Annotated in this window: 109 protein-coding genes (2 of these 109 running past the window's edge); 72 read left to right on the top strand and 37 right to left on the bottom strand. The window is 72.4% G+C overall.

The genetic code is table 11. The features are described from left to right. The 10 genes from C2865_RS29390 to C2865_RS41580 all read left to right on the top strand — a co-directional run. A protein-coding gene (locus C2865_RS29390) for a site-2 protease family protein (RefSeq protein ID WP_232835856.1) crosses the window boundary here: on the top strand, positions 1–108 show its 3' end. 1,020 nt of this gene lie to the left of the window's left edge; only the last 108 of its 1,128 coding nucleotides appear in the window; its start codon lies off the left edge, out of view; its stop codon occupies positions 106–108. A 29-nt stretch (positions 109–137) separates the two neighbouring features. Beyond that, entirely contained in the window at positions 138–1,103 is a 966-nt protein-coding gene (locus C2865_RS29385) for a tRNA (adenine-N1)-methyltransferase (protein ID WP_110554896.1), read from the top strand. A 203-nt stretch (positions 1,104–1,306) separates the two neighbouring features. After that, a complete protein-coding gene (arc, locus tag C2865_RS29380; protein WP_106401826.1) occupies positions 1,307–3,067 on the top strand; it encodes a proteasome ATPase in 1,761 nt (586 codons plus the stop codon). A gap of 155 nt (positions 3,068–3,222) precedes the next feature. Next, on the top strand, positions 3,223–4,743 hold the full coding sequence (gene dop / locus C2865_RS29375; RefSeq protein WP_106401825.1) for a depupylase/deamidase Dop: 1,521 nt from the start codon (positions 3,223–3,225) through the stop codon (positions 4,741–4,743). Between the two features lie 318 nt (positions 4,744–5,061). Continuing rightward, positions 5,062–5,271: a ubiquitin-like protein Pup gene (locus tag C2865_RS29370; protein WP_106401824.1), complete on the top strand. Its 210-nt coding sequence runs from the start codon at positions 5,062–5,064 to the stop codon at positions 5,269–5,271. 116 nt (positions 5,272–5,387) lie between these two features. Further along, positions 5,388–6,251, top strand: a complete 864-nt coding sequence (locus C2865_RS29365; RefSeq protein ID WP_157963947.1) for an endonuclease VII domain-containing protein — start codon at positions 5,388–5,390, stop codon at positions 6,249–6,251. 41 nt (positions 6,252–6,292) lie between these two features. Further along, positions 6,293–7,135: a proteasome subunit beta gene (gene prcB, locus C2865_RS29360; protein ID WP_106401822.1), complete on the top strand. Its 843-nt coding sequence runs from the start codon at positions 6,293–6,295 to the stop codon at positions 7,133–7,135. Between the two features lie 39 nt (positions 7,136–7,174). After that, complete coding sequence (gene prcA, locus C2865_RS29355; RefSeq protein WP_106401878.1) at positions 7,175–7,882, top strand: proteasome subunit alpha; 708 nt, start codon at positions 7,175–7,177, stop codon at positions 7,880–7,882. Positions 7,883–8,048: 166 nt separating this feature from the next. Continuing rightward, a complete protein-coding gene (pafA, locus tag C2865_RS29350) occupies positions 8,049–9,407 on the top strand; it encodes a Pup--protein ligase (protein ID WP_106401821.1) in 1,359 nt (452 codons plus the stop codon). 105 nt (positions 9,408–9,512) lie between these two features. Next, positions 9,513–10,442 (top strand): FKBP-type peptidyl-prolyl cis-trans isomerase, encoded by a 930-nt coding sequence (locus tag C2865_RS41580; protein WP_157963946.1) that lies wholly within the window; start codon positions 9,513–9,515, stop codon positions 10,440–10,442. 32 nt (positions 10,443–10,474) lie between these two features. Here C2865_RS41580 and C2865_RS29340 read toward each other — a convergent pair whose 3' ends face one another. Beyond that, a complete protein-coding gene (locus C2865_RS29340; RefSeq protein WP_106401819.1) occupies positions 10,475–11,551 on the bottom strand; it encodes a DUF3866 family protein in 1,077 nt (358 codons plus the stop codon). A gap of 42 nt (positions 11,552–11,593) precedes the next feature. On the opposite strand from C2865_RS29340, the gene C2865_RS40260 reads away from it, so the two are divergent. The 6 genes from C2865_RS40260 (at position 11,594) to C2865_RS29315 (ending at position 17,856) form a co-directional block, all read left to right on the top strand. Beyond that, complete coding sequence (locus tag C2865_RS40260) at positions 11,594–12,535, top strand: helix-turn-helix transcriptional regulator (RefSeq protein WP_198653686.1); 942 nt, start codon at positions 11,594–11,596, stop codon at positions 12,533–12,535. Beyond that, a complete protein-coding gene (locus tag C2865_RS40255; protein ID WP_232835855.1) occupies positions 12,532–13,488 on the top strand; it encodes a helix-turn-helix transcriptional regulator in 957 nt (318 codons plus the stop codon). Before C2865_RS40260 ends, C2865_RS40255 begins: the two co-directional genes overlap by 4 nt. Positions 13,489–13,542: 54 nt before the next feature. Then, entirely contained in the window at positions 13,543–13,737 is a 195-nt protein-coding gene (locus C2865_RS29330) for a hypothetical protein (protein WP_106401818.1), read from the top strand. Positions 13,738–13,879: 142 nt separating this feature from the next. Then, positions 13,880–14,158, top strand: coding sequence for a Sec-independent protein translocase subunit TatA (gene tatA / locus C2865_RS29325; RefSeq protein ID WP_106401817.1), 279 nt, complete (start codon positions 13,880–13,882; stop codon positions 14,156–14,158). A gap of 55 nt (positions 14,159–14,213) precedes the next feature. Then, a complete protein-coding gene (gene tatC / locus C2865_RS29320) occupies positions 14,214–15,074 on the top strand; it encodes a twin-arginine translocase subunit TatC (RefSeq protein WP_232835854.1) in 861 nt (286 codons plus the stop codon). Between the two features lie 52 nt (positions 15,075–15,126). Then, on the top strand, positions 15,127–17,856 hold the full coding sequence (locus C2865_RS29315) for a DEAD/DEAH box helicase (RefSeq protein ID WP_106401815.1): 2,730 nt from the start codon (positions 15,127–15,129) through the stop codon (positions 17,854–17,856). Positions 17,857–17,902: 46 nt separating this feature from the next. On the opposite strand, the gene C2865_RS29310 is transcribed toward C2865_RS29315, so the two are convergent. From C2865_RS29310 to C2865_RS29300, 3 genes are all read right to left on the bottom strand, one after another. Beyond that, a complete protein-coding gene (locus tag C2865_RS29310) occupies positions 17,903–18,589 on the bottom strand; it encodes a Crp/Fnr family transcriptional regulator (protein ID WP_106401814.1) in 687 nt (228 codons plus the stop codon). A 10-nt stretch (positions 18,590–18,599) separates the two neighbouring features. Then, positions 18,600–19,037 carry a hypothetical protein gene (locus C2865_RS29305; protein WP_157963945.1) on the bottom strand — a complete coding sequence of 146 codons (438 nt, stop codon included), beginning with the start codon at positions 19,035–19,037 and terminating at the stop codon, positions 18,600–18,602. Positions 19,038–19,118: 81 nt separating this feature from the next. Then, the gene (locus C2865_RS29300; protein ID WP_106401812.1) at positions 19,119–20,033 is read right to left on the bottom strand and encodes a 5'-3' exonuclease; all 915 of its coding nucleotides are present in this window, start codon (positions 20,031–20,033) and stop codon (positions 19,119–19,121) included. Between the two features lie 30 nt (positions 20,034–20,063). On the opposite strand from C2865_RS29300, the gene C2865_RS29295 reads away from it, so the two are divergent. The 4 genes from C2865_RS29295 (at position 20,064) to C2865_RS29280 (ending at position 24,833) form a co-directional block, all read left to right on the top strand. After that, on the top strand, positions 20,064–21,188 hold the full coding sequence (locus C2865_RS29295; RefSeq protein WP_106401811.1) for a M24 family metallopeptidase: 1,125 nt from the start codon (positions 20,064–20,066) through the stop codon (positions 21,186–21,188). 173 nt (positions 21,189–21,361) lie between these two features. Beyond that, a complete protein-coding gene (locus C2865_RS29290) occupies positions 21,362–22,678 on the top strand; it encodes an ABC transporter substrate-binding protein (RefSeq protein ID WP_106401810.1) in 1,317 nt (438 codons plus the stop codon). Continuing rightward, positions 22,678–23,994 (top strand): carbohydrate ABC transporter permease, encoded by a 1,317-nt coding sequence (locus C2865_RS29285; protein ID WP_106401809.1) that lies wholly within the window; start codon positions 22,678–22,680, stop codon positions 23,992–23,994. The genes C2865_RS29290 and C2865_RS29285 overlap by 1 nt, the downstream gene beginning before the upstream one ends. Then, positions 23,991–24,833, top strand: a complete 843-nt coding sequence (locus C2865_RS29280) for a carbohydrate ABC transporter permease (RefSeq protein ID WP_106401808.1) — start codon at positions 23,991–23,993, stop codon at positions 24,831–24,833. Before C2865_RS29285 ends, C2865_RS29280 begins: the two co-directional genes overlap by 4 nt. A gap of 57 nt (positions 24,834–24,890) precedes the next feature. Here C2865_RS29280 and C2865_RS29275 read toward each other — a convergent pair whose 3' ends face one another. After that, complete coding sequence (locus tag C2865_RS29275; RefSeq protein ID WP_106401807.1) at positions 24,891–26,150, bottom strand: ABC transporter ATP-binding protein; 1,260 nt, start codon at positions 26,148–26,150, stop codon at positions 24,891–24,893. Positions 26,151–26,380: 230 nt separating this feature from the next. On the opposite strand from C2865_RS29275, the gene C2865_RS29270 reads away from it, so the two are divergent. Beyond that, positions 26,381–27,421 (top strand): LacI family DNA-binding transcriptional regulator, encoded by a 1,041-nt coding sequence (locus tag C2865_RS29270; RefSeq protein WP_106401806.1) that lies wholly within the window; start codon positions 26,381–26,383, stop codon positions 27,419–27,421. Positions 27,422–27,431: 10 nt separating this feature from the next. Next, a complete protein-coding gene (locus tag C2865_RS29265) occupies positions 27,432–27,872 on the top strand; it encodes an Lrp/AsnC family transcriptional regulator (protein WP_106401805.1) in 441 nt (146 codons plus the stop codon). Between the two features lie 7 nt (positions 27,873–27,879). Here C2865_RS29265 and C2865_RS29260 read toward each other — a convergent pair whose 3' ends face one another. The 3 genes from C2865_RS29260 to C2865_RS29250 form a co-directional block, all read right to left on the bottom strand. Then, complete coding sequence (locus tag C2865_RS29260; RefSeq protein WP_106401804.1) at positions 27,880–28,419, bottom strand: DUF1707 and FHA domain-containing protein; 540 nt, start codon at positions 28,417–28,419, stop codon at positions 27,880–27,882. A gap of 128 nt (positions 28,420–28,547) precedes the next feature. Next, complete coding sequence (locus C2865_RS29255) at positions 28,548–30,083, bottom strand: DHA2 family efflux MFS transporter permease subunit (RefSeq protein WP_198653685.1); 1,536 nt, start codon at positions 30,081–30,083, stop codon at positions 28,548–28,550. A 382-nt stretch (positions 30,084–30,465) separates the two neighbouring features. Further along, the gene (locus tag C2865_RS29250) at positions 30,466–31,671 is read right to left on the bottom strand and encodes an acyl-CoA dehydrogenase family protein (protein ID WP_106401803.1); all 1,206 of its coding nucleotides are present in this window, start codon (positions 31,669–31,671) and stop codon (positions 30,466–30,468) included. Between the two features lie 107 nt (positions 31,672–31,778). On the opposite strand from C2865_RS29250, the gene C2865_RS29245 reads away from it, so the two are divergent. From C2865_RS29245 to C2865_RS29215, 7 genes are all read left to right on the top strand, one after another. After that, positions 31,779–32,099, top strand: a complete 321-nt coding sequence (locus C2865_RS29245) for a MazG-like family protein (protein WP_106401802.1) — start codon at positions 31,779–31,781, stop codon at positions 32,097–32,099. A 72-nt stretch (positions 32,100–32,171) separates the two neighbouring features. Further along, entirely contained in the window at positions 32,172–33,527 is a 1,356-nt protein-coding gene (locus C2865_RS29240) for a DUF2252 domain-containing protein (protein ID WP_106401801.1), read from the top strand. A gap of 307 nt (positions 33,528–33,834) precedes the next feature. Beyond that, entirely contained in the window at positions 33,835–35,025 is a 1,191-nt protein-coding gene (locus C2865_RS29235) for an ROK family transcriptional regulator (protein WP_106401800.1), read from the top strand. An 83-nt stretch (positions 35,026–35,108) separates the two neighbouring features. Continuing rightward, positions 35,109–36,557, top strand: a complete 1,449-nt coding sequence (ngcE, locus tag C2865_RS29230; protein WP_106401799.1) for an N-acetylglucosamine/diacetylchitobiose ABC transporter substrate-binding protein — start codon at positions 35,109–35,111, stop codon at positions 36,555–36,557. A 33-nt stretch (positions 36,558–36,590) separates the two neighbouring features. Next, a complete protein-coding gene (locus C2865_RS29225; RefSeq protein WP_106401798.1) occupies positions 36,591–37,589 on the top strand; it encodes a carbohydrate ABC transporter permease in 999 nt (332 codons plus the stop codon). A gap of 10 nt (positions 37,590–37,599) precedes the next feature. After that, the gene (locus C2865_RS29220; protein ID WP_106401797.1) at positions 37,600–38,502 is read left to right on the top strand and encodes a carbohydrate ABC transporter permease; all 903 of its coding nucleotides are present in this window, start codon (positions 37,600–37,602) and stop codon (positions 38,500–38,502) included. 182 nt (positions 38,503–38,684) lie between these two features. Next, positions 38,685–39,869, top strand: coding sequence for a cytochrome P450 (locus tag C2865_RS29215; protein WP_157963944.1), 1,185 nt, complete (start codon positions 38,685–38,687; stop codon positions 39,867–39,869). A gap of 21 nt (positions 39,870–39,890) precedes the next feature. Here the strand turns inward: C2865_RS29215 and C2865_RS29210 are convergent, their stop codons facing one another. From C2865_RS29210 to lnt, 3 genes are read right to left on the bottom strand one after another with little or no spacing between them, the layout of a single operon-like run. Further along, positions 39,891–40,154 carry a hypothetical protein gene (locus C2865_RS29210; RefSeq protein ID WP_106401795.1) on the bottom strand — a complete coding sequence of 88 codons (264 nt, stop codon included), beginning with the start codon at positions 40,152–40,154 and terminating at the stop codon, positions 39,891–39,893. A 56-nt stretch (positions 40,155–40,210) separates the two neighbouring features. Next, positions 40,211–40,942 (bottom strand): polyprenol monophosphomannose synthase, encoded by a 732-nt coding sequence (locus tag C2865_RS29205; protein ID WP_106401794.1) that lies wholly within the window; start codon positions 40,940–40,942, stop codon positions 40,211–40,213. A gap of 1 nt (position 40,943) precedes the next feature. After that, positions 40,944–42,566, bottom strand: coding sequence for an apolipoprotein N-acyltransferase (gene lnt / locus C2865_RS29200; protein ID WP_106401793.1), 1,623 nt, complete (start codon positions 42,564–42,566; stop codon positions 40,944–40,946). A gap of 301 nt (positions 42,567–42,867) precedes the next feature. Between lnt and C2865_RS29195 the strand changes: the two genes are divergently transcribed. Beyond that, positions 42,868–43,425: an FxsA family protein gene (locus tag C2865_RS29195; protein ID WP_106401792.1), complete on the top strand. Its 558-nt coding sequence runs from the start codon at positions 42,868–42,870 to the stop codon at positions 43,423–43,425. Positions 43,426–43,573: 148 nt separating this feature from the next. Here the strand turns inward: C2865_RS29195 and C2865_RS29190 are convergent, their stop codons facing one another. From C2865_RS29190 to C2865_RS29160, 7 genes are all read right to left on the bottom strand, one after another. Further along, complete coding sequence (locus C2865_RS29190; protein WP_106401791.1) at positions 43,574–43,918, bottom strand: RNA polymerase-binding protein RbpA; 345 nt, start codon at positions 43,916–43,918, stop codon at positions 43,574–43,576. Between the two features lie 121 nt (positions 43,919–44,039). After that, on the bottom strand, positions 44,040–44,816 hold the full coding sequence (locus C2865_RS29185) for a glycerophosphodiester phosphodiesterase family protein (protein ID WP_198653684.1): 777 nt from the start codon (positions 44,814–44,816) through the stop codon (positions 44,040–44,042). 16 nt (positions 44,817–44,832) lie between these two features. After that, positions 44,833–45,393: a TrmH family RNA methyltransferase gene (locus C2865_RS29180; protein WP_106401789.1), complete on the bottom strand. Its 561-nt coding sequence runs from the start codon at positions 45,391–45,393 to the stop codon at positions 44,833–44,835. Further along, positions 45,383–45,985 carry a class I SAM-dependent methyltransferase gene (locus C2865_RS29175; protein WP_106401788.1) on the bottom strand — a complete coding sequence of 201 codons (603 nt, stop codon included), beginning with the start codon at positions 45,983–45,985 and terminating at the stop codon, positions 45,383–45,385. Before C2865_RS29175 ends, C2865_RS29180 begins: the two co-directional genes overlap by 11 nt. Before the next feature lie 49 nt (positions 45,986–46,034). After that, a complete protein-coding gene (locus tag C2865_RS29170; protein ID WP_106401787.1) occupies positions 46,035–46,982 on the bottom strand; it encodes a VWA domain-containing protein in 948 nt (315 codons plus the stop codon). Beyond that, complete coding sequence (locus C2865_RS29165; protein WP_106401786.1) at positions 46,979–47,863, bottom strand: DUF58 domain-containing protein; 885 nt, start codon at positions 47,861–47,863, stop codon at positions 46,979–46,981. Before C2865_RS29165 ends, C2865_RS29170 begins: the two co-directional genes overlap by 4 nt. Then, a complete protein-coding gene (locus C2865_RS29160) occupies positions 47,863–48,843 on the bottom strand; it encodes an AAA family ATPase (RefSeq protein ID WP_106401876.1) in 981 nt (326 codons plus the stop codon). Before C2865_RS29160 ends, C2865_RS29165 begins: the two co-directional genes overlap by 1 nt. A gap of 121 nt (positions 48,844–48,964) precedes the next feature. Here C2865_RS29160 and C2865_RS40250 point away from each other — a divergent pair, with 121 nt between their 5' ends. Together C2865_RS40250 and glpK are read left to right on the top strand one after the other, a co-directional pair. Next, the gene (locus C2865_RS40250) at positions 48,965–49,717 is read left to right on the top strand and encodes a hypothetical protein (RefSeq protein ID WP_198653683.1); all 753 of its coding nucleotides are present in this window, start codon (positions 48,965–48,967) and stop codon (positions 49,715–49,717) included. Between the two features lie 47 nt (positions 49,718–49,764). Continuing rightward, positions 49,765–51,240 carry a glycerol kinase GlpK gene (gene glpK, locus C2865_RS29150; protein WP_106401785.1) on the top strand — a complete coding sequence of 492 codons (1,476 nt, stop codon included), beginning with the start codon at positions 49,765–49,767 and terminating at the stop codon, positions 51,238–51,240. Positions 51,241–51,251: 11 nt separating this feature from the next. Here glpK and C2865_RS29145 read toward each other — a convergent pair whose 3' ends face one another. Next, the gene (locus C2865_RS29145) at positions 51,252–52,037 is read right to left on the bottom strand and encodes a CPBP family intramembrane glutamic endopeptidase (RefSeq protein WP_198653682.1); all 786 of its coding nucleotides are present in this window, start codon (positions 52,035–52,037) and stop codon (positions 51,252–51,254) included. Between the two features lie 119 nt (positions 52,038–52,156). On the opposite strand from C2865_RS29145, the gene C2865_RS29140 reads away from it, so the two are divergent. From C2865_RS29140 to C2865_RS29130, 3 genes are all read left to right on the top strand, one after another. Next, a complete protein-coding gene (locus C2865_RS29140; protein ID WP_106401783.1) occupies positions 52,157–52,996 on the top strand; it encodes a DUF4253 domain-containing protein in 840 nt (279 codons plus the stop codon). 16 nt (positions 52,997–53,012) lie between these two features. After that, a complete protein-coding gene (locus C2865_RS29135) occupies positions 53,013–54,017 on the top strand; it encodes a hypothetical protein (protein ID WP_106401782.1) in 1,005 nt (334 codons plus the stop codon). Positions 54,018–54,245: 228 nt separating this feature from the next. Then, the gene (locus tag C2865_RS29130; protein WP_106401781.1) at positions 54,246–55,865 is read left to right on the top strand and encodes an ABC-F family ATP-binding cassette domain-containing protein; all 1,620 of its coding nucleotides are present in this window, start codon (positions 54,246–54,248) and stop codon (positions 55,863–55,865) included. Positions 55,866–55,920: 55 nt separating this feature from the next. Here the strand turns inward: C2865_RS29130 and C2865_RS29125 are convergent, their stop codons facing one another. Beyond that, on the bottom strand, positions 55,921–56,883 hold the full coding sequence (locus C2865_RS29125; RefSeq protein ID WP_106401780.1) for a pirin family protein: 963 nt from the start codon (positions 56,881–56,883) through the stop codon (positions 55,921–55,923). 132 nt (positions 56,884–57,015) lie between these two features. Between C2865_RS29125 and C2865_RS29120 the strand changes: the two genes are divergently transcribed. From C2865_RS29120 to C2865_RS29105, 4 genes are all read left to right on the top strand, one after another. Then, the gene (locus C2865_RS29120) at positions 57,016–58,125 is read left to right on the top strand and encodes a hypothetical protein (RefSeq protein ID WP_106401779.1); all 1,110 of its coding nucleotides are present in this window, start codon (positions 57,016–57,018) and stop codon (positions 58,123–58,125) included. Positions 58,126–58,248: 123 nt separating this feature from the next. Further along, positions 58,249–58,908, top strand: coding sequence for a class I SAM-dependent methyltransferase (locus C2865_RS41035; RefSeq protein WP_106401778.1), 660 nt, complete (start codon positions 58,249–58,251; stop codon positions 58,906–58,908). Positions 58,909–58,978: 70 nt separating this feature from the next. Then, complete coding sequence (locus C2865_RS29110) at positions 58,979–59,482, top strand: SigE family RNA polymerase sigma factor (protein ID WP_106401777.1); 504 nt, start codon at positions 58,979–58,981, stop codon at positions 59,480–59,482. Then, positions 59,475–60,137, top strand: coding sequence for a hypothetical protein (locus C2865_RS29105; RefSeq protein WP_106401776.1), 663 nt, complete (start codon positions 59,475–59,477; stop codon positions 60,135–60,137). The genes C2865_RS29110 and C2865_RS29105 overlap by 8 nt, the downstream gene beginning before the upstream one ends. A gap of 7 nt (positions 60,138–60,144) precedes the next feature. Here the strand turns inward: C2865_RS29105 and C2865_RS29100 are convergent, their stop codons facing one another. The 3 genes from C2865_RS29100 to C2865_RS29090 are packed head-to-tail and all read right to left on the bottom strand — an operon-like array spanning position 60,145 to position 62,618. Further along, positions 60,145–61,266, bottom strand: coding sequence for an AAA family ATPase (locus C2865_RS29100; protein WP_106401775.1), 1,122 nt, complete (start codon positions 61,264–61,266; stop codon positions 60,145–60,147). After that, entirely contained in the window at positions 61,250–62,038 is a 789-nt protein-coding gene (locus C2865_RS29095) for an RNA ligase family protein (protein WP_106401774.1), read from the bottom strand. The genes C2865_RS29100 and C2865_RS29095 overlap by 17 nt, the downstream gene beginning before the upstream one ends. A gap of 40 nt (positions 62,039–62,078) precedes the next feature. After that, a complete protein-coding gene (locus tag C2865_RS29090; RefSeq protein WP_106401773.1) occupies positions 62,079–62,618 on the bottom strand; it encodes an NADAR family protein in 540 nt (179 codons plus the stop codon). 120 nt (positions 62,619–62,738) lie between these two features. On the opposite strand from C2865_RS29090, the gene C2865_RS29085 reads away from it, so the two are divergent. The 3 genes from C2865_RS29085 (at position 62,739) to C2865_RS29075 (ending at position 65,738) form a co-directional block, all read left to right on the top strand. Then, complete coding sequence (locus C2865_RS29085; RefSeq protein ID WP_157963943.1) at positions 62,739–63,659, top strand: endonuclease/exonuclease/phosphatase family protein; 921 nt, start codon at positions 62,739–62,741, stop codon at positions 63,657–63,659. A gap of 73 nt (positions 63,660–63,732) precedes the next feature. Further along, on the top strand, positions 63,733–64,752 hold the full coding sequence (locus C2865_RS29080) for a Gfo/Idh/MocA family oxidoreductase (protein ID WP_106401771.1): 1,020 nt from the start codon (positions 63,733–63,735) through the stop codon (positions 64,750–64,752). Between the two features lie 86 nt (positions 64,753–64,838). Next, positions 64,839–65,738 (top strand): DMT family transporter, encoded by a 900-nt coding sequence (locus C2865_RS29075; RefSeq protein WP_106401770.1) that lies wholly within the window; start codon positions 64,839–64,841, stop codon positions 65,736–65,738. A 128-nt stretch (positions 65,739–65,866) separates the two neighbouring features. Here the strand turns inward: C2865_RS29075 and C2865_RS29070 are convergent, their stop codons facing one another. Then, positions 65,867–67,627 (bottom strand): hypothetical protein, encoded by a 1,761-nt coding sequence (locus C2865_RS29070; RefSeq protein ID WP_106401769.1) that lies wholly within the window; start codon positions 67,625–67,627, stop codon positions 65,867–65,869. 224 nt (positions 67,628–67,851) lie between these two features. Next, positions 67,852–68,631 (bottom strand): tyrosine-protein phosphatase, encoded by a 780-nt coding sequence (locus C2865_RS29065; protein ID WP_106401768.1) that lies wholly within the window; start codon positions 68,629–68,631, stop codon positions 67,852–67,854. A gap of 109 nt (positions 68,632–68,740) precedes the next feature. Between C2865_RS29065 and C2865_RS29060 the strand changes: the two genes are divergently transcribed. Further along, positions 68,741–69,976, top strand: a complete 1,236-nt coding sequence (locus C2865_RS29060; RefSeq protein ID WP_106401875.1) for an isochorismate synthase — start codon at positions 68,741–68,743, stop codon at positions 69,974–69,976. 16 nt (positions 69,977–69,992) lie between these two features. Here the strand turns inward: C2865_RS29060 and C2865_RS29055 are convergent, their stop codons facing one another. Then, complete coding sequence (locus C2865_RS29055; RefSeq protein ID WP_232835853.1) at positions 69,993–70,655, bottom strand: TetR/AcrR family transcriptional regulator; 663 nt, start codon at positions 70,653–70,655, stop codon at positions 69,993–69,995. 169 nt (positions 70,656–70,824) lie between these two features. Here C2865_RS29055 and C2865_RS29050 point away from each other — a divergent pair, with 169 nt between their 5' ends. The 4 genes from C2865_RS29050 to C2865_RS39605 all read left to right on the top strand — a co-directional run bounded on the left by C2865_RS29050 (position 70,825) and on the right by C2865_RS39605 (position 76,942). Beyond that, positions 70,825–72,405, top strand: coding sequence for a glycoside hydrolase family 10-like protein (locus C2865_RS29050; protein WP_106401767.1), 1,581 nt, complete (start codon positions 70,825–70,827; stop codon positions 72,403–72,405). 74 nt (positions 72,406–72,479) lie between these two features. Beyond that, positions 72,480–72,707 (top strand): DUF3040 domain-containing protein, encoded by a 228-nt coding sequence (locus C2865_RS29045; RefSeq protein ID WP_198653679.1) that lies wholly within the window; start codon positions 72,480–72,482, stop codon positions 72,705–72,707. A gap of 591 nt (positions 72,708–73,298) precedes the next feature. Continuing rightward, the gene (locus tag C2865_RS39610; RefSeq protein WP_157963942.1) at positions 73,299–73,739 is read left to right on the top strand and encodes an ATP-binding protein; all 441 of its coding nucleotides are present in this window, start codon (positions 73,299–73,301) and stop codon (positions 73,737–73,739) included. A gap of 41 nt (positions 73,740–73,780) precedes the next feature. After that, positions 73,781–76,942: a hypothetical protein gene (locus C2865_RS39605; protein ID WP_157963941.1), complete on the top strand. Its 3,162-nt coding sequence runs from the start codon at positions 73,781–73,783 to the stop codon at positions 76,940–76,942. Between the two features lie 81 nt (positions 76,943–77,023). On the opposite strand, the gene C2865_RS29025 is transcribed toward C2865_RS39605, so the two are convergent. Then, the gene (locus C2865_RS29025; protein WP_157963940.1) at positions 77,024–77,566 is read right to left on the bottom strand and encodes a hypothetical protein; all 543 of its coding nucleotides are present in this window, start codon (positions 77,564–77,566) and stop codon (positions 77,024–77,026) included. 222 nt (positions 77,567–77,788) lie between these two features. On the opposite strand from C2865_RS29025, the gene C2865_RS29020 reads away from it, so the two are divergent. Further along, positions 77,789–78,541: a maleylpyruvate isomerase family mycothiol-dependent enzyme gene (locus C2865_RS29020; RefSeq protein ID WP_106401763.1), complete on the top strand. Its 753-nt coding sequence runs from the start codon at positions 77,789–77,791 to the stop codon at positions 78,539–78,541. Between the two features lie 27 nt (positions 78,542–78,568). Here the strand turns inward: C2865_RS29020 and C2865_RS29015 are convergent, their stop codons facing one another. Then, positions 78,569–79,195: a hypothetical protein gene (locus C2865_RS29015; RefSeq protein WP_106401762.1), complete on the bottom strand. Its 627-nt coding sequence runs from the start codon at positions 79,193–79,195 to the stop codon at positions 78,569–78,571. A gap of 191 nt (positions 79,196–79,386) precedes the next feature. Between C2865_RS29015 and C2865_RS41575 the strand changes: the two genes are divergently transcribed. Continuing rightward, positions 79,387–81,504 carry a sensor histidine kinase gene (locus C2865_RS41575; RefSeq protein ID WP_269802750.1) on the top strand — a complete coding sequence of 706 codons (2,118 nt, stop codon included), beginning with the start codon at positions 79,387–79,389 and terminating at the stop codon, positions 81,502–81,504. Next, positions 81,501–82,151: a response regulator gene (locus tag C2865_RS29005; protein ID WP_106401761.1), complete on the top strand. Its 651-nt coding sequence runs from the start codon at positions 81,501–81,503 to the stop codon at positions 82,149–82,151. The genes C2865_RS41575 and C2865_RS29005 overlap by 4 nt, the downstream gene beginning before the upstream one ends. Before the next feature lie 3 nt (positions 82,152–82,154). Here C2865_RS29005 and C2865_RS29000 read toward each other — a convergent pair whose 3' ends face one another. Continuing rightward, positions 82,155–82,925: an SDR family NAD(P)-dependent oxidoreductase gene (locus C2865_RS29000; protein WP_106401760.1), complete on the bottom strand. Its 771-nt coding sequence runs from the start codon at positions 82,923–82,925 to the stop codon at positions 82,155–82,157. A gap of 118 nt (positions 82,926–83,043) precedes the next feature. Between C2865_RS29000 and C2865_RS28995 the strand changes: the two genes are divergently transcribed. Beyond that, positions 83,044–83,880: an aldo/keto reductase gene (locus C2865_RS28995; RefSeq protein ID WP_106401759.1), complete on the top strand. Its 837-nt coding sequence runs from the start codon at positions 83,044–83,046 to the stop codon at positions 83,878–83,880. Between the two features lie 17 nt (positions 83,881–83,897). On the opposite strand, the gene C2865_RS28990 is transcribed toward C2865_RS28995, so the two are convergent. Beyond that, complete coding sequence (locus C2865_RS28990; RefSeq protein WP_106401758.1) at positions 83,898–84,350, bottom strand: Lrp/AsnC family transcriptional regulator; 453 nt, start codon at positions 84,348–84,350, stop codon at positions 83,898–83,900. A 62-nt stretch (positions 84,351–84,412) separates the two neighbouring features. Here C2865_RS28990 and C2865_RS28985 point away from each other — a divergent pair, with 62 nt between their 5' ends. From C2865_RS28985 to secD, 6 genes are all read left to right on the top strand, one after another. After that, complete coding sequence (locus C2865_RS28985; protein ID WP_198653678.1) at positions 84,413–85,207, top strand: AzlC family ABC transporter permease; 795 nt, start codon at positions 84,413–84,415, stop codon at positions 85,205–85,207. A 6-nt stretch (positions 85,208–85,213) separates the two neighbouring features. Further along, positions 85,214–85,543, top strand: coding sequence for a branched-chain amino acid transporter permease (locus C2865_RS28980; protein WP_106401756.1), 330 nt, complete (start codon positions 85,214–85,216; stop codon positions 85,541–85,543). A 54-nt stretch (positions 85,544–85,597) separates the two neighbouring features. Then, entirely contained in the window at positions 85,598–85,831 is a 234-nt protein-coding gene (locus C2865_RS28975; protein ID WP_106401755.1) for a DUF2630 family protein, read from the top strand. A 167-nt stretch (positions 85,832–85,998) separates the two neighbouring features. Continuing rightward, entirely contained in the window at positions 85,999–86,799 is an 801-nt protein-coding gene (locus C2865_RS28970; protein WP_106401754.1) for a putative protein N(5)-glutamine methyltransferase, read from the top strand. Between the two features lie 98 nt (positions 86,800–86,897). Then, entirely contained in the window at positions 86,898–87,251 is a 354-nt protein-coding gene (locus C2865_RS28965; RefSeq protein ID WP_106401753.1) for a hypothetical protein, read from the top strand. Positions 87,252–87,330: 79 nt separating this feature from the next. Beyond that, the gene (secD, locus tag C2865_RS28960) at positions 87,331–89,574 is read left to right on the top strand and encodes a protein translocase subunit SecD (RefSeq protein WP_106401752.1); all 2,244 of its coding nucleotides are present in this window, start codon (positions 87,331–87,333) and stop codon (positions 89,572–89,574) included. 52 nt (positions 89,575–89,626) lie between these two features. On the opposite strand, the gene C2865_RS28955 is transcribed toward secD, so the two are convergent. Continuing rightward, positions 89,627–90,613: a helix-turn-helix transcriptional regulator gene (locus C2865_RS28955; RefSeq protein ID WP_106401751.1), complete on the bottom strand. Its 987-nt coding sequence runs from the start codon at positions 90,611–90,613 to the stop codon at positions 89,627–89,629. Positions 90,614–90,687: 74 nt separating this feature from the next. On the opposite strand from C2865_RS28955, the gene C2865_RS28950 reads away from it, so the two are divergent. Further along, complete coding sequence (locus C2865_RS28950) at positions 90,688–91,680, top strand: ATP-binding cassette domain-containing protein (RefSeq protein WP_106401872.1); 993 nt, start codon at positions 90,688–90,690, stop codon at positions 91,678–91,680. Further along, positions 91,677–92,471, top strand: a complete 795-nt coding sequence (locus C2865_RS28945) for an ABC transporter permease (RefSeq protein ID WP_106401750.1) — start codon at positions 91,677–91,679, stop codon at positions 92,469–92,471. Before C2865_RS28950 ends, C2865_RS28945 begins: the two co-directional genes overlap by 4 nt. Before the next feature lie 55 nt (positions 92,472–92,526). Here the strand turns inward: C2865_RS28945 and C2865_RS28940 are convergent, their stop codons facing one another. Beyond that, positions 92,527–93,390 (bottom strand): acyl-CoA thioesterase, encoded by an 864-nt coding sequence (locus C2865_RS28940; RefSeq protein ID WP_198653677.1) that lies wholly within the window; start codon positions 93,388–93,390, stop codon positions 92,527–92,529. Next, positions 93,387–93,788: a DUF427 domain-containing protein gene (locus C2865_RS28935; RefSeq protein WP_106401749.1), complete on the bottom strand. Its 402-nt coding sequence runs from the start codon at positions 93,786–93,788 to the stop codon at positions 93,387–93,389. The genes C2865_RS28940 and C2865_RS28935 overlap by 4 nt, the downstream gene beginning before the upstream one ends. Positions 93,789–93,953: 165 nt before the next feature. Here C2865_RS28935 and C2865_RS28930 point away from each other — a divergent pair, with 165 nt between their 5' ends. The 4 genes from C2865_RS28930 to C2865_RS28915 all read left to right on the top strand — a co-directional run bounded on the left by C2865_RS28930 (position 93,954) and on the right by C2865_RS28915 (position 97,887). After that, on the top strand, positions 93,954–94,370 hold the full coding sequence (locus C2865_RS28930; RefSeq protein ID WP_106401748.1) for a pyridoxamine 5'-phosphate oxidase family protein: 417 nt from the start codon (positions 93,954–93,956) through the stop codon (positions 94,368–94,370). A 93-nt stretch (positions 94,371–94,463) separates the two neighbouring features. Next, the gene (locus C2865_RS28925) at positions 94,464–94,757 is read left to right on the top strand and encodes an ArsR/SmtB family transcription factor (protein WP_232835851.1); all 294 of its coding nucleotides are present in this window, start codon (positions 94,464–94,466) and stop codon (positions 94,755–94,757) included. A gap of 20 nt (positions 94,758–94,777) precedes the next feature. Beyond that, positions 94,778–95,767 carry an LLM class flavin-dependent oxidoreductase gene (locus tag C2865_RS28920; protein ID WP_106401746.1) on the top strand — a complete coding sequence of 330 codons (990 nt, stop codon included), beginning with the start codon at positions 94,778–94,780 and terminating at the stop codon, positions 95,765–95,767. Between the two features lie 74 nt (positions 95,768–95,841). Next, a complete protein-coding gene (locus C2865_RS28915) occupies positions 95,842–97,887 on the top strand; it encodes a phosphocholine-specific phospholipase C (protein WP_106401745.1) in 2,046 nt (681 codons plus the stop codon). 88 nt (positions 97,888–97,975) lie between these two features. On the opposite strand, the gene C2865_RS28910 is transcribed toward C2865_RS28915, so the two are convergent. After that, positions 97,976–101,140, bottom strand: coding sequence for an AfsR/SARP family transcriptional regulator (locus C2865_RS28910; RefSeq protein ID WP_106401870.1), 3,165 nt, complete (start codon positions 101,138–101,140; stop codon positions 97,976–97,978). Between the two features lie 131 nt (positions 101,141–101,271). Between C2865_RS28910 and C2865_RS28905 the strand changes: the two genes are divergently transcribed. The 3 genes from C2865_RS28905 (at position 101,272) to fusA (ending at position 104,922) form a co-directional block, all read left to right on the top strand. After that, entirely contained in the window at positions 101,272–101,859 is a 588-nt protein-coding gene (locus tag C2865_RS28905) for an NADPH-dependent FMN reductase (RefSeq protein ID WP_106401744.1), read from the top strand. Positions 101,860–101,879: 20 nt separating this feature from the next. Continuing rightward, positions 101,880–102,446, top strand: a complete 567-nt coding sequence (locus C2865_RS28900) for a dihydrofolate reductase family protein (RefSeq protein ID WP_106401743.1) — start codon at positions 101,880–101,882, stop codon at positions 102,444–102,446. 406 nt (positions 102,447–102,852) lie between these two features. Next, a complete protein-coding gene (fusA, locus tag C2865_RS28895; protein WP_106401742.1) occupies positions 102,853–104,922 on the top strand; it encodes an elongation factor G in 2,070 nt (689 codons plus the stop codon). A 169-nt stretch (positions 104,923–105,091) separates the two neighbouring features. Here fusA and C2865_RS28890 read toward each other — a convergent pair whose 3' ends face one another. Continuing rightward, positions 105,092–105,586: an acyl-CoA-like ligand-binding transcription factor gene (locus tag C2865_RS28890; protein WP_157963939.1), complete on the bottom strand. Its 495-nt coding sequence runs from the start codon at positions 105,584–105,586 to the stop codon at positions 105,092–105,094. A 27-nt stretch (positions 105,587–105,613) separates the two neighbouring features. Between C2865_RS28890 and C2865_RS28885 the strand changes: the two genes are divergently transcribed. After that, positions 105,614–107,107: an MDR family MFS transporter gene (locus C2865_RS28885; protein ID WP_232835850.1), complete on the top strand. Its 1,494-nt coding sequence runs from the start codon at positions 105,614–105,616 to the stop codon at positions 107,105–107,107. Positions 107,108–107,158: 51 nt separating this feature from the next. Here the strand turns inward: C2865_RS28885 and C2865_RS28880 are convergent, their stop codons facing one another. Continuing rightward, entirely contained in the window at positions 107,159–108,121 is a 963-nt protein-coding gene (locus tag C2865_RS28880) for a LysR family transcriptional regulator (protein ID WP_106401740.1), read from the bottom strand. Between the two features lie 103 nt (positions 108,122–108,224). Here C2865_RS28880 and C2865_RS28875 point away from each other — a divergent pair, with 103 nt between their 5' ends. Continuing rightward, a complete protein-coding gene (locus tag C2865_RS28875; protein ID WP_106401739.1) occupies positions 108,225–108,575 on the top strand; it encodes a DoxX family protein in 351 nt (116 codons plus the stop codon). 41 nt (positions 108,576–108,616) lie between these two features. Here C2865_RS28875 and pdxR read toward each other — a convergent pair whose 3' ends face one another. Continuing rightward, on the bottom strand, positions 108,617–110,047 hold the full coding sequence (pdxR, locus tag C2865_RS28870; RefSeq protein ID WP_106401738.1) for a MocR-like pyridoxine biosynthesis transcription factor PdxR: 1,431 nt from the start codon (positions 110,045–110,047) through the stop codon (positions 108,617–108,619). 47 nt (positions 110,048–110,094) lie between these two features. Between pdxR and C2865_RS28865 the strand changes: the two genes are divergently transcribed. From C2865_RS28865 to C2865_RS28850, 4 genes are all read left to right on the top strand, one after another. Further along, on the top strand, positions 110,095–111,405 hold the full coding sequence (locus tag C2865_RS28865; protein ID WP_232835849.1) for an FAD-binding oxidoreductase: 1,311 nt from the start codon (positions 110,095–110,097) through the stop codon (positions 111,403–111,405). Positions 111,406–111,465: 60 nt separating this feature from the next. Beyond that, entirely contained in the window at positions 111,466–111,918 is a 453-nt protein-coding gene (locus C2865_RS28860) for a VOC family protein (RefSeq protein ID WP_106401737.1), read from the top strand. 70 nt (positions 111,919–111,988) lie between these two features. Further along, complete coding sequence (locus tag C2865_RS28855; protein ID WP_106401736.1) at positions 111,989–112,711, top strand: spermidine synthase; 723 nt, start codon at positions 111,989–111,991, stop codon at positions 112,709–112,711. A gap of 138 nt (positions 112,712–112,849) precedes the next feature. Further along, a protein-coding gene (locus C2865_RS28850) for a hypothetical protein (protein WP_106401735.1) crosses the window boundary here: on the top strand, positions 112,850–112,930 show its 5' portion. It continues 849 nt past the right edge of the window; the window shows 81 of its 930 coding nt (coding positions 1–81); the start codon lies at positions 112,850–112,852; its stop codon lies off the right edge, out of view.

Below are 112,930 nucleotides of genomic sequence, written 5' to 3'. Positions count from 1 at the left end.
GCCGTCCGCGACTCCGGCGCCGCCGAACACCTCCTGGTCGAACCCGGCGGAGAGATCTACGGCGTGCTGTCCACCCGCGACCTCGAGCGGGTCCTCGCCCAGACCTGACCGGCCCGCCGCGCCGCTAGGCTGGAGCGATGACCGCCAGCACCCCACCTGCCCCGCCCGCCCCCCGGACCCCGCACGGCATCCTCAGGGACGGCGACCAGGTGCAACTGACCGACCCCAAGGGCAGGATCAACACCCTGACCCTGCAGACCGGCAAGCAGTGGCACGGACACAAGGGCTGGATCTCCCACGACGAGATCATCGGCAGGCCCGAGGGCATCGTCGTGCGCTCCACCGGCAACATCGAGTACCTCGTCTTCCGGCCCCTGCTGCAGGACTTCGCCGTCCGCATGCCGCGCGGCGCCGCCGTCGTCTACCCCAAGGACGCCGGCCAGATCGTCGCCATGGCCGACATCTTCCCCGGCGCCCGCGTCGTGGAGGCCGGAGCGGGCTCCGGCGCCCTGTCCTGCTTCCTGCTGCGCGCCGTCGGCGAGCACGGCACCCTGTCCTCCTACGAGCGCCGCGAGGACTTCGCCGAGGTGGCGCGCAAGAACGTCGAGAAGTTCTTCGGCGGCCCCCACCCCTCCTGGAAGCTCACCGTCGGCTCCCTCGAGGACTCCATCACCGAGACCGACGTCGACCGCGTCGTCCTCGACATGCTGGCGCCCTGGGAGTGCCTGGACGCCGTCGCCAAGGCCCTGGTGCCCGGCGGCCTGGTGTGCGCCTACATCGCCACCACCACCCAGATGTCGCGGGTCGTGGAGGGGCTGCGCGAGCACGGCTGCTTCGCCGAGCCCTACGCCTTCGAGACGCTGGTGCGCTCCTGGCACGTGGAGGGGCTCGCGGTGCGCCCCGACCACCGCATGGTCGGCCACACCGGCTTCCTGGTGACCGCCCGCCGCCTCGCCGACGGCGTCACCCCGCCGCTGCGCCGCCGCCGCCCCGCCAAGGGCGCCTACCCGGAAAGCGGTTCAGCGGAACTCACCCGGGGTAATGACAATGGTTCCGCGGACACTTCGGGCGAAGAATCCGGATTTGGTTCGCCTCCGGCGTAACCGGCCGGTCCTCCCCGCGACACGCCGTGATTTTTCTGTTTCGGTGGTGTTTCTTTTGACGCCTGAACCTACTCTGACCTGCGAAGACAACAACCGGTAACGGATCGACAGCGGTACGGAAACGCAATAGTCAGGTTACGGAACCCCGCCAGATAGGTAGGGTCAGAGTAGGTCGTCGGCTCTTCGTGAGGAGGTGACGGGGCGTGGCCGCTCGTGATGACGCCGCGGGGCGAAAGGCGCATGACAAGGAGGTTCGTGACCTCCAGACGCAGCTCTCTTTCCTGGAGGAAGAGATCTCCGTCCTGCGTCGGAAGCTCGCGGAATCCCCCCGCCAGACGCGGGTGCTCGAGGAGCGCCTGCACGAGGCACAGGCGAATCTGGCCGCGGTGACCGGCCAGAACGAGCGACTGGTGTCCACACTCAGGGAGGCGCGAGAGCAGATCATCGCGCTCAAGGAGGAGGTCGACCGGCTGGCGCAACCGCCGTCCGGCTACGGCATCTTCCTCAACGCCCGCGAGGATGGCACCGTCGACATCTTCACCGGGGGCCGCAAGCTCCGGGTGAACGTCAGCCCGGCCGTGGAGATCGACGATCTCCAGGTCGGACAGGAGGTCATGCTCAACGAGGCCCTCAACGTGGTCGAGGCCCTCGAATTCGAGCGACAGGGCGAAGTGGTGGCGCTCAAGGAGGTGTTCGCCGACGGCGAACGCGCCCTGGTCGTCGCCCACGCCGACGAAGAACGCGTGGTCCGGCTGGCCGAACCGCTGCGCGGCATGACACTGCGCGCAGGCGACTCGCTCATGCTCGACACCCGCTCCGGATACGTCTACGAGAAGATCCACAAGGCCGAGGTCGAAGAACTCGTCCTGGAAGAGGTCCCCGACATCTCCTACGAGGAGATCGGCGGCCTGAGCTCGCAGATCGAACTGATCCGCGACGCCGTCGAACTGCCCTACCTGCACGCCGAGCTCTTCCGCGAGCACCGGCTCCGGCCGCCCAAGGGCGTCCTGCTCTACGGCCCGCCCGGCTGCGGCAAGACGCTCATCGCCAAGGCCGTCGCCAACAGCCTCGCCAAGCAGGTCGCCGAGAAGACCGGGCAGGAGGGCAAGTCCTTCTTCCTCAACATCAAGGGACCCGAGCTCCTCAACAAGTACGTCGGCGAGACCGAACGGCACATCCGCCTGGTCTTCCAACGCGCCCGCGAGAAGGCGTCGGCCGGCACCCCGGTCATCGTCTTCTTCGACGAGATGGACTCCATCTTCCGCACCCGCGGCTCCGGAGTCTCCTCCGACGTCGAGAACACCATCGTGCCCCAGCTGCTGTCGGAGATCGACGGCGTCGAAGGCCTCGAGAACGTCATCGTCATCGGAGCCTCCAACCGCGAGGACATGATCGACCCGGCGATCCTGCGGCCCGGCCGCCTCGACGTCAAGATCAAGATCGAGCGGCCCGACGCCGAGGCCGCCAAGGACATCTTCTCCAAGTACCTCGTCACCGACCTGCCGCTGCACCCCGACGACCTCAAGGAGCACGGCGCCGACCCCACGCAGACCGTCGACGCCATGATCCAGCGGACCGTCGAGCGCATGTACACCGAGACCGAGGAGAACCGCTTCCTCGAGGTGACCTACGCCAACGGCGACAAGGAAGTCCTGTACTTCAAGGACTTCAACTCCGGCGCCATGATCCAGAACATCGTCGACCGGGCCAAGAAGATGGCCATCAAGCAGTTCCTCGACACCGGCCAGAAGGGCCTGCGCGTCCAGCACCTCCTCGACGCCTGCGTCGACGAGTTCTCCGAGAACGAGGACCTGCCCAACACCACCAACCCGGACGACTGGGCACGGATCTCCGGCAAGAAGGGCGAGCGGATCGTCTACATCCGCACCCTCGTCTCCGGCACCAAGGGCGCCGAGGCGGGCCGCTCCATCGACACCGTCGCCAACACCGGCCAGTACCTCTAAACCGGCAAGACTCCACCAACAACTCCATGCACACGGTGAACGGCGGGCACCCCACGGTGCCCGCCGTTCACCGCGTTCACACACCCGCAACCTGAACCGGCCAAGATCTTGGCGCCGATCACCGACCCGGCGCCCTCGCCCACTAGGCTCGAAGCATGAGCGTTCGGCGGGTCATGGGAACAGAGACCGAGTACGGCATCTCCGTACCGGGGCAGCCCGGTGCCAACGCGATGGTGACCTCCAGCCAGGTCGTCAACGCGTACCTCGCGGCATCGGCGGCGCGGGCCAGGAAGGCCCGCTGGGACTTCGAGGAGGAGAACCCCCTGCGCGACGCGCGCGGGTTCGACCTCGCCAGAGAAGTGGCCGACCCCACCCAGCTCACCGACGAGGACCTCGGCCTCGCCAACGTCATCCTCACCAACGGTGCGCGCCTGTACGTCGACCACGCCCACCCCGAGTACTCCACACCCGAGGTCACCAACCCCCGGGACTGCGTGCTCTGGGACAAAGCGGGCGAACGCGTCATGGCCGACGCCGCCCGCAGAGCCGCCCACGTCCCCGGCACCCACCCCATCCAGCTCTACAAGAACAACACCGACGGAAAAGGCGCCTCCTACGGCTGCCATGAGAACTACCTCATGCAGCGCAGCACCCCCTTCTCCGACATCGTCAAACACCTCACCCCCTTCTTCGTCACCCGCCAGGTCGTCACCGGCGCCGGCCGCGTCGGCATCGGCGCCGACGGCCGCGGCCACGGCTTCCAGATCAGCCAGCGCGCCGACTTCTTCGAAGTCGAAGTGGGCCTCGAGACCACCCTCAAACGCCCCATCATCAACACCCGCGACGAACCCCACGCCGACCCCGAGAAATACCGGCGCCTCCACGTCATCATCGGAGACGCCAACATGAGCGAGATCTCCACCTACCTCAAAACCGGCACCACCGCCCTCGTCCTCGCCATGATCGAAGACGGATTCCTCACCGCCGACCGCTCCATCGAAGCCCCCGTCGCCACCCTGCGCGCCATCTCCCACGACCCCACCTGCAAACACCAGATCACCCTCCGGGACGGCCGCAAGATGACCGCCGTCCAACTGCAGATGGAATACCTCGAACAAGCCCGCAAATACGTCGAGGACAAATACGGCGCCGACACCGACGACATGACCAAGGACGTCCTCGACCGCTGGGAATCCGTCCTCACCCGCCTCGGCGACGACCCCATGCAGCTCTCCCGCGAACTCGACTGGGTCGCCAAACTCGAACTCCTCGAGGGCTACCGCAGCCGCGACGGCCTCGACTGGTCCCACGCCCGCCTCCACCTCGTCGACCTCCAGTACTCCGACATCCGCCCCGACCGAGGCCTCTACAACCGCCTCGTCGCCCGCGACCGCATGGAGCGCATCCTCACCGAGGACCAGATCACCGACGCCATCGAGAACCCGCCCGCGGACACCCGCGCCTACTTCCGCGGCCGCTGCCTCGCCCAGTACGCCGACAACGTCGCCGCCGCCAGCTGGGACTCCGTCATCTTCGACGTCCCCGGCCGCGACTCCCTCCAGCGCGTCCCCACCCTCGAGCCCCTGCGCGGCACCAGGGCCCACGTGGGAGCCCTCCTGGACCGCTGCCGCACCGCGGCCGAGCTCCTCGCCGTCCTCGCCGGAGAGGACGGCTGAGCCGCCCTCCGCACCCCGCACCGCCCCTCAGGGCCCCGTACCACCCGTACGGGGCCCTGAGCCGTCCCAGAGCCCCGCACGCGGCGTCGAACACCCGTTCCCGCCGTCCGCGCGCCCAGGCCCCCACGGGGACGCTGAGGCCCCGCCGAACTCCTGGTCACTTTGCCCGTTTCGGAATCGCAGCGGAAGGCGATAACCGTAAGGACCCTCCGGGCCACTCCGCTAAGGGCGGAAGCACGTGCCTACTACCGCGTGAAGGCCGCGGGTAGGGTCGGCGTAACGCGACGGCGTAACGCGGCACGTACGGGAGGAGCCCCAATGGCCACCAAGGACACCGGCGGACAGAAGCAGACCACCCGCCAGACCGAAGAGGTCGAAGAGACCACCACCGATGCCTCTTCCGAAGTTCAGGAGCGCCACGAGAAGCTCTCGGACGATGTCGACGCAATTCTCGATGAGATTGATGAGGTCCTCGAGGAGAATGCCGAGGACTTCATTCGGAGTTATGTCCAAAAAGGGGGCCAGTGAGGCAAAAGTCCGAATTGATTCGGATGTTATTGCCGCTCCCTTATCTTCCAAGGCTCGCACGGGGAAATCTTTCGAATCCCTGTGCGGGCCTTGTGCTTTGGTTTACTCTTCCGGGCATGAACGAACAGGAACTGCGCACAAAGCGCTGCCCAGGGTGCGAACTGGACAAACCGCTTTTGGATTTCAGCGTCGATCTGAGTCAGCGGGACAATCTCTCGCGCCGGTGCAGGCCGTGCACCAGTGCGGCGGCGCGTGCTCGTCGTGAGAAGCGACTGGCCGCGTTGGGGAAGGAGATTCGGAAGCCGATCTCGCCAGAAGAAGTCATCGCAAACGGAAAGAAGTGCCCGGACTGTGGAGAGGTTAAGGCGTCCGAGGAATTCGGGCGAAACAAGGGATATCCCGACGGGCATGGCTTCTACTGCAAACCCTGTACGCGGGTCCGGTCGAACCGCACCTACCGGGAGAGGGCCGAACGGGAGGGCCGGAAGATCCGCGAACGTGTCGAGGTGCCCGAGGGCTTCAAGTGGTGCCCCTCGTGCGAGCAGGCGGTGCCGCATGAGAGATGGGACAAGAACCGACAGACGAAGGATGGCCTGGCGTCGGCGTGCAAGGCGTGCCGGAAGGAGCGGGGCGCTCGCGACCACCTGAAGCGCTCCTACGGGCTGACGCCCGAGGACGTGCGGAAGATGTTCGAGTTCCAGGACGGGCTGTGCGCGATCTGCTGCGAGGGGCCCGCCGAGCACGTCGACCACGACCATGAGACGGGCGAGGTGCGGGAGCTGCTCTGCTTCAACTGCAACACGTTGCTCGGGAAGGCGGGCGACTGCTGGAGGCGGCTGGAGCGGGCGCGGTCGTACCTGCTGTGGCACAAGTTGGGTCACATTCCGGTTGCGGAAGGGCTCCTGCGGTTACGGGTGGTTCGCCGTGAGCGGACTGGGGGAAGATCTCGCGGCATGCGCACAGAGGTCAAATGTCAGTAGGGTCGAGGCAGGTTCTACCGGCGTGCTGGGGAAGGAGTCGCATGGCGTCCGTGCCGATGAGCGGTGGTCTTCCGGGGGTCTTCATGAACTCGGGGTCGTCGTCTTTCGCTGACTTTCTGGGGGCCTACCGGCCCGAGATGCTTCCGGGGAACCGGACGGTGCAGGGGGGTGCGGAGCGGTTGGACATCCCGCACGCGACGACGATCGTGGCGGTGACGTTCCCGGGCGGTGTGATCATGGCGGGCGACCGCCGTGCGACGGCGGGGAACGTGATCGCGCAGCGGGACATCGAGAAGGTGTTCCCGGCGGACGAGTACTCGGCGGTGGCGATCGCGGGGACCGCGGGCATCGGCCTGGAGATGACGCGGCTGTTCCAGGTGGAGCTGGAGCACTACGAGAAGATGGAGGGCCGGCTGCTGTCCCTGGAGGGGAAGGCGAACCGGCTGGCGACGCTGATCCGGGGGAACCTGGGGATGGCGATGCAGGGCCTGGTGGTGGTGCCGTTGTTCGCGGGTTACGACCTGGAGCGGGGCGCGGGGCGGATCTTCTCGTACGACGCCGCGGGCGGCCGGTACGAGGAGCACGACTTCCACTCGATCGGGTCGGGTTCGGTGTTCGCGCGGGGCGCGTTGAAGAAGTTGTGGCGGCCGGATCTGTCGCGTGAGGACGCGGCGCTGGTGTGCGTGCAGGCGCTGTACGACGCGGCGGACGACGACTCGGCGACGGGCGGGCCGGATCTGACGCGGGGGATCTTCCCGGTGCTGGCGGAGATCACCGATGAGGGGTACCGGCGGGTGCCGGACGGTGATGTGGGTGAGTTGGCGCGGGCGGTGGTGGAGGCCCGGCATGGTGCGCCGGGCGGTCCGAACGCCCCGCTGCGTTAACGGTTCCGGTATTCCCCCAAGGAGGTCGAGAAGATGACGATGCCGTTCTACGTCGCGCCAGAGCAGCAGATGAAGGACCGCGCGGACTACGCGCGGAAGGGGATCGCGCGGGGCCGTTCGGTGGTGGTCCTGCAGTACGACGACGGGATCCTGTTCGTGGCGGACAACCCGTCGCGGGCGTTGCACAAGATCTCGGAGATCTACGACCGGATCGCGTTCGCGGCGGTGGGCAAGTACAACGAGTTCGAGCAGTTGCGTCTCGCGGGTGTGCGGTACGCGGATGTGAACGGGTACATGTACGACCGTTCGGATGTGACGGCGCGGGGGTTGGCGAACGCGTACGCGCAGAGCCTGGGTGCGATCTTCACGGAGCAGACGAAGCCGTACGAGGTGGAGCTGGTCGTGGCGGAGGTGGGCGAGGACGCGGACGGCGACCAGATCTACCGGTTGACGTTCGACGGTTCGGTGGCGGACGAGCATGGTTTCGTGGCGATGGGCGGTGCCGCGGACGCGGTGGCGACGGCGCTGAAGGAGCGTTACCGGGACGGGGAGTCCCTGTCGGAGGCGATGCAGGTCGCGGTGTACGCGTTGCAGCAGCAGGACGCGGAGCGGGTGCTGGAGGCGGAGAAGCTGGAGGTGGCGGTGCTGGATCGCAACCGGGATCGCCGTCTGTTCCGGCGGTTGCCGGCGTCGCGGATCGATGAGTTGCTGGCTTCTTCGCGGGGGGACGCCGCCGCGGAGGGCTGAGGGTTTCGCGGGTGGGGCCGTCCTGGCGGGGTTTTCCGTCGGGGCGGTCCCGCTGTGTTTTTTCTGGTGGTTTTCGGGGGGATTTTTGGGGGAAGCGGGGGGCGGTCATGAGAATGGTGGGTGCGGGAGGCTGCCATTTAGGGCTGGGGGCGCATAGGGTCGAGGTGTGGACAGGCGCATTTTCGGGCTCGAGAACGAGTACGGGGTCACCTGCACCTTCCGCGGGCAGCGGCGGTTGTCACCTGATGAGGTGGCGCGTTATCTGTTCCGCCGGGTGGTGTCATGGGGCCGGAGTAGCAACGTGTTCCTGCGGAACGGGGCGCGGCTCTATCTGGACGTCGGCAGTCATCCTGAGTATGCGACGCCTGAGTGCGACAGCGTGGTCGATCTGGTCACGCACGACAAGGCGGGTGAGCGGATCCTGGAGGGTCTTCTGGTGGACGCCGAGCGGCGTCTGCGGGAGGAGGGCATCGCCGGGGACATCTATCTGTTCAAGAACAACACGGATTCGGCGGGCAACTCCTATGGCTGCCATGAGAACTATCTCGTGGGCAGGCACGGGGAATTCGGCCGGCTGGCGGATGTGCTGATTCCGTATCTGGTGACGCGGCAGATCATCTGCGGTGCGGGCAAGGTGCTGCAGACGCCGCGGGGTGCGGTGTACTGCGTGTCGCAGCGGGCGGAGCACATCTGGGAGGGCGTGTCGAGTGCGACGACGCGTTCTCGTCCGATCATCAATACGCGGGACGAGCCGCATGCGGATGCGGAGCGGTTCCGCCGGCTGCATGTGATCGTGGGCGACAGCAACATGTCGGAGACGACGATGTTGCTGAAGGTCGGGGCCACCGATCTGGTGTTGCGCATGATCGAGGCCGGGGTGGTGATGCGGGATCTGACGTTGGAGAACCCGATCCGGGCGATCCGCGAGGTGTCGCATGACATGACGGGCCGGCGGAAGGTGCGGCTGGCGAACGGGCGGGAGGCCTCGTCGCTGGAGATCCAGCGGGAGTACTTCTCCAAGGCGAAGGACTTCATGGACCGGCGTGGTCCGGATCCGACGGTCCAGCGGGTGCTGGAGCTGTGGGACCGGACGTTGACGGCGGTGGAGACGGGGGATCTGGATCTGGTCTCGCGGGAGATCGACTGGGTGACGAAGTACCAGCTGATCGAGCGGTACCGGCGGAAGTACGATCTGCCGTTGTCGAGTCCGCGGGTGGCGCAGCTGGATCTGGCGTACCACGATGTGCATCGGGGCCGCGGGCTGTACTACCTGCTGGAGAAGCGGGGCGCGGTGGAGCGGGTCACGAAGGATCTGGCGATCTTCGAGGCGAAGTCGGTGCCGCCGCAGACGACGCGGGCGCGCCTGCGCGGGGAGTTCATCAAGAAGGCCCAGGAGAAGCGCCGTGATTTCACGGTGGACTGGGTGCATCTGAAGTTGAACGACCAGGCGCAGCGGACGGTGTTGTGCAAGGACCCGTTCCGTTCGGTGGATGAGCGCGTCGACAAGTTGATCGCGGGGATGTAGGGGCGGGACGGGCTGTTTTTACCGGGTTGTAACCCTCGTTCAAAGAGTTACGGACCGGTAGGGTTACAGCCCGTCCTTCCTTTGTGATCTCCGAGGTATCCATTGATGCGTCGTTTTGCCGGGTCGCTGGCCGTCTCCGTGTTGTTGGCCGTGTCGTTGACCGCCTGCGGGGGGGACGAGCCGGGTGTGGCGGTGGAGGGGGAGTTCGGGCAGCGGCCCGAGGTGGAGTTCCCCAAGGGCGAGGCGCCGCCGGAGGTGTTCCAGGTGGAGACCCGGATCGAGGGTTCGGGCCGGGAGGTCGGCGACGGTGATCTGGTCGTCGCGGACTACGCGGGTTACGTCTGGAAGAAGGGCGGCACTTCGACGCTGATCGGCAGCAGCTATCAGGGCGGGGTGCCTTCGTCGTTTCCGACGTGGAATCTGGTGAAGGGCCTGAAGAAGGCGCTGGTGGGGGCGAAGGTCGGGTCGCGGGTGGTCGCGGTGATCCCGCCGGAGGACGGCTACGGGGACAAGGGCGCCCCGCGGCTGCAGATCGGCGGTGAGGACTCGCTGGTCTACGTGCTGGACGTGGTCGCCGCGCATGCCAAGAGCGCGACGGTGGAGTCGGATCAGGGCCTGGAGAAGGCGGGTCTGCCGAAGGTGACGGCGGGTGCGGTGCCGGGGGTGGCGGTGCCGGACGGCCCGGCCCCCGAGGAGCTGGTGGTGGAGACCGTCAAGCGCGGTCCGGGCGCGGAGATCCGGCCGGGCCGCCTGGTGGCGATCCAGTACGTGGGCGCGTTGTGGCGGGACGGCAAGGTGTTCTCCTCGTCGTGGTCGGACGGCAGGGTGTACGCCTCGGTGATCGGCCAGGGCCTGGTGATCAAGGGCTGGGACGAGGCGCTGGTGGGCAGGACGGCGGGCAGCCGGCTGATGGTGGTGGCTCCGCCGGACAAGGCGTACGGGGACGCGGACCTGAAGGTGAAGGGCCTGCCGAAGTACGGGATCAAGGCCGACGACACCCTGGTGTACGTGATCGACGTCCTGGGCGTGTACTGAGCGGCCCGGGCGCGGGGCGCCCGGGCCCGGTCTCACAGCAGTGAGGCGGTGTGGCGGCCGGCGGCGGCGCAGGTGAGGAAGTACTCCAGGTCGCCGTCGAGCCGCCTGCCCATGGTGGACATCCGCACGCCCCACGCCTTCTCGTCGGCGCGCAGGGCGTCTTCGAGGCCGTCGACGGGCACGGGGACGAGGGTGTGGCGTTCGCGGAGGGCCTCGGCCTGCCGGGCGACCCGGGCGCCGAACTCGCCGGGGAGTTCGGGGACGGGCACGTCGGCGCGGGTGAGGGCGACCCGCCCGTAGGCGGTGAGACTGTGGTGGGAGACGCCCTGGTGGCGCTGCCGGGCGTCGCCGGAGCTGACGCGCAGTGAGGCGACGGGCCGTCCGGAGAGCGTGGCGGCGGCGTTGACGGCTTCTCCGGCGGTGACGCCGGAGAAGCCCCAGCGGGTGCCGGTGCCGAGGTTGCCGGGGCCTTGGGCGAGGACGGCGACGTCGGCGTCCAGGATGAGGCGGGCGGCGAGCAGCCCGGTGTGGACGGTGACGGTCTCGAGGTCGCCGCCGAAGGCCTGTCCGGTGGTGACGCAGGCGGCGAGGGCGCCGGCCTCCTTGAGTTGGGCGATGGACATGGAGAACCAGGACGGCAGCGCGCCGCCGTCGGGCATGACGTAGACGACGCGGGTGCCGGGCCGTTCCAGCAGGAGGCCGGACAGCAGGGCGGGCAGCGCCGAGTGGAGGTCGGCGACGAGGACGGGCATGCCGTGCAGGGAGTCGGCTTCGGCGAGCAGGTCGTGGTGGGGGGAGTCCTGTTCGTCGGCGCCCAGGACGGTGGCCTGCAGGGGGGTGTAGCGGGCCTTGACGAGGTGGCCGGGGCCTGTGGGGTCGGGCGGGAGCCGGTCGGGGACGGCCACGACCATGGCGTAGCCGCCGGTGCCCAGGCCCATCGCCAGGGCCGTGGTGTTGAGCAGGACGGTGTCGCCGGGCTCGGGGCGGCCGACGAGGGCGGGGTAGGCCAGGGCCCTGGCGTCCTCCCCGTCGATCGTCACCCGCAGTTCGACCGCTCCGGGCCAGGTGCGCCGGATCTCTTCCACTCTGCCTTTGCGCCATCGGATCACGTTGTAGACGGTAGCGTTTCGGTGCGAGGGAGGTGGTGCGGAATGTCACGGCGAAAGACCGACCGTCTGCTGCATCTGGTGGTGTGCCTGCTGGCGACCCGGCGGTATCTGACGGCGGCGCAGATCAGGCAGGCGGTCCCCGGTTATCCGGAGTCCGACGAGGCGTTCAAACGGATGTTCGAACGCGACAAGGAGGAGCTCCGCGAGCTGGGCATTCCGTTGGAGGTCGGGGCCGAGGAGGACGAGACGGGGTACCGGATCCCGCCGCAGGCCTACGAGCTGCCGGAGCTGCACCTGACGTCGGACGAGGCGGCGGTGCTGGGCCTGGCGGCGCGGGTGTGGAAGCAGACGAACCTGGCCGAGGCGGCTTCGGGTGCGCTGTTCAAGCTGCGGGCGGCGGGGATCGAGACGGATCCCGAGGGGTCCTCGGTGCTGGAGCCGCGGGTGGGCACGGACGAGCCGGCGTTCCCCGCCCTGTACGAGGCGGTGCGGGACGGCCGCGTGGTGTCGTTCGACTACCGGGCGATGGGCCGCAGCGAGCCGCAGCGCCGCCTGGTGGAGCCGTGGGGGCTGACCTCGGGCCGCGGCCGCTGGTACCTGGTGGGGTACGACCGGGTGCGCCGGGCGCCGCGGGTGTTCCGGTTGAGCCGTGTGCTGGGCGAGGTCGTGGCGCAGGGGCCGGAGGGCGCGGTGCGGGTGCCCGAGGACGTCGACATCCGGAAGATCGCGTTCGAGCGCGAGGAGCGGCCCGCGGAGCGCCGGTCGGCGCGGGTGCGCCTGCGCCGGGGCAGGGCGCTGGGCGTGCGGCGGTGGGCGGTGTCGGTCGCCGGGGTGGACGAGGCGTGGGACGAGGCCGAGCTGCACGTGTGGGACGTGGAGTTCCTGGCGGCGAGTCTGGCGCGGTTCGCCGATGATGTGCTGGTGGTGGACCCGCCGGATCTGCGGGAGGCAGTGATCCGGCAGTTGAAGGGGGTGTTGTCGTGAGGTCGTCGTCGACGTCGGCGGACAGGTTGACGCGGTTGCTGGCGCTGGTGCCGTACGTGGTGGCGCGGGAGACGGTGAGCATGTCCGAGGCCGCGGAGGCGTTCGGGGTCTCCGAGCGCCAGCTTCAGGACGACCTGAACCTGCTGTGGTGCCTGGAGCTGCGTTCGCCGGATCCGTACTGCCCGATCGACCTGTCGTACGAGGGCGGGGAGATCACGGTCAGCGAGGCGGAGTCGATCAGCAGGCCGCTGCGGCTGGGCGCGGACGAGGCGGCGGCGCTGCTGGTGGCGTTGCGGATGCTGGCGGAGCTGCCGGGGTCGGCCGAGCGCGACGCGTTGACGCGGCTGGTCGCCAAGCTGGAGGCGGCGGCGGGGGAGGCCGCCGCGGCGGCGCGGCAGCTGTCGGTGGACGTGGATCCGCGGACGGGGTCGCTGGGCGTGGTGCAGCGGGCGCTGCGCGAGGAGCGCCGGCTGCGGCTGGTGTACTACGTGGCGGGCCGGGACGAGAACACCGAGCGGGACGTCGATCCGATGCGGGTGCTGGTGGTGGACGGCCGTACGTACCTGGAGGGCTGGTGCCGGCGGGCGGAGGCGGTGCGCCTGTTCCGGATGGACCAGATCCTGGAGGCGGAGGTGCTGGAGCTGCCGGCGGAGGTTCCGGCGGGCGCCGAGCGCAGGGATCTGGACGGCGGCCTGTTCCAGGGGTCGGCCAGTGATGTTCGGGCGACGCTGGAGCTGACTCCGTCGGGCCGCTGGGTGGCGGACTACTACCCGTGCGAGCGGGTGGAGGAGCTGGGTGAGGGCCGGTTGCGGGTGGTGCTGCTGACGTCGGACGCGCGGTGGGTGCGTTCGCTGGCGCTGCGGCTGGGGGAGCAGGGCCGGGTGGTGGCTCCGGTGGAGCTGGCCGAGGGGATCCGCCGGGACGCCGAGCGGGCGCTGGCGCTGTACGCCTGAGGCGGTGTCGCGGGTCTGATCCCGGGGGCCGCAGGGGTGCGCTACCGTTCGGGTGTGGCTTGGGCGATGGTGTCGGTGGTGCTGGGTTTCGTGGGGTTGGGCGCGTTGTCGTACGCGGCCTTCCGGGTGTTCCTGGGTGCCAGGGGGCTCGGTCGGGAGCTGGAGCGCACCCGCCGGAGGCTGGAGCCGCGGCAGCGCGAGTTGCGGCGCCGGGTGGACGGATTGCGGTCCAGGGCGGGGAATCGGTGACGGTTCGCGTCCGGGGCGTGCGTTTCGGCCGCGGTATAGGGCGCTTGGCGAAGAAAACGTAGGATTTACCGGTCGGCCACGCTGTATTACCTTTGGGTGGGCGTAGCATCGGTGCGAGTAGACCTGCTGAAATGAGGATTCCATGGGTTCGTTGGGTTGGCCTGAGCTCCTGCTCATCGCTGTTGTGATCCTGGTGCTGTTCGGTTCCAAGAAGATGCCGGACGCGGCACGGTCCCTGGGCCGTTCGCTGCGGATCTTCAAGTCCGAGACCAAGGGCCTGGTGAACGAGGACAAGGCGGAGAGCCCGGAGCAGCCCGCGCCCGCGGCGGCCCCGCAGCAGCTGCCCGCCGGCCAGCAGGGTGACGGGACCACCCTGAACGGCGTGCCGGTCAGCAAGGACCAGAAGCACAGCGCCTCCTGATCTGCCGGGGCCCGGCCGCGGTCCCTGTCCCAACTGAACCGACGCGAGGATGAGGATGAGCAGGCGTCCGGAAAATCCCGAGGGCCGCATGCCCCTTCTCGACCACCTGCGTGAGCTGCGCAACAGGTTGCTCAAGGCGCTGCTGGGCCTGGTGGCGGGCATGGTGCTGGGCTGGATGGTCAAGGAGGAGGTCTGGGACGTCCTCAAGGAGCCGTTCTGCGAGGTTCCCCAGTCCAAGGACCTCCGGGGCGATGCCTGCTCGATGGTGGTCAACGGGATCTTCTCGTCCTTCTTCCTGAACCTGAAGATCGCGTTCATGGTCGGCGCGATCGCCTCCTCGCCGGTGTGGCTGTACCAGTTGTGGGCGTTCGTGGCGCCCGGCATGCTCCGCAAGGAGAAGCGCTGGACGGTGCTGTTCCTGTCGCTGGCGCTGCCGCTGTTCCTGGCGGGCTCGTTCCTGGCGTACTTCACGATCGAGCGGGGCCTGGCGCTGTTCCTGGGCTTCACGCCCGATGACGTCGCGGCGCTGATCACCGTCGACGAGTACCTCAGGTTCCTGGTCACCATGCTGCTGGTGTTCGGACTGGCGTTCGAGCTGCCGCTGATCGTGACGATCCTGAACCTGGCCGGCGCCCTGTCACACGCCACGATCAAGAAGTGGCGCCGGATGATCATCTTCGGCATCTTCGTGTTCGCGGCGGCCGCCACGCCCAGCGCCGACCCGTTCACGATGGTCTCGCTGGCGCTGCCGGTGGTGGTGCTGTTCACCGTCTCCGACGGCGTGGCCTATCTGGTGGACAGGCGGCGGGCGTCGCGTCCGTCGCTGTACGAGGGCCTGTCGGACGACGAGGCCTCGGCGATCGAGGACGAGCCGTTCGACATCGGGGAGCCCGCGCCCCTCGAGGAACGCCGTTAAGATCAGAAAACTCGGTGGGAATCGGTCCTGCTGAAACCATAGGCTGGTGGGTATGAGCAGTCCCGCCGAGCGCTATGCGGCCCACAGGAGACAGGTTTCGCAGAACGGGCCCGCCTTGCGGGAGTTCCAGGGCCTGTACGACTTCGACCTCGACGAGTTCCAGCTCAGGGGCTGCCGCGCCCTGGAGCAGGGGCACGGGGTCCTGGTCGCGGCGCCCACCGGATCGGGCAAGACCGTGGTGGGGGAGTTCGCCGTCCACCTGGCGCTGCGCGAGGGCCGTAAATGCTTCTACACGACCCCGATCAAGGCGCTGTCGAACCAGAAGTTCAGCGATCTGCAGAAGCGCTACGGCGCCTCGCGGGTCGGCCTGCTGACGGGTGACAACTCCGTCAACGGCGAGGCCCCGATCGTCGTGATGACGACGGAGGTGCTGCGGAACATGCTGTACGCGGGGTCGCAGACCCTGGCGCAGCTGGGTTACGTGGTGATGGACGAGGTCCACTACCTGGCCGACAGGTTCCGCGGCGCGGTCTGGGAAGAGGTGATCATCCACCTGCCGGACTCGGTGCGGGTGGCGGCGCTGTCGGCGACGGTGTCCAACGCCGAGGAGTTCGGCGAGTGGCTGCAGGCGGTGCGCGGCGACACCACGGTGATCGTGGACGAGCACCGGCCGGTGCCGTTGTGGCAGCACATGATGGTGGGCACCCGGCTGCACGACCTGTTCGTGGACGACGGCCGGGAGGGCCGCCCGAAGGTCAATCCGGAGCTGCGCCGGATCTCGCTGGACGACGTGCGCAAATCCAAGATCAACAACAGCCGCCGCTCGGGGCGGCGCCGCGACCACCGCCCGGTGCGGTTCCGGCCGCCGCCGCGCCCTGACGTGATCCAGCGGCTGGACCGGGCAGGGCTGCTGCCGGTGATCACGTTCATCTTCAGCCGGGCCGGGTGCGAGGCCGCGGTGGAGCAGTGCCTGCTGTCGGGGCTGCGGCTGACCTCGCGGGAGGACGCCCAGCTGATCCGCCGCCGGGCCGAGGAGCGCACCGCCGACATCCCCGAGGCCGACAAGCTGGTCCTGGGCTACCACAACTGGCTCGCCGGCCTGGAGCGCGGCATCGCCGCCCACCACGCGGGCATGCTGCCGGTGTTCAAGGAGGTCGTCGAGGACCTGTTCGCCGACAACCTCATCAAGGCGGTGTTCGCCACCGAGACCCTGGCGCTCGGCGTGAACATGCCGGCCCGGACCGTGATGATCGAGAAGCTCGACAAGTGGAACGGCGAGCAGCACGTCGACCTGACGCCGGGGGAGTACACCCAGCTGACGGGCCGCGCGGGCCGGCGCGGCATCGACGTCGAGGGCCACGCGGTGGTGCTGTACCAGCCGGGCATGGACCCCGGTTCGGTCGCCGGGCTGGCCTCGACCCGCACCTACCCGCTGAACTCCAGTTTCCGCCCGTCCTACAACATGGCGGTGAACCTGGTCGGCGCGGTCGGCAGGGAGCGGGCGGCGACGCTGCTGGAGGAGTCGTTCGCGCAGTTCCAGGCGGACCGGGCCGTGGTGGGGCTGGCGCGGCAGCTGCGCAAGGCCGAGGAGGCGATGGCCGGGTACCGCGAGGCCGCCGAGTGCCATCTGGGCGACTTCATGGAGTACGCGGGCCTGCGCCGCGCCCTGTCGGACGCCGAGTCGGCGCTGTCGCGGGAGCGGGCGGGGGCGCGGCGGCTGGAGGTGGCGCGTTCGCTGGAGCGGCTGCGTCCGGGGGACGTGGTGGTGGTGCCGACGGGCCGCAGCGCGGGTGCGGCGCTGATCCTGGACACCGGGGTGGCCAAGCGCTCCGACGGCCCGGCCCCGCTGGTGCTGCTGGACAGCCGGCAGGTCAAGCGCCTGACGATGGCGGACTTCACCGCCCCGGCCGAGCCCGTCGAGCGGATCAAGATCCCCAAGTGGTTCAGCCCGCGCAACCCCCAGCACCGCAAGGACATGGCGGCGACGCTGCGCGAGAAGGTGCCGCACGGCGAGGTGAAGCGGCACCGGACGCGCGGCGGCGGCGCCGACGGCGACGACGCGGAGATCCAGCGGCTGCGCACGCGGCTCAAGCAGCACCCGTGCCACGGTTGCGACCAGCGCGAGGACCACGCCCGCTGGGCGGAGCGCTACTTCCGCACCGAGCGGGAGACCTCGGGGCTGCGGCGCCGGGTGGAGTCGCGCTCGCAGGTCATCGCCCGCACGTTCGCCCGGGTCTGCTCGGTGCTGGAGCAGCTGGAGTACCTCAAGGACGGGCGGGTCACCGACGAGGGCAGGCGGCTGGGCCGCATCTACTCGGAGCTGGACCTGCTGACGGCCGAGTCGCTGCGGGAGGGCCTGTGGGACGGGCTGGGCCCGGCGGAGCTGGCGGCGTGCGTGTCGGCGCTGGTGTACGAGTCGCGGCAGCCGGACGACGCGGCGCCGCCGAAGATCCCGCCGGGCACGCGGGACGTGCTGACCCGCATGGTGCGCCTGTGGGGCGAGCTGGAGGGCGTGGAGAAGGACAACCAGGTCTCCTTCCAGCGGGAGCCGGACCTGGGGTTCGCGTGGGCGGCCTACCGGTGGACCGGCGGCGAGGACCTGGACGAGGTGCTCACCGAGGCGGGCATGACCGCCGGTGACTTCGTGCGGGCGATCAAGCAGCTGATGGACCTGCTCGGGCAGATCGCGGACGCCGCGGGCCCGGGGCCGGTCAGGGACACCGCGCGCAAGGCGGCGGACGCGATGCGCCGCGGTGTGGTGGCGTACTCGAGCGTCGCCTGACCGCCCGCAAGTGACCTTACTGCGTCAAGGCGAGGGCTCCCGGCGGTCAGGAGCCCTCGTAGGTCTCGGCGTGGGCGCGCAGGCCCTCGGGGTCCAGGATCGTGGTGCGGCGCCAGCCGGTCTCCACGAATCCCAGCGTCCGCCACTCGCGCAGCGCGCGGGCGACGGTCTCGCGGGAGGAGTCCACGCAGCTGCCCAGCTCGGCCTGCGACAGCGGAGGGATGCTCACCCCGCCGCCGGGGCGGGCCCGCCCGCTGTCGGCGGCGAGCCGCAGCATGAACAGCGCCAGCCGGGCGGCGCCGAACCGGCCGCCCAGCGCCATGATGCGCGCGTCGGACTGGTTCAGGCGCCGGTTGATCGAGCCGAACACCTTCGGCCAGGCGCCGGGGTGCTCGCCGAGGAAGGCGTTGAACCGCGCCAGGGGGACCGACAGCGCGATCACCCCGTGCAGCGCGGTGGCGGTCGCGGTGCGGGCGGTGCCGGTGAGCGGCCCCGCCTCGCCGAGCAGGTCGCCGGGGCCGCGCACCGCGATCACGCACTCGTGGCCGTCCTCGTCGGTCATCCAGACCTTGACCCAGCCCTCGCGCAGGACGAGTACGTGGTCGGCGGGCTCGCCCTGGTAGCACAGGTGCTCGCCGGAGCGGTACCGGCGCAGCCGCCCGCCGCGCAGCAGGGCCTCGCGGGCGGGCGGCTCCAGGCTGCTCCAGAACGTCGTGGGAGGGGAGTCGGTCATGGTCCTCCGTTCAGTGCGCCACCAGCTGGACGGCCACGGTCCAGAGGGCGAACGCCGCGCCGGTGCCCAGGGTCCACAGGCGGGCGCGGAAGGTCCAGAACCGCCGGGTCTCGATCCCGGCGAGGAGCTGGACGCGGTCGGCGGCCGAGCCGATCGACGTCGAGGCGTGGTCCAGCAGCAGCACGATGCGGGTGCCGGCGGCCAGCAGCGGCACGCCCAGGGCGGCCAGGACGGCCTGGGCGGGGGACGGCGGCGCCTGCGCGAGCAGCACCGCCTGGACGAGCAGGCCCAGGGCCATCGTGGTGACCGCCCACCCGGCCAGCGCCGTGTCGTGGTTGGAGCGCTGGACGCAACGGGCGAGCTCGGCGTCGGAGGCGTCGGTGAAGGGCAGGGGGCGGGGGCTGTGCAGGACGGTCATCGGGTGCCTTCCGGGAGCGTCAGGGGTCATCCCTTGCCAGGGAACACCCGCACGCGAAGAAAGGTTGCGCCTGCCTGCCCAGGAGATCTGTGCCCGGTGACACAGGGACCGTTACAACGCCGCGAGGAGCCGCTTCACCGGTGAGGCGAGGTTCCAGCGCTCGGCCAGCGCGTCCAGGGCCGCGGGGTCCTTGGGCGCCGACGGCAGCGTGTCGTCGACCTGGATCGGCAGGTCCGTGGCGACCCGGCACACCAGCTCGGCCGGGCCCAGGTAGGCGCGTCCGGCCTCCAGGCGCCTGCGGTTGCCGGGGGGAAGGCCCTCGGTGACCCCGGCGTCCAGTGCCTCCAGCAGTCCGGCCAGCGACCCGAAGCGGGAGATGAGCGTGGCGGCGGTCTTCTCCCCGATGCCGGTGACGCCCGGCAGGCCGTCGCTGGGGTCGCCGCGCAGGATCGCGTAGTCGGCGTAGGCGCGGCCGGGGATGCCGTACTTGGCGGCGACCTCCTGCTCGCCGAAGACCTCCAGGTTGCGGATGCCCTTGGCGGTGTAGAGGATGCGGACGTCGCGGTCGGCGTCGACGAGCTGGAAGAGGTCGCGGTCGCCGGTCACCACGTCCACCGGTCCCGGGTCGCGGGCGGCGAGCGTGCCGATGACGTCGTCGGCCTCGTAGCCGGGCACGGACGTGCGCGCCAGCCCCAGCGCGTCCAGCACCGCGTCGATGACCGGCAGCTGCGGGGTGAGCGTGTCGGGCGTCTCCTCCACCGACCCCTCGGGCGTCTCCTCCGCGACGCGGTGCGCCTTGTAGGAGGGGATCGCCGCGACCCGGAACTCCGGGCGCCAGTCGGCGTCGAAGCAGCACACCAGCCGCGTGGGCCGCCGCTCGGAGACCAGTCTGGCGATCATGTCGAGCAGGCCCCGCACGGCGTTCACCGGTGTGCCGTCGGGAGCCTTCACCGACTCGGGCACCCCGAAGAACGCGCGGAAGTACAAAGAGGGCGTGTCCAGCAGCATCAGGCGTCCGGCGGGCATGCGCCCCACCCTAGCGGTTAGCTTGGGGGAATGATCGACGATGACCTGATGAGGCGCCTGTACCCGGCGGAGCGGCTGGCCGAGGTGCGCAAGGCCGTGGCGGAGGCGGGGCTGGGAGCGGTGCTGCTCACCCCCGGAGCCGACCTGAGATATGTCAGCGGGTACCACGCGCACGCCATGGAGCGGCTGACGTGCCTGGCCGTTCCGGCCGAGGGCGAGCCGTTCATGGTGGTGCCGCGGCTGGAGCTGCCCACGGTGCAGGCGTCCCCGGCGGGGGGCCTGGGGCTGGAGTTCGTGCCCTGGGAGGAGACGGAGGACCCGTACGCGCTGGTCGCCGCGCGGCTGCCCGGTACGGGGACGGTCGCCGTCGCCGACCAGATGTGGGCGATGATGGTGCTGCGGCTGCGGGAGGCCATGCCGGGGGTGCGGCAGGTCGCGGCGGGCGAGGTGATGCGGCGGCTGCGGATGCGCAAGAGCGCCGCGGAGGTCGAGGCGCTGCGCGAGGCGGGCGCGGCCATCGACCGGGTGCACGCCCTGGTGCCGCGGCTGCTGCGGGCCGGGCGCACCGAGCGGGAGGTCGGCCGGGACATCGCCGAGGCGATCCTGGCCGAGGGGCACGTGAGCGTCGACTTCGTCATCGTCGGCTCCGGGCCCAACGGGGCCAGCCCGCACCACGAGCTGTCCGACCGGGTCATCGGGTCCGGCGACCCGGTCGTGGTCGACATCGGCGGCACCATGCCCAGCGGCTACTGCTCCGACTCCACCCGCAACTACAGCGTCGGGGCGCCGCCGCGGGACTTCCAGGAGTACTACGGGGTGCTGCTGGAGGCGCAGGAGGCCGCGGTGCGCGCGGTGCGGCCGGGTGCGGCGCCCGAGGCGGTGGACGCCGCCGCCCGCGACCTCATCGCCGCCGCCGGGTACGGGGAGTACTTCGTGCACCGCACCGGCCACGGCATCGGCCTGCAGACCCACGAACACCCCTACATCGTCAGCGGGAACACCGAGCCGCTGGAGCCCGGCATGGCGTTCTCCGTGGAGCCCGGCATCTATCCCGGCGCGCACGGCGCCCGTATCGAGGACATCGTGGTGTGCACCGAGGACGGCGCCGAGCGCATGAACACCACGCCCCGGGAGCTCGTCGTCGTGGACGGATGAGACGGGAGGGGTTTTTGTCACGGCGGGCCCTTGCGCTTCGGGGGCCCGCCGTTCTTCATGATCTCGTCCGTAACGATCTCCTCACGAATAAGGGGGTGGTAAAGAGAGATCGTGTGACTCACCGGTAGGGAGGGTACTGAGCCGGAACCCACCCGAACCAGAGGAGCAAGAGCATGCGCACCCCCCGTTTCGTCGGCGTGTCTCTCGTCGCAGGTCTCGTTCTCTCGGCCACCGCGGCATGCGGAGGCGGCGACGACGGCGGTGAGGAGACCGCCTCCGCCGATCTCAAGGGCGTGACGCTCGAGGTGGCCGGCCCATGGTCGGCCGGCGGCGGTGAGCAGACCAACTTCCAGAAGGTCCTCGACGGCTTCGCCGCCAAGACCGGGGCGAAGGTCAACTTCACCTCCAACGGCGACACCCTCATCACCGTCCTGTCCTCCAAGATCCCCGGCGGCGGCCAGCCGGACGTCGCGATGATGCCCAACCAGGGCGCCATCAACGACTTCGCAAAGAAGGGCTGGCTGAAGCCGCTGGCGCAGGACGCGCAGAAGGCCACGGACGAGAACTTCGCCCCGATCTGGAAGACGCTGGGCACCGTCGACGGCACCCAGTACGCGGTGTACTTCAAGGCCGCCAACAAGTCCACCGTCTGGTACCGGCCCAAGGCGTTCGAGGACGCCGGGGTCCAGCCGCCCGCCACGTGGGCCGACTGGGTGAAGTCCGCGCAGACGATCGCCGACTCCGGCGTGGCGCCGCTGTCGATCGCCGGCGCCGACGGCTGGACGCTGACCGACTGGTTCGAGAACGTCTACCTCTCCCAGGCCGGGCCGGAGAACTACGACAAGCTGGCCAAGCACGAGATCCCGTGGACCGACGGCACCGTCAAGACCGCGCTGAAGACGCTCGCCGAGCTGTGGGGCAAGAAGGAGTTCATCAACGGCGGCCAGCCGGGCGCGCTGTCCACGGACTTCCCGACCTCGGTCGTCAACACCTTCAAGGACCCGGCGAAGGCCGCGATGGTCTACGAGGGCGACTTCGTCTCCGGCGTCATCGGCGAGAACACCGACGCGAAGGTCGGCACCGACGCGCTGTTCTTCCCGTTCCCCGCGGTCGGCTCGACGGCCCCGGTGGTCAGCGGCGGCGACGCCGCCGTCGTCCTCAAGGACAGCGAGGGCGCCCAGGAGCTCGTGGAGTACCTGGCCTCGCCCGAGGCGGCCGAGCTGTGGGCCGAGAACGGCGGCATGGTCTCGCCGAACAAGAACCTCGACCTGGCGGTCTACCCCGACGAGATCCAGCGCTCCATCGCCAAGTCCGTCATCGACGCCGGCGACAACGTCCGCTTCGACATGTCCGACCTGGCCCCTGCCTCCTTCGGCGGCACCAAGGGCGCCGGCGAGTGGAAGATCCTGCAGGACTTCCTGAAGAACCCGGCCGACGTGGACGGCGCCGCCGAGGCCCTGGAGAAGGCCGCGGCCAAGGCCTACGAGTAATGGCGAACCCCGTGACCAAGGGGGCGCCCGCCCGCCCGGCCGCGCACCGCGGCCGGGCGGGCCTCACCCGCGCGGGCTTCCTGCTCCCGGCCCTGGTGCTGCTGGGCCTGCTGGTGGTGTACCCCATCGGGTACACCGCCTGGCGCAGCCTCTTCGACGCCGACGGCACGGCGTTCGTCGGCCTCGACAACTACGCCGAGATGTTCACCGACGGGGCGACCTACACGGCGTTGCGCAACAACGTCGTCTGGGTGGTCGTCGCCCCCTCGGTCATCACCGTCCTCGGCCTCGTCTTCGCCGTCCTCACCGAGCGCGTGCGCTGGGGGACGGCGTTCAAGACCATCATGTTCATGCCGATGGCCATCTCGTTCCTGGCCGCCGGCGTCATCTTCACCCTCGTCTACGACCACGCGCCCGAGAAGGGCGTGCTCAACGCCATCGCCACCGGCGTCCACGACACCTGGGAGGCGCCCTCGCCCTATCCGGGCGCGAGGCCGCGGGAGGGCGGGCCGCTGAAGGCGTCCGGCGGGGGCGCCGAGGCCTCCGCCCGGCCGGGTGAGGCGGCGCTGCTGCCGCTGGTGGCCGTCAGCCCCGAGACGCAGGACGGGCTGCGCGCCGCCGCTCCGGCCGCGCCGGAGCCCGGCGCGCTGACCGGCACCGTGTGGGTGGACTTCGCCCCCGGCGGGGCGGGCGAGCCCGGCCGGATCGACCCCGGCGAGAAGGGCATGAAGGGCGTCGTGGTCCAGGCCGTCGCCGGCGGGAAGGTCGTCGCCTCGGCCACGACCGGTCCCGACGGCACGTTCCGGCTGGCGGGCGTCTCGGGCGACGCGCAGATCCGGTTGCCGGCCGAGAACTTCGCGCCCCGCTACGGCGGCGTCGAATGGCTCGGCCCCGGCCTGGTCACCCCGTCCATCATCGGCGCCTACGTCTGGATGTGGGCGGGCTTCGCGATGGTGCTCATCGGCGCGGGCCTGGCCGCCATCGACCGCGACGTGCTGGAGGCGGCGCGCACCGACGGGGCGAGCGAGTTCCAGGTCTTCCGCAAGATCACGGTGCCGATGCTGGCGCCGGTGCTCGTCGTGGTGGTGGTCACCCTCGTCATCAACGTGATGAAGATCTTCGACCTGGTGTACGTGCTGGCGCCGGGGCCCGTGCAGCAGGACGCCAGCGTGCTGGCCCTGCAGATGTACGTGCGCTCCTTCGGCGGCAGCGACTCCGACCAGGGGCTGGGCAGCGCGATCGCGATCGTGCTGTTCCTGCTGGTGCTGCCCGCGATGATCTTCAACATCCGCCGCTTCCGGAGGGAGAACACATGAGCGCCAGGCTGGTGCGGCTGCTCGGCCGCGGCTTCCTGCACGCCCTCCTCGTGGTGGTCGCGCTGGTGTGGCTGGTGCCGACGTTCGGGTTGTTCCTCACCTCGTTGAGATCGGCGCCCGACAACAACTCCGGCGGCTGGTGGACGGTCTTCACCAGGCCCGCGCAGCTCACCCTGGACAACTACGAGAACCTGGTGAAGAACGAGTCGATCTTCGACGGGTTCGTCAACACGGTGCTCATCGCGGTGCCCTCTACGCTGCTGGTGGTGGGGATCGCCGCGCTGGCCGCCTACGCCTTCGCCTGGCTGGAGTTCCCCGGCCGCGACTGGCTGTTCCTCGGCGTGGTGGCGCTGCTGGTCGTCCCGGTGCAGATCGGGCTGATCCCGTTGTCGGAGCTGTTCGGCACGCTGGGGATCATGGGGACGGTCACCGGGGTGGTGCTGTTCCACGTGGCGTTCGGCCTGCCGTTCGCCATCTTCCTGCTGCGCAACTTCTTCGCCGCCATCCCCGCCTCCCTGCTGGAGGCGGCCCGCATCGACGGCGGGCGCGACTGGACGATCTTCTTCCGGGTGATCCTCCCGCTGGGCCTCCCGGCCATCGCCTCGCTGGGGATCTTCCAGTTCCTATGGGTGTGGAACGACCTGCTCATCGCGTTGATCTTCGCCGACCGGGACTCCCAGCCCCTGACGGTGGCGCTGCAGCAGCAGACGCGTTCGTTCGCCTCGAGCGTCGACGTGATCTCCGCCGGCTCGTTCCTGTCCCTGATCGTCCCGCTGGCCGTCTTCTTCGCCTTCCAGCGCTACTTCGTCCAGGGGGTGCTGGCGGGCTCGGTCAAGTGACGCCGCGTCCCGGCGCCCGTCCGGCCCTCGGGCGGGTCGGGCGCCGGGACGCGCCGGTCAGGCCTTGGCGACGGGCTCGGGCACGCCCAGGCGGCGGGCGGTCTCGGCGGCGTCGGGGTGGCCGACGGCAAGACCGGTGCCGGCGTCGAAGAAGTGCAGGCGGTGGGTGTCGATGCCCAGCTCGAGCTCCTGGCCGGGGCGCACGCGGGAGCGGGCGTTGACCCGGGCGGTCCACAGGGCCTTGTCCTCCAGCAGCGGCAGGGCGGCGTCCTCGCCCTCGCCGTCGGTGGCGTCGCTGGCCAGGTCCGCGGTGTCCTTGTGCACGACGGGCGCCGCGTCGATCGGGAAGATCACGTTGATCTCGGAGCCGAGCTCCTCGGTCACCCCCGCCTTGACCGGGATGCGGGTCCACTCGGGCTTGGCGTGCTCGGCGTCCTCGAAGTCCGAGGGGCGGATGCCGACGATGAGCTCGCGGCCCAGGTAGCCGGCGAGGTCGGGCTTGGCCTCGAACACGTCGGCCGGCACCGGCAGGCGGAGGCCGGCGAACTCCACGAAGGCCTCGGACGTCTCGCCGGTCAGCCGGGCGTTGGCGAAGTTCATCGACGGGGAGCCGATGAACCCGGCGACGAACAGGTTCACCGGGCTGTCGAACAGCCGCTGCGGGGTGTCGACCTGCTGGAGCTTGCCGTCGCGCAGCACCGCGACCCGGTCGCCCAGCGTCATCGCCTCGATCTGGTCGTGGGTGACGTAGATGGTGGTGACGCCCAGGCGGTCGTGCAGCTGGCTGAGCGAGGCGCGCATGGACACGCGCAGCTTGGCGTCGAGGTTGGACAGCGGCTCGTCCATGAGGAACGCCTGCGGCTCGCGCACGATCGCGCGGCCCATCGCCACGCGCTGGCGCTGGCCGCCCGACAGCGCGGCGGGCTTGCGCTTGAGGTAGGGGTCGAGGCCGAGCATCTTGGCGGCCTCGTCGACCCGCTGCTTGATCTCGTTCTTGGGGGTGCCGCGCAGCTTCAGGCCGAAGGCGAGGTTCTGCTCGACGGTCATGTGCGGGTACAGGGCGTAGTTCTGGAAGACCATCGCGATGTCGCGGTCCTTGGGCGCCAGGTCGTTGACGACCCGGTCGCCGATGCGCAGGGTGCCGCCGGAGATGTCCTCCAGACCGGCGATCATGCGCAGCGCGGTGGACTTGCCGCAGCCGGACGGGCCGACCAGCACCATGAACTCGCCGTCGGCGATGTGGAGGCTCAGGCCGTCGACGGCCTTGACCCCGCCCGCGTAGACCTTGTCGATGCCGTCCAGGACGATCTCCGCCATCGTCTTCCTCTCTGCCGGAAAGTGGAAACGTTTCCACTGTGGGGGATGCCGGGACGGGGTGGGCATGAGGGTGCCCCCGCCGTCCGTTCTGCCCCTACTGTGCAGCCTGGTGGGGTGGCTTGTCCAGTCCTGGACGGGGTGGAACCGGCAGCCGGTGGGGGTGGAGAGGGGATGGAAACGTTTCCACTCCGGCGCGGGCATGGCAGGATGGCCGGAACGGGAGGAGGCCGATGGGCGGGGCGACCATCAAGGACGTGGCGGCGGCCGCGGGGGTGGGGATCGCGACGGTCTCCCGGGTGCTGTCGGGCTCCGGCCCGGCCAGCGAGGCCACCCGGCAGCGCGTCCTGGCCGCGGCGAAGGCGCTGGAGTACCGCCCCAGCGCCCTGGGGCGCGGCCTGAAGACCCGGAGCACCGGCGCCATAGGCCTGCTCGTCCCCGACGTCACCGACCCGTTCTGCGCCGAGCTCACGGCCGGGGTCCTGGCGTGCGCCCGCAGCCAGGGCGGCCACGTCGTGCTCGACGCCACCGGAGAGGACCCGGACGTGGAGGCCGAGCTGCTCGAGCGGCTGGCCGAGCAGCGGGTCGAGGGCGTCATCGCGATGCCGGCCGGGCGCGACCCGCGGCCCTGGCAGGCGCTCATGCGGCTCGGCACGGCCGTGGTCTTCGCCGGGCGGACGGTCCCCGGGCTGCCCTCGGCGCCCTGCGTGCTGGCCGACGAGGCCGGGGGAGTGCGCTCGGTGGTGGAGTACCTGGCGGGCCTGGGCCACCGGCGCATCGGTTTTCTGGGCGGCCGGGGCACGGACGGGCCCGCCGTGCGCGAGGAGGCCTTCCGCGCCACCCTGGCCGCCCTCGGGCTGGCCGTGGAGGAGGAGTTCTTCGCCCGCGCCAGACCGACCGCCGACAGCGCCTACGCCGCCGCGGCGAGCCTCTTCCAGCGCCGCCCCGACCTCACCGCCGTCGTCGCGGGCGGCCACCGGCTCGGCGAGGCCGCCGTCCTGGCCGCCCGCGAACTCACCCTGCGCGTCCCCGCCGACGTCTCCATCGCCATCGTCGAGGACGTGCCCTGGTCGGAGCTGTGCGACCCGCCGCTGACCGCGGTGGCGCACCCGGCGCGCGACCTGGGCTACCGCGCCTGCGAGCTTCTGCTGCGCGCCTCGGCCGGGGTCCCGGCGCGCTCACCGGGACGTCCGGTGGTGCTGGCGACCGAGCTGATGGTGCGGGCAAGTTGCGGTCCGGTCACCGGTTCGGTGCGAACAGGGCGCTCACGGTAGGTTTCTCCCCGTGGAGGACACAGACCGCCAGATCCTGCTCCTGCTCGCCCGCGACGGCCGCATGAGCTTCACCGACCTGGCGAAGGAGACCGGCCTTTCGGTGTCCGCCGTGCATCAGCGCGTACGGCGGCTGGAGAAGCGCGGCGCGATCCAGGGGTTCAGCGCGCAGCTGGACGCCGAGCAGATCGGGCTGCCCCTGACCGCGTTCATCTCGATCAAACCCATCGACCCGGCCGCCCCCGACGACGCGCCCGAGCGGCTGGCCCACATCGAGTCCATCGAGGCCTGCCACTCGGTGGCCGGCGACGAGAACTACATCCTGAAGGTCCGGGTGGCCAGCCCCCGCGAACTGGAGGACCTCCTGCAGCAGATCCGCTCCGCGGCCAACGTCAACACCCGCACCACCATCGTGCTCAGCACCCCCTACGAGGGCCGCCCGCCCAAACTGTGAGGGGCGCTCAGGGCGCCGCCGCCACGAACGTGCAGTCGCCGAAGGCGACCTGGTCGCCCGGCCGCAGGACCGCCGGGCCGGTCAGCCGCCAGCCGTTGACCTTGGTGCCGTTCATCGACCCCAGGTCGCTGATCGTCCAGCCGCCGTCCTCCGTGCGGATCTCGGCGTGGAACCGCGAGACCGTCAGGTCGGTGAGCACGAACTGGCAGCCGGGCGCCCTGCCCACCAGGACGCGCTGCTGCTGGCGCGGCGGCAGCAGGAACCGCGGCAGGCGCGGCGTGCGCCAGGCCGACTCGATGCGCGCGGTGGCGGACGACAACGACGCGATCGCCCCGGTCACCCGGCGGATCAGCCGACCGCGCGGGGGCAGGTCCCGCAGCAGGTCCTGCAGTTCGGCCTCGCTGCGGGCGCACAGCGCCTGCTCCACGCGCTGCTCGTAGGTCTGCGGCGACATCCGGCCCTCCACGACCCGGTCGCGGAGCTCCTCGATGATCCGATCGCGCTGCGCGTCGGAGGCCCGTACCGGGAATGCGGGCGGTCCGTCCATAGACGTGAGTATTCAGATCAACTTGAGCCATGTCCAGCGGAGGGCCGGTCGCCGCCGGGCGCGCCGGGCCGCGGCCCGCAGGGACGAAGGGCCCGCCGCGAACGCGACGGGCCCTGCGTCCGCCGGAGCTAGTGCAGCGGCATGACCTCGACCTTGTTCTCCGGGCGGTGCCGCGGCAGCAGCAGCGCCGGGACGAAGGCCAGCGCGAGCAGGGCGATCGCCCACCAGAAGGTGGCGCTGAACGACTCGGCCATCTTCGGGGCCAGCTGCGCCATCACCTCCGGCGGCACCTCCGCCGTCGCGCCGAGACCGCCGCCGCCCCCGCCGGGCATCCTGTCGGCGAGCTCGTTGGTGAGGATCACCGAGATGGCCGCGGTGCCGATCGACCCGGCGACCTGCTGGATGATGTTCAGCGCGGTGCTGGCCCGCGGCACCTCGTCGTGGCCCAGGGACTGCATCGCGGCCGACATGGTCGGCATCATCGTCATGCCCATGCCGAGGCCCATGACGAACAGCGCGACGCCCAGCACCGCCTTGGAGGTGTCGACGTCCATCTGGGTGGTGAAGCCGATCATGCCCGCGACGATGAACACCAGCCCGGCCAGGACCACGCGGCCCGGACCGATCTTGTCGGTGAGCTTGCCGCCGACCGGCATCGTGAGCATCGCGCCCAGGCCCTGCGGGATCAGCAGCAGGCCGGTGTGGAAGGCGCTCTCGCCCCGCACCACCTGGTAGTACATCGGCATCAGGAACATCGCGCCGAAGAACGCCAGGCCGAACAGCACCATCGTCCCGGACGCCGCGGCGACCGAGCGGCGCTTGAACAGCCGCAGGTCGATCAGCGGCACCTCGGCGCGCAGCGCCCGCACCACGAACCCGGCGACCAGGACCGCGCCGACCGCGGTGAACCCGATCACCTCGGCGGAGTCGAACGCGCCCTTCTCCGCGCCGGTCGCCAGGCCGTAGATCAGCGCGGCGAGACCGGGCGAGAGCAGCAGCAGGCCGAGCAGGTCGAGCCGCTCGCCGGGCTGCGGCCTGTCACGGTCCAGGATCCTCCAGGCGAGGAACAGCGAGAACACGCCGACCGGCACGTTGATGTAGAAGATCCAGCGCCACGAGACGTCGTCGACCAGCCAGCCGCCGAGGATCGGTCCGCTGATGGGGCCGAGCAGCATCGGGATGCCGACGACGCTCATCACCTGGCCGACCCGCTGGGGACCGGCCTTCTGGGTCAGGATCGTCATGCCCGCGGGCATGATCATGCCGCCGCCCAGGCCCTGCAGCACCCGGAAGGCGATCAGCGACTCCACCGACCAGGCCATGCCGGCCAGCGCCGAGCCGATCACGAACAGCCCGAGCGAGATCATGTAGAGCCGCTTGGTGCCGAACCGGCTGGCCGCCCACCCGGTCACCGGGATCACGGTGGCCAGCGCCAGGGTGTAGCCGGTCGCGACCCACTGGATCTGCGACAGCGGCGCGCCGAACTCCTGGGACAGCGCGGGGACGGCGATGTGGACCACGGTGACGTCGAGGATCGACATGATCGCGCCGAGGACCACGACCATGGCGACGGCGAGCACACCGCGGTCGAGGCCGCCGCCACCGCCGTCGTCGGGTTTGCCGGCGGGGGCGGCGTTGACCTCCGGGGGGGCTGAAGAACTCACGTGTGGATCCCATCTTGAGCGCCCGGATGTGCGGGCTGGACAAGCGTCAGCGCCGGGGGAGGCCCCGGCGCCCTCCGATCAGCGGTGCGGCGGACCGTTCTTATTCCGTGGGGAAGAGGAATGTTTCCAGGTCGACGGCTCAGGCGCCCTGCGGAGGACTCCCCCGCAGGATCCGCCGGCCACGGCGTGACCGCCGTCCGCGGCCGCTGCACCTATGATCCCGCTTGAGCCGGCGCGGTGCGAACCGGGGCGGGCGGTCCGGCGGGACCACCCGCAGCTCCAGGGCATGGAGTCCACGATGTGGTACATATCACCCGATCTTGATCGCGGGTGGGTACCGGAGGCGGGCGGTCCGGCGAGGCCGGGCCGCCCGCCGGCCGCGTCAGCGGTTGAGGAGGTCGCGGGCGATGTGGGTGATCTGGAGCTCGTCGGTGCCGGCGTAGATCTGGAAGACCTTCGCGTCGCGGGCGAGCTGCTCGACGCGGAACTCCGACATGTAGCCGTTGCCGCCGAACAGCTGGACGGCCTCCATGGAGACCTCGGCGGCGGCCTGGGCGGAGTACAGCTTCATGGCGCTGGCCTCGGCCAGGGTCATGGAGCGGCCGGTCTTCTGCATCTCGACGTAGCGGAACACCAGGTTCTGCACGTTGAGGCGGGCGACCTCCATCTTGGCGAGCTTGAGCTGGATCAGCTGGTAGTCGGCGATCGGCTTGCCCCAGGCCTGGCGGGACTTGGCGTAGTCGATCGACAGGCGCATGCACTCCTCGATGACGCCCAGCGCCATCGCCGCCACGCCCGAGCGCTCGGCGGTGAAGTTCTGCTTGGCCGACTCCTTGCCGCTGCCGCCGCCCGACAGCAGCCGGTCCGGGCCGACCCGCACGTCCTGCAGGAACAGCTCGCCGGTGGGGGAGGAGTGGCAGCCCATCTTGCGCAGCGGCTTGCTCTGCTCCAGGCCGGGCATGCCGCTGTCGAGCACGAAGCACAGGATCTCGCGCTCGCGCACCGGGCGGCCGTCGTCGAGCTTGGCGTAGAAGACGATCGTGTCGGCGGCGGGGCCGTTGGTGATGAACGTCTTGTTGCCGTTGAGGATCCAGCCGTCGCCGTCGGGCCTGGCCGAGGCCTTCATGCCGCCGAAGGCGTCGGAGCCGGAGTCGGGCTCGGTGATGGCCCAGGCGCCGACCTTCTCGAAGGTCAGCAGGTCGCGGCCCCAGCGCTCCTTCTGCTCGACGGTGCCGCGCTTCATGATGGTGCCGGCGGCCAGGCCGAGCGACACGCCCATCGCGGTCACCAGGCCGGGCGCGACCTTGCACAGCTCGATGATCGGCAGCATCGACATCGCCGCGCCGGGGTCGCCCTTGCCCTCCTTCTTGGGCTTGGGGGCCTCGCCGGCCTTCTCCCGTGCGATGTTCTTGTCGAACTGGGCGGCGGCCATGTCGGCCATGCCGAACGTCCTGTACAGGTCGCGGATGATCCCGTACGGCGACAACTCCCCGGAGTCCAGCTCGTCCAGGTGCGGGCGCACCTCCTTGGTGATCCAGTCGCGCACCGCGTCGCGGATCATGAGCTCTTCCTCGGACCACTCGATCATCTGCTCGCCCTCCGGGGCAGGAGTAAGGGGGTAATGCCGGAGTCCCCATAGATAGCAGACCTTGAAAGTGGCTGCTTACGCGCGTCCCGGCGCTAGGGTGCTGCCCCATGACGGACTTCGATCCCTGGCCCAGCGTCCGGCGGTTCTCGGCCCATCTCGACGACGTCAACGGCACCTCCGACCACGAGCGGGCACTGCGCCTGATGAAGCTCTCCGAGGAGGTCGGGGAGGTCGCCGAGGCGTACATCGGGATGCTCGGCCAGAACCCCCGCAAGGGCGTCAGCCACACCCGGGAGGACGTGGCCGAGGAGCTGTGCGACGTGGTGATCACCGCGATGATCGCGTTGTGTTCCTTCAGCGACGATCCCGAGGGCGCGCTGCGCGCCAAGATCGAGGCGGTGGACGCCCGTTATCTGGACGCCTCCTGAACAGCGGTTCTTCTGCCGTAGGCCACCTCGAAGCGGGATGATCAGGGGTAAACCCGAAAGGAATCCCTCTTCATGACCGATCTCGTCGCCTCCCTGCAGGCCAAGGACCCCAAGGAACGCCAGGCGCAGCTGGTGGACGTGCTGGTGGAGGCGTTCGCCCCGCTGATGGAGCGCAGCCCCGCCGAGTTCCGCCGCCGGTTCCGCAAGATGGCCTCCGACCCCTTCGCCTTCTACCGGGGCAGCGCGCCGATCTTCTACGCCGACATCGTCCACGACGCCGACCCCTGGGCCGACGAGCGCACCGGCCGCGTCTGGATCCAGGGCGACCTGCACGCGCAGAACTTCGGCACCTACATGAGCGACGACGGGGTGTTCGTCTTCGACGTCAACGACTTCGACGAGGCCTACGTCGGGCACTTCACCTGGGACGTCAAGCGGCTGGTGGCCAGCGTCGCGCTGATGGCCTGGACCAAGGCGATCTCCGACGCCGACATCACCCGCATGATCGAGTCCTACGTGCGGGCCTACGTCGACCAGGTGCGCGCCTACGCGCGCGCCGAGAACGACTCCTGGGCGCTGACCCTGGACACCGCCTCAGGGCACGTGCGCGACGTGCTGATCGAGGCGCTGTCCTCCACCCGGGTGGACCTGCTGTCGGCGCTGACCGTCGTGGACGCCCACCAGCGGCGGATGCGCCGCCGCCCCGGCATCCGCGACCTGGACGAGGCCGAGCGGGCCGCGGTCGAGGCCGCCTACGAGCGGTACCTGGAGACCATCCCGCAGGACAAGCGGTTCTCCGGCAGCCTCACCTACAAGATCAAGGACGTGGTCGGCGCGTCCGGGTTCGGCATCGGCTCGGCCGGGCTGACCGCCTACAACATCCTGGTGGAGGGCCACAGCCAGGCGCTGGAGAACGACGTCATCCTCTCGCTCAAGCAGGGCAACGTCGCCGCGCCGTCCCGGGTCGTCACCGACCCGCGGATCGCCGCCTACTTCCACCACCACGGGCACCGCACCGCGGTCTCCCGGCGGGCGCTGCAGGCCAACGCCGACCCGTGGCTGGGCCACACCGAGATCGGCGGGGTCGGCTTCGTGGTGCAGGAGCTCTCGCCGTACGAGGCGGACCTGGACTGGTCGGGGCTGACCGAGCCCGACGAGATGATCGAGCTGCTGGCCGACCTGGGCCGGGCCACCGCGAAGATCCACTGCGTCTCCGACGGCGACTCCGACCACGCGCTGGTGCCGTTCCAGGTGGAGGACGCCATCGACGCGGCGATCGGGCCCGACGCGGCGGACTTCGTCGCCGCCATGGTCGCGTTCGGGCACGGCTACGCCGCGGTGGTGCGCGAGGACCACCGGCTCTTCGTCGACGCGTTCCGGGAGGGGCTCATCCCCGGGCTCCAGCCGTCGGCGCCCGCGGCCGAGTAAGGAAACCTCCCCGAAATAATTCCACATGCTGAGACGCCCGGCGCGTCTGCGAGGCCCCGTTCGCTGCGGCGAGCGGGGCCTTCGCCGTTCCGGTTCCGTCGCCGGTGCGCGGCGAAGTCGGATCTTCGCAGGCGGGAGGGGGGTTCGCAAGGCATCTCATGGGTCCGGGGGAGGAGATCGATCACGGAATGGTTGCGAACTCGTCGCCGGGGCCCGTCCGGGGTTGACGTGACCTGACGCACTCTCTACCTTCCCTTTCATTAGGACAGTTTCCTAATAATTGATGGCGCGGACGAGAAGGTGGACGATGGCGGAGCACATCCCGGGCACCCCCCAGTTGTTGCGCGCCATCAACGACCGCGCCGCCCTGCGCGCCCTGCTGGAGCACGGCCCGCTGACCCGGCCCGAGCTCGGCGACCTCATCGGCCTGTCCAAGCCCACCGCCTCCCAGCTGCTCACCCGGCTGCGCGAGGCGGGCCTGGTCATCCTGCACGGCCGCCGCGGCGGCAGCCTCGGCCGGACCGCCGAGGAGTACGCCATCAACCCCCGCGCGGCGTTCGTCTGCGGGCTGGACATCACCACCAATCGCATCCAGACCGTGGTGGCCGACCTGGCGGGCGGGATCGCCGGGGAGTACCGGCTGCCCGCCCCCTCCCGGGCCGGCGTCAAGGCCGCGGAGGAGATCTGCAGCGCGGTCGCCGGGGCCTGCAGCGCCGCCGGGATCGTCTCGGCCGAGCTGTCGCGGATCGTGGTCGGCGTCCAGGGCGCGGTCGACCCGGCCACCGGGCGGCTGAACTACTCGCGGCACCTGCCCGGCTGGCACTTCACCGACCTGGTCGGCGACGTCGAGGCCAGGGTCGGCACCCGGATCGAGATCGAGAACGACGTCAACCTCGCCGCGCTGGCCGAGGCCGCCCACGGCGTCGCCCAGGGCTATGAGAACTTCGTGGTGCTGTGGGGCGGCTCGGGCATCGGCATGGCGCTGGTGCTCGGCGGCCGGCTGCACCGGGGCGCGAGCGGCGGGGCCGGCGAGCTGGGCTACCTGCCCGTGCCCGGCGCGCCCACCGCCCGCGACACCGGCCGCTTCGCCAACCACGGGCTGCAGGCGCTGGCGGGCGGCGCCGCGGTGCGGACGGTCCTGCGCTCCCACGGCTTCCGCGGCGCCAACACCACCGCGGCCGTCCGCTCCGCCGCGGCCAAGGCCGCCGAACCCGCCGGGCAGGAGGCGCTGCGCGACATCGCGATCCGCGTCGCCACCGGACTGGCCGCGGTCACCGCGGTCCTGGACCCCGAACTCGTCGTCCTCACCGGAGACATCCTCCTCGCAGGCGGCGAACCCCTGCGCGAGCTCGTCGAACACGAGCTCCACCGCATGACGATCCCGCGGCCGCCGTTGCGGCTGTCGGTCATCGAGGGCAATCCCGTCCTCACCGGGGCCGTCGAACACGGCCTGGAACTCACCCGCGAGGAGCTCTTCGGCTCCACGGTGCCGCCCTGAGCGGCCGGTACGGTCTGTCCACCGGACCGGCCGAGGCACCAGACCCCCCTCGAAGAAAACACCTCATTCCAAGGAGTGCTCACATGGCCCAGCAGGACCCGCGGGAGACCGCAGGCGTGGACCGGCGCGACGTCCTCAAGCGCCTCGGGCTGACGGCCGCGGCCGTCCCCGGCCTGTCCCTGCTCAGCGCCTGCGCCACCGGCGGTGGCGAAGGCGAGACCAAGGAGAACGACGTCAGCGGCGAGGACGCCAAGAACCCCTTCGGCGTCGACGGGAGCAAGCCGCTCAGCGTCGTGATCTTCAAGGGCGGCCTGGGCGACGACTACGCCACCCAGGTGCACGAGCCGATGTACGCCAAGGCGTTCACGGGCGTGAAGATCAACCACGAGGGCATCGTGGAGATCAACAAGACGCTGCAGCCGCGCTTCTCCAGCGGGAGCAACATCCCCGACGTGGTGGCCAACGCCGGATCCGACCTCATGGACACCGGCGCGCTCGCCGAGGCCGGCCACCTGCAGGACCTCACCGCGCTGTGGGACGCCCCCTCGCTGGACGACCCGAAGAAGAAGGTCCGCGAGGTCGTCCTGGCCTCCGCCCCGAGCACCGGCGAGGTCCTCGGCAAGCCCCTCCTGCTGCCGTACGTGTCCTCCACCTACGGCCTCTGGTACGACTCGGAGCTGTTCGCCGCCAACGGCTGGACCGCGCCGAAGACCTTCGAGGAGTTCAAGACCCTCGCCGAGCAGATCAAGGCCAAGGGCATCACCCCCTTCGCCTACGCCGGCAAGAACGCCTCCTACTACGCCTACTGGATGATCCTCATCTCCGCCGCCAAGGTCGGCGGCAACGAGGTGCTGGTCAACATCGACAACCTCGAGGACGGCGCCTGGCAGCACGACGCGGTCAAGCAGGCGGCCGCGGCCTGGGCGGAGATCAACACCAAGTACTCCGACAAGTCCTTCGAGGGCCTCATCCACACCGAGGTCCAGACCGAGCAGAACAAGGGCAAGATCGCCTTCTACCCGTCCGGGTCCTGGCTGGAGAACGAGCAGGCCAAGTCCACCCCGGCGTCCTTCAAGTACGCGATCGCCCCCACCCCGTCGGTCACCGCCGCCGACAAGATGCCCTACGAGGCGCTGCGCGTCGCGGCGGGCGAGTACTACTTCGTCTCGGCCAAGGGCACCAACCCGCAGGGCGGCCTGGAGTACTTCCGCATCATGCTCTCCAAGGAAGGCGCGAAGGGCTTCACCGAGAAGTCCGGGTCCCTGACCATCGTCAAGGACGCCACCGACGGCCTGTCCATGTCCCCCGGCCTGACCTCCGTGGCCGCCGCGCAGAAGGCCGCCGGCGACAACGTCGTCACCAACAGCCTGTTCGAGAACTGGTACAAGGAGCTCGAGACCGAGCTGCGCCGCCAGACCAACAACCTGATGTTCGGCCGCATCGACGCCCAGAAGTTCTGCGACGAGATGCAGAAGGCCGCGGACAAGGCCAAGAAGGACGCGGGCGACGACATCCAGAAGCGCACCGTCTAGTTCACTCTCCAGCGACACCGGAGGCACCTGGCCATGCGGCAGGGCGACACCATCAAGATCAACAAAGGGCCGGGCCCCGTGCGGAAGTCCCGGACAAGCGAGGGCCGGCCGCCCAGGAGGCGGCGGGGCCGGAACGAGTACCCGTTCGTCATCGGGTTCCTCGCCGCGCCCGTCCTCCTCTACGCGGTCTTCGTGATCGGACCCTATCTGCAGGCGTTCCAGATCGCGCTGACCGACTGGAGGGGGCTCAAGGCGCCGAACTACATCGGCCTCGAGAACTTCACGGAGCTCTTCGAGGACGACGCCTTCAAGTCGGCGCTGTGGCACCACCTGTGGATCCTGATCGCCCTGCCGCTGGCCACCGTCGCGATCGCGCTGTTCTTCGCCTTCCTGCTGAACGTCGGCGGGAAGGCGAAGAGCGGCGGGCCCGGCGGAGTCAGGGGATCGTCCTTCTACAAGGTCGTCTTCTTCCTGCCGCAGGTCCTGGCCGTGGCGATCGTCGGCGTGCTGTTCCAGTCGATATACCGGCCGACCTCCAGCGGCATGATCAACGGCCTGCTGGACCGGGTGGGCATCGCCCCCGTGCAGTGGCTGAACGATCCGGACATCGCCCTGTGGTCGATCATCGCGGTGGTGGTCTGGCAGAGCGTCGGGTTCTACGTGGTGCTCTTCTCCGCGGGCATGGCCTCCATCCCCAAGGAGCTCTTCGAGGCCGCGGCGCTGGACGGCGCGAGCAGGTTCACGGTCTTCTTCCGCGTCACCCTCCCGCTGCTGTGGGACACCCTGCAGGTCGGCTGGGTCTACCTGGGCATCATCGCGTTCGACATGTTCGCGATCGTGCAGGTGCTCTCGGTGGACCGCGGCGGCCCGGACAACTCCACCACCGTCGTGGCGCTGGAGATCTACCGGAACGCCTTCACCTATTCCGAGTACGGCTACGCCTCGGCGATGGGCGTGGTGCTGTTCTTCATGACGATCACTTTCGCGGCGCTCACCCTGCGGGTCACCCGCCGTGAGCGCATCGAGTTCTAGGGCGGCGACGATGACGACCGAGACCGTAGGAAAGACCACGGCGGCGCGCCCGTCCCGCGCCACCGCCCGCTCCCGCCGGAGCGCCGCCTCCGGCGTGTTCACCGGCCTGTCCCACCTGGCGCTGGCCGTCTGGGCGCTGCTGGTGATCGTCCCGCTGGTGTGGACGTTCGTCGCGGCGTTCAAGACCAACGACGAGATCTTCGGCGACGCCTGGTCGCTGCCGGACACCTGGCACCTGGACGCCTGGACGCGCGCCTGGGCCAAGGCCAACGTCGGGCGCTACCTGCTCAACACCGTCATGGTGGTCGGCGTGAGCACGTTCCTGACCATGCTGCTGGGCTCCATGGCGGCCTACGTGCTGGCCCGCTACACCTTCCGCGGCAACCGGCTGATCTACCTCATGTTCGTGTCGGGCATGACCTTCCCGGTCTTCCTGGCGCTGGTCCCGCTGTTCAAGGTGGTCCAGAACCTCGGGATGCTCAACACCTTCCACGGCCTGATCCTGGTGTACGTCGCCTACTCGCTGCCGTTCACCGTCTTCTTCCTGTCGGCGTTCTTCAAGACGCTGCCCACCTCGGTGGCCGAGGCGGCGTTCATCGACGGCTGCGGGCACACCCGCACGTTCTTCCGGATCATGCTGCCGATGGCGAAGCCGGGCCTGGTCTCCATCACGATCTTCAACGTGATCGGCCAGTGGAACCAGTACCTGCTGCCCCTGGTGCTCATGCCCGCGGACGAGGACAAGTGGGTCCTCACCCAGGGCATCACCAACATCAGCACCAGCGCCGGCTACGAGGCCGACTGGCCGGGCCTGATGGCCGCCCTGAGCACGGCGATCATCCCGGTGGCCATCGTCTACGTGATCTTCCAGCGCCAGATCCAGGCGGGGCTGACCGCCGGCGCCGTCAAGTAGGACGGCACGGCACGCGGGTCCCGCGCCGCCCAGGGGTGAGGCGGCGCGGGACCTTGCGGTTGTCACGGTTACGCCATGGTCGTCTGTCCTTTCGGGGAGGCCGACCTTATCCCGAGGGCGCGGACGCCGCCGACATTGCACTATGTAACGAATCAGTCGCTCTTGGAGAAGGCTTTCGCTGCATGTTGCAAGATGTTGAGACCTGTTCCCCCTCCTACCCTTTTGACCAGGGCAAATCAGGTGAGGACCTGCACCCCCTCTACGGCGCGCTCGGGCCCGGCGTCCACCGCGTCCGCATGGTCCAGGCGGGCCTGGACGCCTTCATGGTCACCGACTACGCGCTGCTCAGGCAGGTGTTCGAGGACGAGGCGACGTTCCGGCCGCTGGAGGAGAACATCCCCGGCATCCCTCCCGTCCAGGGCACCCTGCTGGGCATGTGGGGGTCCGACCACCGGCGCGTCCGCCGCCCCGCCGTCGCCTCCTTCACCGCCCACGCCGTCCGCGAGCGCCTGCCCGGCATCGGCGCCCAGGTCGCCGGCCGGCTGGAGGCCCTGGCCGCGCGGGGCCGTCCGGTCGACCTCGTCTCCGAGTTCGCCTTCCCCCTGACGCTGGCGGTCCTGGGCGAGACCCTCGGCGTGCCGGAGGACGACCGGCACCTGTTCGCCGACTGGGGCGACCGGTACGTCGACCTCACCGACCTGGGGGAGGCGGAGCGGGCCGCCCGGGAGATGTGCGCCTACATCGCCGAGGCCCTGGAGCGGCGCAGGGCGGCGGGCCCCGCCTCCGACCTCCTGTCGCGCTACGTGCACACCGAGCACGGCCTGCGCGTCAGCGGCGAGGAGGCGGCGATGGTGGGCATGGCCGTGATCGTCGCCGGCTGGGAGAGCACCGCCGGCCTCATCACCAGCATGGTCCACTACCTGCTCACCCACCTCGACCAGTGGGAGCGCCTCGTCGCCGACCCGGCGCTGGCCGACAATGCCGTCCACGAGCTCCTGCGCACCCGCGCCGCGGGCAGCGACGACGGCCCGGCCCGCCGCACCACCCGGGACGTCGTCCTCGGCGGCGTGGAGATCCCCGCCGGAACGATCGTCCTGGTGGCCAAGGACGCGGCGAACCGGGACGCCGCCAGGTTCCCCGACCCCGACGCCGTCGACCTCGCGAGGCCGGACGCCGACGAGAACCTGTCGTTCGGAGCGGGACCCCATGTGTGCCTGGGCAGGAACCTGGGGGTCGCGGTCCTGCGCTGCGTGCTGTCCGAACTGGCCGCCCGCCACCCGGGCGCCCGCCTGACCGGCGAGCCCGTCACCTGGCAGGAGGGCAGCGGCGTGCGCAGGCCCGAGCGGCTGATGGTGACCCTGGTCTGAGCGGCGGGAGGACGGGCCGGGCTACCCGGCCCACGGGGGGCCGCCGACACCGGCCACCTGCCACTGGTGCGTGGGTGTCATCGCCATGACGTCCAGCACGCCCGCGCACCCGTCCTCGAGCCGGATGTCGTACCGGCCGTGCGGGACGGGGTGCGGGCCCAGCGGGACGATCGTCCCCCGCCACTCGATCTTCGAACGGGAGCCGTCGGGTCTCAGGAAGGCCTCCACGAGGAACTGCTCGCCGTCGCTGCTGTAGAGGGTCGCAGGCCCTTTATAAGTCATCATGGACGAACCATGGCAGAGTGGATGGCCCGGTGTCCCGGGGAAGCCGTGCCGGCGCCTCAGCCGCGCAGGGCGCGGAGCCTGTCGCGCAGGCCCCACCGGGCGACCTTGACCATCGACTCGATGATGACGCCCTGGCTCATCTTGCTGGAGCCGTGCACCCGCTCCACGAAGGTGATGGGCACCTCGGCCACCCGCAGGCCCGCCCGCAGCGAGCGCAGGGCCAGGTCGACCTGGAAGCAGTACCCGCGCGAGTCGACGCTCTCCAGGTCGATCTTCTCCAGCGTCTCGCGGCGGAAGGCCCGGTAGCCGCCGGTGGCGTCGTGCAGCGGGATGCCGAGGAGCAGCCGGGTGTAGATGTTGGCGCCCCTGGAGAGGAACTCGCGGTGCCTGGGCCAGTTGCGCACCCGCCCGCCGGGGATCCAGCGGGCGCCGATCACCAGGTCCGCGCCCGCCAGCGCCGACAGCAGCGAGGGCAGCTGCTCGGGCTGGTGGGAGCCGTCGGCGTCCATCTCGACCACGACGTCGTAGCAGCGGTCCAGCGCCCAGGCGAAACCGGCGAGGTAGGCGGCGCCCAGCCCGTCCTTGGCGGTGCGGTGCAGCACGTGGACGCGCTCGTCGGCCGCGGCCAGCCCGTCGGCGAGCTCCCCGGTGCCGTCGGGGCTGTTGTCGTCGACGACCAGGACGTCGGCCCCGGGGGTCGCCGCGCGGACCCGCGAGACGATGCGGGGCAGGTTCTCCCGCTCGTTGTACGTGGGAATGATCACGATGACGGAGTCCAGGGAGCTCATCTCATCCCTCCAGGGTGTCCGGGGCGGCACGCCTCCGGGCACGCACCGCGGTCCCCGTACCGATGATGCCCGCCAGGGCCAGAAGCCACTCGGGGATCCCGCCGAGCCGGTCGCCGACCGTGGCCGAGGTGCGGACGGGGACGGTGGCGACCTGGATGTCGGGGGTGAACTCGCGGGACCGCCGCACCATCCGCCCGTCGGGGGTGATGATCGCGCTGATCCCGCTGGTGGCCGCGACCAGGACGGTGCGGTCGTGCTCCACCGCGCGCATCCGGGACATGGCGAGCTGCTGCCAGGGCAGGCTGGTGTAGCCGTAGGTGGCGTTGTTGGTCTGGACGACCAGGATCCCGCTGTCCTTCGCGGCGTCCCGGACGATGCCGTCGTAGGCCACCTCGAAGCAGATCACGTCGCCGACCACGGCGGGGCCCATCGCCAGCTGGTTGTCCCTGCTGCCGCGCGCGAAGTCCCTCGGCACCCGCTCGAGCCGGGAGATGAACCGCGTCAGCAGGTCGCGGAAGGGCACGTACTCGCCGAAGGGCACGGGATGCCGCTTGGTGTAGTGGTCGCCGGGGCCCGTCTCGGGGTCCCAGACGATGCCGCGGTTCTCCACCTCGGTGTTGTCGGGGGTGGCGGTCAGCGCGCCCACCAGGACCGGCACGCCCACGTCCCTGACGGCCGCGTCGATGATCGCGTAGGCCTCGGCGTCGCGGTAGGGGTCGATGTCGCTGGAGTTCTCCGGCCAGACCACCAGGTCGGGCCGGGGCACCTGCCCGGCCCTCACCTGGGCGGCCAGCTCCCTGGTCCGCGCCACGTGGTTGTTCAGGACGGCCTGGCGCTGGCCGAGGAAGTCCATGCCCGAGCGGGGCACGTTGCCCTGGATCACCGCGACGGTGATCTCCTTCTCGCCCGCACCGGCCGTCCCGGAGCCGGTGGGGATCAGGACGCCGGCCAGCGGGACCGCCAGCGCCCCGGCCAGGCCGAGGGCGGCGGCCCGCACGCGGTGCACCAGGACGGCGTAGGCCAGCAGGGTGCCGATCAGCGCGGTGGCGAAGCTCGCCAGCGGGGCGCCGCCGAGCGCGGCGTAGGCGGTCAGCGGGGTGTCGGTCTGGGAGAACGCCAGCCGCGCCCACGGGAAACCGCCCAGCGGGAACCTGCCGCGCACGAGCTCCTGGGTCACCCACAGCGCGGCGATCCAGAACGGCCACAGGCGGCTGCGGGAGGCCAGCGCCATCGCGGCGCCCATCGGCGCGAAGTACAGGGCCTCGGTGACGCTCAGCCCCAGCCAGACGTCGGTGCCGATGGGCCGGACGCCGGGCAGTACCGGCAGGAAGAAGGCGAGGCCGCACAGCAGCCCGGCGAGCGCGGCGGTCCACGCGCCCAGGCCCCGCACCGCCACGGTGAACAGCGCCACCCCGACCGGCGCCAGCGGCCACAGGCCCGAGGCGCTGCCCTCCGCGGGCCCCAGCACGCTCGGCGGGAACGCCAGGTACATGATCAGGCCGGCGGTGACGGCCGCGGCCAGGCGCACGAGACGGCGCGGCGGGGCTGGTGCCGGGGGAGGGGAGGAGGCGGACCCGCCGGAGCCGGCGCCCGCCGTTTCCGTGTCCGCCGCGGTGTCCTGCATCAAACGTCTCTCCAGCCGTCCACCCGGATTCATCCGACGGTGAGACGTTACCGGTAGTTCAGAAGGGGCCCGGACACCCGTCGGGCCGGGCGCCCGCCCACAGGACGTGAGCTGAGGTCGTCCGTTGTCTATAGGGTGCCCGGGCCCAGTCCTTCTGGTGCTGGACCAGACGGCCTAACCTACCGGAAGGCCGGTCTTTGTCAACCTTTGTCAATTTTTATCGATAAAGGTGAGAAAAGGGGGTGGAGATCTCAGCCGCGGGAACGGTCGAACAGGCCGCCGGATCGGCCATGATGGAGGCATGCGCCCGCCGGTCACCCTCCTGTCGTTCCTGGTCCTGCCCGTGCTGGAGATCCTGCTGATGCTCTGGCTGGGACGGGCGGTCGGCGGCTGGTGGGTGGCGCTGGCCCTGGTCGTCCAGGGCGTGCTGGGCTCGTGGATCGTCAAGCACGAGGGCCGCCGGGCCTGGCGGCGGCTGAACGAGACACTGGCGGCCGGCCGCACCCCCGAGCGCGGCACCGGCGACGCCGCGCTGATCCTCCTGGGCGGCGTCCTGCTGGCCCTGCCCGGCTTCCTGACCGACCTGCCCGCCCTGGTCCTCCTGCTGCCCTTCACCCGCTCCCTGGCCCGGGGCCGCCTGCTCGCCTGGGCCGAACGCCGCGCGACCACCACGGGCCTGCCCGGCTTCCCAGGCTTCCCCACCGCCCCCTCCGGCGGCCCCTTCGCCGAGCACCCCCAGCGCCCCCGCGGCACGGGCGTGATCAAGGGAGAGGTCATCGAGGACGACGGCGAGGGCCCCGCCGCCCCCGCGGACGACCCGGCCCGCAAGGACGGCCAGGACCGAAGACTGGAGCCCTGAGCCCTCGACACGGTGGCCGGGCGAGGGCCGAGGCCCTCGCCTCCCGCCTGCGGAGGGCGTACGGCGGGCGAGGGCCGCGCACGCGAGAGGGCGGGGACGGCCCGGCACGGGCGGCCCCGCCCTCTCGCGGCGGATCTGGTGGTAGGTGTCAGGCGCTCTTGCGGCGTCCCGCGCGCAGGATCGCCAGGCGTTCGGCGAGCACCTCCTCGAGATCCTCGATGGAACGGCGCTCGAGGAGCATGTCCCAGTGGGTGCGCGGGGGCTTGCCCTTCTTGGCCACCGGGACCTCGCCGTCCATGAGCAGGGCGGGGACGCCGCAGCTCCGGCAGTCCCACGTCATCGGCACCTCCACCTCGGTGGCGAGGGTGACGGTGAAGTGGTGGCCCTTCGGGCAGGTGTAGGACACCTCCTGGCGGGGCGCCAGGTCGGTGTTGCGGTCGTTCTCGTAGCTCGTCGCTCCGAGTCTCGTGCCACGAAGTGCGCGCTCTGCCATCGAAAAACGCCTCCCAGACGGCTTGCGGTCCTGATGTGACCAACGCTGGATCCGGTCACAAGATTCCCGCCCGGAGGCGTTTCCAATCCTGTGAGTTGTCGGCGTGTTGCGGTCCGTCCGGTCAGCCGACCGCGGCGTGCCACAGGCCCCGTCCGGCCAGCACGCCGCGCAGCGCCTCCAGGTCGTCGGTCATGATCCCGTCGACGCCCGCGTCGAGCAGGCGCTCCATGGTGGCGGCGTCGTTGACCGTCCAGGCGTGCACCGCCAGGCCCAGCGCGTGGGCCTGGGCGATGTAGGAGGTGGTGGCGAAGGGCACCGGGCCCAGGCTGTGCGGGATCTGGGCGCAGGCCACACCCGCGGCGGCGGCACGGGCGGGCGCGCCGCCGAACCGGATCGCGGCGACCCCGCGGGGGCCCAGCGCGGTGCAGACCGGCTCCCGGGTGAACAGCGCCGCCCGCACCCGCAGCTGCGCCAGCCGCCGGGTGGAGAACGAGGTGATGCACACCCTGTCCCACGCCCGGGTGCGGTGCAGCACCCGCACCAGCGGGCCGATCGCGGGCTCGTCCTTGATGTCGATGTTGAAGCGGATCCGGGGGAACGAGCCGAGGGCCTCCTCCAGCAGCGGGATCGGCTCGGTGCCGGCCACCCGCGCGCCGCTCACCTCGCGGTAGGGCAGCCGGGCTATCAGCCCCCGCCGGTCGGTGACCCGGCCGAGGTGGGGGTCGTGGAAGGCCAGCAGGACGCCGTCCGCGGTGGCCTGGGCGTCGGTCTCGATATAGCGGTAGCCCAGGTCGGCCGCCCGCTGGAAGGCGGCCATCGTGTTCTCCGGCGCGCCCAGGGCACCGCCGCGGTGGGCGAAGGCGAGGGGGCCGTCGTGATCGAGGAACGCGTAGCGCACCTTACCCAGTATGGGGTCAGTCCCGCCCGGCCCACTCCCTGCGGCGGATCTCGGCCAGCGCCACGGCTGTGGCGACGGCCACGTTGAGGGAGCCGACCCGGCCGGTCTGCGGGATGTAGGCGACGGCGTCGCAGGCCGCCAGCAGGGCCGGGGAGCAGCCGTGGTCCTCGCCGCCGACGGCCAGGCAGACGTCGCCGTCCAGGGGCGCCTCGTGCAGCGGCACGGCGTCGGTGGTCAGCTCCAGCGCGACGATCCGGAAGCCCTCCTTGCGCGCCTGCCGGACCGCCTCGGCGGGCGTGCCCGCGTGGCTCCAGGGCACCAGCCGGTCGGTGCCCAGCGCGGTCTTCTGGGCATGGGGGTGGGTGGGCTCGGTGGCGTTGCCCGCCAGCCACAGGTGGTCGACGCCGAACGCCGCCGAGCTGCGGAAGATCGAGCCGATGTTGAAGGGCTGGGTGACCGACTCCACCAGCAGCCCGAGCCGCCCGGTGGTGTTGCGCCGCCAGGTGCGGTTGAGCCGCTTGACGTCGGTGGGCCGCAGCTGCCTGCGGACGGGGGGGTTGGCGGGCTCAGCGGACACGGGCCTGGACCTCCAGGATGCGGTAGGACGAACGGGAGGCCAGCCGGGCGGCGGGCAGGCCGGAGTCGGTGAGCCAGCGCTGCAGCGAGTCGCTGCCCAGGTGCTTCTGCACGACGAGATGGGCGAGGCCGCCCGGCTCGAGCCGCGGCAGCCAGGCCTCCAGCAGCTCGTGCAGCGCCTGCTTGCCGATCCGGATCGGCGGGTTGGACCAGATCGCCGCGAAGGCCGTCTCGGGCGGCACCTCCTCGGCGGTGAGGAACTTCACGTTGGCCAGGCCCGCGCTCTCGGCGTTGCGCCGCGCCAGCTCCAGCGCCCGCAGGTTCACATCGACCCCGTAGACGGTCGCCTCCGGCGCCCGGCTCGCCATGGCCAGCGCGATCGGCCCGTACCCGCACCCCAGGTCCAGCAGGTTCCCCCGCCGCGGCGGCGCCGGGACGGTGTCCAGCAGGATCCGCGTCCCCGCGTCGACCCGGTCGGGCGAGAACATCCCCCGGTCGGTCTCCAGGCGCAGATGCAGGTCGCGCAGCACCAGATCGACCGTTCCCGGCCTGCTGGCGGCCCCGGGCTCGGCCGAGAAGTAGTGATCCCCCACGGCCGACCAGCCTAGTGGGAACCCGGGGCCCCTCCGACCTCCCGGAAGATCAGGGCAGGCGGGAGAACCACAGCAGGGACAGGGCCCCGGTGGCCATCGCCAGCAGGGCGGCCAGCAGGGTGAAGGTCGAGGTGACCTCCTTGTCCTCCACGCGCCAGCCCAGCGAGGTGCCGATGCTCTGGTAGACCTCGGAGAGCTGCGCGGAGTCCTCGGCCTCGTAGGCGTGCCCGTCGGTCTGCTCGGCCAGGGCGCGCAGGACCACCTTGTTGACGTCCACGGTGGTGGTCTCGCCCTCGATGGTGACGGTGCCGTACGGGGTGCCGAAGGCGATCGTGGAGACCGGGATCTTGGCGTCGCGCGCCGCCATGACCGCCTCGCTGATGGAGCGCCCGTAGGTGTTGTCGCCGTCGGACAGCAGCACGATGTGGGCGGGCGGCGGGTCGTCGCCGCTGCTGGAGTCGAACGAGCGGATGGCCTGCAGGGAGGCGAACACCGCCTCGCCGATGGCGGTGCGGCGGTCCAGCACGAGGTTGTCCACCGAGCGCAGCGCCGAACCCCGGTCGGAGGTGGGCGGGGCCACGACGGTGGCGGTGCCGGCGAACGCCACGACCCCGACGTTGAAGCGCTCGGGCAGGCCCTCGATGAACGTCTTGGCCGAGACCTTGGCGGCCTCGAACCGGGACGGCTCGACGTCGGTGGCCTCCATCGACAACGACACGTCGACGGCGACCATGATCGTCGCCCGTTCCCGCGGAACCTTGACCGGCGCGGCGGGCTGGGCGACGCCCATCACCAGCAGCGCGAGCATGGTCAGGAACAGCCCCGCCACCAGGTGCTTGCGCCAGGCGGGGCGCTTGGGCGCCACCTGCGCGAGCGTCGGCAGGTTGGTGAAGGGGACGGCGAACCGCTTGACGCCGCGCTGCCGCAGCACGTACAGCACCAGGAAGAGCGGCACCAGCAGCAGGAGGAGCAACCACTGGGGGGAGAGGAAGGTCATGTACGGCTCCCGAGGCGGCGGCGGCGCAAGGCGAACCGCGCGATGTCGATGACCCAGTCACGGTCGGTGCGCAGCACCAGGTGGGCGATTCCGGCGCGGCGCAGCGCCGCCGCGTTCGCCGCCCTCTGCTCGAGCGCGGCCTGCCGGTAGGCGGCGGCCACCCGGGGGGTGAGCATGATCTCCTGGATCTCCCCGGTCTCCGGGTCGGTCAGCTCCATCAGGCCGCCCCCGGCGGGAAGGTCCAGCTCCCGCGGGTCGATGATCTCCACGGCGAGGGTCTGGTGCCGGGCCGCCATGCGGCGGATCGGCGCCTCCCAGGCCGAGCGGTCGAGGAAGTCGCTGATGACCACCCGCAGGCCGCGGCGGCGCTGCCCGCGGTCGAGCGCGGTGATCGCGGCGGCCAGCCCCATCGAGCCGCGGCCGATGTCGGTGCGCTCGACCTCGCGCAGCAGCGCGTACAGGCCGGACCTGCCGGTGCGGGCGGGGCGGCGGCGCAGCCCGTCCCGCTGCATGAGGTAGGCGCCGACCCGGTCGCCCAGGCGGGTGGCGGTGAACCCGACGGCGGCCAGCGCCGCCACGGCCAGCTCGCGCTTGGCGTAGTCGGCGGTGCCGAAGTCCATGCTGGCGGTCAGGTCGACCAGCGCCCAGGCCTCCAGCTCGTGGTCGGCGATGAGGTCGCGCACGTGCGGGACGGCGGTGCGGGCCGTCACCGACCAGTCCATGTGCCGCACGTCGTCCTCGCCCGGCTGGTAGGCGCGGGCCTCGGCCAGCTCGCTGCCCGGACCCGGCAGCAGCCCCATGTGCTCGCCGCCCAGCAGCCCGTCCAGCTTTCCGGTCACCTTCAGCTCCAGCCTGCGGAGCCTGTCCTCGGGGATGCGCATCAGGCGGGGCCGTGGTTCCAGACGACGCGCGGCGGCGGCACGCAGGCCAGGACCCGGGCGACGAGCTCTCCGGCCGAGACGCCGTCGGCGACCGCGTCGAACGACAGCACCAGCCGGTGGACGAGCACGTCGCGCGCCACGTCGTGCACGTCCTCGGGCAGCACGAAGTCCCGGCCGCGCAGCAGCGCCAGCGCGCGCGAGGAGGACACCAGGCCGAGGGTGGCGCGCGGGCTGGCGCCGATCTCGATCAGCGGCACGAGGTCGGGCATGCGGTAGGCGCCCGGCTCGCGGGTGGCCATGACCAGCCGGACGATGTAGTCGGCGACCAGCTCGTGCACCGTCACCCGGGCGGCGGTCTGCTGCAGCTCCTGCAGCAGGTCCGGGTCGAGCACCTGCTCGGGCACCGGGGGCGTGGCGCTCATCCGGCGCAGGATGCGCAGCTCGTCGTGGGCGTCGGGGTACGTCACGTTGATGCGCATGAGGAAGCGGTCGCGCTGCGCCTCGGGCAGCGGGTAGACGCCCTCGGACTCGATCGGGTTCTGGGTGGCCAGCACGATGAACGGCCTGGGCAGCGGGAACGTGCGCCCGGCCAGCGACACCTGCCGCTCGGCCATGACCTCCAGCAGCGCCGACTGCACCTTGGCGGGTGCGCGGTTGATCTCGTCGGCCAGCACGAAGTTGGCGAACACCGGCCCGAGCTCCACGTCGAAGGACTCGCTGGAGGGCCGGTAGATGCGGGTGCCCACGATGTCGGAGGGCACCAGGTCGGGCGTGAACTGCACCCGCGCGAAGGTGCCGCCGGTCACCTGGGCCAGCGAGCTGACCGCCAGGGTCTTGGCGACGCCCGGCACCCCCTCCACCAGGCAGTGTCCGCCGGCCAGCAGGGCCACCACGAGCCGCTCGACCATGTGCTCCTGGCCGACGATGACCTTCTTCACCTCGGCGAGAGCCCGTTCGAGCAGCACCGAAGCCTGCTTCATGTCGTCGGCGACAGTCACACCGGCCCCTTCACCCGAAAATCGAAGTACCCGTCCGACCCTACGTGAATTACCCCTCGCCACGGAGCCGACACGAGCACAGAGATCACAGTAGGGTGCGGGCATGACCGCCCCACTCGGCCCGTTCCGGCTGACGGCCAGGATCCTGTCCTCGCCCGCCGGTATCGTGTACGCCGCGCTCGACCCGGCGGGGCGTCCGGTCCAGGTGGCGCTGCTGACCAGGGGAGCGGCCTCCGACCCGGCGGCCCGCGACAGGTTCGCCGCGGCGGTGCGCTCCTTCGGTCCCGAGGTGCTGGCGGCCGACACCGACGACCAGGGGCCGTGGGTGATCGGCACCGGCGGTCTCGCGGGCCTGCTGGAGCCGGTGCTGCTGCGCGGCGAGGCCGGGGGGCCGGGTGGGCCGCAGTTCCTGCACCACTGGGCGGGACGGGGAGAGGACCCGGCCTTCCCCACGGGCCGGCACGCCGGGCAGGACGGAAAGAAGAAGGCCGAGTACCCCACCTTCACCGGTTCGCCGGGATCCGGCGGCTGGAGCACCGACGGCACGCTGTCCCCGGCGGCGAGCCGGGCGCTGGCCGTGCTGGCGCTGCTCATCCTGGCGCTGCTGCTGGCGGGGGTCGTGGTGCTGCTGGTGTGGCTGCTGCGCTCCCAGCCCGCGGAGCTGCCGGTCGAGCCGGTGCCCACCCTCACCACCACCGAGCCGGGCTCCCCCACGGACTCGCCCGGCCCCTCGGGCAGCTCCGGCCCGCCCACGCCCGACCCGTCCGGCACCACCCCGGTCCCCACCGGCCCGGGGACCGGCCCGACCCCGGGCACCACGCCCTGGCCGGACGACGGCGGGGATAATCCGCTGTGACCGCGGTTACATAACCCGCGACACCCGCGACGCCGGAAGGACCCGCCGTGTACATCGCCGCGATCGACCAGGGCACCACCTCCAGCCGCTGTCTGGTGTTCGACAGTGCCGGGCGGGTGGTCGCCGACGCCCAGCAGGAGTTCACCCAGATCCTGCCGCGCCCCGGCTGGGTGGAGCACGACGCGGCGGAGATCTGGTCGTCGGTCGAGGCGGTCGTGGCGCGGGCGCTGGAGAGCGGCGGCCTGACGGCCTCGGACCTGACGGCCGTCGGCATCACCAACCAGCGCGAGACCACCGTGGTGTGGGACGCGGAGACGGGCGAGCCCGTCCACAACGCGATCGTCTGGCAGGACACCCGCACCGACCGCGTCTGCCGCGAGCTGCAGGGCGCGGTGGGCCAGAACCGCTTCCTGGACTCCTGCGGGCTGCCGCTGGCCACCTACTTCTCCGGGCCGAAGCTGCGCTGGCTGCTGGCCGAGGTGCCGGGCCTGCGCGAGCGCGCCGAACGCGGCGAGGTGCTGTTCGGCACGATCGACTCGTGGCTGATCTGGAAGCTCACCGGAGAGCACGTCACGGACGTCACCAACGCCTCGCGCACCATGCTCATGAACCTGCGCACCCTCGACTGGGACCCGCGCACCCTGGAGGCCTTCGGCGTCCCCGCGGCGATGCTGCCGGAGATCCGCTCGTCGGCGGAGGTCTACGGCACCGCCCGCGGCGTGCTGGAGGGCGTGCCGGTCGCCTCGGCGCTGGGCGACCAGCAGGCCGCATTGTTCGGCCAGTGCTGCTTCGCCGAGGGCGAGGCCAAGAACACCTACGGGACGGGCGCGTTCCTGCTGCAGAACACCGGGACGAAGCCGGTCGTCTCCCGGCACGGGCTGCTGACGACCGTCGGCTACCGCATCGGGGACGAGCCGGCGGTCTACGCGCTGGAGGGCTCCATCGCGATCGCCGGGGCGCTGGTGCAGTGGCTGCGCGACAACCTCGGCCTGATCTCGTCGGCGGAGGAGGTCGAGGCGCTGGCCCGCACGGTCGACGACAACGGCGGCTGCTACTTCGTGCCCGCCTTCTCCGGCCTGTTCGCGCCCTACTGGCGGTCGGACGCGCGCGGCGCGATCGTCGGCCTCACCCGCTTCGTCAACCGGGGCCACCTGGCGCGGGCGGTCCTGGAGGCCACCGCCTGGCAGACCCGCGAGATCGTCGACGCGATGAACGCCGACGCCGGGATCGCGCTGGAGTGCCTGAAGGCCGACGGCGGCATGGTCGTCGACGAGCTGTTCATGCAGATCCAGGCCGACGTCCTGGGCGTCCCCGTGGTGCGTCCCGGCGTCAAGGAGACCACCGCGCTGGGCGCCGCCTACGCCGCGGGCCTGGCCGTCGGCTTCTGGAGCGACAAGGAGGAGCTGCGCGCCCACTGGAAGGAGGACGGCCGCTGGGAGCCGGCGATGACCGCCGAGGAGCGGCACGCCGAGCACACCCGGTGGCGCAAGGCCGTCACCCGCACGTTCGGCTGGGCCGAGTAGCCCCCCGGAGGTCAGCGGGGGAGCCAGCTCACCTTGCCGGCGAGCAGCACCCAGCCCACGAAGGCCACGATGTCGATGAGGGCGTGCGCCACCAGCAGCGGCATCACCCGGCCCCAGCGGCGGTACAGCCGGGCGAAGATCAGGCCCATCACGAAGTTGCCGACCAGCCCGCCGATGCCCTGGTACAGGTGGTAGGAGGCGCGGACGGCGGCGCTGGTGAGGTCGGCCTTCCAGTCCGGCCAGCCCAGCTGCCCCAGCCGGTGCAGCAGGTAGCCCAGGACGATGACCTCCTCGACGACCGCGTTCTCGACCGCCGACAGCACCAGCACCGGGATGCGCCACCACACGTCGCCCAGCGTGGTGGGCACCACGGTGAGGTTGGCCCCCGTGGCCTGCGCCAGCAGGTAGAGCACCAGCCCGGAGCCGCCGATGAACGCCGCGACGGCGGCGCCGAATCCCAGGTCGCGGCCGCGCGGCAGCCAGACGGCGCCCAGGGTGCGGCCCATGGGCTCGTCCGAGCGGGCCATCAGGTGCGCCACCAGCGCGACCGGCACCAGCGCCGAGGCCACGGAGAACAGCTGCCAGGCCAGGCCGAGCCAGGGGCGGCCCGGCGCGGAGTCGGTGACCAGCGAGGCCGTCTGGTCGTTCAGCGCGCTGGGCGCCGTCACCGAGCCGAGGAAGGAGATGACCGCCGCCACCCCCGAAGCGCCCAGGGACAACGCGAACACGAGCCAGATCTCCTGGCCCAGAACGCGGCGGGAGGGCAGGGTGGGGGAGGGCGGGGCCGTACGGGTCACGGCACCGATCGTCGCACGCCGGCGACCGAGGGTGTCAAACCGGGCACATGAGTGGCAGAAGGGTCCTGGAATAGGCCAAGATCCTCCCTTAGGTACGGGCTAAATCGGAGTGGTCGACCATGGACGATCACCGGCGCGGCAGGGCGCTGCCGGCGGGTGTTTACCGGCTGTTCGCCGACGGAGGCAGCGGCCGCACGCTCAACGTGCCGCTGCCCGACGGGGCGGTGGTGTGGCCCGACCGCACCTACCGCAGGGACCACGTGGTGACGCGCCCGGCGTTCTGGCTGAGCGACGCGCCGGTCACCGGCGACGTCTGGTGCGAGCTCGCGGCCGAGCACCCCTACTCGGGGCTGTGGCCGCTGCTGCTGGACGAGTCGGCCCAGCCGTGGTCGGCGGGGCAGGTGGCGCCCGAGCCGGAGACCGAGATCGACGTGTACGACCCGGCGTTCTTCATGGCCGAGGTCTGGCAGGACATGATCGAGCCGAGGCTGCGCTACGGCGACGACTTCGAGGACCTGGCGCCGTTCGGCAAGTACTGCCCCGGCCTGGCCCCGCCCGGGGTCCCGATGGCCGAGCCGCAGGAGGCCGCCGACTGGTACGCCGGGCAGCTCGGCGACGGCCGGACCACGCTGCTGGGCCTGGTGGCCGCCGCGCGCAGCGCCGACGCGCTGGCCGTCATGGGCTGGCAGGGCGCGCTCAACCACAACCAGTGGACGGCCCCGCTGGCGGCGGTCGTGCGCAGCTGGGAGGACAGGTTCGGGGTCCGGCTGGTGCGCGTGGGGTTCAACACACTGGAGTTCAGCGTCTCGGCCCCGCCCCGGGACGCCGAGCACGCCGTGCACATCGCCGCCGAGCACTGGGCGTTCTGCCCCGACGTCATCGTGCAGGGCGCCGGCACCCTCGAGGCCTACGCGACGGAACTCGTCGGCCGCAACGCCTGGTCCTTCTGGTGGGACTGACCGCAAGGAGAACGACTTGTCGAACCGGCTCGCCGGCGTGCTCGCAGCCCTGCCCGCGCTCCTGCTGCTGTGGTACCTGCCCGCGCTCGGCGGGCTCTACTGGTGGCGGGCGCAGACGCGCTACGGGGCGTCCGGCTCCCTGGACGGCGGCCCGTCCGAGGCGGCGGCGCTGCTGAACCCGCCGGACTGGACGGCGCACGCCGCGATCACGCTGGTGCTCGCCGCGGTCGTCCTCGGCATCGCCCTGGCGGGGACGGCCCGGCGCCCGGCGTTCGGGGTCCTCGTGGGCCTTCCGCTGACCGCCGCGGGCGTGTACGGGATGCTCTCGGCGCAGAACGCGCGCGACCTGACCGGGGCGCTGAAGGTGCTCTCCCTCGCCGGGGGCCCCGACGTCAGCGCCGGGCAGTTGCGGGCGGGCACGGCGACCTACCTGGGCCAGGGGCTCTGCCTGCTCGTCGGCGGCACGCTGCTGGCCGCCGCGCTGTGGGCGCAGCACCCGCCGCGCGAGCGGCGGCGCGCGCTGCCCGCCGCCGGGGCGGGCCTGCTGGCGATGCTCGCGGCCTGGGGCTGCCTGTTCGAGGCGGGGGCCAGGGGCACCGGACCGTGGCTGGTGCTGACGTGCGTGGCGGCCTTCCTGCTCGGCTGGACGGCCGGCTCCGGGCACCTGCCGGCCGTCGCCCCCCTGGTCTGCGGGCTGCCCGCCCTGGTCCTGGGGCTGGGGGACGTGCTCGGCCGGGACTTCCTGCTCGAGATCGCCGACACGGTGCTGCCGCTGTCCCCGGACAGCGGCGAGCACGTCCTGCTGCTGCGCGGGTCCGTGCTCGCCTCCACCGTCCCGCTGCTGATCCTGGGCGGCGCTCTCGTCGTGGCCGCGGCGGGCGCGCTCGGTGCCCCCGGCCACCGGACCTCGCGCGGAGCCGGGAAGGGCAGGGCGGCACGGAGGCCGCAGCGCGCGGCGGGCCGCAACCGCGGACGGCGCCCGCAGAGCCGCCCGTCCGCCAGGGCCCGCGCGCGGTCCTGATCACCGCGGCGGCGGGATCTTCCGGCTTCACGCCGCGAGAGCGGTTATAGTCGGAGGGCAGGCATCTCTCTGTGGAGGAGACCCAACGTGGCAGGTGACGTCGACATCTCCGGAATACCCGGAGCTGAGTGACCGCCGGCGCGCACGCGCCGTCGCGGTTCTTCGTCGTTCCCTCTGCCCGTTTCCCGGGCGCCCCAGGCGCGCCCGCGTCGCATCGAGGTTCCACCGATGTCCCGCACCTTCATCGTCTGTTCCGACCTTTCCTTCTCCTGGCCCGACGACACCCCCGTCTTCGACGGCCTGTCCTTCACCGTGGGCGGCGGCCGCACCGGCCTCGTCGCGCCGAACGGCGCGGGCAAGAGCACCCTGCTGAAGCTGATCGCGGGGGAGTACCGGCCCGCCCGCGGCACCGTGACCGTGGAGGGCGAGCTCGGGTACCTCCCGCAGAGCCTGCCCTTCGCGGGCGACCTGAGCGTCGCCGAGGTCCTCGGCGTCGCGCCGGTGATCGCGGCGATCGACGCCGTCGAGTCCGGCGACGCCGCCGAGGAGCACTTCACCACGATCGGCAACGACTGGGACATCGAGGAGCGCACCCGCGCCCAGCTGGACCGGCTCGGCCTCGGCCATCTCTCCTTCACCCGGCCCCTGCACACCCTCAGCGGCGGCCAGGCGATCTCCCTCGGCCTCGCCGGGCTGCTCCTCCGCCGTCCCGACGTGCTCCTCCTCGACGAGCCGACCAACAACCTCGACCTCGACGCCCGCCGCCGGCTGTACGCCGTGCTCGAGGAGTGGAAGGGCTGCCTGCTGCTGGTCAGCCACGACCGCGAGCTCCTCGACCGCATGGACCGCATCGCCGAACTCGACCGGGGCTCGGTCCGCTTCTTCGGCGGCGGCTACACCGCCTACGAGGAGGCCGTTGAGGCCGAGCGGGACGTCGCGGAGAAGAACATCCGAAGTGCCGAGCAGGACCTCAAGCGTGAGAAGAGGGAGCTGCAGCAGGCCCGGGAACGGGCCGAGCGGCGGGCGGGCAACGCCGCCCGCAACCTCAAGAACGCCGGTCTGCCGCGCATCTTCGCCGGCAACATGAAACGGGGCGCCCAGGAGTCGGCGGGCAGGTCCGGGCAGGTGCACGCCGCGCGGGTCGACGACGCCAGGGCCCGGCTCGACGAGGCGGGCCGCGCCCTGCGGGAGGACCAGAAGCTCAGCCTGCGGCTGCCGGAAACGAACGTCCCGGCGGGACGGACGGTCTTCCTCGGTGAAGGGATCAAGGTGCGCCTCGGCGACCGGGAGGTCTTCGCCGGGAACGGCGTGGACCTGGCCGTCAGGGGACCCGAGCGCATCGCCCTGACCGGCCCCAACGGATCCGGGAAGTCGACGCTGCTCCGCGTGGTGAACGGCGACCTGGAACCCGAGGAGGGCCGCATCCAGCGGGCCGACGGGCGCATCGCCCACCTGTCGCAGCGGCTGGACCTGCTCGACCTCGACCGCACAGTGGCCGAGAACCTGGCGGCCTTCGCGCCCGCGATGCCCCAGCCGGACCGGATGAACCTGCTCGCGCGCTTCCTCTTCCGCGGACAGCGCGCCCACCTCCCGGTCGGCGTGCTCTCCGGCGGCGAACGGCTGCGCGCCACCCTGGCGTGCGTGCTGTGCGCGGAGCCCGCGCCCCAGCTCCTGCTGCTGGACGAGCCGACCAACAATCTCGACCTGGTCGGCGTCGGCCAGCTGGAGAACGCCCTCACCGCCTATGAGGGCGCGTTCGTCGTCGTGAGCCACGACGAGCGGTTCCTCGACCGGATCGGCGTGAACCGCAGGATCGAGCTGCGCGAGGGCGAACTGCGGGAGATGTGACCCCGTGCGGGCCGGCGCCCGGGGCCGCGCGGCGGCGCGCCCCGGGCGCCGCGCCTCAGCGGACCCGGCCCCGCGCCTTCAGGGGGACCGGCGGCAGCTCGGGGGCGGGGATGCGCGGCCCGTGGTAGCCGTGGACGACGCCCAGGGAGTCGCCCGTCGCCCACGCCTCACGCGCGGCCTCGATCTCCTCGCCGGTGCGGGCCACGAAGTTCCACCACATGACCAGGCGCTCCTCGAACGGCACCCCGCCCAGCAGGATGACCCTGGCCGCCGAATCGGCCTCCAGCCGCAGATCGTCGCGTCCGCAGCCCAGGTAGAGCAGGCGGCCGACGGGCGCCGGGGAGCCCTCCACCCGCACGTCTCCGGACATCGTGAGCACCGCGTACTCGAAGTCGGCCTCCAGCGGCAGGCGGGCGCGCGCGCCGTCGTCCAGGTCCACGTCCGCGCCGGTGATCGGGGTGAAGGCCCGGCCGGGCGAGACGGTGCCGTCCAGCTCGCCGAGGAACACCGTCGCCCGCAGCCCCGGTGCGGCCACCACCGGCAGGTCGGCGTGGTGGGCGAAGGCGGGGGCGGTGTGCCGGTGGGAGTCGGGCAGCGCCACCCACAACTGCGCTCCGTGCAGGACGGGGTCGTGCGGGACGGGAGACTCCTCCGAGTGCGCGATGCCCCGTCCCGCCGTCATCAGCCCCAGCTCGCCCGGCCGGATGGTCTGCAGGCTGCCGAGGCTGTCGCGGTGCAGGACGTTCCCGGCGTGCAGCCAGCTGACCGTCTGCAGCCCGATGTGCGGGTGCGGGGCGACCTGCATGCCGGGCTCGTCGGCGACGTCGTCGGGGCCGTAGTGGTCGAGGAAGCACCAGGCGCCGACCATCCGCCGCCCCAGCGTCGGCAGCAGCCGCCGGACCCGGCTCTCCCCGAGCCACACCTCCTTGACCGGCAGCGGCTCCAGCACCGGCTCGGCGGCCACGGCGGCGGTGCCGCCGACCAGGTTCGGCACCGGATGCGTCTCCAGATTGCTCATGCCCTCACGGTACTCGCCGCCGGCGGGGGCGATCGTTTCCGCCCGGACCGGCGTCCGCCGGGTGACCTGGTGCGGAACAGCGGTTACCGTGAGTCCGACCGGAGTGCGCGAAACGGCGAGGGCGGGGCGGCGGTGGACGGGGAGAGGGGCGATCGGCCCGAGGAGGGCCTGGTCGCCGAACTGTGGGACCTGGCGGGCCTGGGCCTGCTGCTCACCGCGCCCGTACGCGACCTGGGCCGCGACGTCGCCGTCCACCTGGCCAGGACGGGACTGGAGCGGGCGCTGGAGCAGCCCGCCGTCCGCGGCCCGGTGGAGCAGGCCGCCCGCCACGCCGCGGCCCGCATCGCCGCCTCCCTCACCGACCGGCTCGCGGGCGAGCTGGCCGCGGCCGCCACGGGCAACCCGGTGGCCGCGGCGGCCCTGGGCGCGGCGGGCCGCGCCGCCGACCACCCGTGGTCGCGCGCCGCGCGGCGGCTCGCCCTGCGCAACCCCCTGGCCCGCGCCACCACCGCCAACCTCGTGGGGCTGACCGAGCGCGCCGCGGGCACCGGCCTGGCCAGGGCCGCCGCCGGGGCCACGCTGGAACCGGTGGTCGACGTCGTCGCCGACGTCGTGCTGGACGTGGTGCTGGAGCTCGGCCCCGAACTCGCCCTGGAGATCGCCGAGGAGGCCGCCAGGCAGACCGCGGCCGATCTGGCGGGGACGGTCCGGGCGGGCCTGGCCGGGCTCGGCTCGGCCGCCGGGGAGCTCGGCCCGCTCCCGGCCGCAGCCGCGGACTGGACGGGCGGCGCCGCGCGCAGCGAACCGGTCCGCCGGGCCGCCCGCACCGCCGGGGAGGCGGCCGGCGCCGCCGAACGGCTCGGTGTCCCGGAACTGACGGCCAGGGGCGCGCTCGGCGCCGCGGGCTGGGCCGCCCGCACCGATCTGGGCCGGGCGCTGACCGCCATGGCCGAGGAGGTCGTCCGCACCGCCCTGCGCGACCTGATGCGCGACATCGCCCGCGAGTCCGTCCGCCAGGCCTGGACCCGCGCGGTCGCCGTCCTGCTGGACGAGCGGCCCCCGCCCCCGTCCGAGCCGGACACCGCCCCCCGCATCGCCCGCCTGATCGCGGACCCCGCCCGGGAGGCCGCCGCCGGACTGGCGGTCCGGGTCTCCTTCCGCCTGGTCCCCGCCACCGTCCCCCGCATCGCGGTCAGCGCCGCCAGGAGCACCGGGGCACGCGCCTTCCGCCGCACGTCCTGACGCCCGCCGCAGCGCCGCCGGGGGATCGTTCCCCTGTCTCTACTCTGGCGGTAAAAAATTTACATTGCCTTTGCTGACCCCGGGAAATGGCGCTGTAAGGAATCGCGGATTAAGGTCATCAAGGTGCAGCCCGACCCCCCGCCGCTCTGCAAGGCGCCAGAAGAGGCGTTCGTCCGTGACCACACGCGGCTGAGAACAGTCCCCTACCTCCCCGAGCTCCGCCTCCACCAGGCCGACGACCCGTACGGCCTGGGAGAGCACATCGAGGACACGGGCCTGCCCTACTGGTCCTTCGCCTGGGCGGGCGGCCTGGCGCTGGCCCGGCACGTGCTGGACGTGCCCGAACTGGTCCGCGGCCGCACCGTCCTGGACGTGGCCGCCGGCTCGGGCGTGGCGGCGCTGGCCGCGGCTCGCTCGGGCGCCCGCGAGGTCACCGCCTGCGAGATCGACCCGTACGCGGCCGCCGCCATCCGCGCCAACGCCGAGGCCAACGGGGCGCGCGTCACCGCCCTCTGCGCGGACCTTCTGGACTCCCGCCCGCCCGCCTGCGACGTCGTGCTGGCCGGAGACGTCTTCTACGACAAGGCGCTGTCCCGCCGGATCGAGCCGTTCCTGCGCGATGCCGCCGCCTCCGGCGCACTGGTGCTCGTCGGCGACCCCGGGCGGCGGTACCTGCCGCGCGGCGCGTTCACCGCCCTCGCCCGCTACGACGTCCCGGTCAGCCGCACCCCCGAGGCCTCCCGCCACCGGCGCACCACCGTCTGGCAGGTCCCCGCCCGCTGACGCGCCGGGTTGGAACCGCGGCGCGAAGCGTGCGACGCTGGTCGCCCCCCATCCCCCATCGGAGGTTTCCTTGGCCGAGGAGGAGGCGTTCCGGCGGTTCGTGGCCGAACGCTCCGCCGCGCTGCTCCGGCTGGCCTACCTGCTGACCGCCGACCGCGCGGGCGCGGAGGACCTGGTGCAGAACGCCCTGGTCAAGGCGTATCTTCGATGGCGGAACATCGAGAGCAATCCCGAGGCCTACGTGCGGCGCGTCCTGGTCACGGTGGCCGCCGACGAGCGCAGGCGGGCCCACCGCAGGCACGAGACCGCGATGGAGGCGCTGCCCGAGACCGTCGACGGGACCGACCCGTACGCCGGGATCGACGGCAACGTCCGGCTGCGCTCCGCGCTGGCGTCCCTGCCGTCCCGGCAGCGGGCCGCCGTGGTGCTGCGGCACTGGGTGGGCCTGGAGGTCGCCGAGGTCGCCGAACTGCTCGGGTGCTCGGCCGGGACGGTCCGCAGCCAGACGCTGCGCGGCCTGGAGAAACTGCGGGAGGCCTACGGGTTGGCAGTGGAGGGGGAGGCCCGTGGATGACAGGGAACTGCTGGGCCTGCTGGCCGCCGAGGCGCCCGCACCGCGGCCCGGCCTGGCCGACGAGGTCGTCGCGCGGGCCCGCCGCACCCGGACGCGCCGCCGATGGAAGGCCGCCGCGGGCGGCCTCGCCCTGGCCGCCGCCGTGGCGATCGCCGTCCCGGTCGTGCTCCAGCACGAGAGCGCCCTGCAGTCGGACAGCTCGGCGGCCAAACCGGCGAGCGGTCCGCTCGAAGGCCAGAAGCTGCGGGAGAAGTCGGGAGAGGCGTACTCCCTGGGTGATTCCGCTCCGGAGGCCCTCGCCTCGGGTCGTTCGGCGGGGTCCGCCGCCGTCTACGAGGCCGCGATCGACGCCTTCCTGAAGGAAGGGACGAACGACGACCTGAGAAAGGCCCGTCCTCTGCGGATCCTGGACCAGGTCTGCCCGCTGCGTGGCGAGTGCGCCGACCGTCCGCTCGACCGCGGCCTCAAGCGGGAGCTCTCCGAGCGGATGCCGGAGGTGAGCTTCGTCCAGGACGATCTCACCCTCGATCTGGTGGAGCCCCTGCGATTGGGCGAGGCCCGGATCGACGGGGACAAGGCGCGTGTTCCCGTCTCCGGCAGACTGCTGCGCCTGGAGCTGAGCCGGGGACGCTGGCAGGTCGTGGGCGGGCTCTGACGCGCGTTCACGTCAGATCGAGCCGGGTGACGGTGTGCGCCTCGGTCGGGTCGGGGGTCTCCCAGCGGGCGGCCAGCCGGGTGATGACCGCGTCCGGGACGGGAGAGGGGCGGGCGCGGTTGCGGGCGCGCAGAACGGCCGGAGCCGCCTCCAGCGACACCAGTTCGATCCTGGCCCGGTAGGCGGCGGCGAGGCCGATGCACCGGTCCCGCAGCTGCCGTGACACGTTGGTGGCGTTCCAGACGAACGGGCGGCCCGCCCGCAGGTGGCCTCTGGCCTGCTCGAAGGCTGCCGCGACGACCGGCCCCTGGTCGGCAGCAGGGGAGACGCCCAGCTCGGCGCGCAGCCGGTCGAGGCTGACGACCGGCAGGTCCGGGCGGTGCGCGGCGATCCAGGTGTCCTTGCCCGCGCCGGGCAGCCCCGACAGCACGGTGACCGTCAGGAGGGTGTCGTCGTAGGCCGCGTAGGAGGGATCGCGGCCGGGCGTGCGGAAGTACTGGAACCGGGCGTGGTCGGAGGGGAAGGCCCGCGGCCCGTCCAGGCATTCCTCCTCGGCGCAGTACTCCTCGTACAGGGCGACGTTCTCCAGCATCCCGGGGAGGTCGCCGCACTCCCTGCCGCGCAGGTCGGCCTCGGCGAGCAGGACGAGGTCGGCGTTGGCGGCGAGCAGGCTCACCCGGAAGGCCGTCCGCCGCAGGTCGGGGCGCTCCAACCCCCAGAACGGCACCTGGTGGTGGCGGACGAGCGCGGTCACGTGCTCGCGCCAGGCGATCGGAACGCCGAGCTCCCACAGGATCCGGCGGGCCATCAGGTCGCCGTGGCGGGAGTGGCCGTGCGCGGTGATCCGGCCGTCCTCCTCCTTGGTGCACCGGGGTTTGGCCACGTCATGCAGGAGCGTCGCGGTGAAGAGCCTCGTGCGCTCGTCCTCCGGGCGCTCCCGCCAGCGCGGCAGCGCGGCCAGCGCCTCGCACGCCAGGCGCGTGTGCGTCTCGACGTCGCCTTCGGCGTGGTGCACCGGATCCTGCGCGACGCCCGCGAGCTCCCGGATCCAGGGGAACCGTTCACGGACGGCCGCCCAGTCCAGCCGCCAGTGCGGCGGCCGCGGGCAGAGTTCAGCGAACACCCGCATAAAGCACCTCCGGGTCGGCCAGCCCGTTCGCGACGATCGGCCGGTCCTGCCAGTGGCTTCCGGCGTCGAGGATGGCGGTCAGGAAGCTCGAGCGCACCCACTTGAACCGGTCGACCGTCCGCCCGCCTTCCTCGACCTTGAGGTAGAGGCCCTCCATCTCGTCGGCGGAGTCGGTCTCGGCCCGCACCCGCCCGGGATCGAGCCCGGCGGCCAGCGCGGCCGCATCCAGCGCCTCCCGCCAACGCCCGGTCCGGCACGTGGACGGACCGACGAGCGACGTCAGCTCCTCCAACCGGGCGACCTTCCCTTCACGCAACACCGGGACGGAGTGGACGGGAGTGCCCGCGAGCAGTTCCCGGCGCGCGGCGGTGGAGAGGAACACGTCCTCATCGCGGTCGTAGACGTCGAACTCGCAGAAATAGTGGGGAAGGGCGTCGTAGAAGACGGTGTGCTTGGCGTACATCCACTCGCCGTATACGACATACCGGGAGCCCAGCACCGGCCACAGCAGGTGCGAGACTGCCGACGCCCAGGCCTTGAGCGGCGCGAACTGCCGTTCCCTCGGGCCGCCGGCCAGGTAATGGCCGCGCGACTGCAGCCGCAGCCCGCCGTCCGCGTCGAAGCTGATGCCGCAGTTGGCCCCGTCGAGTTTCTCCTCCACGACCAGGTACCGGCCGGCCACGTCCCGGAACGGCACCGCCGCCAGATCGTGGTCGCCCGGCTGGAGCCGCGACCCCTGCAGATGTGGAGTACGGGGGTATTTGCGGATCATGCCACCGTTGTACGCGGTGCGGACGGCTCCGTCGAACGATTTACCGCAGCCGGGCGCGCGCCTCCATCAACGCGAAACCCAGCAGGTTGAGCCCCCTCCAGCGGGCCGGGTCGGCGGCGCGCTCGTCGTCGGCGGCCAGCCCGATGCCCCAGATCCGGTCGAGCGGGCTCGCCTCGACCAGGACCCGGGTACCGGTGCCCAGCAGGTAGCCGCGCAGTCCGGGGTCGGCGCCGAACTTCGCCACATTGCCCTGGACGACCAGTTCGAACCGGTGCTCGGCCCAGGTCCTGTCGTCGAAGCCCCGCACCCGGCGGCCGAGCCTCTTCGCCTCGTCCGGATGCCCCGAGGCCAGGACCAGCGCCTCGGTCTCCGCGTCGCCGAACAGCCGCGCCTTGCCCGCCATCATGTAGTGCTCGGCGCTGCGGTAGACCTGCCCGTCCGCCTCGAAGTCGTGCTCGAACCACTGGCTCAGCACGTGCCTGCCGCTCGGGTGCGGCCGGTGCCCCCAGAAGAAGAGGTACTTCAGGGCGGCGTCGGCCGCCTGCGCCTTCCGGAGGTCTTCCACGCTGCGCGGTTCCATGGGCGACACCTTAGGAGCCGCGGACGCCGCGATCCCAGGGGTTTTCGGACCGTTAAACTCGCTCCGGTCGCGGCTCCGGGGCGCCGGACGCCGCTCACCCGCCGATCGGGAGGACTGAGCATGGGTCGATGGAGAACGGTCCTCGCCTGGGCGCTGGTGGCGCCCTTCCTCATGTGGACGGTGTTGCGGCTCTCCGGGATCGACGCCGGCTTCCGGTGGATCCAGCTGGTCTCCTTCACCCCCTACGTGGCGGGTGCGGCGTTCGCCGTGCCGGTCGCCGCGCTGCTGCTGCGCCGCCGGGTGCCGGCGGTGGCCGGGCTGGCCGTCGCGGTGGTGCTCGGCGGCCTCGTCCTCCCTCGGCTGCTGGAGGAGGGGCAACCCGAGGCGAAGGGGCCGGTGCTGCGGGTGCTCAGCGCCAACATCCGGTTCGGTCTCACCCCGCCCGACCGGCTGCTCGGCCTGGCGCGGGAACTGCGCGCCGACGTGCTGTCGGTCCAGGAGCTACCGCCTGGAACCCGCCAGAAGTTGGAGGAGAAGGGCATCCTCGACCTGTTCCCGCACACCGCGAACGGCACGCACGACACCACGCTGTACTCGCGCCACCCCTTCCAGGCCAGGGTCGCCCCGGCGGGCGCCGTCCGGGCGGTGCTGGACGTCCCCGGCTCGGCGCAGCGGACCGAGTTCATGGCCGTGCACACCTGCGCCCCCCTGCACCCCGGCCTCGGCCGTTGCTGGCGCGCCGCGCAGGCCGAGCTGCCCGCCGCCACGCCCGAGGGCGAGCTCCGGATCCTGGCCGGGGACTTCAACGCCACCCTCGACCACGCGAGCCTGCGCGGTCTGCTCTCCACCGGCTACCGCGACGCCGCCGAGGTCCGCGGCGCGGGACTGCACGCCACCTGGCCCACCGCGGGATGGTCGACGCCCGGCATCGTCATCGACCACGTCTTCGCCGACCGCCGGATCGCCGTCCTGGACTACTCGGTCCACGACCTGCCGGGCAGCGACCACCGCGCCGTGTACGCCGAGCTGCGCCTGCCCTGAGCGGCCCCGCCCGAACGTGCCTGGTGAGACCCCGGATCCGACCGGGTCCCGAGCCGTTTGCCATGATCGTGACATGACGTTGCGTGTGGTGCTCCTCGGTTACGGGACCGGTGGCTCGGTCTTCCACGCCCCGCTGATCACCTCGGTGCCCGGCCTGGTCCTGACGGCCGTGGTGACGGGGAACCCCGAACGGCAGGAGGAGGTGCGGCGGCGCTACCCGGGGGTGGCGGTGCTGCCCGATCCGGCGCCGGTGTTCAACGACCCGGCGCACTGCGACCTCATGGTGATCACCACCCCGAACCGCACCCACGTGCCGCTGGCGACCCGGGCGCTGGAGGCCGGGCTGCCGGTCGTGCTCGACAAACCGGTCGCGGTGACGTCGGAGCAGGCGCTGGCGCTGGGCCGGATCGGGCCGCCGGTGTTCCCGTACCACAACCGCCGCTGGGACGGCGACTTCCGCACGCTCCGGCGGCTCATGGCCGAGGGCGCGCTGGGCGAGGTCGGGCGGTTCGAGTCGCGCTTCGAGCGGTGGCGGCCCCGGGTCAAGTCCTCCTGGAAGGAGTCGGCCGACCCCGCCGACGCAGGGAACATCGTCTACGACCTGGGCACCCACCTCATCGACCAGGCGATCTGCCTGTTCGGCCCGCCGACGCACGTCTACGCCGAACTCGACACCCGGCGGGCGGGCGCGGCCACCACCGACGACGCCTTCCTGGCGCTGACCCACGAGAACGGCGTCCGGTCCCACCTGTGGATGAGCGCGGCCGCCGCCGACCTCGGCCCCCGGTTCCGGGTGCTGGGCGACAGGGCCTCCTACGTCACCCACGGCATGGACGGCCAGGAGGAGGCGCTGCGCGCGGGCCGCACCCCGCGCGAGCCCGGCTGGGGCCAGATGCCGCCGGAGACCTTCGGCTTCCTGGGCGTGCCCGGCCAGTCCCGCCCCGTCCGCACCGACCCGGGCGCGTGGCAGGAGTTCTACGCCGGGGTGGTGAACGCGCTCGAGCACGGCGGACCGCCTCCGGTGCCGCTGGAGGACGCCGTCGCGGGGCTGGAGGTCGTCGAGGCCGCGCTGCGCTCCGCGGCCGGCAGGTAGCGGTTTTCGGACGTCGCTCTGGGCGGACGCCCAGCTCCGGCGCTCGTGGTCGAAAAAGTATTCGACATCTGATCTACCGTTGGGGCGTGACAGAAACACAGCTCTCCGGCGGCCCCGGCACGACACGGGCGAACCGCCTCGCTTTCGGCGCGGTGGCCTTCACCGTCGCGGCCTGGGCCTCGGCGTTCGTGGCGATCCGCGACCTCGGCGACGACTTCGGACCGGGCCCCCTGACCCTCGGCAGGCTGGTCGTCGCGGCCGTCGTGCTCAGCGCGCTGCTGGCCGTGCGCCGGGAGTGGGTGCGGCCCACCCGCCGGGAGTGGACGCTGGTCGGCGTGTACGGGGTGGTCTGGTTCGGCGTCTACAACGTGGCGCTGAACGCCGCCGAGCAGCGCGTCGACGCCGGGACGGCCGCCATGCTCGTCAACATCGGCCCGATCCTCATCGCGCTGCTGGCCGGGACCCTCCTGCGCGAGGGCTACCCGCGGTGGCTGCTCGTCGGCGCCGGGGTCGCCTTCGCCGGAGCCGCGCTGATCGGCGTGGCGACGGCGGGCGAGGACGACGCCGACCTGCTCGGCATCGCCTTCGGCGTGGGCGCCGCCGTCGCCTACGCGATCGGGGTGGTGGCGCAGAAGCCGGTGCTGCGGCGGCTTCCGTCGCTGCAGGTGACCTGGCTGGGCTGCATGGTCGCCGCGGTCGCCTGCCTGCCGTACGCCCCCGCGCTGGTCGAGGAGAGCGGGCGCGCCTCAGCCGGAACGCTCGGCTGGCTGTTCTACCTCGGCCTCGTCCCCACCGCCCTGGCCTTCAGCACGTGGGGTTACGCCCTGGCCAGGATGGACGCCGGGCGCCTCGGCGTCACCACCTACCTCGTCCCGCCGCTGGCCATCGTCCTGGCCTGGATCCTGCTGGCCGAGGCCCCCGCCCCGCTCGCCCTCGCCGGCGGCGCCGTCTGCCTGGCCGGCGTCGCCCTCTCCAGGCGCCGCTAGCCCCCGGCCCTCCTCGTCCTCGGCCGCACGCCTGCGGTCCAGCAGGACCGCCCCGGCGATCACCCCGACGATGGCCAGGGCGGGGACGAAGAGGGCGATCGACTCGACGACCGGGTGGTGGGCCAGGATCATGCGCCCGACCGTACCGCCGGACGGCCCCGCACCGCACCGGCTATCCGCGAGACGCCCCAGCCGAGGGCCAGCACCAGCAGCAGGGTGCAGGCCAGCACCACCGAGGAGGCCGCGGCCCACACCCAGCCGGGCACGTCCTGCTTGAGCTCGCGCTGCAGGAGGGGCTGCTCGGCCTGGACGTCCCGGGTGAACCGCGCGTCGGCGGGCAGCTCCTTCGCGCCGATCGCCGGGTCCTCGGGCAGGAAGACCGGGACGGCGGCGAGCGTACGCCCGTCGTGGATGCGCACCAGGGTCTTCCAGGTGCCGTCCAGCGGCATCGGCTCGGTGGTGCGGTAGGTGGCCGGCCCGGTCCGCTCGAGCAGGTCCACGTGCAGGTCGCCGCCCTGCCAGGCGGTGACCTGGATCCAGGCGGGGTCGTCGAGCCCGCGGCTAAGCGTGAAGGTCCCGTGGCCGTCGGGGGTGAGGGCCGCCGTGACCTGCATCCGGTCGGGGACGGTGAACACGAGGCAGTTGGCGACCGCGGCCGCGATGACGAGGAGCGAACCGGCGAACAGACCGCGGCTGGCGGCCGGGCGGGGGAGCCGGCCGGCCAGCCCCTCGGCCAGCAGGACGCCCAGGACCGCGCCGGACAGGCCGCCCGCCAGGGCCATCAGGACGCCCTCGACCAGGATGTCGGGGGTCCACGGCAGCCGGAAGGCCACCTGCGTCCAGGCGTACTCGGCGGCGAACCCGGCGGTGCCGACGACGAACCCGGCGGCGACGCCGAAGGCCAGCGGGCGCCGGATCAGCGCGAGCGCCACGAGCTCGATGAGCACGGCCTCGGCCAGGTACATGGGGACCGCCGCGTTGAGCTCGCCGATGACCGGTCCGACGGCCAGCGAGACGCCGCCGCGCACCACCATGTAGAAGACGGCGGCCAGGACCGCCCCGCCCCTGCCGACCCACAACCGGGCGGCGACCAGGGCGCAGCCGGCGGCCAGCGCGATGAGGAACGGCTGGTTGACCAGCCGGAACTGCGGCACGCCGAAGTCGAACTCGGCCTGGAACACCGACAGGCCGATGAGCAGGCCGCCGCAGGCCATGCCGCGGCGCAGGTAGGACAGGGCGGCGGGGGCGGGGGTGACGCCGGAGGCCGCGAGGCCCTCGCGCTCCAGGACGAGCATGCCGACGAGGGACAGCCCGGCGCCGCCGATGAGCATCAGGTGGGTGGGGCCCCACAGCGTGACGTCCTGGCCGAAGATGCGGTGCCAGACGTCGTCCAGCGGGAAGCCGAGCAGGGCGTAGAACCCCGCTCCCGCGACGAGCGCGCCGCCCGCCGGGACGTGCCAGGTGCGGGTGATGCGCACCGGCGCCGGTCCCGGCTTCTCCTTCACCGGCAGGGCCAGGGCGATGACACCGGCGGCGAAGATGCCGAACAGCCCGATGAGGATGGGGTAGTGGGCGATGTTGGCCAGCGGTCCCTCGTCCCGGCCTCGGGTGATGTGCAGGGAGATGTCCCAGTACATCCCGAGCAGCGCGGTGATGAGGGAGACCATGGCCACGATCATCGGCAGCGCGGCCCAGCCCGGCAGTCCCCGCGCCGCCCCTCTGCTCGCCAGCGCGGCCAGGGCGCCGAGCGCCCGCAGCCGCCCGGTGCGGTGCCCGTGGCCCAGCACCAGCAGCACGGCGGCGAGCAGGAGGCCGACGCCGCTCGCGATCAGCACCTGGTCGAGTGCCGCGCCTCCGGCGGGTTTCAACTCCTCGGCGAGAACTCCCATGAACGACTCTCCTCGGTGGGGGGTGACAGCACGGCACCCTAATACCCCACTGGCTTATGTGTCATTCACCAATGTCTCATTGTGGGCGTGGAGAAGGTGTGGCGTTCGCCACCGGAGAGGGCTCGCGAGAAGTTGTATTTTTCGACCGGAAAAGTAGAGAAAAAGCCGGAGCGGGCCCGGCGGGACCCGGGCCCCGCCGGAGTTCGGACGCCCCGCCGGGCGGGTCAGCCCACCAGGCGGGAGCGCAGGGCGGCGGTGTCGTCGGCGGTCCAGCCGTTGGCGGCGAGCCAGTCCAGGGCCCCGCCGTGGCTGCGGTCCAGGACCGCCAGGAAGCGCTCCATGATGAAGGCGTGGGGGAGGTGGCTGTCGGTGGGGCGGCCGCTCAGGTCGGTGCGGTAGGTCTCGCTGCTCAGCAGGCGGTCCAGGATCGCGTCGATCCGCTCGGCGGTCAGCGCGTAGTCGGCGATGACGGCCTCGCGGGCGACGCCGGCCACCTCCAGGGCCAGGGCGCTGACCACGCCGGTGCGGTCCTTGCCCGCCGCGCAGTGCACGATCGAGGCCGCCTCCTCGTGCGCCATGACGCGCAGCGCGGCCACGATCGAATCGGCCCTGTCCCGCAGATAGCCGTGGTAGAAGCCGACCGACTTGTGCTCGGGGTCCTCCTGGACGGTGCGGCTCTGCCAGGGCAGCGCCTTGTCGACCTCCACCCCGGCGGCGATCTGGGTCTCCACGAACAGCGACAGGTGGTGGATCGTCACCCCGGCCAGCCGGGTGAGCGGCCCCGGTCCCTCGCGCTGCACCTCGGCCAGGCTGCGCAGGTCGATGACGTGCCCGACCCCCATCTCCCCGGCCAGCAGCGAGACGTCACCGTCGGTGAGCCCCTGCAGGTTGTCCGAGCGCAACACCCGGCCGAAGCGCGTGCTGCGCCCGTCCGTGGTGGGAAGGCCGCCCAGGTCACGGACGTTGACGGCCCCGTCAAGGCTGATCCAGCGACTCTGCTCCATCACGACGGAAAGCCTACCCTTGGACAAAGGTCAGCTATCGCCTAAATCACGTGATGAACAGCGGTACCGACGGTTTGAACAGGTTCAACACTTCTGTAGTGTGGGCCGGGTGAGTGTCGCGCTGGGAGCCTCTGAGCAGCTGACCGTCCGCACGGTGCCGGTGGACGGGCCCGTCGACCTCATCGCCCGGCTGCCGCACCCGTCCGCGCTGGCCTGGGTCCGGCACGACGCGGGGCTGGTCGGCTGGGGGGAGGCCGCGCGCATCGAGGTGCCCGGCGGCGACGACAGGTTCGGCTGGGCGCGGCGCAGGCTCACCGCGCTGTTCCGCGACGCGCTGGTGGACGACCCCCTGGGAATGCCGGGGACGGGGCCGGTCGCCTTCGGGAGCTTCGGGTTCGACCCCAAGAACGACGAGTCGGTGCTCATCGTCCCCCGGGTGGTGCTCGGCTGGCGGGACGGGCGCGCCTGGCACACCACGATCGGCGACGGCGTCGACCCGCTGACCCTCGTCCGTCCGCTGGAGGAGCCCGCCGGGCTGGAATGGTCCGGGGGCTCGCTGGGGGAGGAGCAGTGGGGACGGGCCGTGGAGAGCGCCGTGCGGAGCATCCGCGGCGGCGCGCTCGGCAAGGTCGTCCTCGCCCGTGACGTGCGGGTGCGGGCCGAGGGCCCGATCGACGCGCGGGTGCTGCTGCGCCGGCTGGCCGAGCGCTACCCCGAGTGCTACACCTTCGCCGTCGACGGGCTCGTCGGCGCCACCCCCGAGCTGCTGGTGCGCCGGTTCGGCGGCCGGATCGAGTCGCTGGTGCTGGCGGGCACCACCCCGCGCGGCACGGACGAGGACGAGGACCGCGAACTGGGCAGGGCGCTGCTGAACTCCGGCAAGGACCGCGGCGAGCACGCCTACGCGGCCGAGATGGTGCGCGAGGCGCTGCGCCCCCTGTGCGTCGAGCTGGACGTCCCGTCCGTTCCCGAGCTGCTGCGCCTGGCCAACCTCCAGCACCTGGCCACCCCCGTGAGCGGCAGGCTGGCCGGGGAGCGCTCCGTCCTGGACGTGCTGGCCGCCCTGCACCCCACGCCCGCGGTGTGCGGCACCCCCACCGGCGAGGCGATGGAGCTCATCCGCGAGCTCGAGGAGATGGACCGCTCCCGCTACGCGGGCCCGGTCGGCTGGGTCGACGCCCGGGGCGACGGCGAATGGGGCATCGCCCTGCGCTGCGCCCAGCTCGAGGGCGACCGGGCGCGCCTGTTCGCCGGCTGCGGCATCGTCGCCGGCTCCACCGCGCAGGGCGAGATCGCCGAGACCCGCACGAAGTTCGGCGCGATGCGCTACGCCCTGGAGGGCTGACCCCCGCCTGGCCGCCTCACACCTCCGGGGGGCGGGCCTGCCGCTGTTCCAGCAGGGGCAGGAGGGCGGCGACCCGGGGATCCTGCTCCCCGGTGGCGCCGATCATCGCGATCAGCTGGCCGGAGAGCCAGGGGACCAGGCAGTCGCGGCTGAGGGTGCGCTCCTGCAGCCAGGTGAGCACGGCGCCCTCGCAGACGGCCACCCAGCAGCGCAGGGTGAGCAGCAGGAGCGCCGGGGGAGGCCCGGTGTGCTCCAGCCGGGCGAGCACCTGGCCGACGACCGCGTGGCGGGCCTCGTCGACCAGGGCGGCGGTCTCGGAGGTGGCGATGACAGAGCCGCTGCGCAGCAGGGCGATGTACCCGGTGGCGTGCTCCTCGGCGTAGGAGACGAACTCCTCGAGGGTGTTCTGGAGCTGCTCGGGCAGGCCGCCGTCGCGCACCCGCGCCAGCCGGCCCACCAGTTCGTCCACCGCGGCGCGGAGCGCGGCCACCCGGATCTCCTCGATGTTGGAGAAGTACCGGTAGACCAGGGCCCGGGAGACCTCCGCGTGGGCGGCCACGTCCTCCATGGTGACGCGCTCGGGGGCGTTCCGCCCGAAGAGCTCCAGCGCGGCGTCGATGAGCGCCTGCCTGCGCTCCTCGGGGGACATGCGGCGCGGGCGGTGATCGGTGGTGGTCATGCTCGCCTTGTCTGCTCGGGGAGCCTCGCGCGCGCCGTGGAGGCCTGCTTCGACCGGCCATAGTAGAAGCAGCCTCCGCCCGCCGCCAGGTTTCCGCCCCTCACAGGGGGTCATGACAAATTCCGGGTCACGGCCCGGTCACGTCCGGGAAACGGGTAGCCTCCGGAAAATGCGACGAGCGCTGAGTACCCTGGCCGGGCTGATGGGACTGGTTCTGGTGGGCGGATGTGCGGGTGAGGCGGCCGAGACGGCCCCGGTGCCCGGCGCGGGGCTGCCGCAGGCCCAGCTGGGCCTGCCCCGGCCGGCCGCGGAGTGCCCGGCGGTCGAACCCGCGGCGGACGGCCCCGCCCGGCAGGTCCGCGGCATGTGGATCTCCTCGGTGTACGGCGGGGACTGGCCCGGCGACCCGAAGGCCCCGGTGGAGAAGAAGAAGGCCTCCTACCGGGCGATGCTGGACTCGGCCAAGGCCAAGAACCTCAACACCGTCTTCATGCAGATCCGCCCGGCCGGAGACGCCTTCCACCCCTCGTCGCACGAGCCGTGGTCGGTGTGGCTGACCGGCACCCCCGGCAAGGACCCCGGCTGGAACCCGCTGAAGTTCCTCATCGACGAGGCGCACGCCCGCGACCTGGAGTTCCACGCCTGGTTCAACCCCTACCGGGTCGGCGAGGACAACGACCGCGCCAAGCTGGCGCCCACCAGCCCGGCGCGCGAGAACCCGTCCTGGGCGGTGAAGTACGGCAAGTACCTGTGGTACGACCCGGGCCTGCCGCAGGTGCAGGACCTGGCGAACAAGGCGGTCATGGAGGTGGTGGAGAAGTACGACATCGACGGCGTGCACTTCGACGACTACTTCTACCCCTACCCGTCCGACGGCGACTTCCCCGACGAGGGGACGTACAAGAAGTACGGCCGGGACTTCGCGAACAAGGGCGACTGGCGGCGCGACAACGTCAACAAGCTCGTCGAGCGGCTGTCCACCGGGATCAAGGAGGCCAAGCCCTGGGTGAAGTTCGGCATCAGCCCGTTCGGCATCTGGCGCAACAAGGGCAACCACCCCGAGGGCTCGGACACCAACGGGCTGGACTCCTACGCCCAGATCTACGGCGACACCCGCAAGTGGGTGAAGGAGGGCTGGCTGGACTACGTGCTGCCGCAGCTGTACTGGGCCATCGGCGACCCGCGCGCCGACTACGCCACGCTCGTCGCCTGGTGGTCCGACCTCGTGAAGGGCACCGGCGTGCAGCTGCTCATCGGGCAGGCCGGCTACCGGATGGGGGAGTCGTCGTTCGCCACCAAGGCCGACCAGCTGAGCCGGCACCTCACCCTCAACCGCAGGTACCCGGAGGTGCGCGGTGACGTCTTCTTCAGCGCCGCCGACTACGTCGGGGACAAGAAGGGCTTCGTGTCGGCCCTGCTGCGCGACCACTACCGGACGCCCGCGCTGATCCCGCCGTCGGAGGGCGGGGAGCGCCCCGCCGCGCCCGCCGGGCTGGAGGCGAGCCGGGCGGACGGCGGAGTGAAGCTGTCGTGGAAGGGCGAGGCGACGTCGTACGCGGTGTACCGCAGCGACGGAGAGGGCGAGGAGTGCGCCGCGGTGAAGGCGTCGGAGCTGCTCACCACCACCCGCGGCACGTCCATCGTGGACACCACCGCGCGGGCCGGGAAGGCCTACACCTACCGGGTGACGGCGCTGGACCGCACGCACGCCGAGAGCGGTCCGTCCCGGGCGTCCGTCCTGGCGCCCTGAGATCCGTCCGGGCCCCGATCGGGGCCCGGACGGAGGATAGAAACGGTCTTGATAGGGGAAGAGAACGGGGCAAGGTGACCCCCCGGAGGTACGGCATGGCCTTGTCGATGGACGAGGAGCGCATCCTCACCGAGATCGCGTCCCGGCTCAGCCAGGACGATCCCGCGCTGGCGCAGCGACTGGAGAACTTCGGCGGCCCCGAGGCGACGCCCCGGCGCCGGATCATCGCGGCGGTGTTCGTCGTGGTGTTCGGCACGGTGGCCGCCGTGGCGACGGCTGTGGCGATCCTGTTGTCGCAGTGACGCCCGGCTGAAGGACCGGCGGCCGCGTGCCGCCTTCGACCCCGGTGGCGCCGCCGGGGTCCTGGTGCTGCGCGCACCCTGCCGCCCGGCGGGCGGAAGTTCAGGCCGGTGTGGTGGTCGCCTCTCGGCGGATGGCACAACACGGTTCCAGCCGGACGGTATTCCGTGAAGGCTTTAGATGCGGCCCGGGGACACTGGCCACACCGGCGTTCTCCACCTTAGTGCCCCGCGGGGGGTGCCGCCTCCCTCCGCGCCGAGAGCTTTTTCACTGTGACACCGGCGACCTGCGCTCCGCTGACTTTGGACCGTGTCAGTGGACCCCGGCTGAATGTGACGCGGGTCATGTACTCCAGACTGGGGGCACGTGCGTCCCAGCTTATGGGCATACGACTGGTTTGTTCGGGAGGAGTGGTCGATGGCGGAACCGGGTTCCCGGGCCCGTCCGGGAACGGACGCGTCACACAACAGTGCCGTTTCGGCCAGACCTCACCGCCCCGCACTTTGCCGTGGGCAGACGGGGAACACTCCGGGAGGAGGGCCGGGGGCCCTCGGCCGCCGGTACAACGCACGTCGATCGGGAGGAGACGGGCAGTGGAAGCACCGCGACTAGGGCTGGTCGGCTGGTCCGGCGCCCGCACCGCGGCCTGGGACCTTCACCCCGATCTGCGGGCACCGGGGCAGGCCCGCGCACTGACCCGTACCGAACTGGCCGCCTGGCGGCTCGCCGACCCCTCCGACGTCGACGACATCGTGCTGATGGTGGACGAGCTCGTCGCCAACGCCGTCGTGCACGGCAAGGGCCCCATCCGGTTGCGGCTGCTGCTCGACGGGCTGCTGCTGCGCGGGGAGATCTCCGACGAGAGCCCGCTGGAGCCGCCGCCCGCGCCGACCGCCGAGCGCTCCTTCGACGCCGAGGACGGGCGCGGCCTGTTCCTGGTCGCGATGCTCGCCGCCGACTCCGGCTGCAACGGCGGCGCGTCGGGCAAGACCGTCTGGTTCACCCGCTGGCTGAGCGGCCTCGACCACCTGTGAGCGACCGGCCGAAAGTCACCGGAGACGACTAGGATTTCGGTGTGAACTGGCAGACCTCCGGAACCCCCGCCGATGATCCCTTCGCCAAGGCCGAGGCCGACGTCCGGGCGATGACCTCCTCGCAGTGGTGGCAGACGGCCGCGCCGCCGCAGCGGGCCGAGCAGGTCGCCTCCCGGCTGCTGGCCGGCCCCGGCGAGTGGTGGCTCTTCGGCGCGTGGGGCCGGTGGTACCGGTGCGGCCTCGACGCGCACTGGCACCCCTCGCCGCCGCCCGCCGACCCGGCGGCCCGCCGTGTCCCGGCGCCCGCCCCGCCCGGCGTCGGCAACCCGCCGGTCCCGCCCCAGCTGATCCCCACCGGCCCGGACGTCACCGCGGGCCCCATGGCCACCGCCGGGCTGCTGGGCGAGGGCCCCACCGCCGACCTGGTGGCCCGGGTGCAGCAGACGCTGATCACCGCGATCGCGGTCGACCCGCAGCAGTTCGCCATGCAGGACCCGGCCTTCCAGCCCGGCACGCCCGCCACGGTCGCCGCGCTGTGGGGGGCGGTGCTCTTCAGCGCCGGCACGCCCGTCGTGCTCGGCGAGCACCCGCTCGTCGCCATGTTCGCGCCCTACCTGACGGTCCAGGCCGAGCACCTGCGCTGGATGATCGCGCCGGACCTCATGCGGCTGGCGGTGTACTACACCGACCGGCTCACCGCCGGCGACCCGGTCGGCGCCGCGTTCCTCGTCCGGATGATGGGCGAGATCGCCTCCGCGCTCGCCACCGAGCCGGCCTTCCAGCCGGGTGCCTCCGCGCTGGCCGCCGTCTGCGCCACCACGCTCCAGTACGTGCAGGCCGACCTGCAGGCCATCCCCTACGGGGCGCAGACCGTCGCCCGCGAGTGGTTGCGCCGCTGCCCCGCCGAGTACGCCGCGCCCATCGTCCGGGAGGCCTCGCCCGGCGAGTACCTGCGGCTGGCCCTGTACGACCTGGCCGTGCTGTTCGGCGAGCTCACCGAGGGCATCCCGCCCAGCCCGTCCGATCTGCGCCGCGCCGCGGCCGCCGTCATGGCCGCCGACCTGCAGACGGTCCCGCAGGCGGTGCCCGCGGTGCTGCCCTGGCTGGACCCCGAGAGCGCCCGCACCGTCCAGGAGGTGCTCGGCCAGGCCCAGCACCCGCTGCGCGAGCTGTTCCCGCAGGGCGTGCGGCTGCCGCCCAAACTCAGCAGCACCGAACCCGCCAGGGTCCGCGCGCTGCTGGCCACCAGCCACGCGCTGGCGATGACGGCCTGCCGGCTGGCCCAGATCGCGCCCCAGCACCTGGAGTTCGTCGTCCCCGCCGCCTGCGCCGCCGAGCTCGGCACCCCCGCGCTCAGCCGCCCCAAGGGCACCGGCGAGCTCAGCGCCTGGGAGATCATCAACGCCGCGCGCAAGCATCTGGCCGACGAGCGCGGCACCGCCCAGCCCGCCGCGGAGGCCGCCCCGCCCCCCGCGCCCGCCCCGCCCCCCGCGCCCGCCCCGCCTCCCGTCCCCGCCCCGGCCCCGCCGCCCCCGGACGACGACCCGTTCGCCACCCGCCAGGGCGGAGGGACGGGCGCCGCCCCTGCGTTCCCCCCGCCCCCCGCCCCCGAGCCCGCGGCGGGCTTCGAGCAGCCCGCCCCCGTGCACGACCCGTTCGGCGACCACGCCCCCGAGGTGTCCTCCCCCCGCACCGTCCAGGGCGCCCCCTACGGAACCTCGGACTCCACCCCCGACCAGTACGGTCAGCAGCCGCCTCCGTTCGGCCAGCCCGCCCCCGACCAGTACGGTCAGCCCGCCCCCGACCAGTACGGTCAGCAGCCGCCTCCGTTCGGTCAGCCCGCCCCCGACCAGTACGGTCAGCAGCCGCCTCCGTTCGGTCAGCCCGCCCCCGACCAGTACGGTCAGCAGCCGCCTCCGTTCGGTCAGCCCGCCCCCGACCAGTACGGTCAGCAGCCGCCTCCGTTCGGTCAGCCCGCCCCCGACCAGTACGGTCAGCAGCCGCCTCCGTTCGGTCAGCCCGCCCCCGACCAGTACGGTCAGCAGCCGCCTCCGTTCGGCCAGCCCGGGCCTGACCAGTACGGCCGGCAGCCGGTCGCGGACCAGTACGGCGGGCCCGCTCCGTACGGGCAGCAGCCCGACGGGTTCGGGCAGTACGGATCCGAGCAGCCCGGACCGTTCGGGCAGCCGCCCGCGGCTCCGCCGCCTTCCCCGCATCCGGAGGACGCCACGGCTCCGTACGCGCCGCCGGAGCCGTCCGGGGAGACGTCCCCCTACATGCCCACGTTCGCCACCCGGACGCCGCCGCCCATGCCGGTGCAGCAGCCCCCCGCTCCCGCGCGGCCTCCCGCTCCCGCGCAGCCCCCGGTGTCCGGGCGGCCGGGTGCGCCGTTCCCGCAGGGGGACGGCACGCGGATCGTCGAGGCGTACGGCATCAGGTTCCTGTGCGGGCCCGACGACGCCGAGCGCATGCTCACCGAGGTGCGCCGCCGCGGGAAGTGGGCGCAGCAGCTGCGCGGCCAGGAGGTCTCCAGCGCCTCCGCCCCCGCCGTCCTGCTGGTGGGCGCGCCCTCGACCGGCCAGCGGCGGCTGGCCCGCATGGTCGCCCGTGCCCTGGCCGATGTCGGTTTCAGCGGCGACCAGGTGCGCACCCTGCACCTGGAGCAGCTCAGGGAACGCGGCCCCGAGGGCCTCGCCGCCCTGCTGCGCGAGCACTCCGGCCACACCGTCCTGCTGGAGGACCTCGACCAGCTCGTCCTGGAGGACGGCCAGGGCGACGCCTACGCCCGCGCCCTCTACCGGGTCCGCGCCGAGGGCGTCACCGACACCACGCTGGTCGCGGGCTGCGCACCCGACAGCTTCGAGGCCTTCTCCGCAGCCCACCCCGAGCTGGTCACCGACTTCCGCACCGTCCGGCTCCCCGACCTGACCCTGCCCGACCAGCGCGCCGCCCTCCTGGGGCTGCTGGCGGAGGAGCGCTTCGTGGGCATCGCCGAGGACGCCTGGCCCGTCGTCCGGCGGGACCTGGGCTCGCTCCCCGGCCGCGGCCGCCTGGCCAACGCCCGCCTGGTCGAGGCCTACCTCGACCGCGCCTGCACCCGCCACCTCGGCACCGCCGACGCCACCGTCGCCGTCATGGGGGAGCGCGGCTTCACCCTCACCGCCGCCGACCTGGAGGGGCTCGCCGCCGAACTCCCCCGCTGAACCGCGCCCCGTCCCGCGGGACGGGGCCGCAGGAAGCACCCCGGCCGGCGCCCGCGGAACCCGCAGGGGCCCTCGCGGGCGTCAGATGGGCAGGTCGGAGATGACGCGCGGGGGAGCGGGCGGCTGGGCGGGCCAGAGCTGGACGAGGTAGTGCTCGACGCCCTGGAGTTCGCGCAGGGCCGCCTGGAACTCGTTGCTGAAGCCGTCGCGGAAGCGGTCGAGGAGCCCGTCGTAGAGGCGGGCGATCTCGGCGCGGTGCTGGGCGCGGACGGCCAGGTGGTAGCGGCCGACGCCGCCGGCCAGGCGGACGCCGTGCAGGACGGGTTCGCCGGTGGCGGTGCACACGGCCACGGCGCCGCGCAGGTAGAGCTCGCTGAAGGCCTCCTGCTCCCACGGGCCGGGGGAGGAGGGCGGTTCGGCGTCCCACTCCTCCAGGAGGAGGGTGATCTCCACGTCGTCCTGGAGGCTGCCGATCCACATCTGGTCGTAGCCGACGCTGACCAGCTGGGTGCCCGGAGGCGGCGGGGCCTGCACGCTCGTCGGGTCGGCGCCCAGATCGTGCAGCCGGAACATGCCCTTGTCCGGGTGCAGCCGCACGCCCACGCGCAGCAGTCTGCGATTCACTGGTCAGATCCCTTCCGGCCCCCGTGGCAGCACTCGCTGCAGGGGGACATCCTGCCGTATGGGGGTGCGCTCCGGACACCGAGGCCCCCGGCGGGGGCGTTTGACGTCGCAGAGGCCGGCGGAGTTGTGACGAACGCCACTGTAGGCGGATCGCCCTCGGCGGGGAGCAGAAAACCGGGACTCGCACGGCGGATCGGACGCGAGCCGGGTTAGGGTGCGGCCATGATGGATCACCGCGTTTACTGCGATCTGCTGGAGCCGGAACTCGTCCGGCTGGCCGCCGCGATCGGCGCGGCCGAGCCGGGGGCCGCGGTTCCGGGCTGCGACGGCTGGACGGCGCTGGACCTGGCGCAGCACGTCGGGGTGGTCCACCGCTGGGCGACCAGGCTCGTGGAGACCGCCGCGACCGCGCGGATCCCCTTCCGCGAGGTGCCCGTGGAGTATCCGGCGCACTGGGGCGACTACCCGGGCTGGATCGAGGAGGGCGGCCGGGCGCTCGTCGCGGCGCTGCGCGCGGTGGACGGGGCCGCGCCCGTCTGGGCGTGGGGTCCCGACCAGCACATGCGCTTCTGGTCGCGCCGCCAGTTCCACGAGGTGATGGTGCACCGCGTCGACGCCGAGCGGGCGGCCGGGCTGTCCCCGGCGATCGACCCCGTCCACGCGGTCGACGCGATCGACGAGTTCCTCGAGAACATCTCCTCCGGCCGCGGTTCGGGCCCGGCCGTCGCCGCCGCCTGCGCGGCCGGGCCCGGCACCGTCCACCTGCACGCCACCGACGCGGACGGCGAGTGGATGATCCACCTGGCCGCGGACGGCTACCGCTGGGAACGCGGCCACGGCAAGGGCGACGCCGCGGTCCGCGCCCCCGTCGCGGACCTCCTGCTGCTGACCTACGGCCGCCGCGCCCCCGAAGGCCTGGAGGTCTTCGGCGACCAGGCCCTCCTCACCCGCTGGTGCGAGGCCTCCCGCCTCTGACCCCGGGCCCCCGGACGCGGCGGGCCCTCAGGACGGGCGGGCGGCCTGCGGACGCAGGAGGAACAGCACGCCCAGGGCCACGTAGGTGGCGAGCATCCAGGCGGTGAAGACGTAGGCCATCACCTTCTCGCCGAAGGCGATCTGGCTGGCCATGCCGACGACGAGCCACAGCGCGCCTGCCAGCGGCAGCCAGCGCGCCGGACCCCGCCAGCGGCCGACCCTGATGACGGCGACGGCGGCGGCGAGCATGGCGATCTGCGACAGGGGCCAGGCCGGGTCGGTGGCCAGCACCCAGGCCGGCGCCTCCTCGTAGGTGTCGTAGGGGATCGTGCCGAGGCTGCTGGCGGCGCCGAAGGGGAAGAGCACCATCGGGACGATCGGGAAGGCCCTGCCCTTGCGGTCCCCGGTGGCGCGGGCCGCCAGCACCACCGAGGCCAGGCCGAACAGCGCGAGCAGGAAGAAGACGGAAGTGATCATGTCGAAGTCGTAGACCTCGTTCTCCTCCATCGCGGGCTTCTTGAGGAACGAGGCGGCCCAGACCAGCGGACCGGCGACCAGGAGCAGGCCGGCGAGCCGGACGTGCCAGGCGGCGGGGCCCCGCCCCGGTACGGGCCCCGAGGGGTGGACCTCGCTGCGTTCCACGCGGATGGACATGGGCTTCTCTCCCTTCCGGACGGCGCCCTGCCGCCCGGTCTCCACCGTCGCGGCCCGGCGTCCCGGGCGGCCAGGTACCGCCGGGCCCGTCGCGGTCCCCGATCGGGGCAGGACATCGGGGACACGGTGTCCCGGCGAAAAAGGACACCGATCCCGAGACCGGGGGCTTTCCGGCATGGCACGGTGGCGGGGTGAAGACCCCCGCCACCTCCCCGGGCAGAGCCCTGGACCGCGTCCTGCGCGGTGCGGCGCTGCTGACGGCGCTGCTCGGCGTCGCCCTCCTCGCCGCCTCCGTCTGGCTTTCGGCCGCGACCCCGGACGGTCCGGTGCCCTTCCCCCTCGAATGGACATACTGGGGCTCGTCGGGCGCGGGTCTGGCGCTGGTGCTGCCGGGCGCGCTGCTGGCCGTCCGGCTGCCCCGGCACTGGCTGGCCTGGCTGCTGATGCTCGCCGGGACGAGTTCGCTGCTGGCGGCCTTCGGCGCGGTCTACGCCCCGTACTCGCTGCTGGCCCACGACGGGACGCTGCCGCTCACCGGCCCGCTCGTCTTCGCGGGCGCGCGGTTCGGGCCGGTCATCCACGTCGTCATCCCGGCCCTGCTGGTGCTCTTCCCGACGGGCCGTCCGCCCGCCGGCCGGTGGCGGATCCCCGCGGTGGCCGCGCTCGCCTGCATGGTCCTCGGGATCCTGTACATCCTGGCGGTGCCGTGGTCGGGCTACTCGCTGAACGAGCCGCTCACCCCGCAGCTCGCCCGCTTCACCCTCGACCTCCCCCAACCGGACGGGCTGAGGCAGGTGTGGGTGTCGCTGGGCCCGGGGGTGTTCACGGCGAGCGCGAGCCTCTCGCTGGTCTGCGCCGTCGCCGTCTTCTTCGGGCGGTTCCGCGGCGCGGGCGCCGAACTCAGGGCGCAGCTGCGCTGGATGCTCTTCGCGGGGCTGGCCACCGTCGCGTCGATGCTGGGCCTCATGCTGCTGCAGACGGCGTTCGGCTACGCGGAGGGCGCCCTCGGTGTGCTGGTCGAGGCGGTCTTCATCCTGGAGAACGCGCTCCTGGCCGGAGCGGTGATCATCGCGGTGACCCGGTACCGGCTGTACGACATCGACCTGCTCATCGGCCGGACCCTGCTGTACGGCGCGCTGGCGGCGGCCGTCGTCGCGATCGACCTGGCGCTGTTCGTGGCGGCGAACTCCCTGGTGGAGGACCGGCTGGCGGGGGTCGCGGCGGCCGGGGTGGTCGCGGTGCTGTACGCGCCGCTGCGGACGCGGCTGCAGCGGCTGGTCGACCGCGTCCTCAAGGGCCGCGCCGACCCTTATGACGTGGTGTCGGTGCTGGCCCGCAGGCTGGAGGAGTCCCCGGGTCCGGACGAGCTGCTGCAGGAGACGGCCAGGGGCGTGGCGTCGGTGTTCCGCTCGCCCTACGTGCGGGTGGAGCTGGACCGTCCGGACGGCACGACGGTGATCGTCGAGGAGGGGGTGCCGCGCGAGGACGTGGTGCTGCTGCCGTTCGCCTACCGGGAGGTCCCGATCGGGCGGCTGGCGCTGGTCCCCCGGCCCGGCTCGCGCCGTTCCGACCTGGACCAGCGGCTGCTGGCCGACGTCGTCAGGCAGGCGGCGGCGGCCGCCCGCGCGACCGCGCTCACCGAGGAGCTGCAGCGCAGCCGGGAGCAGCTGGTGACGGGCGTCGCCGAGGAGCGCCGCAGGCTGCGCCGCGACCTGCACGACGGGCTGGGCCCGGCGCTGGCCGCGGCGAACCTGAAGATCCAGGCGGCGCGCAACCTGGCCCGCCGCGACGCGCGGACGGCCGACCGGACGCTGGTGGAGGTCTCCCAGGACCTGTCGGCGGTGCTGGCCGACGTCCGCCGCCTGGTGCACGACCTGCGGCCCCCGGCCCTGGACCAGTTCGGGCTGCTGGGCGCGATCGAGCAGCAGGCGGCCAGGTTCGGCGGCGGCGCCCTGTCGGTCCGGGTGTCGGCCGAGGGCGACCTGGCGGAGCTGCCCGCCGCGGTGGAGGTGGCGGTCTTCCGGATCGTCAGCGAGGCGCTCAACAACGTCGTCCGGCACGCCGGCGCTGCCCGCTGCACGGTGCGGTTGGCGGCCGGTGAGGGGCTGGTGCGCCTGGAGGTGAGCGACGACGGGCGGGGCGTGCCGCCGGGCGCGCTGGTCGGGGTGGGGCTGGTGGCGATGCGGGAGCGGGCCGAGGAACTGGGCGGCCGCTGCTCGATCGTCCAGGGCGCCGAAGGCGGGACGACGGTGAGCGCCGTCATCCCTGCCATCATGGAACGTGTACCCGTCGTTCAGGGAGCAGCATGATCCCCCGTGTCCTCGTCGCCGACGACCACCCGGTCTACCGGGACGGCCTGAGCCTGATGTTGTCGTCCACCGGCGAGGTCGATGTCGTCGGGAAGGCCCGTGACGGGCTGGAGGCGGTGGAGCTGGCGGGGGAGCTGCGCCCCGACGTGGTGGTGATGGACCTGCAGATGCCGCGCCTGGGCGGCATCGAGGCGACCCGCCGGATCGCGGCGGGGGAGTCCGCGCCGGGCGTCCTGGTGCTGACCATGCACGAGGACGACGAGAGCGTGTTCGCCGCGATGCTCGCGGGCGCGCGCGGCTACCTGGTGAAGGGCGCCGACCAGGAGGAGATCCTGCGGGCCATCACGGCGGTCGCGCACGGCGAGGTCATCTTCGGCCCGGCGCTGGCGGCCCGCGTCACGCGTTACTTCTCCCTGCTGTCGGGGGCCCGCCGTCCGGCGGAGGAGCCGTTCCCCGAGCTGACGGCCCGGGAGCGCGAGGTGCTGGACCTCATCGCCGCGGGCCTGTCCAACCCGCAGATCGCGGCGCGGCTGTACCTGTCGCCCAAGACCGTCCGCAACAACGTCTCGAACGTCTTCGCCAAGCTGCGGGTGGCCGACCGGGCCCAGGCCATCGTCCGCGCCCGCGAGGCGGGACTGGGCCACTGACGGTCAGTGGCCGGAGAACCCGCCGTCGACGAACAGGCACTGCCCGGTGACGTACTCGGCGGCGGAGGAGGACAGGAAGACGGCGGCTCCGGCGAAGTCCTCGGCCACCCCGTTGCGCCCGATCAGCGTGCGGCCGGCCATCTGCTCGCAGAACACCGGGTCGGCGGACGCCTGCGCGGTCAGCGGGGTGATGACGAACCCCGGCACCAGCGTGTTCACCCGCACACCCGAGGGCGACCACGCCTCGGCCTGCGACCGGGTCAGCGAGGTGAGCCCGCCCTTGGACGCCCCGTACGCCCCGCTGTTGAAGAACGCCCGGAACCCTTGCTGCGATCCGACGTTGATGATGCGCCCCCAGCCGCGTTCGGCCATCTTCGGCCCGAACCGCTGCCCCAGCAGGAACGGCGCCCGGAGGTTGACGTCCATCGCCAGGTCCCACTGCTCCTCGGTGAGGGCGTTCATGTGCGGCCGGGGGTTGACCCCGGCGGAGTTCACCAGGATGTCGATCTCCCCGAACGGCTCGACCGCCCGTTCCGCGGCCTCGCGGACCCGGTCGCCGATCCCGAGGTCGACGCTGACGTACGCGGCGTCGCACCCGTGGGACCGCAGCTCCGCGACGGTCTCGCGCAGCGCCTCCTCGCCGCGCGCGGCCACCACGACCTTCGCCCCGGCCCTGCCGAGCGCGACGGCCACGGCCCTGCCGATCCCGGAGCTGCCCCCGGTGACCAGGGCCACCCGTCCGTCCAGGCCGAACATCTCCCGCAGATAGTCCATCGTGTCCTCCTCACCGAGAACCTTACTAGGTAAAGGCCGCGGGTCTTGCGGCCGCCGTCCGTCCGCGCACGTGAGGGGCCGTCGGTGAGGTTCCGATCACCGAGGGTAGGGGTGTCGTATGGCGAGCACATCACCGAACGTGAGACTGAACAACGGCGTCCAGATCCCGCAGGTCGGATTCGGCACCTACCAGATACCTCCGGAGAAGACCAGGGAGGCGGTGCTGACGGCACTGGAGGTCGGGTACCGGCATATCGACACGGCGCAGATGTACGGGAACGAGCGGGAGGTGGGGGAGGCCGTCCGGGACTCGGGGATCGACCGCGACGAGGTCTTCGTGACGAGCAAGCTGAACAACGGCGCCCACGCCCGCGACGCGGCGCTGAAGGCGTTCGACGGGACGCTGGAGGCGCTGGGGTTCGAGCGGATCGACCTCTTCCTCATCCACTGGCCGCTGCCGACGGTGGGGGACTTCACGCAGACGTGGGCGGCGCTGGAGGAGATCTACCGCTCGGGGCGGAGCCGGGCGGTGGGCGTCTCCAACTTCCAGCCGCCCCACCTGCGCCGGCTCATGGAGTCGAGCGACCTGGTGCCGGCGGTCAACCAGGTGGAGGTGCACCCCTACTTCGTCCAGAACGAGGTGCGGGCCTACGACGCCGAGCACGGCATCGCGACGGAGCCGTGGTCGCCGATCGCCCAGGGCCTGGTGCTGGACGACCCGGTGATCAACGCCGTCGCCGACCGCCTGGGCAGGACCCCCGCCCAGGTGACCCTGCGCTGGCACGTCCAGCGCGGCGACATCGTGATCCCCAAGTCGGTCAGGCGCGCCCGCATGCAGGAGAACCTCGACCTCTTCGGCTTCGAGCTCTCCGCCGAGGACATGGCGGCCGTCACCGCCCTGGACCGGGGCGAGCGCACCGGTCCCGACCCCGACACCTTCGACTGGACCGGCTGAGCGGCCCGTCGGCGAGGTCAGTCCTTGATGCGCTTCATGGTGAGGTGGGAGTCGACGCGGGAGACGGCGGGGAGCAGCATGATCTGCCGGCTGAGGAACTCCTCGTAGGCGACCTGGTCGGCGACCGCCACGCGGATGTAGTAGTCGGGCCGCCCGAACATGCGCCGGAACTCCAGGACCTCCTCCAGCGCGGTGACGCGCGCCTCGAAGTCCTCCACGGTCTTCAGGTCGTTGACCGCGATCTCCACCGAGATGACCACCTCCAGGGGGCGGCCCAGGGCCTCGGGGGAGATCTGCGCCCGGTACCCGGTGATCACGCCGGCGTCCTCCAGGCGTTTGACCCTGCGCAGGCACGGCGGCGGGGTCAGCCCCACCCGGCGGGCCAGCTCGACGTTCGACATCCGCCCGTCTCGCGCCAGTTGGAACAATATTTCGCGATCAACGGCATCAAGACTAATATCACTGCGCATAGGCTTGATATTAGCTAATGAATGAAACCATATTATGCGGATTAAGCACTAAAATTACCCCCATGGTTGGTATGGGAGTGAAGGGCGGATCACAGGGATTCGCCAGGGCGGTGGCCGACACCGCCTCGGTGGGGCTGAGCCTGTTCCCGCTGGGCATCAGCTTCGGCATGCTGGTGGCGCACACCGGGCTGGACTGGTGGTGGGCGACGGTGTTCACCGCCGTGGTCTACGCGGGGTCGCTGGAGTTCCTGCTGCTGGGGCTGGTCGCCGCCGTCACGCCGCTGGGGCAGATCGCGGCGACGGCGCTGCTGGTCAACCTCCGCCACGTCTTCTACGCCCTGTCCTTCCCGCTGGCCAGGGTGTGGCCGCTCGGCCGCGTCTACGCCACCTTCGCGCTCACCGACGAGGCCTACGCCCTGACCGCGGGAGGGGAGGCCCGCTCCTGGAGCGGCTCCCGGATCCTGTGGATGCAGGTGCTGCTCCAGGCCTACTGGGTGGCCGGCGCCACCTTCGGCGCGCTCGCGAGCTCGCTCATCCCCTTCACCCTGCACGGCTTGGACTTCGCGCTGACCGCCCTGTTCGTCGTCCTGACGATCGACGCGTGGCGCGCCCGGCGGGACCTGCCCTCCCCGCTGCTGGCCGCCGCGAGCTTCGCCGTCGCCGCGCTCCTGATCCCCGGCCAGGCGCTGCCGGTCGCGATGGCGCTGTTCACCGCCGGCCTGCTCGCCCGGTACGCGCTGCGGGACCGCGGCGCCCCGCCCGCGGCGGCGGACGTCCCGGCCGTCCCCGAACACGAACCCGAACCCGAAGAACCCGTCCTCAGGACGCCGGTCGCGGCGTCGTCGAGAGGGGAGTGAGAACCGATGCCCAGCCCCCTCTACCTCGCCGCGGCCGTGGCCGTCAGCGCCGCCATCACCTGGGGCCTGCGCGCCCTGCCCTTCGCGGTCCTCACCCCGCTGCGCCGTTCGGCGGTCCTGGGCCGCCTCGCCGTCCAGATGCCCGTCGGCATCATGCTGATCCTCGCCCTCTACACCCTGCAGCAGAGCCGTCCCGCGGACTGGCCCGCCGCCGCGGCCACCGCCCTGTCCCTGGCCGTCGCGATCGGCCTGCATCTGAGGACCCGCAACGCCGTCCTCAGCATCCTGGGCGCCACCGTCCTCCACGTGGTGCTCTCGACCTGCCTCGCGGCGTGAAGAGCCGCCGGCGGGGAAGCTTGTCCGGGGGGATGCCGGGGCATGAGGTGTTCCATGAGCGATGAACAGATCATGGAGCGGATCAGACGGATGATCGACGAGGAGCACCGGCTGCGCGGGTCGGGGGAGCCGGACCGGGCGGCCCGGGTCAAGGAGCTCGAGGAGCAGCTGGACGTCTGCTGGGACCTGCTGCGCCAGCGCCGTGCGGCGCGGGACGCCGGTGAGGGCGAGCACGCCGAGCACATCCTGGCCCGCCCGGTGGACGAGGTGGAGAACTACAGGCAGTAGCCCGCCCGCGTTGATGATCGCTTCCGCTAATATCGGTCATCGGACGGGACGTATGAGGAGGTGAGACCCATTACTGCTGGTTGGAGCGGGGTGTTCTCATCTGACGGCCGTGGAGTCCGCCGGTTCGGGTGACAGGGAGGGCGCCCCCGTTTTCGGAAGGCGTTCTCATGGCTGTTCTTCTTTCTTCCACCGCTCTGTCCGCCGTCGTCGCGCGGTTGCGGGCCGCAGGCTGCGTCTTCGCCGAGGACGAGGCCGCGCTGCTGGTCTCCGCGGCCGCCGACGGGCCGGGGCTGGACCTCCTGGTCGGGCGGCGGGCCGGCGGGCTGCCGCTGGAGCAGGTCGTGGGCTGGGCGGAGTTCCGCGGGTCGCGGGTCGAGGTGGATCCGGGGGTCTTCGTCCCCCGGCGCCGTTCGGAGTTCCTGGTGGCCGAGGCCGTGGCGCTGGCCCGTCCGGGCGACGTGGTCGTCGATCTGTGCTGCGGTTCGGGCGCGCTGGGCGTGGCGCTGGCGGAGGCGGTGGCGGGGCTGGAACTGCACGCCGCCGATGTGGAGCCGGCGGCGGTGCGGTGCGCGCGGCGCAACGTGGCGCGGGCGGGTGGCCGGGTGTACGAGGGGGACCTGTTCGGGGCGCTGCCGGGGCCGTTGCGGGGGCGCGTCGGGGTGCTGCTGGCGAACGTCCCGTACGTGCCGAGCGGCGAGGTGCGGTCGCTGCCGGCGGAGGCGCGGCTGTACGAGCCCAAGGTCGCGCTCGACGGCGGCGCGGACGGCCTGGAGGTGCTGCGCCGGGTGAGCCGGGAGGCGCCGGAGTGGCTGGCGCCGGGCGGTCACCTGCTGGTGGAGGTGAGCGGGCGCCAGTGCGGCCGGGCGGTGGAGGTCCTGGCCGCGGGCGGTCTGGTCGCGCGCGCGGTGCGGTCGAAGGAGTGGGGGTCGTGCGTGGTGGTGGGGAGCCGGCCGCGGGTTCATGGGTGAGCCGTGGCCCGAGCTTGGCACGGCGGGGGGCGGGCGGCCCGGTAGTCTGATCGTTCCTCGGGTTTCCGGCGGCTGAGCGGGTAAGAGGGGGCTGGGGCATGGCCGTGCGCACCGTCGCGGCTTCCTGCCGTGGACACGCCTGGCGGCTGGTGGTGCTGCTGGCCGTGCTGGCGGGTCTGGCCCCCGGCGTCCGCCTCGCCCCTCCCGCCGAGCCGGGCGTCCTCGCGGGCGTCGGGCACGTGGTGTGGGACGAGGACTGTTCGGCGCCGCCGCGTCTGGTGCGGGTGGCCGAGCAGCCGGTCGTGCCCGTGGCCGAGCCGTCCGCCCTCGTCGTGGTGGTCGCGCCTCCGGTCGTGGCATGGGTGCGGGGCCAGGTGTGGGAAGGGGCCGAGCGGTCCTGGTTCGCGGTGTCGCGGGCCGGGCGTGCTCCGCCGCTCCTCCCGGGCATCTGACATCTCCCCCTTTTCGTTACGCGGTTCGCTGGACGCGGGCCGTGCCATGCCTGTTGGAGTTTTCTTGTCACGTACGCGGATGACACGCGGGACGCGGATACGCGCGTTGATCGCGCTGGCCGTGGTGGCCTTCGCGGCCTACATCACGGTGACGACGCCCGTGCGGCTGGGCCTGGATCTGCGGGGCGGTACGCAGATCGTGCTGGAGACGCGGGACTCGGCGACGGTGAAGGCGACCTCGGAGGTCACCGACAACACGGTGGAGACGTTGCGGCGCCGGGTCGACGCGCTGGGCGTGGCCGAGCCGCAGCTGGTGCGCTCCGGTGACAACCGGATCATCGTGGAGCTGCCGGGACTGCAGGACCCGCAGGAAGCGGTGGACGTGCTGGGCCGGATGGCCGTGCTGGGTTTCCACCCGGTCCTGGGGTACGCCGAGGAGTCGGCGGAGAACAAGCAGGGCGAGCTGGTGCTGCCCGACGAGGACGGGCAGCGGTTGCGGCTGGGGCCGGCGAAGCTGACCGGCGGTGACGTGAGCGGCGCGGAGCCGGGCAGTGATCCGCAGTCGGGGCCCGGCTGGTTCGTCAATGTCGACTTCAAGGGAGCCGGCCAGGAGAAGTGGGCGGAGCTGACCGGCCAGGCGGCGTGCGCGCCCGACGGCGATCCGCGGCGGCGGGTCGCGATCGTGCTGGACGGGGAGGTCATCTCCTCACCGCAGGTGGTGCCGTCGGTGGCCTGCGGGGTGGGCATCACCGGCGGGTCGACGCAGATCACGGGAAGCTTCACCTTCGAGCAGGCCGAGGAGCTGGCGCTGCTGGTGCGCGGCGGCGCGCTGCCGGTGCCGGTGGAGGTGGTGGAGCAGCGGACGGTGGGCCCGACGCTGGGCGCCGAGGCGATCGCCGACAGCGCGTGGGCCGCGGTGATCGGCACCGCGCTGACGTCGCTGTTCATCATCGTGGTGTACCGGCTGCTGGGGCTGATGGCGGCGGTGGCGCTGGTGTGCTACGGGTTGATCTCGTATGCGGCGCTGGCGGGGCTGGGCGCGACGCTGACGCTGCCCGGCCTGGCGGGTTTCGTGCTGGCGATCGGCATGGCGGTGGACGCCAACGTGCTGGTGTTCGAGCGGGCGCGTGAGGAGTACCGCGCGCCGCGCGCGACGTTGCGGACGGCTCTGTCGGCGGGGTTCCGCAACGCGTTCAGCGCGATCCTGGACTCCAACGTCACCACCCTGGTGGCGGCGCTGCTGCTGTTCTTCCTGGCCTCAGGCCAGGTGCGCGGGTTCGGTGTGACGCTGGCGATCGGTGTGCTGGCCTCGATGGTCAGCGCCCTGGTGATCACGCGGGCGCTGTCCGAGGCCGTGTTGTCGCTGCGTGCGGTGCAGAAGCGTCCCGGCATCACCGGCATCTCGAAGATCGGGCGGGTGCGCGAGTGGCTGCAGCGGCGCGATCCGCACCTGATGCGCCGTCCCGGCCGGTGGCTGCTGGTGTCGCTGCTGGTGGTGCTGACGGCGTTCTCGGGCGTGGCGGTACGCGGCCTGAACCTGGGCGTGGAGTTCACCGGCGGGCGGCTGATCGAGTACTCGTCGTCGGTGCCGGTGGATCCCGAGCAGGCGCGCGAGGCGATCGCGGACGCCGGGTTCCCGCGGGCGATCGTGAACTCCTCGGGCGACGGGAACTTCACGGTGCGGACCGAACCGCTGTCCAACGCCGAGGAGGGGCGGCTCACCCAGGCACTGGGGCCGCTGGACGGGGACGTGCAGAAGGTCAGGGACGAGCTGATCGGCCCGAGCCTGGGCGACGAACTGCGCCGGTCGGCGATCATCGCGCTGCTCGCGGCGCTGGCGGTGCAGATGGCGTACCTGGCGTTCCGGTTCCGGTGGAGCTTCTCGGTGGCGGCGGTCGCGGCGATGGCCCATGACGTGCTGGTGCTGGTGGGGATCTTCGCGTGGCTGGGCAAGAGCCTGGACGGCGTGTTCCTGGCGGCGCTGCTGACGGTGATCGGTTACTCGGTGAACGACTCGGTGGTGGTGTTCGACCGGGTGCGGGAACTGGTGGCGTCGGATCGGGGGCCGTTCGCGCGGCTGACGAGCACGGCGATCAACCAGACGATCCCGCGGACGATCAACACCGGTCTGGGCGCGGTGTTCATCCTGGGCGCGCTGCTGGTACTGGGCGGCAGCACCCTGCACGACTTCGCGCTGGCGCTGCTGATCGGTGTCCTGGTCGGCACCTATTCGTCGGTGTTCACCGCCGCGCCCCTGGCGGTGGTGCTGCACCGGCTGGGACGGCGGAGCCCGGCGGAGAAGAAGGCGGAGCAGGCGGCCTGAGCGGGTGGAGGGGGCCGGACCGGCCCCCTCCACCCGGCGGGACGCCTCCGCTTCACGGGGGACCCGCGGCGCGCAGCGACGTCTCGGCGGCGGCGAGCATGCGGGCGGCCTGCTCGCGCAGGAACAGCAGGTACTCCTCCTCGGCCTCGATCTCGTAGGAGACGCCCTCGGGGATCCAGACCAGGACCGTGGTCATGAGCGGGAAGGTGTCTCCGCCGAACGGCCAGCGGGTGCGGGCGTCGTCGACGGCCCGCGCGTCCTGCGCCCACGGGCCGAAGCGGGCGCGCATCTCCTCCAGCGGCATGTCCAGCACCGCGTGCGCGGTGTGCAGGGTGGGGATGGAGCCCGCGGCCACCGCCACGAACTCGGCGGCGTCCTCGGCGGGCAGGTCGCGCGGTTCGGCCCGCACGCGGGTGCCGGACAGCTGCTCGACGCGGTCGACGCGGAAGGTGCGCCAGTCGTCGCGGTCCACGTCCCAGGACACCAGGAACCACTTGCGGTCGGCGGCCACCAGCGAGTGCGGCTCCACCAGCCTGCGGCTGCGGGCGCCGTCGGCGGCGGTGTAGGAGAAGCGGATCCGCTCGTGGTCGCGGCACGCCAGCGCGAGGGCGCCCAGCAGTTCCGAGGCGACGGGACCGCCCCGCGGCGTCTGCGGTTCGACCGCGCGGCCGATGGCGTTGACCCGTTCGCGGACGGCGGGGGGCAGCACCTGCTCGAACTTCGCCAGCGCGCTGAGCGCCGTGCTCTCGGCGTCGGCGATGCCCGTGGTCGCCGCGATCCGCAGGCCGACGGCCACCGCGACCGCCTCCTGGTCGGTCAGCAGCAGGGGAGGCATGCGGTTGCCCGCCACCAGGCGGTAGCCGCCGGCGGTCCCCGGCGTCGATTCGATCTCGTAGCCCAGCTCGCGCAGCCCGTCGATCCGCCGGCGCAGGGAGCGGGTCGTGATGCCCAGCCTGCGGGCGAGCTCCTCGCCCGGCCACTGCCGGTGCGACTGCAGCAACGACAGCAGGTGCAGGGTGCGGGCGGTGCTCTTCTCCATGCCGTCAGGCTACGGACCATTGAGGACGGGGAACGTCCGCATCGGCTTCTAGCGTTCGGGGCATGAACGACCCGATCATCACGGCCCGCGGGCTGTCGAAGACCTTCACCGCGGCGCGCCGTACCGTCACCGCCGTCACCGGTCTGGACCTGGACGTGGCCGAAGGCGAGCTCGTCGCCTTCCTCGGTCCCAACGGAGCGGGCAAATCGACCAGCATCCGGATGCTCACCACCCTGCTGCCCGCCACCTCGGGCACCGCGCGCGTCGCCGGCCACGACGTGGCTCGCGACCGCGCCGGGGTGCGGGGGGCCATCGGCTACGTCGGGCAGGGCAACAGCGCCGGGCACAACCAGCGGGTGCGCGACGAGCTGCTCAGCCAGGGCGCGTTCTACGGGATGACGCGGCGCGACTCCGCCCGGCGCGCCGACGAGCTCCTGGAGTCCCTGAACCTCGCGCCGCTCGCCCGGCGCGGCGTCATGACCCTCAGCGGCGGGCAGAAACGCCGCCTGGACGTCGCGCTCGGCCTCGTGCACAGCCCGCGCGTGCTGTTCCTGGACGAGCCGTCGACCGGCCTGGACCCCCAGAGCCGCGCCCACCTGTGGCAGCACATCCTGCAGTTGCGGCGCACCGCCGGGACGACCGTCTTCCTCACCACCCACTACCTGGAGGAGGCCGACCAGTTCGCCGAACGCGTCATGGTCATGGACCACGGCCGCGTCATCGCCGACGACACCGCCTCCCGCCTGAAGTCGCGGCTCGCCGGGGACACGGTCACCGTCGGGTTCGCCGGTCCGGAGCAGGCGCGTGCGGGGGAGCCGGTCGTCGCGCGGCTCGCCGGCCGCGAACCCGACCGGGTGGACGCCGTCACGCTGCGCGTGACCGCGGACAAGGCGGACGTCCTCGTCACGGATCTCGTCCGTGCCCTGGACGAGGCGGGTGCTCCCGCCGCCCGCATCGCCCTGCGCGAGCCGACCCTCGACGACGTGTTCCTCTCCCTCACCGGCCGCAGCCTCCGCGACACCGGCGACGCCCCCGCTCCCGACCACGAACCCTCGGAGACCCGATGACCACCGCCTCCGCCGCCGTCCGCGCCGTGCCCGCGGCCGCCGAGCGCCCCCTCCTCGACACCTGGAACGTCTTCGTCCGCGAGATGCGGCCGACCCTGCGCGACCCGTTCTCGCTGATCTTCAACCTCCTGCAGCCGCTGGTCTTCCTCGGCCTGTTCGGGCCGCTGCTCATCGGCTCCTTCAAAGCCCCCGTCGGCGAGACGCTCACCTGGTTCGTCCCGGGCATCCTGGTGATGACCGTCCTGTTCGGATCCGGCTCCACCGGGGCCAACCTGCTGATGGAGATGCAGACCGGCTCCCACGAGCGCACCCTCGTGGCGCCCATCGCGCGTTCGGCGCTGCTCGTCGGCCGGGCCCTGAAGGAGATCGCCCCGACCATCGCCCAGGCCGTCCTCATCGTGGCGGTCACCCTTCCGTTCGGGTTCCGCGCCTCCCCGTTCGGGCTCCTGGCGGGGCTGGTGCTCCTGGCGCTCTTCGGCGTGGGGCTGGGCTCGCTCAGCTACGCCCTCGCCCTGGCCAGCCGCGCGAAGGACTGGATGTTCTGGGCCGTCCAGCAGTCCCTGATCTTCCCCCTGATGATCCTTTCGGGCATGCTCCTGCCGCTGGACGACGCGCCCGCCTGGATGCGCGCCGTCGCCTCCGTCAATCCCATCAGCCACATCGTCTCGGCCGAACGTGCCCTCCTGACCGCCGACCTCCTGTCCGCGACGGTCCTGAAGGGCTTCACGGCCGCCTTCCTCCTGGCGGCCATCGGCCTGGCCGTCGGCATCGGAGCCATCCGCCGGCACTGATCCCGGGCTCCCGTCCGGTGGCCTGCGGTCTCCGGACGGGAGCGGGGAAGAGGGGCTACAGGCGGGATTCGACCGGCATCGACGATGTGCCGGTGTCGAAGGCGCGGAGCATGGCGTCCTGGGTGAAGGAGGCGATCAGGCGTCCCTCCCCGGTCAGCACCTGGCCGCGGACGTGGCTCATGCCCGCGCCGGCGTAGGTGCTCTCGTGGTGGTAGCGGATCCAGCCGTCCCAGGCGAGGGGTTCGTGGAAGTGCACCGAGATGGCCAGGGGCGCGGTCGAGAGGGTGTGATGGGCCTGGGAGGTGCCGATCCCGGGGTGCGGCCGCATCGTGGTGGACAGGGAGAGGTGGCCGGTGAAGTGCGCCAGCAGCGCGCGGCGCAGGTCGTCGCGTTCGGGTACGGGGTCGTAGCGCAGCCAGGCGTCCAGGACCGGCGGGCCGACCTCGTCGGGGTCGTCGCGCTCGCGGACGCCTTCGAGGCGCAGTTCCCTGCCCGGCAGGGGCATGGGGGAGGGGAACGCGGCCTGCGGGCCGGCGGGGGGCGGGCCCGTCCACCGGTCGTGCCGGACGACGTCGGGGCCGGGGCGGTCCAGCAGCACGTTGGCGGTCGCGCGGATCCGGTCGCCCTGCGCGGCGGTGACCGTGGTGAAGGCGAACGAGCGCCCCGCCCGCACCGGGGCGACGGTGAACTCGAGCCGTTCGTCCGGGTCGGCGGCGGAGGCGAACATCATGTGCGCGGAGCGCGCCGTGTGGTCGGGGAACGCCTTGCCGGCGGCCACGACGGCCTGCGCGAGCAGCTGGCTGCCGTCCACCACCCGGCGGCCTCCGCCGTCGCTGTCGCCGGTGAAGCGCCTGCGTTCGGCGTCGGCCGGCGTCACGTCGAAGATGGAGATCATCCGTTCCAGAGACGACTCGTTCACGGGCGCACTCCGGTGTAGCGGCCCTTGCCGATGGCGACCTCGACCCGCTCCTGGTCGAAGGCCACGTAGCCCGCCAGCGGGGCGACCTGCGGGAAGGGCTCGGGGTAGCTCCAGGCGATGCCGGGTCCCTCGCCTCCCGCGGCACGCCAGTACACGGCCTCCCCCTTGAAGGGGCAGACGGTGCGCTCTTCGGTCGGCTCGAGCCGGGAGAGGTCGACCGCGTCCCGGGGGAAGTACACCACCAGTCCGTGGTCCTGCTCGTCGACGATCAGGCAGGCGCCGCTGCGGGCCAGCCGGATCCCGTCGAGGGAGGCGGTGCAGAGGTTGGTACGGGGCAGCAGGTCGACGCGGTAGTCAGGCCGCTCGTGGTACAGGGACCGCACGGGAGTCGCGCCCATGGCTGGAACCTCACTTCATGAAGGGGTTTGCCATGATTATTAATGATTTAGTGGTTTTTTGTCTGAGAAGTCTGAGCAGCCCTGGCAGTGCGGGGCACGAGTGACGGTTCCGCGCCGGTGCCGGAGGGCATGGATGTGCGGGGAGGAACCGGAGAGAGGAGCGACATGGCCGCAGCGGAGTCCCGGAAGCTCGCCGAACTCGACGACGAGGAGTGCTTCGCGCTCCTGGCTCCCGGAGGGGTGGGCAGGGTCGCCTTCACCGACTTCGTCGGCCCTGCCGTCGTGCCCGTCAACTTCGTCCTGGACGGCAGGGTCCTGGTGTTCAGAACGGCGCTGGGCGGCTGGCTCGACCAGTCCCTGACCACCTCGATCGCCGGCGCGGACGTGCGCATCGCCTTCGAGGTGGACGACTTCGACCCCGCCACCCGCACCGGCTGGAGCGTCCTGGCCCGCGGCGGAGCCCACCACGTCCCCGCCGCGGAGGCGGGCGACCTGCGGGTCGACTCCTGGGCCGGCGACGACCGCCAGTCCTACATCCGCCTGACCCCCCGGGAGATCAGCGGCCGCCGCGTGCGGGCCTGACCCGGCCGGAGGCGGGGGGCCGCCCCCGTGCGGAGCACCCTCCGCGGTCGCATAGTATTTCGTTAATTAGCGAAATGCCGAAGGATGGTGGGTGTGCTCGAGGAGTGCAAGGCCCTGGCGAACGAGACGCGGCTGCGCATCCTGGAGTGGCTCAAGGACCCGGAGGCGAACTTCCCGCCGGGCGCGGACGAGACGGCCGGGCTGGGAGTGTGCGTCGGCTTCCTCCAGCAGAAGGCGGGGACCTCGGCGTCGACCATGTCGGCGCACCTGGCCGTCCTCCAGCGCGCCGGATTCGTCCAGGCCACCCGGCAGGGCCAGTGGACGTACTACCGGCGGGACGAGACCCGCATCCGCGCCTTCGCCGAGCGGCTCCACCGCGATCTGTGACGCACGAAAGGTACCTCATCATGTCGACCGCACTGTCCCTCCTCGACCTCGCGCCGGTGGCCCCCGGCCAGCGCGCGCGTGACAGCTTCGAGGCCAGCGTCGAGCTCGCCCGGGCCGCGGAGCGCAGCGGCTACCGGCGGGTCTGGTACGCCGAGCACCACAACATGGCCTCGATCGCCTCCACCGCGACGAGCGTGCTCATCGGGTACGTCGCGGAGCACACCGCGACGATCCGGCTCGGTTCGGGCGGCGTCATGCTCCCGAACCACTCCCCGCTGGTGATCGCCGAGCAGTTCGGCACCCTGGAGACGCTCTACCCCGGCCGCATCGACCTCGGGCTCGGCCGCGCCCCCGGCACCGACCAGAACACCATGCGGGCGCTGCGCCGCAGCAACACCTCGGCCGACACCTTCCCGCAGGACGTCCTGGAACTCCAGGGGTACCTGAGCGGGAACTCCCGGGTCCCCGGCGTGCAGGCCGTACCGCGCGCCGAGGGCGTCGTGCCCCTGTACATCCTGGGCTCGTCCCTGTTCGGCGCCCAGCTCGCCGCCCAGCTCGGCCTTCCCTACGGCTTCGCGTCCCACTTCGCCCCGGACGCACTGCACCAGGCGGTCGCCCTCTACCGGGACACCTTCAAGCCGTCCGAGCAGCTCGCCGAACCGTACGTCATCGTCGGCGCCAACGTCTTCACCGCCGAGGACCACGACGAGGCCGAGGCGCAGAAGGCCGCCGCCTACCGGGCCCGCGCCCGCGCCATGATCGCCCGCGGTCCGATGGGAGAGCTCACCGACGACCAGATCGACGCGTTCCTGGCCTCCCCGGGCGGCCACCCGCTCGCCTCGATGACCCGCTACACGGCCGTCGGCACCCCCGCCGAGGTCCGCGACTACCTCGAGGGCTTCGCCGCCTCCACCGGCGCCGACGAGCTCATCCTCGCCCACCACGCCCAGTCCCTGCCCGACCGGATCCGCTCCGTCGAGCTGACCAGCGCCGCGATGGCCGGGGTGTGAACTTCTCCGATTCGTGATCCGTGAGACGCCGATCCGCGTTCGGATCGTCATGCCGCCGTGTCACAACATGATCCATGCAGACCACTCGGCGGCGCTTCCTCACCGGCGCGGCGGCCACTGCGGCCGCCTCCGCGCTCCCGCTCTCCGTCCAGAAGGCCGTGGCCGTGGCCGCACCGCCCGGCGGGCTCGAGTCGGTCGAGCACGTGGTGTTCCTCATGCAGGAGAACCGCAGCTTCGACCACTACTACGGGACCCTCTCGGGGGTGCGCGGCTTCGGCGACCCGAACGCGATCAAGCGTCCGAACGGCAAGAGCGTCTTCGAGCAGCCCGGGTTCGCCCGCGACGTCCTGCCGTTCTCGATCAGGAAGGCGATCGGCTTCGACCTGCGCCCCAAGGAGGCGCAGCAGTTCGTCGCCGGGCTCCCGCACAGCTGGCCGGACGCCCAGGCGGCGCTCAACAACGGCTGGAACGACCGGTGGGTCCACGCCAAGACCCCCGGGACGATGGCGTACTACGACCGCCAGGACATCCCGTTCCAGTACGAACTCGCCGACACCTTCACCCTCTGCGACGCCTACCACTGCTCCCTCCCCGGTGGAACGAACCCGAACCGGATGTTCCACTGGGGCGGCAACGTGGGGTACGAGCCCGACGGCAAGCGCACCACCGACAACAGCGCCTACGCCGACGACCACCCCGGCTACGAGATGACCCCCTACGTCGACCGTCTCGAGGCGGCCGGCAAGTCCTGGCGCGTCTTCCACGAGTGGGACAACTTCGACGACAACGCACTCGAATACTTCAAGTCGTACCGCGAACTCGCCAAGAAGGCCCTGGCCTCCACGACCTACCGCTCCATGAACGCCTTCTACGGCGCCGTGGGCAGGGCAAAAGACCCCACGGCCCTTCTGGACCAGTTGGAAAAGGGCTACGCCACCCTGACGGACGCCGAGAAGTCCGCCTTCGACAACGGCCTGCGCCGCACGCGAAAGGGCGAGCTCGGCAAGTACTTCCGCGAGGAGGCCCACGCCGGACGTCTCCCGAACGTCTCTTACGTCGTCGCCTCAGCGGCGGAGAGCGAACACCCGCTCAGCTCCGCCCCGGGACGCGGTGCCGGCATCACCTACGACATCCTGGACGCCATCGCCTCCGATCCCGGGCTCTGGGCGTCCACGGCGGTGTTCATCACCTACGACGAGAACGACGGATGGTTCGACCACGTCCCGCCGCCCGCTCCGCCCGAGGGAACCCCCGACGAGTTCGTGGACGGCAGGCCCCTGGGCCTCGGCACCCGCGTCCCCATGCTCGTCGTCTCCCCGTGGACGATCGGCGGCTTCGTCTGCTCGGAGGTCTTCGACCACACCTCGACGATCCGCTTCATGGAGACCTGGCTGGGCGTCCGGGAACCCAACATCGGCCCCTGGAGGCGCACGGTCGCGGGCGACCTGACCTCGGCGTTCGACTTCGCCCGCCCCCGTTCCCGCAGGGCCGTCGGCCGTCCCGCCCCCGACCCCGGCGCGCGGGCGCTCCTCCCCGCCCTCCCGCCCGTCTTCCAGAAGGCGCCCGTCCAGGAACCCGGCCGCCGCCCGGCCCGCCCCCTCCCGTACCGCACCGAGGCGTCCGCACGCCTCACCGGCACGACCCTGACGCTCACCCTCCAGGACGAAGGTCCCCGAGGCTCCCACTTCGCCGCCTACCCCTACGCCGGGGAACTGCCCTCCCCCCGCCACTACGACGTCCGGGGCACGGCCACCGACGCACTCCCCGTCACCGACGAGTACTCCGTCACCCTGACCGGCCCCAACGGCTTCCGCAGGGAGTTCACCGGCACGCCCACCGGCAAGGCCGCCACAGCCGCCGTCTCCTCCGCCCAGGACCGCCGCACCCTGGTCATCACCCTGGAGAACCCGACCACCACCCCCCTGACCTTCACCCTGAAGTCCCACGCCCACAACCACCTGAACGAGACCTTCACCCTCGCCCCGGCCACCTCGAAGACCGTCCGCCACCGCACCGCGAACGGCTGGTACGACCTCACCGTCACCACCAAGGAGGACACCACCTTCACCCGCCGCCTGATGGGCCACCTGGAGACCGGCCGTCCCAGCACCACCCCCTGACCCGAACCCGTCCCGACACCCGCTCATGACCCCTCCCGGGCGATGAAGGCGGTGCGATCCGTGCGGTCGCCCGGCGGTTCGGCCGCTGTCAGGCGGGTGTTCGTTCGGGGAGCGTTCGTGGGCGGGTGGCCAGGGCCTGGGCCTCGGGGAAGGTCAGTTCTGTGCCGCGGGTGAATTCGGCGGTGAAGGGGTCTTCGCCGAGTTCCGTGCGGGCTCTGCGGGTGATGCGGTCGAGGTCGCCGCGTTCGGCGGGTGCGAGGGGGAAACCGGAGGATGCGCGGAAGGTGTCCGCCGCGCCCAGCAGGCGGGCCGCGTCCGTGTGCTCTCCGGCGGCGGCCAGGGCGCCGGCCACGCCCTCGATGGCGCTTATCAGTTCCCGGCCTCCCTCGATGGTCGCGGCGGCGGCGAGCGCGTCGAGGTGGTGGGCGAGGGCCTGTGCGGCCCGGCCGCGCTGCTCGGCGGCGAAACCGAGCTCGACCAGGACGATCGGCAGGTGCAGCGGTGTCTCCCCGGGCTCCACCGCGTCGACCAGGCGGCGCAGGTGGACCTCGGCCTGGTCCAGGTCGCCCGTTTTGCGGGAGGCGAAGCCGAGGCCGAGTTCGCCGAGGGTGCGGATCGACCGCGCGCCCTGCTCGACGGCGAGCCGCAGCGCCCGTTCGCAGTTCTCGCGGGCCTGCGCGTAGTCGCCGAGCTGGAGGTCGATCCAGCCGAGCCAGGCCAGACAGCCCGCGACGTCCGGCCACAGCGCGAGCTCCTCGCCGAGGCGGAGCGCCTCGTTCTGGAGGTCGCGCGCCCGCTTGTGGTCGCCCGTCATCTCCGCCAGGCCGCTGAGCCACACGGTGGCCTGGAGCATGCCCCAGCGGTCGCCCAGCTCTCCGAAGAGCCTGACGGCGTGCTCGCTGTCGCGTTCGAGTGCCGCGGAGTCGCCCCTGACGTGGGAGATCTTGGCGCGGGCGATGAGCACCGCGGCCTCACCCCACCGGTCGTCGGCCGCGCGGAAGGCTGCGAGCGCCCGTTCCAGCATCTCCTCGCTCGCGGCCAGCTCACCCGTGTCGATACCGAGGTAGCCCAGGAACCACAACGCTCGGGGATCGCCGGGGTCGGCCCGCGGATCGCGGTAGGCGTCCCAGGCGGTGCGGTCGCCCTCCAGCAGGGCGAACCCGGCGAGCCACGCCCGTGCCCTGGCCTTCGGCTCCGCGGGCCCGTCATGGGCCAGAGCCGCCTCCAGCGAACGCCTGGCCTCGGTGAGCCTGCCGCGCAGGAACCACGACCAGGCGAGGGCGTTGGCCACCCGCAAGGACCGCGGCCCCTCCAGCGCGCCGCGCAGGTTGGCGGCCTCGGCGTCCAGGCGGTCCAGCCACCGTCGCTGCCCGGCTCCGTACAGGTGGGGCTCGGCCTGCTCGGCCAGGCGGGTGTAGTGGTCGCGGTGCCGTGCCCGCACGGCTTCCAGCTCGCCGGCCTCCCGCATCCGCTCGACGCAGTAGGCGGCCACGGACTCCAGCAGCCGGTAGCGGGGGCCGTTCCGCCCGTGGTCGGTCATGACCACCAGCGACCGGTCCACCAGCCGCGCCAGCAGATCCAGCGTGTCGCCCTCGACCGCGCACACCGCCTCGGCCGCCTCCAGGGTGCAGCCGTCGGCGTGCACGGCCAGCCTGCGCAGCACGACCCGCTCCGGTTCGGTGAGCAGCTCCCAGCTCCAGTCGATCACCGCCAGCAGCGTCTGCTGCCGCGGCGGCGTCCCGCGGTGCCCGGTCGCCAGCAGCCGCAGCCGGTCGTCGAGCCGGTCGACCAGCCCGTGCACGCCGAGCGCCCGGACCCTGGTCGCGGCCAGCTCCAGCGCCAGCGGGATCCCGTCGAGGCGGCGGCACAACACGGCGACCGGCTCGGCGGTGCCGGCGTCGAGCGCGAAGCCGCGGTCCGCGGCCGAGGCCCGCTCGACGAACAACCGCACCGCCGCCACCCGCTCCAGCGCGGCCGGGTCGGCCTCCGCCCGGTCCGGCACGGCCAGCGGAGGCACGGCCCACACCACCTCGCCGGGCAGGCAGAGCGGCTCCCTGCTGGTCGCCAGGATCCGCAACCCGGGGACGGCGCGCAGCAGCGTCCCGGCCAGCTCCGCCGCCGACTCGACCACGTGCTCGCAGTTGTCCAGCACCAGCAGCACGTGCCTGCCGCCGAGAGCCTCGACGAGCCGGTCCAGCGGAGCCTGCGCGGCGCTGTCGTGGACGCCCAGGACCGCCGTCACCAGGTCGGCGAGGCCGGTCGTGCCGGTCGTGCCCGCGGGCAGCGGCGCCAGCTCCACCAGCCACACCCCGTCGGCGTGCGACCCGTCCGCCCGGCCGGCGACCTCCAGCGCCAGCCGGGTCTTGCCGACCCCGCCCGGACCGGTGAGCGTGACCAGGCGGTCCGTTCCCAGCCTCGCGCCCACCTCGGAGACCGCGCCGGACCGGCCGACGAGCCCGGTGAGCGGTACCGGCAGGTTCGTCCGCGGCCGTGCGCGTGACGGCGCGGCGGGCAGGTCCTGCGCCAGGATCGACCGGTGGAGCGCGGACAGCTCGGCACCGGGATCCAGACCCAGCTCGTCGGCGAGCAGCGTCCGCAGTTCGGCGAAGCTCTCCAGGGCCTCGCTCTGCCGTCCCGCCGCGTAGAGGGCGCGCATGTGCGCGGCCCTGAGCCGCTCCCGCAGGGGGTGGGCGGCCAGGAGGCCGGCCAGCTCACCGGCCAGCAGGGCGTGGTCGCCGAGGGCCAGGCGCGCCGCGGCGCGGTCCTCGTACGCGATGAGCCGCAGCTCCTCCAGCCGCGCGATGGCGGCTTGGGTGAACGGCTCGTCGGCGAAGTCCGCGAAGGCGGGACCGCGCCAGAGCGACAGGGCCTCGGTCAGCCGGTCGGCCTTGGCCCGCGGGTCGTCGGTATCGCCCGCGCGGGCGACCAGGTCCTGGAAGCGGCGGGCGTCCACGGCCTCGGGCCGGACGGCCAGCCGGTAGCCCGGCGGGCGGGCCGCCACCAGGTCGCGGCCGCCGGGTTCGGCGTCGCCCAGCGCCTTGCGCAGCTGGGAGGCCTTCGCCGAGAGGGTGCCCGCCGGGTTCGCGGGCGGGTCCTGCGGCCACAGGTCGTCCACCAGCCGGTCGGCGGACACCGTGCGCCCCTCGTGCAGCAGCAGGTCGGCCAGCAGGGCGCGCACCAGCCTGCCCGGCACGGTGACCGGCTCGCCTTCGTCGGTCCACACGGCGAGGGGACCCAGGACACCGAACAGCACGATCCGCACCATAGCCGTTTTCCACCCGTATTACGGCAGGCGCGGGCCGATCGGCAACGAACCGTCAACGAACCGGAAAGGCACTGCGGCACAGTAGGACACGTCAAGCGGAACGGCGGAGGGAGGACACGATGGAGCACCGGAATCGGCTGCGGGTGGTGGTCATCATCGCCAGCACGCGCACCGGCCGGTTCGGGCCGACCGTGGCCGGGTGGCTCGTCGAGAGGGCGGGCCGGCACCCGGACCTGGAGACCGACCTGGTCGACCTGGCCGAGGCGGACCTGCCGGCGACGCTCACCGACCACGACGAGGAGCCGCCCGCGGCGGTGCGGGCGCTGGCTCCCCGGCTCGCCGCGGCGGACGCCTTCATCGTGGTGACCCCCGAGTACAACCACGGGTTCCCGGCGCCGCTGAAGACCGCGATCGACTGGTACTACGAGGAGTGGCACGCCAAGCCGGTCGCGATCGTCTCCTACGGCCGCGAGTCCGGCGGCCGGCACGCCGCCGCCCAGCTCCGCCAGGTCTTCGGCGAGCTGCACGCCGTCGCGATCCGCGACACCGTCAGCCTGTCCCGCTACTGGAACGACTTCACCGCCGACGGCGGCTGGCCCAAGCCGGCCGCCGAGTGCAACACCACCGTCGAGACCATGCTCGACCAGCTCGCCTGGTGGGCGCGCGCCTTGAGCGAGGCGCGCACCGCATCCCCCTACCAGGCCTGACCATCCCCCGGGAGAAGACCATGCGCAAGATCATCAACTCGACCTACGTCACCCTCGACGGCGTCATCGACGACCCGCAGGAGTGGAGCATTCCCTACTTCGGCGAGGACGCCCAGAAGTACGCACACGACCTGCTGTTCTCCTCCGGAGCCCTGCTGCTGGGCCGCAGGACCTACGAGGGCTTCGCGTCGTCCTGGCCGTACATGGAGGAGCAGACCGGCGAGTACGGCGTCCGGATGAACGCCCTGCCCAAGTACGCCGTGTCCACCACGCTGGACAAGGCCGACTGGAACAACACCTCGATCATCTCCACCGACGTCGTCGCGGAGATCGCCCGGCTGAAGGAGCAGCCGGGGCAGGACATCGTGCAGTACGGCTTCGGCGAGCTCTCCCGCACCCTGGTCGAGGCCGGCCTGCTCGACGAGCTGCGCCTGTGGATCCACCCGGTCTTCGCCGGGCTGAAGAAGGGCGGCGACCGCCTGATCGGCACGGAGTCGTTCACCGCCTCCTTCGAGCTGGCCGAGACCCTGACGCTCGGCACCGGCGTGGTCATCCACACCTACCGCAAGGCCGCCCCGGCCGCGTGACCCCCGCCGGTGCGGGGCCCGCGGGTCCCGCACCGAGCCCGTCCCGCCGCGGAAAACCGGTTTCGGCGGGGCGGGCCGTCTCTCTACACTCGGGCTCGTGCGGTGCGATCGGCATCGCAGCGCGTCTCGACCAGTGAGGGGAGCCCGGCCATGCGTTGTCGCACCGCCGCGGTCTCTCCCCGGTCACGGTACGACGTGATCCCGGTGTCCTCGTCCACCCGGTGCCGGCTGCGCGGCCGCCACCGGAAGACCGTGGCGAACGCCTGACCCGTCCGCGCGCCGGGCGGCCGCCGAGCCGCCGGTGCGCTCCGACGGGCCCGCACGCCTCCGGGCCGACCCGGAATCCGAGCCGTTCGCACGGGAATCGCGCCGCCCTGCTCACCAGCACCCCGAAAGGCCCTGGGCCGTGCGCACCGAACCACGACACCGATCCCCGTCCACCAGCCCGCTGACCCGCGTCCGGAACCTGGGCATCCTCGCCCACGTCGACGCCGGGAAGACCACCGTCACCGAACGGATCCTGTACCTCACCGGAGCCACCCACAAGCGGGGCGAGGTCCACGACGGGACGACCGTCACCGACTTCGACTCCCAGGAGCGCGACCGCGGCATCACCATCTTCGCCGCCGCGGTGAGCTGCGTCTGGGACGGCCACCGCGTCAACCTGATCGACACGCCCGGCCACGTCGACTTCGCCGACGAGGTGGAGCGCTCGCTGCGCGTGCTCGACGGCGCGATCGCGGTGTTCGACGCCGTCGCGGGTGTCGAACCGCAGAGCGAGGCGGTGTGGCGGCAGGCCGACCGGCACGCCGTGCCGCGGATCGCGTTCGTCAACAAGATGGACCGCGCCGGGGCGGACCTCGACGCCGCGGTCCGGTCGATCCGGGAGCGGCTGGGGGCCGTCCCGCTGGCGGTCCAGCTGCCCATCGGTCAGGAGGGCGCGTTCACCGGGGTGGTGGACCTGCTCCGCATGCGCGCGTCGACCTGGCGCGCCGGCCGCGACGGGTACGAGGAGGGTCCGGTGCCGGACGTCCTGCGGGAGGAGGCGGAACGGCGGCGCCGTCTGCTCGAGGAGGAGGTGGCCGAACTGCACCCGGCCGCGCTGGAGGAGTTCTGCGCGCGCGGCGCGGTCTCCGGCGAGACGCTCGCCGGGGCGCTGCGCGACCTGACCCGCAGCGGTGAGGCCGTCGTGGTGCTGTGCGGGTCGGCGTACCGCGACTGCGGCATCGAACCGCTGCTGGAGGCCGTCGTGGCGTACCTGCCCTCGCCGCTCGACGTTCCGCCGGTACGGGGCGCCTGGGACGGCGCGCCGCAGGAGCGGGCGGCCGACCCGGCCGGTCCGTTCGCGGGACTGGTGTTCAAGGTGAACTCGACCGCGACGGGGCGGCTGACGTACGTGCGCGTCTACGCCGGGACGATGCGGAAGGGAGACACCGTGCTGGACGCGGGAGCACGCCGCTCGGAGCGGATCGGCCGGATACTGCGCGTGCAGGCAGACCGGCACACCGAGATGGACCGGGCGGCGGCCGGGGACATCGTCGCGGTGGTCGGGCTGAAGACCGTCCGCGTCGGCGCGACCCTGTGCGCCCCGGCGGCTCCGCTGCTGCTCGAACCGCCGGTCGTCGCGGACCCGGTGGTCTCGGTGGCGGTCGAGGCGCGCAGGCGCGTGGACGTCGACCGGCTGGCCACGGCGCTGGCGCGGCTGGCCGAGGAGGATCCCTCTCTCGTGGTCCGCGCCGATGCCGAGAGCGGTCAGACGGTGCTGTCGGGCATGGGCGAACTGCATCTGGAGGTGGCCGTGGAGAAGATCCGCCGCTCCCACGGGCTGGACGTCGGCGTCGGCCGGCCGCAGGTGGCGTACCGCGAGACCGTCGCCCGCGGCGTGTCCGGACTGGTGTACCGGCACGTCAAGCAGGACGGGGGCGCGGGGCAGTTCGCGCACGTGGTCCTCGACGTCGAGCCGCTGGAGCCGGAGGAGGGCTTCGTGTTCCGGTCGGTCGTGACCGGCGGACGGGTTCCGCAGGAGTACGTCCGCGCGGTCGAGGCCGGTTGCCGGGACGCCCTCGCCGAGGGCCCTCTCGGGGGCCATCCGGTGACAGGGCTGCGGGTGACGCTGACCGACGGTGCCACGCACTCCAAGGACTCGTCGGAGATGGCGTTCCGGGCTGCGGGCCGGTTCGGGCTGCGGGAGGCGCTGCGCGCGGGCGTGATGGCGCTGCTGGAACCGGTGGCCGAGGTCACGGTCACCGTGCCCGACGAGGCCGTCGGCACGGTGCTCGGCGACCTGGCGGCGCGGCGCGGCCGGGTCTCGGGCCGGGCCGCGCGGTCCGGCACCGCGGTGATCACGGCGACCGTGCCGCTGGCCGAGCTGTTCGGCTACGCGTCGCGGCTGCGCGGCCGCACCCAGGGCCGCGGCACCTTCACGACCCGGGCCGCCGGCTACGCACCGGCGCCCGGTGAGAGGACGACGCCGTAGATCCAGGGACGGCCCCCGCCCGTACCGGGCGGGGGCCGTCCCGGCTCGTGCCGACGGCGGTCGCCGTGAGAACCAGATGCCCCGGGCGGGGTTCTGCGGAAGGCTCTCCGCTTCGCCGGCGTTTCGTCGAGGACGCCGGGGCGTCGATCAGGACGGGTGCGCGTACGGATCAGGAAGGACGCGAAGCGGCCGGGGGTTCGGCCGACGAGGGGCGCAGGGCCTCCATGACCCTGTCGAGGCGGGCGCCGAGGCCGTCGAGGTCGCCGTCGCGCAGGGCGTGGGAGACGGCGGAGAGCAGGCAGGCGAAGGCCGCGCCGACGACGGCGCGCAGGACCACCGGGTCGGGGCGGCAGGCGGGGTCGCGGGCCACCGCGCGGGCCGACAGGCGTTCGGCCATCTGCTCCTGGAGGCGGTCGGCCCTCTCCAGGTGGGCGGCGTGCAGGGCGGGGCACTCCTGGACGATCTGCTGGACCGCCAGGTCGTGGGCGCGGCCCTTCTCGTCGGTGAGCACCTCGACGACGACGTCGAAGGTCCGGCGCAGGCAGTCCCAGTCGGGCTCGTGCGGGGGACGGGTGTCCAGCCAAGTCGGACATAGACTGCGGCGCAGCGGAGATCCGGGCTCTTCCGCGCCCGGTGCGGGCAACGCCGCCGTCGACCGGCCCACCCGAGAAGAGAAAGGCCACGCCTCCCCGTGGAGTTGCACCCCGATATCGACAAGGGCGCCCCGCCCGCCGCAGGGACCGAGCAGGCGCTGCCCCGCCATGTCAAGATCGCGATCGCCCTGCCGATCCTCGCCGCGTTCGTGATGATCCTCAACGAGACCGTCATGAGCGTGGCACTGCCCAAGCTCATGACCGAGTTCTCCGTCGGGGCCGCGACGGCGCAGTGGCTGACCACCGGGTACATGCTGACGATGGCCGTGGTCATCCCGGCCACCGGCCTGATCCTCCAGCGCTTCGCCACCCGGACGGTCTTCATCACCGCGACGTCGCTGTTCGCCGCGGGCACGCTGCTGGCGGGACTGGCGCCGCAGTTCGGCGTCCTCCTGGCCGCCCGGGTGATCCAGGCGTCGGGGACGGCGCTGGTGCTGCCGCTGCTGATGACCACCATCCTCACGCTCGTCCCGGCCTCGCGCCGCGGCGGCACGATGGGGCTCGTCGCGATCGTGATCTCGGTCGCGCCGGCCGTCGGCCCCACCTTCTCCGGGCTGATCCTGTCCGAGCTGAGCTGGCGCTGGCTGTTCCTGTCCGTCCTGCCGATCGCGGTGCTGACCGTCGCAGTCGGGGTCGTGCTGGTCAAGAACGCGGGCACCCCCAGGCCCGTGCGCTTCGACCTGCCGTCGTTCGCGCTGTCCGCCGTCGGCTTCGGCGGCCTGATCTACGGCCTGAGCAGCATCGGCGAGGCGGCGGGCGGCCACGCCCCGGTCCCGCCGGCCGTCCCGCTCGCCGTCGGCGCCGCGGCGCTCGTGCTGTTCGTCCTGCGCCAGATCCGCCTGCAGCGCGGTGACGCGGCGCTGCTCGACCTGCGCCCCTTCAGGACGCGTTCGTTCGTCGTCGGCATCGTCCTGCTGCTGTTCTCCATGGGGGCCCTGTTCGGCGCGCTCATCCTGCTGCCGATCTACCTGCAGAACGTCCGCGGCCTGACGACCCTGGAGACCGGCCTCCTCCTGCTGCCCGGCGGGCTGGCCATGGGCCTGATCGCGCCGCTGGTCGGCAGGCTGTCCGACCGGTTCGGGCCGCGCCCCCTGGTCATCCCGGGGACGTTCACCATGGCCCTCGCGCTGGCGCTGATGAGCCTGCTCGACGAGACGACCCCCACCTGGTTCGTCATCGTGATCCACGTGCTGACGAGCCTGGGCATCGGCTTCGCCATGACGCCGCTGATGACCTCGGCCCTGGGCTCGCTGGACGCGGGGCTGTACTCGCACGGCAGCGCCATCCTCAACACGCTCCAGCAGCTCGCCGGAGCCGCGGGCACCGCGCTCTTCGTGACGCTCATGACCCTGGGCACCGACGCCGCGCTGGAGACGGGGACGAACCCGGTCTCCGCCCAGGCCGCGGGCATCCACGACGCGTTCCTCTGGGGAGGCGGCGTCGGCCTGGCCGCCGCCCTCCTGTCCTTCGCAGTCCGGCGCCAGGAGAACGCGTCCGCCGAGGCCGACGCCGAGGCCCTCGTCCTGCACTGACGCACGGCACACGACGGCGGCGGTTCCTGCGGGCACCGCCGCCGTCGCACGTCAGCCGAACGCCCCCGGCTCCGGCCGCCCGCCCGCATGGCCGTCCTCACCCGGCGGGGCGCCGGGATCGCGGGGCGGACGGTTGTCGAGGCAGCAGCGGACGAAGTCCCCGATGACGGGGTCGGCGTCGTCGGCAGGGGACCAGGCGACGCCCACGCGGCTGGGGCTGACGCCGCTGAGAGGCCGGTAGACGATGCCCGGACGGGCGTAGAAGCGGGCGGCCGACGCGGGGGCCAGGGCGATGCCGCGGCCGTTGGCGACGGCGCTGAGCCAGTCGTCGGGCCGGTCGGTGACCGCGCCGATGCGGACGGGGCGGCCTTCACGTTCGTCGGCGGCCAGCCAGTGGTCCCGCCAGCGGCCCGTTTCCGCGGGCGCCGCGACGAAGGGCTCGTCCCACAGGTCGGAAAAGGGGATCACCTCGCGGGCGGCGCGGGGATGCGCGGCGGGGAGCGCGACCCAGCGGGGCTCGGTGAACAGCGGCTCCACCCGCAGGGCGTCCTGGCCGGGGAAGGGCAGCCGGACCAGGGCCACATCGACGTCCCCGTCGGCGAGCCCGGCGGTCGGGTCCGACCAGGCGGCCTGCCGCATGTCCGCGCGCCAGCCCGGCCGGCGGCGGGCGAACTGCGCGACGATGTCCGGGGTGGCCTCGTTGGCGGCGCTGGCCAGGTATCCGACCCGCAGGACGCGGGCCGCGCGCAGGGCCGTGCTCCTGGTCTCCCGCAGCGTCCGGTCCCAGCCGGCCAGCAGGGCGGGCGCCCGCGCCGCGAGGGCCCTGCCCGGTTCGGTGAGGGCCATGCCGGTCCGCGACCGGGTGAACAGCCGCACGCCGAGCAGGTCCTCCAGCTGCCTGATCTGTTTGGTGAGCGCCGGTTGCGAGACGTAGAGCCGTTCCGCGGCACGGGTGAGGGTCCCCTCCTCCGCCACGGCGACGAAGGACCGCAGCAGCCGGGTGTCGACATCCATTCCATAAGGTTATAGATGCAGGTATTGGACACCAAGTCAGTGGTTGAGGAGGCTGGAGGCCGGAAGCGAGCAGAAGGCTCGCCGGAGGAACCGAGGAGAACCCATGCCCGTCCTGTACGTCGTGGTCACCGTCATCACGATCGCGGCCAACGCGGGCATCGCCGTGGCGGACTTCGCCCGAGCGAAGTTCGTCCTCGCCAACTCGGCCGAAGTGGGCCTTCCTCCATCCTGGATCCCCCTGCTCGGCGCGCTGAAGGCGGCGGGGGCCGCCGGGCTCGCGCTGGGACTCCTGGGCGGCCGGACCATCGGCATCGCCGCCGCCGCCGGGCTCGTGCTGTTCTTCATCGGCGCGATCGCGGCGCACGTCCGTGCCCGGGTCTTCCACAACATCGCCTTCCCCGGCGGCTACCTGGCACTGGCCGTCGCCTCCCTCGTCCTCGCCGTCGTGAGATAGCGCATGGCCACGTCGCCGGTCCGGGAGCGGACGGCGGCGGGTCAGTCTCCGGCGGGCGCGGGGGGAAGGACGCGGCACAGCGCTTCGAGGGCGGGTCCGTAGGCGTGTTCGGGCGGGGTGGCGTAGCCGACGACGAGGCCGTCCCTGGCGGGCATGGTGGCGGCGGGGTGGCGGAAGCCGGCCAGACCGTCCAGGGCGAGGGAGTTCGAGGCGGCGGCCTCGACGGTGGCGCGCTCGGTTCCGGGCGGCAGGTGCAGGACGGCGTGCAGGCCGGCGGCGATACCGGTGAGGGCGATGTGCGGGGCCCTGGCGGCGAGGGCGGCGACGAGGCGGTCGCGGCGGGCGCGGTAGCGCTGGCGCATGCGGCGGACGTGGCGGTCGTAGTGGCCCGAGTCGATGAAGTCGGCGAGGGTGAGCTGGTCCGCCACGCCCGTCCATGCCTCCCGCTCGCCCTTGGCCGCCAGGACGGGGTCGAGGAGGTGCTCGGGCAGCACCATCCAGCCGAGCCGCAACGCCGGGGACAGGCTCTTGCTGGCCGAACCGAGATAGACGACCCGCTCCGGATCGAGGCCCTGCACCGCGCCGACCGGTTCGCGGTCGTAGCGGAACTCGCCGTCGTAGTCGTCCTCCAGGATCACGCCCCCGCGGGTACGCGCCCAGTCCACGGCGGTCACGCGCCGCTCGGGCTGCAGGGGCCCGCCGGTCGGGAACTGGTGCGCCGGGGTGAGCAGCACCGCCCGTGCGTCCTTGAGGTGCTCCAGTTCGGTGGTGCGGGCGCCGTGCCCGTCGAGCGAGAGCGGGACGGTACGGACGGAGGCGGCCTCCAGGAGGGAGCGGTGGAAGGCGAGCCCGTAGGACTCCACGGCCAGCGGCCCGCGCAGGACCCGGCCGCCGAAGAGCAGCCGCAGCGCGTGGGCGAAGCCGGAGCACACCACGATCCGGTCGGGCGTGGTCCGGACGCCGCGGGCGCGCGCCAGGTACTCGGCCAGCGCGCGGCGCAGTTCCAGGCGGCCCTGCGGGTCACCCGGGCCGAAGGCGTCGTGGGGGGCGGCGTTCAGCGCGCGGCGGGCGGCGGCCAGCCAGGCCGGACGGGGGAAGGAGGCGGCGTCGGGCTGGCCCTGCCTGAGGTTGTGCGACGGCGGGGCCGGACGTGCGGCCGCCTTCTTCGGCGGGCGCGGCGGCCGGACGGGCTCGGCTCGGGGCGCCACCCGGGTGCCGGAGCCCTGCCTGGCGATCAGCCACCCCTCGGCGACCAGCTCGGCGTAGGCGTCCGCGACGGTGTTGCGGGCGAGCCCGAGGTCGGCGGCGAGGGAGCGGTACGGCGGCAGCCGGGTCCCCGGAAGGAGTCTTCCGTCCCGTACGGCCTCCCGCAGCGCGTGGATGAGGACGGCGCGGCGGCTGCCGGGCCCCGCGAGCTCCAGATGCAGGTCGCTGCCGAGCCGTTCCGCCACATTGACCCATGAATCCATCATGGGAATGCACCTTATCCAAGGTCTTTCCCGGTTCTAGTGTGGTGTCCATGACGAAGACGATCATGAGCACTCTGCACTCCGCCGTCCGCGGACGGGTTTTGCTGCCCGGGGACGCCGGGTTCGACACCGCGCGCCGCGCCTGGAACCTGGCCGTCGAGCAACCGGTGGCGGCCGTGGTGGAGGCGGCGGACGCCGACGACGTCGCCGCCCTGGTCCGGTACGCCCGCTCCGCCGGCCTGAGCGTGGCGACGCAGCCGAACGGGCACGGCGCCACCGGCCGCACCGACGGCACCATCCTCCTGCGCACCGCCCGGCTGGACGCCCTGCGGATCGACCCGGACGCCCGCCGCGCCCACGTCGGCGCGGGCGTGGCCTCCGGCAGGGTGCAGGCCGCCGCCGCACCGCACGGGCTGACCGGCCTGCCCGGCAGCTCCCCGGTCGTCAGCGTCACCGGCGTCGCCCTCGGCGGCGGGCTGAGCTGGTTCGGCCGCGCCCACGGCTGGGTCGCCGACAACGTCACGGCCTTCGACATCGTCGACGCCGAGGGAGGGCGGCGGCGCGTCACCGCCGACGCCGACCCCGACCTGTTCTGGGCGCTGCGCGGCGGAGGCGGCGACTTCGCGATCGTCACCGCCCTCGAGCTGGCCCTGCACCCCGCGCCGCACCTGTACGGCGGCCGGGTCCTGTGGACGGCCGAGCACGCCCCGGCCGTGCTGGACGCCTACCGGCGGATCACCGCCACGGCGCCCGACGGGCTGACCGCCTGGCTGGATCTGCTGCACTTCCCCGGCGCCGACCCCATGGTCGCCGTCGACGTCACCCACCTCGGCGGGGAGGACGAGGCGCGCGCCCTGCTCGCCCCGCTGGACGGCCTGCCCGGTCCGCTGTCCGACGGCAGAAGGATGATGCCGGTCTCCGAGATCGGGACCATCACCGCCGAGCCCACCGACCCCGGACCCGGCATCTCGCGCGCCGAACTGCTGACCGCACTCGACGACACCGCGGCCAAGACGTTGCAGGCCGACCCCATCGCCCCGCTGCTGAGCGTGCAGATCCGGCACCTGGGCGGCGTGTTCGCCCGCCCGTCCGACAGCCCCCACGGCCCGCTCACCGAGCCCTACGCCCTCTACATGTTCGGCATCCCGACCGACCCCGCCACCGCCCGGGCCGTCACCGCCAGGCAGCGCGGACTCGCCGAAGCCCTGCCCGTCAGCGGCCGCAAGCCCTTCACCTTCCTCAACCCCGAGGAGACCGCGGCCGACGCCTTCACCCCCGCCGCGCTGACCCGGCTGCGCGGCATCAAGCGCCGCCACGACCCGCACGGCGTCTTCCGCAGCAACTTCCCCGTTTCGGGTTGAGCCTCCGGCCTCGCGGCGCGCCGGTTGCGGGGAGATCATGTAACCACTATAAATGGTTACATGACACTGAACTGGAAGCTGGTCGTCGACAGCGCCGACGCGCCCGCGCTCGCGGACTTCTGGGCGGCGGCCCTGGGCTACGAGGTGGAGGACCCCGGCCCGCTCATCGAGCGGCTGCTGGCCGCCGGGCACCTGGAGGCGGAGGCGGTCGCCGAGCACCGCGGGCGCAGGGTCTTCCGCGGCTACGCCGGGATTCGCCACCCCGACGACCCGTTCGACGAGCTCAGCGGCGTCGGCCACGGCCGCCGCCTGCTCTTCCAGAACGTGCCCGAGCCCAAGACGGTCAAGAACCGCCTGCACCTGGACGTCCACAGCGAGCCCGGCGGCCGCGACGAACTGGTGGCACGCCTGGAAGGCCTGGGCGCCACCCGCGTCCGCGAGGTGGACCAGGGCCCGGCCGGCCACTGGTGGGTCATGGCCGACCCGGAGGGCAACGAGTTCTGCGTGGCCTGACCGCCCGGAACGGTCCTTCGCCTGCGGAAGACTTGTGGGCGACCGCACCGGTGGACGAACAGGGGACCCGATGAGCGCACGATTCGAGGAACTGGCCTACGAGCCCACGCCCAAGGGCGACATCAGCCTGCGCCGGCGCCGGGACCCCGTCCTGGGCGCCGACGTGTTCGAGATCAAGCTCGACGAGGACTTCCTCATGTCGAGCCTGTTCACCGCGGGGGAGGTCGCCCTCGCCGAGCTGGCGCTGGCGCAACTGCCCGGGGAGCGTCTCGACGTGGTCGTGGGCGGGCTCGGCCTGGGCTACACCGCGCGGGCCGTCCTGGACGACCCGCGCGTGCGGTCCATGATCGTGGTCGAGGCGCTCGGCGAGGTGATCGACTGGCACGAGCGGGGCCTGATCCCCCTGGGCGCGGAGCTGACCGCCGACCCCCGCTGCCGCCTGGTCCGCGGCGACTTCTTCGCGATGGTCGAGGCCGGCGACGGCTTCGACCCGCAGGACGGGGACCGGAGCTTCGACGCCGTCATCGTCGACATCGACCATGCCCCCGGCCACGTGCTGCATCCGGGGCACGCCGCGTTCTACCGGCCCGAGGGGCTGCGGCGGCTGTCCGCCCGGCTGCGCCCGGGAGGGGTGTTCGCCCTGTGGTCCAACGACCCGCCGGAGGAGGACTTCATCGCCGTCCTCGCCGAGGTGTTCGTCGAGCCGCACGCCCGCGTCGTCGCCTTCCCCAACCACCTCCAGGGCGGCGAAGCCACCAACACCGTCTACCTCGCCAGGTCGTCGGCGGCGTGACCCGCGGGAATCCCGCCGTTCCCGAGCCGTGAGAACCGGCCTCCGCACCCGGCCCGCCGGTCGCCGGGACTCCTGAGGCTCCGCCCGCTTCCCGAGAAGGACGCAGAGCGGCAGGATCTCCTCTGGAAGGGAGCGGAAATGGGTGATGTCGGATACGCCATGGGCAAGGGCGCGGGGAGCGGGCGGGGGGCGGAGCACGCGGCCGCCGCGCTCACGGCG

The organism is Actinocorallia populi, assembly GCF_002995495.1.
GTDB classification, from domain to species: domain Bacteria; phylum Actinomycetota; class Actinomycetes; order Streptosporangiales; family Streptosporangiaceae; genus Actinocorallia; species Actinocorallia populi.
This window is presented reverse-complemented; position numbering and strand designations above follow the sequence as displayed.

Coding starts and splice junctions, on each gene's coding strand:
- C2865_RS29305 (WP_157963945.1), bottom strand. CDS start 19,037: ATGACCCCTGACGCTCCCGGAAGGCACCCGATGACCGTCCTGCACAGC.
- C2865_RS29015 (WP_106401762.1), bottom strand. CDS start 79,195: ATGTCCATCCGCGTGGAACGCAGCGAGGTCCACCCCTCGGGGCCCGTA.
- C2865_RS29100 (WP_106401775.1), bottom strand. CDS start 61,266: ATGCGGGTGTTCGCTGAACTCTGCCCGCGGCCGCCGCACTGGCGGCTG.
- C2865_RS29260 (WP_106401804.1), bottom strand. CDS start 28,419: ATGGACGGACCGCCCGCATTCCCGGTACGGGCCTCCGACGCGCAGCGC.
- tatC (WP_232835854.1), top strand. CDS start 14,214: ATGAGCAGGCGTCCGGAAAATCCCGAGGGCCGCATGCCCCTTCTCGAC.
- ngcE (WP_106401799.1), top strand. CDS start 35,109: ATGGCCCAGCAGGACCCGCGGGAGACCGCAGGCGTGGACCGGCGCGAC.
- C2865_RS28860 (WP_106401737.1), top strand. CDS start 111,466: ATGACACTGAACTGGAAGCTGGTCGTCGACAGCGCCGACGCGCCCGCG.
- C2865_RS29210 (WP_106401795.1), bottom strand. CDS start 40,154: ATGATGACTTATAAAGGGCCTGCGACCCTCTACAGCAGCGACGGCGAG.
- C2865_RS29370 (WP_106401824.1), top strand. CDS start 5,062: ATGGCCACCAAGGACACCGGCGGACAGAAGCAGACCACCCGCCAGACC.
- C2865_RS29245 (WP_106401802.1), top strand. CDS start 31,779: ATGACGGACTTCGATCCCTGGCCCAGCGTCCGGCGGTTCTCGGCCCAT.
- C2865_RS28915 (WP_106401745.1), top strand. CDS start 95,842: ATGCAGACCACTCGGCGGCGCTTCCTCACCGGCGCGGCGGCCACTGCG.
- C2865_RS28995 (WP_106401759.1), top strand. CDS start 83,044: ATGGCGAGCACATCACCGAACGTGAGACTGAACAACGGCGTCCAGATC.
- C2865_RS29005 (WP_106401761.1), top strand. CDS start 81,501: ATGATCCCCCGTGTCCTCGTCGCCGACGACCACCCGGTCTACCGGGAC.
- C2865_RS28970 (WP_106401754.1), top strand. CDS start 85,999: ATGGCTGTTCTTCTTTCTTCCACCGCTCTGTCCGCCGTCGTCGCGCGG.
- C2865_RS29250 (WP_106401803.1), bottom strand. CDS start 31,671: ATGATCGAGTGGTCCGAGGAAGAGCTCATGATCCGCGACGCGGTGCGC.
- C2865_RS29000 (WP_106401760.1), bottom strand. CDS start 82,925: ATGGACTATCTGCGGGAGATGTTCGGCCTGGACGGACGGGTGGCCCTG.
- C2865_RS29195 (WP_106401792.1), top strand. CDS start 42,868: ATGCGCCCGCCGGTCACCCTCCTGTCGTTCCTGGTCCTGCCCGTGCTG.
- C2865_RS29310 (WP_106401814.1), bottom strand. CDS start 18,589: ATGACCGACTCCCCTCCCACGACGTTCTGGAGCAGCCTGGAGCCGCCC.
- C2865_RS28930 (WP_106401748.1), top strand. CDS start 93,954: ATGGCCGCAGCGGAGTCCCGGAAGCTCGCCGAACTCGACGACGAGGAG.
- C2865_RS40250 (WP_198653683.1), top strand. CDS start 48,965: ATGACCGCCCCACTCGGCCCGTTCCGGCTGACGGCCAGGATCCTGTCC.
- C2865_RS29090 (WP_106401773.1), bottom strand. CDS start 62,618: ATGGAACCGCGCAGCGTGGAAGACCTCCGGAAGGCGCAGGCGGCCGAC.
- C2865_RS29270 (WP_106401806.1), top strand. CDS start 26,381: ATGGGCGGGGCGACCATCAAGGACGTGGCGGCGGCCGCGGGGGTGGGG.
- C2865_RS29300 (WP_106401812.1), bottom strand. CDS start 20,033: ATGCCCGCCGGACGCCTGATGCTGCTGGACACGCCCTCTTTGTACTTC.
- C2865_RS28990 (WP_106401758.1), bottom strand. CDS start 84,350: ATGCGCAGTGATATTAGTCTTGATGCCGTTGATCGCGAAATATTGTTC.
- C2865_RS29235 (WP_106401800.1), top strand. CDS start 33,835: ATGGCGGAGCACATCCCGGGCACCCCCCAGTTGTTGCGCGCCATCAAC.
- C2865_RS28965 (WP_106401753.1), top strand. CDS start 86,898: ATGGCCGTGCGCACCGTCGCGGCTTCCTGCCGTGGACACGCCTGGCGG.
- C2865_RS29080 (WP_106401771.1), top strand. CDS start 63,733: ATGACGTTGCGTGTGGTGCTCCTCGGTTACGGGACCGGTGGCTCGGTC.
- C2865_RS28905 (WP_106401744.1), top strand. CDS start 101,272: ATGGAGCACCGGAATCGGCTGCGGGTGGTGGTCATCATCGCCAGCACG.
- prcB (WP_106401822.1), top strand. CDS start 6,293: ATGGCGTCCGTGCCGATGAGCGGTGGTCTTCCGGGGGTCTTCATGAAC.
- C2865_RS28920 (WP_106401746.1), top strand. CDS start 94,778: ATGTCGACCGCACTGTCCCTCCTCGACCTCGCGCCGGTGGCCCCCGGC.
- C2865_RS29240 (WP_106401801.1), top strand. CDS start 32,172: ATGACCGATCTCGTCGCCTCCCTGCAGGCCAAGGACCCCAAGGAACGC.
- C2865_RS29160 (WP_106401876.1), bottom strand. CDS start 48,843: ATGAAGCAGGCTTCGGTGCTGCTCGAACGGGCTCTCGCCGAGGTGAAG.
- C2865_RS28955 (WP_106401751.1), bottom strand. CDS start 90,613: ATGGAGAAGAGCACCGCCCGCACCCTGCACCTGCTGTCGTTGCTGCAG.
- C2865_RS29385 (WP_110554896.1), top strand. CDS start 138: ATGACCGCCAGCACCCCACCTGCCCCGCCCGCCCCCCGGACCCCGCAC.
- C2865_RS40260 (WP_198653686.1), top strand. CDS start 11,594: ATGTCACGGCGAAAGACCGACCGTCTGCTGCATCTGGTGGTGTGCCTG.
- pdxR (WP_106401738.1), bottom strand. CDS start 110,047: ATGATGGATTCATGGGTCAATGTGGCGGAACGGCTCGGCAGCGACCTG.
- C2865_RS29095 (WP_106401774.1), bottom strand. CDS start 62,038: ATGATCCGCAAATACCCCCGTACTCCACATCTGCAGGGGTCGCGGCTC.
- C2865_RS28875 (WP_106401739.1), top strand. CDS start 108,225: ATGCCCGTCCTGTACGTCGTGGTCACCGTCATCACGATCGCGGCCAAC.
- C2865_RS29140 (WP_106401783.1), top strand. CDS start 52,157: ATGGACGATCACCGGCGCGGCAGGGCGCTGCCGGCGGGTGTTTACCGG.
- C2865_RS28945 (WP_106401750.1), top strand. CDS start 91,677: ATGACCACCGCCTCCGCCGCCGTCCGCGCCGTGCCCGCGGCCGCCGAG.
- C2865_RS29205 (WP_106401794.1), bottom strand. CDS start 40,942: ATGAGCTCCCTGGACTCCGTCATCGTGATCATTCCCACGTACAACGAG.
- C2865_RS29020 (WP_106401763.1), top strand. CDS start 77,789: ATGATGGATCACCGCGTTTACTGCGATCTGCTGGAGCCGGAACTCGTC.
- C2865_RS29275 (WP_106401807.1), bottom strand. CDS start 26,150: ATGGCGGAGATCGTCCTGGACGGCATCGACAAGGTCTACGCGGGCGGG.
- C2865_RS28975 (WP_106401755.1), top strand. CDS start 85,598: ATGAGCGATGAACAGATCATGGAGCGGATCAGACGGATGATCGACGAG.
- C2865_RS29055 (WP_232835853.1), bottom strand. CDS start 70,655: ATGACCACCACCGATCACCGCCCGCGCCGCATGTCCCCCGAGGAGCGC.
- C2865_RS29170 (WP_106401787.1), bottom strand. CDS start 46,982: ATGACCTTCCTCTCCCCCCAGTGGTTGCTCCTCCTGCTGCTGGTGCCG.
- C2865_RS28985 (WP_198653678.1), top strand. CDS start 84,413: ATGGTTGGTATGGGAGTGAAGGGCGGATCACAGGGATTCGCCAGGGCG.
- C2865_RS28980 (WP_106401756.1), top strand. CDS start 85,214: ATGCCCAGCCCCCTCTACCTCGCCGCGGCCGTGGCCGTCAGCGCCGCC.
- C2865_RS29365 (WP_157963947.1), top strand. CDS start 5,388: ATGAACGAACAGGAACTGCGCACAAAGCGCTGCCCAGGGTGCGAACTG.
- C2865_RS29070 (WP_106401769.1), bottom strand. CDS start 67,627: ATGGGAGTTCTCGCCGAGGAGTTGAAACCCGCCGGAGGCGCGGCACTC.
- lnt (WP_106401793.1), bottom strand. CDS start 42,566: ATGCAGGACACCGCGGCGGACACGGAAACGGCGGGCGCCGGCTCCGGC.
- C2865_RS29295 (WP_106401811.1), top strand. CDS start 20,064: ATGATCGACGATGACCTGATGAGGCGCCTGTACCCGGCGGAGCGGCTG.
- C2865_RS29125 (WP_106401780.1), bottom strand. CDS start 56,883: ATGAGCAATCTGGAGACGCATCCGGTGCCGAACCTGGTCGGCGGCACC.
- C2865_RS28900 (WP_106401743.1), top strand. CDS start 101,880: ATGCGCAAGATCATCAACTCGACCTACGTCACCCTCGACGGCGTCATC.
- secD (WP_106401752.1), top strand. CDS start 87,331: ATGACACGCGGGACGCGGATACGCGCGTTGATCGCGCTGGCCGTGGTG.
- C2865_RS29190 (WP_106401791.1), bottom strand. CDS start 43,918: ATGGCAGAGCGCGCACTTCGTGGCACGAGACTCGGAGCGACGAGCTAC.
- C2865_RS29165 (WP_106401786.1), bottom strand. CDS start 47,863: ATGCGCATCCCCGAGGACAGGCTCCGCAGGCTGGAGCTGAAGGTGACC.
- C2865_RS28855 (WP_106401736.1), top strand. CDS start 111,989: ATGAGCGCACGATTCGAGGAACTGGCCTACGAGCCCACGCCCAAGGGC.
- C2865_RS29280 (WP_106401808.1), top strand. CDS start 23,991: ATGAGCGCCAGGCTGGTGCGGCTGCTCGGCCGCGGCTTCCTGCACGCC.
- C2865_RS28935 (WP_106401749.1), bottom strand. CDS start 93,788: ATGGGCGCGACTCCCGTGCGGTCCCTGTACCACGAGCGGCCTGACTAC.
- C2865_RS29225 (WP_106401798.1), top strand. CDS start 36,591: ATGCGGCAGGGCGACACCATCAAGATCAACAAAGGGCCGGGCCCCGTG.
- C2865_RS29285 (WP_106401809.1), top strand. CDS start 22,678: ATGGCGAACCCCGTGACCAAGGGGGCGCCCGCCCGCCCGGCCGCGCAC.
- C2865_RS29215 (WP_157963944.1), top strand. CDS start 38,685: ATGTTGCAAGATGTTGAGACCTGTTCCCCCTCCTACCCTTTTGACCAG.
- C2865_RS29050 (WP_106401767.1), top strand. CDS start 70,825: ATGCGACGAGCGCTGAGTACCCTGGCCGGGCTGATGGGACTGGTTCTG.
- C2865_RS29130 (WP_106401781.1), top strand. CDS start 54,246: ATGTCCCGCACCTTCATCGTCTGTTCCGACCTTTCCTTCTCCTGGCCC.
- C2865_RS29315 (WP_106401815.1), top strand. CDS start 15,127: ATGAGCAGTCCCGCCGAGCGCTATGCGGCCCACAGGAGACAGGTTTCG.
- C2865_RS28865 (WP_232835849.1), top strand. CDS start 110,095: ATGACGAAGACGATCATGAGCACTCTGCACTCCGCCGTCCGCGGACGG.
- C2865_RS29085 (WP_157963943.1), top strand. CDS start 62,739: ATGGGTCGATGGAGAACGGTCCTCGCCTGGGCGCTGGTGGCGCCCTTC.
- prcA (WP_106401878.1), top strand. CDS start 7,175: ATGCCGTTCTACGTCGCGCCAGAGCAGCAGATGAAGGACCGCGCGGAC.
- C2865_RS28880 (WP_106401740.1), bottom strand. CDS start 108,121: ATGGATGTCGACACCCGGCTGCTGCGGTCCTTCGTCGCCGTGGCGGAG.
- C2865_RS29290 (WP_106401810.1), top strand. CDS start 21,362: ATGCGCACCCCCCGTTTCGTCGGCGTGTCTCTCGTCGCAGGTCTCGTT.
- dop (WP_106401825.1), top strand. CDS start 3,223: ATGAGCGTTCGGCGGGTCATGGGAACAGAGACCGAGTACGGCATCTCC.
- C2865_RS29065 (WP_106401768.1), bottom strand. CDS start 68,631: ATGGAGCAGAGTCGCTGGATCAGCCTTGACGGGGCCGTCAACGTCCGT.
- C2865_RS29220 (WP_106401797.1), top strand. CDS start 37,600: ATGACGACCGAGACCGTAGGAAAGACCACGGCGGCGCGCCCGTCCCGC.
- tatA (WP_106401817.1), top strand. CDS start 13,880: ATGGGTTCGTTGGGTTGGCCTGAGCTCCTGCTCATCGCTGTTGTGATC.
- C2865_RS41580 (WP_157963946.1), top strand. CDS start 9,513: ATGCGTCGTTTTGCCGGGTCGCTGGCCGTCTCCGTGTTGTTGGCCGTG.